At 71.7% G+C, this 90,860-nt stretch carries 81 protein-coding genes, 1 tRNA gene, 2 pseudogenes and 1 riboswitch (1 of these 85 only partly in view); of the genes and pseudogenes, 36 read left to right on the forward strand and 48 right to left on the reverse strand.

Features of this window, described 5'->3' with window-relative positions:
• Nucleotides 1-939, reverse strand: a pseudogene (locus tag ACTJJZ_RS02980) (DEAD/DEAH box helicase); it reaches 1,189 nt to the left of the window's first position.
• 112 nt (nucleotides 940-1,051) lie between these two features.
• Here ACTJJZ_RS02980 and ACTJJZ_RS02985 point away from each other — a divergent pair.
• The 3 genes from ACTJJZ_RS02985 (at nucleotide 1,052) to ACTJJZ_RS02995 (ending at nucleotide 4,898) form a co-directional block, all read left to right on the forward strand.
• Complete coding sequence (locus ACTJJZ_RS02985; RefSeq protein ID WP_440719678.1) at nucleotides 1,052-1,471, forward strand: pilus assembly protein CpaE; 420 nt, start codon at nucleotides 1,052-1,054, stop codon at nucleotides 1,469-1,471.
• Between the two features lie 40 nt (nucleotides 1,472-1,511).
• Nucleotides 1,512-3,035: an ATP-dependent DNA ligase gene (locus ACTJJZ_RS02990; RefSeq protein ID WP_440719679.1), complete on the forward strand. Its 1,524-nt coding sequence runs from the start codon at nucleotides 1,512-1,514 to the stop codon at nucleotides 3,033-3,035.
• Between the two features lie 216 nt (nucleotides 3,036-3,251).
• On the forward strand, nucleotides 3,252-4,898 hold the full coding sequence (locus ACTJJZ_RS02995; RefSeq protein ID WP_440719680.1) for a thiamine pyrophosphate-binding protein: 1,647 nt from the start codon (nucleotides 3,252-3,254) through the stop codon (nucleotides 4,896-4,898).
• Here the strand turns inward: ACTJJZ_RS02995 and ACTJJZ_RS03000 are convergent.
• The 6 genes from ACTJJZ_RS03000 to ACTJJZ_RS03025 form a co-directional block, all read right to left on the reverse strand.
• The gene (locus tag ACTJJZ_RS03000; protein ID WP_440719681.1) at nucleotides 4,879-5,628 is read right to left on the reverse strand and encodes an urease accessory protein UreD; all 750 of its coding nucleotides are present in this window, start codon (nucleotides 5,626-5,628) and stop codon (nucleotides 4,879-4,881) included. The genes ACTJJZ_RS02995 and ACTJJZ_RS03000 overlap by 20 nt on opposite strands.
• Nucleotides 5,629-5,635: 7 nt before the next feature.
• Complete coding sequence (gene ureG, locus ACTJJZ_RS03005; RefSeq protein WP_440719766.1) at nucleotides 5,636-6,460, reverse strand: urease accessory protein UreG; 825 nt, start codon at nucleotides 6,458-6,460, stop codon at nucleotides 5,636-5,638.
• Between the two features lie 46 nt (nucleotides 6,461-6,506).
• Nucleotides 6,507-7,169 (reverse strand): urease accessory protein UreF, encoded by a 663-nt coding sequence (locus ACTJJZ_RS03010; RefSeq protein ID WP_440719682.1) that lies wholly within the window; start codon nucleotides 7,167-7,169, stop codon nucleotides 6,507-6,509.
• A gap of 62 nt (nucleotides 7,170-7,231) precedes the next feature.
• Nucleotides 7,232-8,935 carry an urease subunit alpha gene (locus tag ACTJJZ_RS03015; protein ID WP_440719683.1) on the reverse strand — a complete coding sequence of 568 codons (1,704 nt, stop codon included), beginning with the start codon at nucleotides 8,933-8,935 and terminating at the stop codon, nucleotides 7,232-7,234.
• A 1-nt stretch (nucleotide 8,936) separates the two neighbouring features.
• Nucleotides 8,937-9,311, reverse strand: coding sequence for an urease subunit beta (gene ureB, locus ACTJJZ_RS03020; RefSeq protein WP_440719684.1), 375 nt, complete (start codon nucleotides 9,309-9,311; stop codon nucleotides 8,937-8,939).
• Nucleotides 9,312-9,325: 14 nt separating this feature from the next.
• A complete protein-coding gene (locus ACTJJZ_RS03025; protein WP_440719685.1) occupies nucleotides 9,326-9,628 on the reverse strand; it encodes an urease subunit gamma in 303 nt (100 codons plus the stop codon).
• Between the two features lie 287 nt (nucleotides 9,629-9,915).
• Here ACTJJZ_RS03025 and ACTJJZ_RS03030 point away from each other — a divergent pair.
• Nucleotides 9,916-10,281 (forward strand): annotated as a pseudogene (locus tag ACTJJZ_RS03030) (NUDIX domain-containing protein); the annotation flags it as partial.
• A 109-nt stretch (nucleotides 10,282-10,390) separates the two neighbouring features.
• On the opposite strand, the gene ACTJJZ_RS03035 reads toward ACTJJZ_RS03030, so the two are convergent.
• Entirely contained in the window at nucleotides 10,391-12,259 is a 1,869-nt protein-coding gene (locus ACTJJZ_RS03035) for an FAD-dependent monooxygenase (RefSeq protein ID WP_440719686.1), read from the reverse strand.
• A gap of 170 nt (nucleotides 12,260-12,429) precedes the next feature.
• Here ACTJJZ_RS03035 and ACTJJZ_RS03040 point away from each other — a divergent pair, with 170 nt between their 5' ends.
• On the forward strand, nucleotides 12,430-13,125 hold the full coding sequence (locus tag ACTJJZ_RS03040; protein WP_440719687.1) for an IclR family transcriptional regulator: 696 nt from the start codon (nucleotides 12,430-12,432) through the stop codon (nucleotides 13,123-13,125).
• A 13-nt stretch (nucleotides 13,126-13,138) separates the two neighbouring features.
• Here the strand turns inward: ACTJJZ_RS03040 and ACTJJZ_RS03045 are convergent, their stop codons facing one another.
• Nucleotides 13,139-14,320, reverse strand: coding sequence for an FAD-dependent monooxygenase (locus tag ACTJJZ_RS03045; RefSeq protein WP_440719688.1), 1,182 nt, complete (start codon nucleotides 14,318-14,320; stop codon nucleotides 13,139-13,141).
• 90 nt (nucleotides 14,321-14,410) lie between these two features.
• Between ACTJJZ_RS03045 and ACTJJZ_RS03050 the strand changes: the two genes are divergently transcribed.
• Entirely contained in the window at nucleotides 14,411-15,121 is a 711-nt protein-coding gene (locus ACTJJZ_RS03050) for a TetR/AcrR family transcriptional regulator (protein ID WP_440719689.1), read from the forward strand.
• Nucleotides 15,122-15,223: 102 nt separating this feature from the next.
• Here the strand turns inward: ACTJJZ_RS03050 and ACTJJZ_RS03055 are convergent, their stop codons facing one another.
• Nucleotides 15,224-16,606: an MFS transporter gene (locus ACTJJZ_RS03055; RefSeq protein ID WP_440719690.1), complete on the reverse strand. Its 1,383-nt coding sequence runs from the start codon at nucleotides 16,604-16,606 to the stop codon at nucleotides 15,224-15,226.
• Between the two features lie 186 nt (nucleotides 16,607-16,792).
• Between ACTJJZ_RS03055 and ACTJJZ_RS03060 the strand changes: the two genes are divergently transcribed.
• The 9 genes from ACTJJZ_RS03060 (at nucleotide 16,793) to ACTJJZ_RS03100 (ending at nucleotide 26,519) form a co-directional block, all read left to right on the forward strand.
• The gene (locus ACTJJZ_RS03060; RefSeq protein ID WP_440719691.1) at nucleotides 16,793-18,283 is read left to right on the forward strand and encodes a fumarylacetoacetate hydrolase family protein; all 1,491 of its coding nucleotides are present in this window, start codon (nucleotides 16,793-16,795) and stop codon (nucleotides 18,281-18,283) included.
• On the forward strand, nucleotides 18,280-18,954 hold the full coding sequence (locus ACTJJZ_RS03065) for a GntR family transcriptional regulator (protein ID WP_440719692.1): 675 nt from the start codon (nucleotides 18,280-18,282) through the stop codon (nucleotides 18,952-18,954). Before ACTJJZ_RS03060 ends, ACTJJZ_RS03065 begins: the two co-directional genes overlap by 4 nt.
• Before the next feature lie 42 nt (nucleotides 18,955-18,996).
• On the forward strand, nucleotides 18,997-20,553 hold the full coding sequence (gene hpaE / locus ACTJJZ_RS03070) for a 5-carboxymethyl-2-hydroxymuconate semialdehyde dehydrogenase (protein WP_440719693.1): 1,557 nt from the start codon (nucleotides 18,997-18,999) through the stop codon (nucleotides 20,551-20,553).
• Nucleotides 20,554-20,586: 33 nt separating this feature from the next.
• Nucleotides 20,587-21,753, forward strand: a complete 1,167-nt coding sequence (gene hpaD / locus ACTJJZ_RS03075) for a 3,4-dihydroxyphenylacetate 2,3-dioxygenase (RefSeq protein ID WP_440719694.1) — start codon at nucleotides 20,587-20,589, stop codon at nucleotides 21,751-21,753.
• Nucleotides 21,750-22,538, forward strand: a complete 789-nt coding sequence (locus ACTJJZ_RS03080) for a 2-keto-4-pentenoate hydratase (protein ID WP_440719695.1) — start codon at nucleotides 21,750-21,752, stop codon at nucleotides 22,536-22,538. The genes hpaD and ACTJJZ_RS03080 overlap by 4 nt, the downstream gene beginning before the upstream one ends.
• The gene (locus tag ACTJJZ_RS03085) at nucleotides 22,523-23,326 is read left to right on the forward strand and encodes an HpcH/HpaI aldolase family protein (RefSeq protein WP_440719696.1); all 804 of its coding nucleotides are present in this window, start codon (nucleotides 22,523-22,525) and stop codon (nucleotides 23,324-23,326) included. The genes ACTJJZ_RS03080 and ACTJJZ_RS03085 overlap by 16 nt, the downstream gene beginning before the upstream one ends.
• Nucleotides 23,326-24,432, forward strand: coding sequence for a DUF559 domain-containing protein (locus tag ACTJJZ_RS03090; protein WP_440719697.1), 1,107 nt, complete (start codon nucleotides 23,326-23,328; stop codon nucleotides 24,430-24,432). The genes ACTJJZ_RS03085 and ACTJJZ_RS03090 overlap by 1 nt, the downstream gene beginning before the upstream one ends.
• Nucleotides 24,433-24,547: 115 nt before the next feature.
• Nucleotides 24,548-25,279, forward strand: coding sequence for a DUF6882 domain-containing protein (locus tag ACTJJZ_RS03095; protein WP_440719698.1), 732 nt, complete (start codon nucleotides 24,548-24,550; stop codon nucleotides 25,277-25,279).
• Nucleotides 25,280-25,304: 25 nt separating this feature from the next.
• Nucleotides 25,305-26,519: a HupE/UreJ family protein gene (locus ACTJJZ_RS03100; RefSeq protein WP_440719699.1), complete on the forward strand. Its 1,215-nt coding sequence runs from the start codon at nucleotides 25,305-25,307 to the stop codon at nucleotides 26,517-26,519.
• 108 nt (nucleotides 26,520-26,627) lie between these two features.
• Here the strand turns inward: ACTJJZ_RS03100 and ACTJJZ_RS03105 are convergent, their stop codons facing one another.
• Together ACTJJZ_RS03105 and glyA are read right to left on the reverse strand one after the other, a co-directional pair.
• Nucleotides 26,628-27,509, reverse strand: a complete 882-nt coding sequence (locus ACTJJZ_RS03105; protein ID WP_440719700.1) for a bifunctional methylenetetrahydrofolate dehydrogenase/methenyltetrahydrofolate cyclohydrolase — start codon at nucleotides 27,507-27,509, stop codon at nucleotides 26,628-26,630.
• Between the two features lie 138 nt (nucleotides 27,510-27,647).
• Complete coding sequence (glyA, locus tag ACTJJZ_RS03110) at nucleotides 27,648-28,922, reverse strand: serine hydroxymethyltransferase (RefSeq protein ID WP_440719701.1); 1,275 nt, start codon at nucleotides 28,920-28,922, stop codon at nucleotides 27,648-27,650.
• 38 nt (nucleotides 28,923-28,960) lie between these two features.
• A riboswitch (ZMP/ZTP riboswitch) is annotated at nucleotides 28,961-29,043 on the reverse strand.
• A gap of 89 nt (nucleotides 29,044-29,132) precedes the next feature.
• Between glyA and ACTJJZ_RS03115 the strand changes: the two genes are divergently transcribed.
• The 6 genes from ACTJJZ_RS03115 (at nucleotide 29,133) to ACTJJZ_RS03140 (ending at nucleotide 36,695) form a co-directional block, all read left to right on the forward strand.
• Nucleotides 29,133-30,734 carry a family 20 glycosylhydrolase gene (locus tag ACTJJZ_RS03115; protein WP_440719702.1) on the forward strand — a complete coding sequence of 534 codons (1,602 nt, stop codon included), beginning with the start codon at nucleotides 29,133-29,135 and terminating at the stop codon, nucleotides 30,732-30,734.
• A complete protein-coding gene (gene nagA, locus ACTJJZ_RS03120; protein ID WP_440719703.1) occupies nucleotides 30,731-31,903 on the forward strand; it encodes an N-acetylglucosamine-6-phosphate deacetylase in 1,173 nt (390 codons plus the stop codon). The genes ACTJJZ_RS03115 and nagA overlap by 4 nt, the downstream gene beginning before the upstream one ends.
• 454 nt (nucleotides 31,904-32,357) lie before the next feature.
• A complete protein-coding gene (locus tag ACTJJZ_RS03125; protein ID WP_440719704.1) occupies nucleotides 32,358-34,520 on the forward strand; it encodes a sigma-70 family RNA polymerase sigma factor in 2,163 nt (720 codons plus the stop codon).
• A gap of 10 nt (nucleotides 34,521-34,530) precedes the next feature.
• A complete protein-coding gene (locus ACTJJZ_RS03130) occupies nucleotides 34,531-34,905 on the forward strand; it encodes a YrdB family protein (protein WP_440719705.1) in 375 nt (124 codons plus the stop codon).
• 10 nt (nucleotides 34,906-34,915) lie between these two features.
• Nucleotides 34,916-36,304: an FAD-binding oxidoreductase gene (locus tag ACTJJZ_RS03135; protein ID WP_440719706.1), complete on the forward strand. Its 1,389-nt coding sequence runs from the start codon at nucleotides 34,916-34,918 to the stop codon at nucleotides 36,302-36,304.
• Nucleotides 36,297-36,695, forward strand: coding sequence for an NUDIX hydrolase (locus ACTJJZ_RS03140; protein WP_440719707.1), 399 nt, complete (start codon nucleotides 36,297-36,299; stop codon nucleotides 36,693-36,695). The genes ACTJJZ_RS03135 and ACTJJZ_RS03140 overlap by 8 nt, the downstream gene beginning before the upstream one ends.
• A 4-nt stretch (nucleotides 36,696-36,699) precedes the next feature.
• On the opposite strand, the gene nagB is transcribed toward ACTJJZ_RS03140, so the two are convergent.
• The 3 genes from nagB to ACTJJZ_RS03155 are packed head-to-tail and all read right to left on the reverse strand — an operon-like array spanning nucleotide 36,700 to nucleotide 39,561.
• Nucleotides 36,700-37,479, reverse strand: coding sequence for a glucosamine-6-phosphate deaminase (gene nagB, locus ACTJJZ_RS03145; protein WP_440719708.1), 780 nt, complete (start codon nucleotides 37,477-37,479; stop codon nucleotides 36,700-36,702).
• Entirely contained in the window at nucleotides 37,472-38,401 is a 930-nt protein-coding gene (locus ACTJJZ_RS03150) for an ROK family protein (protein ID WP_440719767.1), read from the reverse strand. Before ACTJJZ_RS03150 ends, nagB begins: the two co-directional genes overlap by 8 nt.
• 5 nt (nucleotides 38,402-38,406) lie before the next feature.
• On the reverse strand, nucleotides 38,407-39,561 hold the full coding sequence (locus tag ACTJJZ_RS03155) for an ROK family transcriptional regulator (protein WP_440719768.1): 1,155 nt from the start codon (nucleotides 39,559-39,561) through the stop codon (nucleotides 38,407-38,409).
• Between the two features lie 247 nt (nucleotides 39,562-39,808).
• Here ACTJJZ_RS03155 and ACTJJZ_RS03160 point away from each other — a divergent pair, with 247 nt between their 5' ends.
• Together ACTJJZ_RS03160 and ACTJJZ_RS03165 are read left to right on the forward strand one after the other, a co-directional pair.
• A complete protein-coding gene (locus tag ACTJJZ_RS03160) occupies nucleotides 39,809-40,297 on the forward strand; it encodes a hypothetical protein (RefSeq protein ID WP_440719709.1) in 489 nt (162 codons plus the stop codon).
• A 129-nt stretch (nucleotides 40,298-40,426) separates the two neighbouring features.
• On the forward strand, nucleotides 40,427-41,953 hold the full coding sequence (locus ACTJJZ_RS03165; RefSeq protein WP_440719710.1) for a L,D-transpeptidase family protein: 1,527 nt from the start codon (nucleotides 40,427-40,429) through the stop codon (nucleotides 41,951-41,953).
• Nucleotides 41,954-42,024: 71 nt separating this feature from the next.
• Here ACTJJZ_RS03165 and ACTJJZ_RS03170 read toward each other — a convergent pair whose 3' ends face one another.
• A complete protein-coding gene (locus ACTJJZ_RS03170; RefSeq protein ID WP_440719711.1) occupies nucleotides 42,025-44,244 on the reverse strand; it encodes an NADP-dependent isocitrate dehydrogenase in 2,220 nt (739 codons plus the stop codon).
• 180 nt (nucleotides 44,245-44,424) lie between these two features.
• Here ACTJJZ_RS03170 and ACTJJZ_RS03175 point away from each other — a divergent pair, with 180 nt between their 5' ends.
• On the forward strand, nucleotides 44,425-44,880 hold the full coding sequence (locus ACTJJZ_RS03175; protein WP_440719712.1) for an N-acetyltransferase family protein: 456 nt from the start codon (nucleotides 44,425-44,427) through the stop codon (nucleotides 44,878-44,880).
• Nucleotides 44,881-45,004: 124 nt separating this feature from the next.
• On the opposite strand, the gene ACTJJZ_RS03180 is transcribed toward ACTJJZ_RS03175, so the two are convergent.
• The 8 genes from ACTJJZ_RS03180 to ACTJJZ_RS03215 all read right to left on the reverse strand — a co-directional run bounded on the left by ACTJJZ_RS03180 (nucleotide 45,005) and on the right by ACTJJZ_RS03215 (nucleotide 55,907).
• Complete coding sequence (locus ACTJJZ_RS03180; RefSeq protein WP_440719713.1) at nucleotides 45,005-45,763, reverse strand: hypothetical protein; 759 nt, start codon at nucleotides 45,761-45,763, stop codon at nucleotides 45,005-45,007.
• A 93-nt stretch (nucleotides 45,764-45,856) separates the two neighbouring features.
• Entirely contained in the window at nucleotides 45,857-47,677 is a 1,821-nt protein-coding gene (locus ACTJJZ_RS03185; protein WP_440719714.1) for an ABC transporter ATP-binding protein, read from the reverse strand.
• Nucleotides 47,674-49,638, reverse strand: a complete 1,965-nt coding sequence (locus ACTJJZ_RS03190; RefSeq protein ID WP_440719715.1) for an ABC transporter ATP-binding protein — start codon at nucleotides 49,636-49,638, stop codon at nucleotides 47,674-47,676. The genes ACTJJZ_RS03185 and ACTJJZ_RS03190 overlap by 4 nt, the downstream gene beginning before the upstream one ends.
• A 465-nt stretch (nucleotides 49,639-50,103) precedes the next feature.
• Nucleotides 50,104-50,610, reverse strand: a complete 507-nt coding sequence (locus ACTJJZ_RS03195; RefSeq protein ID WP_440719716.1) for a methylated-DNA--[protein]-cysteine S-methyltransferase — start codon at nucleotides 50,608-50,610, stop codon at nucleotides 50,104-50,106.
• The gene (locus ACTJJZ_RS03200) at nucleotides 50,607-52,247 is read right to left on the reverse strand and encodes a DNA-3-methyladenine glycosylase 2 family protein (protein ID WP_440719717.1); all 1,641 of its coding nucleotides are present in this window, start codon (nucleotides 52,245-52,247) and stop codon (nucleotides 50,607-50,609) included. Before ACTJJZ_RS03200 ends, ACTJJZ_RS03195 begins: the two co-directional genes overlap by 4 nt.
• A gap of 113 nt (nucleotides 52,248-52,360) precedes the next feature.
• A complete protein-coding gene (gene purH / locus ACTJJZ_RS03205) occupies nucleotides 52,361-53,971 on the reverse strand; it encodes a bifunctional phosphoribosylaminoimidazolecarboxamide formyltransferase/IMP cyclohydrolase (RefSeq protein WP_440719718.1) in 1,611 nt (536 codons plus the stop codon).
• Between the two features lie 24 nt (nucleotides 53,972-53,995).
• A complete protein-coding gene (gene purN / locus ACTJJZ_RS03210; protein WP_440719719.1) occupies nucleotides 53,996-54,592 on the reverse strand; it encodes a phosphoribosylglycinamide formyltransferase in 597 nt (198 codons plus the stop codon).
• 76 nt (nucleotides 54,593-54,668) lie between these two features.
• Entirely contained in the window at nucleotides 54,669-55,907 is a 1,239-nt protein-coding gene (locus ACTJJZ_RS03215; RefSeq protein ID WP_440719720.1) for a cell division protein PerM, read from the reverse strand.
• 96 nt (nucleotides 55,908-56,003) lie between these two features.
• On the opposite strand from ACTJJZ_RS03215, the gene ACTJJZ_RS03220 reads away from it, so the two are divergent.
• Nucleotides 56,004-57,473, forward strand: a complete 1,470-nt coding sequence (locus ACTJJZ_RS03220) for an NCS2 family permease (protein ID WP_440719721.1) — start codon at nucleotides 56,004-56,006, stop codon at nucleotides 57,471-57,473.
• A 92-nt stretch (nucleotides 57,474-57,565) separates the two neighbouring features.
• Here the strand turns inward: ACTJJZ_RS03220 and ACTJJZ_RS03225 are convergent, their stop codons facing one another.
• On the reverse strand, nucleotides 57,566-58,321 hold the full coding sequence (locus tag ACTJJZ_RS03225) for an MBL fold metallo-hydrolase (protein ID WP_440719722.1): 756 nt from the start codon (nucleotides 58,319-58,321) through the stop codon (nucleotides 57,566-57,568).
• A gap of 70 nt (nucleotides 58,322-58,391) precedes the next feature.
• Between ACTJJZ_RS03225 and ACTJJZ_RS03230 the strand changes: the two genes are divergently transcribed.
• Complete coding sequence (locus ACTJJZ_RS03230; RefSeq protein ID WP_440719723.1) at nucleotides 58,392-59,342, forward strand: GlxA family transcriptional regulator; 951 nt, start codon at nucleotides 58,392-58,394, stop codon at nucleotides 59,340-59,342.
• 58 nt (nucleotides 59,343-59,400) lie between these two features.
• Here ACTJJZ_RS03230 and sucD read toward each other — a convergent pair whose 3' ends face one another.
• Both sucD and sucC read right to left on the reverse strand, forming a co-directional pair.
• Nucleotides 59,401-60,303 (reverse strand): succinate--CoA ligase subunit alpha, encoded by a 903-nt coding sequence (sucD, locus tag ACTJJZ_RS03235; protein ID WP_440719724.1) that lies wholly within the window; start codon nucleotides 60,301-60,303, stop codon nucleotides 59,401-59,403.
• Between the two features lie 27 nt (nucleotides 60,304-60,330).
• Nucleotides 60,331-61,497 carry an ADP-forming succinate--CoA ligase subunit beta gene (gene sucC / locus ACTJJZ_RS03240; RefSeq protein ID WP_440719725.1) on the reverse strand — a complete coding sequence of 389 codons (1,167 nt, stop codon included), beginning with the start codon at nucleotides 61,495-61,497 and terminating at the stop codon, nucleotides 60,331-60,333.
• Between the two features lie 179 nt (nucleotides 61,498-61,676).
• Here sucC and ACTJJZ_RS03245 point away from each other — a divergent pair, with 179 nt between their 5' ends.
• Nucleotides 61,677-62,348, forward strand: a complete 672-nt coding sequence (locus ACTJJZ_RS03245) for a TetR family transcriptional regulator (RefSeq protein ID WP_440719726.1) — start codon at nucleotides 61,677-61,679, stop codon at nucleotides 62,346-62,348.
• A gap of 131 nt (nucleotides 62,349-62,479) precedes the next feature.
• Nucleotides 62,480-63,712: an acyl-CoA dehydrogenase family protein gene (locus tag ACTJJZ_RS03250; protein WP_440719727.1), complete on the forward strand. Its 1,233-nt coding sequence runs from the start codon at nucleotides 62,480-62,482 to the stop codon at nucleotides 63,710-63,712.
• A 30-nt stretch (nucleotides 63,713-63,742) separates the two neighbouring features.
• On the opposite strand, the gene ACTJJZ_RS03255 is transcribed toward ACTJJZ_RS03250, so the two are convergent.
• Nucleotides 63,743-64,237 carry a hypothetical protein gene (locus tag ACTJJZ_RS03255; RefSeq protein ID WP_440719728.1) on the reverse strand — a complete coding sequence of 165 codons (495 nt, stop codon included), beginning with the start codon at nucleotides 64,235-64,237 and terminating at the stop codon, nucleotides 63,743-63,745.
• 60 nt (nucleotides 64,238-64,297) lie between these two features.
• Here ACTJJZ_RS03255 and ACTJJZ_RS03260 point away from each other — a divergent pair, with 60 nt between their 5' ends.
• Complete coding sequence (locus ACTJJZ_RS03260; RefSeq protein ID WP_440719729.1) at nucleotides 64,298-65,749, forward strand: phytoene desaturase family protein; 1,452 nt, start codon at nucleotides 64,298-64,300, stop codon at nucleotides 65,747-65,749.
• 54 nt (nucleotides 65,750-65,803) lie between these two features.
• Nucleotides 65,804-66,847 carry an ATP-dependent DNA ligase gene (locus ACTJJZ_RS03265; RefSeq protein WP_440719730.1) on the forward strand — a complete coding sequence of 348 codons (1,044 nt, stop codon included), beginning with the start codon at nucleotides 65,804-65,806 and terminating at the stop codon, nucleotides 66,845-66,847.
• 61 nt (nucleotides 66,848-66,908) lie between these two features.
• Here the strand turns inward: ACTJJZ_RS03265 and ligD are convergent, their stop codons facing one another.
• Both ligD and ACTJJZ_RS03275 read right to left on the reverse strand, forming a co-directional pair.
• Nucleotides 66,909-67,967, reverse strand: coding sequence for a non-homologous end-joining DNA ligase (ligD, locus tag ACTJJZ_RS03270; protein WP_440719731.1), 1,059 nt, complete (start codon nucleotides 67,965-67,967; stop codon nucleotides 66,909-66,911).
• Between the two features lie 177 nt (nucleotides 67,968-68,144).
• Nucleotides 68,145-69,035, reverse strand: coding sequence for a LysR family transcriptional regulator ArgP (locus tag ACTJJZ_RS03275; RefSeq protein ID WP_440719732.1), 891 nt, complete (start codon nucleotides 69,033-69,035; stop codon nucleotides 68,145-68,147).
• A gap of 71 nt (nucleotides 69,036-69,106) precedes the next feature.
• Between ACTJJZ_RS03275 and ACTJJZ_RS03280 the strand changes: the two genes are divergently transcribed.
• Nucleotides 69,107-69,793, forward strand: coding sequence for a LysE/ArgO family amino acid transporter (locus tag ACTJJZ_RS03280; protein WP_440719733.1), 687 nt, complete (start codon nucleotides 69,107-69,109; stop codon nucleotides 69,791-69,793).
• 7 nt (nucleotides 69,794-69,800) lie between these two features.
• Here ACTJJZ_RS03280 and ACTJJZ_RS03285 read toward each other — a convergent pair whose 3' ends face one another.
• Nucleotides 69,801-70,379: a TetR/AcrR family transcriptional regulator gene (locus ACTJJZ_RS03285; protein WP_440719734.1), complete on the reverse strand. Its 579-nt coding sequence runs from the start codon at nucleotides 70,377-70,379 to the stop codon at nucleotides 69,801-69,803.
• A gap of 57 nt (nucleotides 70,380-70,436) precedes the next feature.
• Between ACTJJZ_RS03285 and ACTJJZ_RS03290 the strand changes: the two genes are divergently transcribed.
• Both ACTJJZ_RS03290 and ACTJJZ_RS03295 read left to right on the forward strand, forming a co-directional pair.
• Entirely contained in the window at nucleotides 70,437-70,910 is a 474-nt protein-coding gene (locus ACTJJZ_RS03290; RefSeq protein ID WP_440719735.1) for a DUF1772 domain-containing protein, read from the forward strand.
• Nucleotides 70,911-70,991: 81 nt separating this feature from the next.
• Complete coding sequence (locus ACTJJZ_RS03295) at nucleotides 70,992-71,267, forward strand: acylphosphatase (RefSeq protein WP_440719736.1); 276 nt, start codon at nucleotides 70,992-70,994, stop codon at nucleotides 71,265-71,267.
• 53 nt (nucleotides 71,268-71,320) lie between these two features.
• Here ACTJJZ_RS03295 and ACTJJZ_RS03300 read toward each other — a convergent pair whose 3' ends face one another.
• From ACTJJZ_RS03300 to gabT, 16 genes are all read right to left on the reverse strand, one after another.
• Entirely contained in the window at nucleotides 71,321-71,680 is a 360-nt protein-coding gene (locus ACTJJZ_RS03300; RefSeq protein WP_440719737.1) for an iron chaperone, read from the reverse strand.
• Nucleotides 71,681-71,813: 133 nt separating this feature from the next.
• Nucleotides 71,814-72,503 (reverse strand): 50S ribosomal protein L1, encoded by a 690-nt coding sequence (gene rplA / locus ACTJJZ_RS03305; RefSeq protein WP_440719738.1) that lies wholly within the window; start codon nucleotides 72,501-72,503, stop codon nucleotides 71,814-71,816.
• Between the two features lie 11 nt (nucleotides 72,504-72,514).
• Nucleotides 72,515-72,946: a 50S ribosomal protein L11 gene (gene rplK / locus ACTJJZ_RS03310; protein ID WP_045250755.1), complete on the reverse strand. Its 432-nt coding sequence runs from the start codon at nucleotides 72,944-72,946 to the stop codon at nucleotides 72,515-72,517.
• A 246-nt stretch (nucleotides 72,947-73,192) separates the two neighbouring features.
• On the reverse strand, nucleotides 73,193-73,588 hold the full coding sequence (locus tag ACTJJZ_RS03315; RefSeq protein ID WP_440719739.1) for a type II toxin-antitoxin system VapC family toxin: 396 nt from the start codon (nucleotides 73,586-73,588) through the stop codon (nucleotides 73,193-73,195).
• Nucleotides 73,585-73,821, reverse strand: a complete 237-nt coding sequence (locus ACTJJZ_RS03320; protein ID WP_440719740.1) for a type II toxin-antitoxin system Phd/YefM family antitoxin — start codon at nucleotides 73,819-73,821, stop codon at nucleotides 73,585-73,587. The genes ACTJJZ_RS03315 and ACTJJZ_RS03320 overlap by 4 nt, the downstream gene beginning before the upstream one ends.
• A gap of 131 nt (nucleotides 73,822-73,952) precedes the next feature.
• Nucleotides 73,953-74,972 carry a transcription termination/antitermination protein NusG gene (nusG, locus tag ACTJJZ_RS03325; protein ID WP_440719741.1) on the reverse strand — a complete coding sequence of 340 codons (1,020 nt, stop codon included), beginning with the start codon at nucleotides 74,970-74,972 and terminating at the stop codon, nucleotides 73,953-73,955.
• Between the two features lie 55 nt (nucleotides 74,973-75,027).
• Complete coding sequence (gene secE, locus ACTJJZ_RS03330; protein ID WP_440719742.1) at nucleotides 75,028-75,303, reverse strand: preprotein translocase subunit SecE; 276 nt, start codon at nucleotides 75,301-75,303, stop codon at nucleotides 75,028-75,030.
• A gap of 39 nt (nucleotides 75,304-75,342) precedes the next feature.
• Nucleotides 75,343-75,415, reverse strand: a tRNA-Trp gene (locus tag ACTJJZ_RS03335).
• Between the two features lie 162 nt (nucleotides 75,416-75,577).
• A complete protein-coding gene (locus ACTJJZ_RS03340) occupies nucleotides 75,578-76,669 on the reverse strand; it encodes an FAD-dependent monooxygenase (RefSeq protein WP_440719743.1) in 1,092 nt (363 codons plus the stop codon).
• A gap of 69 nt (nucleotides 76,670-76,738) precedes the next feature.
• A complete protein-coding gene (locus ACTJJZ_RS03345) occupies nucleotides 76,739-78,019 on the reverse strand; it encodes a serine hydrolase domain-containing protein (protein WP_440719744.1) in 1,281 nt (426 codons plus the stop codon).
• Nucleotides 78,016-79,785, reverse strand: a complete 1,770-nt coding sequence (locus ACTJJZ_RS03350) for a biotin carboxylase (RefSeq protein WP_440719745.1) — start codon at nucleotides 79,783-79,785, stop codon at nucleotides 78,016-78,018. Before ACTJJZ_RS03350 ends, ACTJJZ_RS03345 begins: the two co-directional genes overlap by 4 nt.
• Nucleotides 79,786-79,875: 90 nt before the next feature.
• Entirely contained in the window at nucleotides 79,876-81,237 is a 1,362-nt protein-coding gene (locus ACTJJZ_RS03355) for an NAD-dependent succinate-semialdehyde dehydrogenase (RefSeq protein ID WP_440719746.1), read from the reverse strand.
• 68 nt (nucleotides 81,238-81,305) lie between these two features.
• Complete coding sequence (locus ACTJJZ_RS03360; protein WP_440719747.1) at nucleotides 81,306-82,769, reverse strand: NAD-dependent succinate-semialdehyde dehydrogenase; 1,464 nt, start codon at nucleotides 82,767-82,769, stop codon at nucleotides 81,306-81,308.
• A 57-nt stretch (nucleotides 82,770-82,826) separates the two neighbouring features.
• Nucleotides 82,827-83,726 carry a universal stress protein gene (locus ACTJJZ_RS03365; protein WP_440719748.1) on the reverse strand — a complete coding sequence of 300 codons (900 nt, stop codon included), beginning with the start codon at nucleotides 83,724-83,726 and terminating at the stop codon, nucleotides 82,827-82,829.
• Nucleotides 83,726-85,168, reverse strand: a complete 1,443-nt coding sequence (locus ACTJJZ_RS03370) for a flavin monoamine oxidase family protein (protein ID WP_440719749.1) — start codon at nucleotides 85,166-85,168, stop codon at nucleotides 83,726-83,728. Before ACTJJZ_RS03370 ends, ACTJJZ_RS03365 begins: the two co-directional genes overlap by 1 nt.
• A gap of 101 nt (nucleotides 85,169-85,269) precedes the next feature.
• Complete coding sequence (gene gabT / locus ACTJJZ_RS03375) at nucleotides 85,270-86,631, reverse strand: 4-aminobutyrate--2-oxoglutarate transaminase (protein ID WP_440719750.1); 1,362 nt, start codon at nucleotides 86,629-86,631, stop codon at nucleotides 85,270-85,272.
• 112 nt (nucleotides 86,632-86,743) lie between these two features.
• Here gabT and ACTJJZ_RS03380 point away from each other — a divergent pair, with 112 nt between their 5' ends.
• The gene (locus ACTJJZ_RS03380) at nucleotides 86,744-88,237 is read left to right on the forward strand and encodes a PucR family transcriptional regulator (RefSeq protein WP_440719751.1); all 1,494 of its coding nucleotides are present in this window, start codon (nucleotides 86,744-86,746) and stop codon (nucleotides 88,235-88,237) included.
• 36 nt (nucleotides 88,238-88,273) lie between these two features.
• Here the strand turns inward: ACTJJZ_RS03380 and ACTJJZ_RS03385 are convergent, their stop codons facing one another.
• Nucleotides 88,274-88,972 (reverse strand): MBL fold metallo-hydrolase, encoded by a 699-nt coding sequence (locus tag ACTJJZ_RS03385; protein ID WP_440719752.1) that lies wholly within the window; start codon nucleotides 88,970-88,972, stop codon nucleotides 88,274-88,276.
• Nucleotides 88,973-89,041: 69 nt separating this feature from the next.
• Here ACTJJZ_RS03385 and ACTJJZ_RS03390 point away from each other — a divergent pair, with 69 nt between their 5' ends.
• Nucleotides 89,042-89,614, forward strand: a complete 573-nt coding sequence (locus ACTJJZ_RS03390) for a TetR-like C-terminal domain-containing protein (RefSeq protein ID WP_440719753.1) — start codon at nucleotides 89,042-89,044, stop codon at nucleotides 89,612-89,614.
• Nucleotides 89,615-89,845: 231 nt separating this feature from the next.
• Nucleotides 89,846-90,860: IS110 family transposase (locus tag ACTJJZ_RS03395; protein ID WP_440719754.1), on the forward strand; the 1,015-nt coding region annotated here is incomplete at its 3' end.

The following is a 90,860-nucleotide window of genomic DNA, read 5'->3' on the forward strand; positions in this document are numbered from 1 at the left end:
CGCGACCAGCGCCTTCACCTCGTTGCGCTTCAGCATCCCCTCGGACTCGGCGCGCTCCTCCGGATCGGTCTGGCCGGTGTATGCGCGCACCTCGTGCCCGCGCTCGCGCAGCAGCCGCGCGGTGTCGACCGCGGCCGCCACGGTCAGCGTGTAGATGATGCCGGAACCCGGCAGGTCGTCGAGGTGGCTGAGCAGCCAGGCCAGCCGGCTCGGAGCGTCCGGCAGGCGCAGCACGCCGAGTCGCAGCGAGGAGCGGGCGAGCGGACCGCGGATCGTGAGCACCTCGGATCCTGCCGCGTTCGCCCCCGGCCCGCCGGCGCCGAGCTGCTCCTCGACGTCCGCCACGACCCGGCTGTTCGCGGTCGCCGTGGTCGCCAGCACCGGCACGTCGGCTGGCATCTGCGCGATGAGGTCGCGCAGCCGCCGGTAGTCGGGGCGGAAGTCGTGCCCCCAGTCGCTGATGCAGTGCGCCTCGTCGACGACGAGCATGCCGATGCGCCGCACGAGCGCCGGCAGCTGCTGCTCCCGGAAGGACGGGTTGTTGAGCCGCTCCGGCGAGACCAGCAGCACGTCGACCTCGTCACGGTCGAGCTGCGCGAGCACGTCGGACCACTCGTGCGCGTTGGTCGAGTTGATCGCGACCGCCCGCACCCCTGCGCGCTCGGCGGCGGCGATCTGATCGCGCATGAGCGCCAGCAGCGGCGAGACCAGCACCGTCGGCCCCGCGCCCTGCTTCCGCATCAGCAGCGTAGCGACGAAGTAGACGGCCGACTTGCCCCAGCCTGTCCGCTGCACGACCAGCGCGCGCCGCCGGTCGGCGACGAGCGCCTCGATCGCCTCGAACTGCCCCTCGTGGAACACCGCGTCCGGGCGGCCGACGAGCGCGCGCAGCGCCTCGAGGGCGCTGTCGCGGATGCCGGCGGTAGCGGGTGAGGTCATGACTCCACTCTGCCGCACACCGCCGACGTCGCTGCGGCCGCCCCCGCGCGCCCGGGCGCGGCCTCCGCTCGCCCGGGGCCGGTTACGCTCGATCGGAGACAGGAGGGACGCCGTGATCACCCGCGAACTCGCGCTCGCGCTCCGGGAAGCCGGCCTGGTCTGGCGCCCCGCCGAGGGCGACCGCTTCCAGCTCGACCTGCCGGACGAGGTGGAGCTCGAGGCCGAGGCCGACGTCTTCACCGTCAGCGAGATGACGATCGAGGCCAGGATGACGCCGAGCGGCACCGACCTCGCCTTCAACGGGACGACGGAGTGGGCGCTCGACGCCGTGACGCTCGCGGACGCCGTGTGGCTGCCCAGGGAGGATCAGCTGCGCGAGCTCCTGCGCGGCACGTTCCGCGCCCTGGAGCGGCTCGACGACGCGTTCGCGGTCGAGATCGAGATCGCGGGAAAGCGCCTGCGCTTCGAACATCCGGACCCTTCCGAGGCCTACGGCCGGGCCCTGCTGGCGCTCATCTCCCGCTCCCGCTGAGAGCGGCGTCGATGTCGGCGGCCGGTGCGAGAATGCGGGGATGATGCTCGCAGAGCTGGTCGACGCGGCCGAGGAGGCCGCCGCCACGTCGTCGCGCCTGGCCAAGATCGACGCGCTCGCGCGGCTGCTGCGGCTGGCCGCGCCGGAGGAGGTCGCCCCGCTCGTCGGCCTGCTGCTGGCCTCGCCGCGGCAGGGCCGGCTCGGCGTGGGCTGGCGCGGGATCGCCGCGGTCGAGACCTCGCACGCCGCCGAGGCCGCGCTCACCCTCGCGGACGTCGACCAGGCGCTCGACGCGCTCGCCGCCGCGTCGGGATCCGGGTCCGCGGTCGTCCGCGCCGGTCTGCTCGCGGAGTTGGCGGCCCGCGCCACCGCCGCGGAGTGGGACTTCCTGGCCCGTGCCCTGCTCGGCGAGCTGCGCACGGGCGCGCTGGCCGGCGTGCTGCTCGACGCGATCGCGAAGGCCGCCGACCGCGCCCCCGCGGCGGTGCGACGCGCGGCGATGCTTTCCGGGGATCTCGGCGCGACCGCAGGGATCGCGCTCACCGGCACCGCGGAAGAGCTCGACGCCGTGGGGCTGGTGGTGGGCCGCCCGGTGCTGCCGATGCTCGCCGCCACCGCCGCGACCCCGACCGCCGCACTGGAGCTCACCGGCGAGGCGTCGGTCGAGTACAAACTGGACGGCGCACGCATCCAGGTGCACCGGCGCGGCGACGATGTGGGGGTCTACACCCGCAGCCTCGCCGACGTCACGCACCGCGTGCCCGAGATCGTCGAGATCGTGCGCGCCCTGCCCGCACACGACCTGATCCTCGACGGCGAGACGCTGTCGCTCGACGAGGACGGCGGCCCCCGGCCGTTCCAGCAGACCATGTCCCGGTTCGGCGCGGACGTGAGCCGCGAGCTCGTGCTGCGGCCGTGGTTCTTCGATCTGCTGCACGTCGACGGCCGCGATCTCATCGATGAGCCGCTCTCCACCCGGCTGGCCAAGCTCGACCGCGTCGCCGGCGCCTGGCGGATGCCCGGCGTGGTCACGGCAGATCCCGACGCGGCGGAGCAGCTGTCCCGTGCGGCGCTCGCGGCCGGGCACGAGGGCGTGGTGGTCAAGGCGGTCGGATCGCCGTACGCCGCGGGACGTCGCGGCAAGTCCTGGGTCAAGGTGAAACCGGTGCTCACCTACGATCTGGTCGTGCTGGGCGCGGAGTGGGGATCCGGACGCCGCCGGGGCTGGCTGTCGAACCTGCACCTCGGCGCCCGCGATCCCGACGGCGAGTTCGGCGACCCGGGCGGCTTCGTCATGGTGGGCAAGACGTTCAAGGGCCTCACCGACGAGCTGCTGCGCTGGCAGACCGAGCGGTTCCCCGAACTCGAGACCCGCCGCACGGCATCCACCGTGTTCCTCCGCCCCGAGATCGTCGTGGAGATCGCGATCGACGGCGTGCAGCGCTCCCCGCGCTACCCCGGCGGGATCGCGCTGCGCTTCGCCCGGGTCAAGCACTACCGATCGGACAAGAGCGCCGCCGACGCGGACACGATCCAGACCCTGCGCGCGCTGCTGCGCGGCTGAGCGCCCCCGGCCCGGGAGCCAGGGCCACGGGGGCCGCTGGCCCCCGGCCACCGGCCAACGGCCCCGGCAGTCGGTACACTGGACCGGTCCGGCGCGTGCGTCAACCGCTCCCGTGCCGGTGCTCGAAAAAGGGGCACGAAGCCCGCGGTGCGACGACGCTCCCGGCGAGACACATACGGATCCTGCTTCCGTTGTCGTCTCGAAAGGTCGTACCTCTTGCCCACCGTCTCCGCGCACGTCGCCCTCACCCTCGCCCAGCACATCGACGCCGTCTTCGGCGTGATGGGCAACGGCAACGCCTACTTCCTCGACGCGATCGAGAAGCAGACGGACGCCTCGTTCACCGCACTCCGGCACGAGCAGGGCGCCGTGGTCGCCGCCGACGCGCACTACCGCGCCTCCGGCCGGATCGCCGCCGCGACCAGCACCTACGGCGCCGGGTTCACGAACACGCTCACCGCGCTCGCCGAGGCGGTGCAGGCGCACATCCCGCTCGTTCTCGTCGTCGGCGACGAGCCAACGAGCGGCCCGCGGCCATGGGACGTCGACCAGATCGCGCTCGCCTCGGGCGTCGGGGCTCGCACTTACACCGTCGGCCGCGCCGACGCGGCCGCGACCACGGTCATCGCGATCGAGCACGCCCTCACCTACCGGGTGCCCGTCGTCCTGGCGATCCCCTACGACGTCGCGGCACTCGAGGCCGGCGACGTGCCCGCCGCCCCGGAGCCGCGCGTGCCCGCTCCCCTGGCTCCGAGAGGCGAGTTCGCGGAGGGTCTGCTGGACAGGATCGCCGCGGCGCTGCGCACGGCGGAGCGGCCGTTCCTGCTCGCCGGGCGCGGCGCATGGCTCGCGGACGCCGGATCGGCCCTGGGCGCGCTCGCCGAGGCGACCGGCGCGCTCACGGCTTCGTCCGCGCTCGGCCGCGGCGTCTTCCCCGACCAGCGGTACGACCTCGGCGTGACCGGCGGATTCGGCGCGGAGGGCGCCATGGACCTGGTCCGCGAGGCCGACGTGGCCGTGGTCTTCGGCGCCTCGCTGAACCAGTTCACGATGCGGTTCGGCGCGCTGTTCGCGCCGGACACGCAGGTGTTCCAGATCGATGTCGCCCCCGCCGCCACCCATGCGCACGTCGGCGGCTTCGTGCGCGCCGACGCGCGTCTCGCCGCTGAGGCACTCGTCGCCCGGCTGGAGGGGAACGCGGGATCCGGCTGGCGCGAGAGCGTCGACGTGGCCGCGGCCCGCGCCTACGAGCCGGGCGACGAGACCGCCCCGGATGGCCGGCTCGACCCGCGCTCGGCCGCCCGGCGCATCGCCGAGCTGCTGCCAGAGGATCGGGTCGTGGTCTCGGACGGCGGGCACTTCATCGGCTGGGCGAACATGTACTGGCCGGTGGCGTCGCCGGACCGGATGATGATGGTCGGCACCGCCTTCCAGGCGATCGGACAGGGCTGGCCGAGCGTCGTCGGCGCCACGCGCGCCCGTCCCGAGGCGGCCGTGGTGCTCACCTCGGGCGACGGCGGCGGCCTCATGGCGATCGCCGACCTGGAGTCGGCCGTGCGCTCCGCGGCCGGCCGCGGTGTCGCCGTGATCTGGAACGACGCGGCCTACGGCGCCGAGGTGAACCTGTACGGACTCAAGGGCCTGGCCCGCGAGCCCATGCTCATCCCGCAGGTCGACTTCGCGGCCTTCGCCGCCGCCGTGGGCGCGGAGGGCGTCGCCGTGCGCACGCTCGCCGACCTCGACCGGCTCGCCTCATGGAGCGCGGAGGATCCCGGCGCCCGCCGCTTCCTGGTGCTCGACCTGCGCATCTCGGGTGACGTGATCGCGCCCTACCAGCAGGAGATCATCCGCGTGAACTCGTGACCGGCTGCGCCCGGTGCGATCCCGCCGCGTCGGCGAGGTCGCGCCAGGCGCGCCAGGTGGCGGACAGCGGGGACAGGTGGGTCTCCGCGCCGAGGAATCGTGCGATGCTCCCCTCGCCGTGCAGCTGCAGCACGGCGCCGTCCAGGCCGGGGACGTCAGGACCGCGCACCCCGTACAGGGCGACGGCGTCGAGCACGCGGTGCGCGCCCAGCACGCCGGGCGTCGCGTCGCCGCCCCCGATCCGCAGCTCCTCGACGAGCAGGGGACGACCGTCCGCGTCCACCCGGGTGCGGTTCGTCATCCGCCCGCCGGCCTCGCCGTGCCGCCCGAGCACGAGGGTCTCCCGCAGGCAGGCCACCGCACCGGATCCGAGCCGGATCCGCGACTCGCGCGTCACGTCGGAGCCGCCGGCGGCGATCAGCGGGAGCCCCGCCCACAGCAGGGTCGCCCCCGCCTCGACCACGACGTCGGCCGTCCACGACGAGCGCCGGCCGTCCGCGTCATAGGCGACCGTTCCGCCGATGTCCTCCAGCTCCAGGACGCACCCCGCGCCCACGCACACCTCGACGCGCACGTGGTCGCCGCCGAGCAGCAGGGCGCCGTTCGCGATCAGCGCCACCCTGGCGCGATCGGCGGTGCGCTCGAGCGGGCGGGGCGAGAGGTGCCCCGTGCGCAGCTCGAGCGCGGCGCGATCCTCCCGCCGCTCGATGCGGACGACCGTGGTCTGCATCCGGCGCTCAGTGCTCGTGCGCGGCGTGCTCGTGCGCGGCGTATCCGGAGGCCTGCTCGTGCGCGGCGTGTCCCGCGGCATGCTCGTGCGCGGCGTGTCCTGCGGCGTGCTCGTGCGCGGCATCGGCTTCGTCGTGGCTGTGCACGTACCCGCCGTCCTCGTCGGCGTGGAAGTGCGGCGCCATCGGACCGGGATCCTGCGGGGCATGCTCACCGGCCCGGTGCGCCGCCAGCAGCCCGCGCACCCAGTCCGCGAGCCGCGCGACCGACGCCGCATCCTTGCGGGACAGCGCCAGCACGGCCCCGCCCTCGCGTGCGTCCTCGGCATCGGCGACCATCTGTGCGACATCCACCTCGACATACGGTGCGAGGTCGGTCTTGTTGACCACGAGCAGGTCGGCGCGCGCGATGCCGGGCCCGCCCTTGCGCGCGACGTCGCCGCCGCCGGCGACGTCCAGCACGAAGATCTGCGCGTCCACGAGCGCGGGCGAGAACGTCGCAGTGAGGTTGTCGCCGCCGCTCTCCACGAGCACGACGTCGAGCGGCGAGAAGTCGCGCTCCAGGTCCTCGACCGCGAGCAGGTTCATGGTGACGTCGTCGCGGATCGCGGTGTGCGGGCAGGCGCCGGTCTCGACGGCCCTGATGCGCTCCGGATCCAGCACGCCGGCGGAGCGCAGGAAGCGGGCGTCCTCGTCGGTGTAGATGTCGTTCGTGATCACGCCGAGGCGCAGCTCGTCGGCCAGCGTGCGGCAGATCGTCGCGATGAGCGAGCTCTTGCCGGTGCCGACCGGGCCGGCCACACCGAGGCGCAGGGACCGGGCGGGCCCTTCGATCGGTTGCTGAGCCTGTCGACGTACGGGGGCCGATGCGGCGGGATTCTCAGGCACGGAACAACCTCCTGGTCGTGGCGGCGTGGGCCTCGGCCCACTCCTCCGATTGCGGGCAGCCGTTCGCCGGGATGGCGGACGGGTCGATGATCTCGCACAGTGCGGGCACGCGGGGCTCGGCGGCCGCGCATGCCTCGAACGCCCACGAGGCGGTGCGGAGCGGATCCAGCGGTGCGAGCTTGAGCAGCGCCGCGACCACCGCCTGGGCCTCGTCGTAGAGGACGAGGCGCACGGCCTCCTCGGCCGGCATCCCGGTCGCGGCGGCGACGGCGCCGACGACCACGCCGCGCGACGGCGAACGAGAGGCCAGGAACGCCAGGTACGCGGATGGCCAGAGCGCTCCGGCCATCCGCTGCAGTCCGCGGGCCAGCAGCCGCGAGGACGCCCGCTGCGCCGCGCTCGGCGTGCGCGCAGCCCACTCGTCCTCGAGCTCGCCGACCGCTTCCGGCCACTGCTCGGGGTCGTGTCGGAGAGCCACGGACCGGGACAGCACGGCGACCGAGGCCTCGATCTCCGCGACCGTGCGCAGCCGCCCGTGCAGGTAGGCGCGCGCCTGCTCGGCCGGCATCCCGCCCTGCAGCGCGGGCTCCAGGCCGCCGGAGTTCACGAGACCGCCGATCGGCGTGCGCGAGTCGGCCAGCATGAGCGCGACCACGGGCCAGGTCTGAACGGAGGGGGGCCGGCCAGCCGCGGATGAGACGTCGTCCACAGGCACGCTCAGAAAATCGTGTAGAGCTGCGCGAGCGGGAGCACGGACGCGGGGGCCGGCTCGACGCGCTCGCCGTCGATCGAGATGTCGAAGGTGTCGGGCCGGATGTCGATCGCGGGCAGGGCGTCGTTGTTGCGCATCTGCGCCTTGCCCACCTTCCGGGTCGGCGCGACGGGCAGCAGCCGCCGCCTCAGACCGAGCCGCCCGGCCAGGCCGTCGTCGAGGGCGGCGGGCGAGACGAACGTCACCGAGCTCTCCGCCCCGATCGCGTCGCCGAACGCGGGCCGCATCAGCACGGGCTGCGGCGTGGGAATCGACGCGTTCGGGTCTCCCAGCGCGGCCCACGCGATCGTCCCGCCCTTGATGACCAGCGAGGGACGCACTCCGAAGAACCGCGGATCCCACAGCACCAGGTCGGCGAGCTTGCCCGGCTCGACCGAGCCGATCTCGTGGTCCACGCCGTGCGCGATCGCCGGGTTCACGGTGTACTTCGCGACATAGCGGCGGGCACGGTCGTTGTCGGCCCGCTCCGCGGCGGAGAGCTTCCCGCGCCGCGCCTTCATCACGTGCGCGACCTGCCAGGTGCGGGTGATCACCTCGCCGATCCGGCCCATCGCCTGGGCATCCGAGGACGTGATCGACACGGCCCCCAGATCGTGCAGGATGTCCTCCGCCGCGATCGTCGTCGCCCGGATCCGCGACTCCGCGAACGCCAGGTCCTCCGGCACCGCGGGGTTCAGGTGGTGGCAGACCATGAGCATGTCGAGGTGCTCGGCGACCGTGTTGACCGTGTGCGGCAGGGTCGGGTTGGTGGAACCGGGGATGATGTGCGGCAGGCCCGCGAGGCGCAGGATGTCGGGGGCATGGCCGCCGCCCGCGCCCTCGACGTGGAACGCATGGATCGAGCGCCCGCCGATCGCCGCGATCGTGCTCTCCACGAAGCCGGACTCGTTGAGCGAGTCGGAGTGCAGCGCGACCTGCAGACCGTAGTCGTCCGCGGCCCGCAGCGCGGCGTCGATCGCGGCCGGCGTGGATCCCCAGTCCTCGTGCACCTTGTAGCCGGCCGCGCCGCCGAGCGCCTGCTCGCGGAGCCCCTCGGCCGAGACCGTGTTGCCCTTGCCGAGCAGCAGCACGTTGACCGGGACGGCGTCGAGGGCGCGGTGCATCCGCTCCAGGTGCCAGGCACCGGGCGTCACGGTCGTCGCCTTGGATCCCTCCGACGGTCCCGTTCCGCCGCCCGCGATCGTCGTGATCCCGGTCGCGAGCGCCTCGTGCAGCTGGGACGGCGAGAGCAGGTGCACGTGCGAGTCGATCGCGCCGGCGGTGAGGATCTTCCCCTCGCCGGAGATCACGTCGGTCGACGGCCCGATCCGCAGGTCCGGGTGCACGCCGTCGGCGATGTCGGGGTTGCCGGCCCGGCCCAGGGCGACGATCCGGCCGTCGCGGATGCCCACGTCGGCGCGCACGATGCCCCACCAGTCCAGCACGATCACGTTCGTGATGACGGTGTCCGGGGCGCCCTCGGCGCGGGTCGTCGTGCCCTGCGCCATGGACTCGCGGATCGACTTGCCGCCGCCGAAGACGGCCTCCTCGCCGCCGAACGTGCGGTCCTCCTCGACCTCGATCCACAGGTCGGTGTCGCCGAGGCGCACCTGGTCGCCGACCGTCGGGCCGTACAGGGCCGCATAGGCGGTGCGGGAGATCTCAGCCATGTCAGCGGGTCCCTTCCGAGGGCGAGGTCGGCGTCTCCGTCGGCGAGGCGGGCGTCTCCGTCCGGATCGCGATGCCGGGAACCCGCCGCGCACCGCGCAGCGCGACGGCGGGCAGCTCGCGGCTCGCTCCGGGCTCGAAGCGCTGCGACGTGCCGGAGGGGATGTCCAGGCGGAAGCCCTGTGCCCGGTCGCGGTCGAAGTCCAGCGACGCGTTCACGTCGGGGAGGTGGATGTGCGAGCCGATCTGGATCGGCCGGTCGCCCGTGTTGCGGAACACGAGGACGATCCGCTCGTCCGGCCGGCGGTCGGCGTTCAGCACGTGCGGTGCTCCCTCGGCGACGCGCAGCGCGCCCGGGCCTGTTGCTCCTGCCAGCATGCGGTGTCTCCTGTTCAGGCGATCGGGTCGTGCAGGGTGACGAGCTTGCGGCCGTCGGGGAACATCGCCTCGACCTGCACGTCCGGGATCATCTCGGCCACCCCGTCCATGACCTGGTCGCGGGTGAGCACACGGCGCCCCTCGACCATGAGGTCGCTCACGAGCGCCCCCTCCCGCGCTCGCTCGACGACCCAGGTGGTGAGCAGCGCGACGGCTTCGGGATGGTTCAGGCGCACTCCGCGCGCCAGCCGGTCGCGGGCGACCATGCCTGCCACCGCGAGCAGCAGCTTCTCCGTGTCGGCCGGGCTCAGATTCATACGTCCGCCTCTCCGTCCCCCAGTCTGCGGCCCGCGTGTCACGGCCCGGTTTCCAACACGTATGTTTTTCCCGAGGATCGCGGATCCCGACCGCTGCCGACCGTGTCACCGCGGCCTGAGCACCGGACAGGTCGGGCCTGGAATGCCCGGCTCTATGCTCGGATCCATGACCGCCGCACCCGCACCCGAGATCCTCCGATACGCCGCGTTCGCTGCCGCTCCCGACGGCGGCAACCCGGCCGGGATCGTCGTCTCCGGCGGCGCGACCCGCATTGCGGGCTGAGCCCATGGGATCGATCAGGAACATCAGCGTGGGCCTCCCGGTGAAGGAAGGCCACGTGCTCGTCCTCGAGGGCCGCGACCGGGCGAAGGGCCTGGACTTCTACCGCGCGATCGGCGGAGGGATCGAGTTCGGCGAACGCGCCGCCGAGGCGCTGCGCCGCGAGTTCCGGGAGGAGCTCGATGTCGAGATCGACGACGCGAAGCTGCTCGGCGTGCACGAGAACCTGTTCACCTACGAGGGCGAGGCCGGGCACGAGATCGCGCACATCTTCGCCGTCGCGTCGGAGGAGCTCGACGCCGTTCCCCTGAACGCGGTTCTCGAGGTCCTGGACGAGGGCAGCCCGATCCGCTGGATCCCCGTCGCGGACATCCTGGACGGGCACCGCCCGCTGTTCCCGGACGGCGCGACGCAGGTGCTGCGCGCGCTCGCCGGCAGCGCGCGCTGGGCAGGCCCGGCGGGACGGCCGACAGCTCGCCCGGTCACGCCTCCAGGAACGCGCCCGCGAGGAACGCGCCGAGCTCGTCGACGCCGGACAGCGGCAGGATCGCCGCGACGTACTGGTCGGGACGCACCACCACGACGACGCCCTCTCGGGACAGGCCGCGATCGGCGAAGATGTCGGTCTCGGTCCACTTCGACGGCCCCGCGGCGTAGACCTTCTCCCAGTCGGTGAGCCCGAGCGGGCCGGTCTTCGGCTGGAACAGCGCGGGCGCGGTCGTGACGTCGAGCTGCTCGTACGGCTGCTGGTACACGGCCTTCACATCGAACACGGCATCCGCGTCGCCCTCGGCGGGCGTGAACCGGGCGAACAGCGGAGCGGCGGCCTCGGCCCACGCGTTCAGGCCCTCGCCCGACGCGTCGCCGAACGCGTACACGCGCCAGCGGCCGTCGGCTCGGGCGTGGTGCCCGAGGTGGATCGCGTTGCCGTCGGCGACGCGCACGACCTCGGCGCTCTTGAACCGCTTGCCGATCGGGAAGCCGGTGGCGAGCTGCTGATGCGCGTCGGATCCGGTGATCATCGACTCGGCGTACTGCGTCATGAACCCGGACGGGAACTCCGCCGTGGCCAGGTAGTAGTTCGCGAGCTCGAGCGGGTCGGAGATCTCCTCGGGCTTGCGCGCCATCAGGCTCGACCACTCCCGGTCGAAGTCGATGAGCTGCTGCGCCACCGGGTGCCGCTCGGCGCCGTAGGTCGACAGCAGCTCCTGCGGGCTGCGGCCGGTGAGCACCGAGCCCAGCTTCCAGCCGAGGTTGAAGCCGTCCTGCATCGACACGTTCATCCCTTGGCCGGCCTTGGCGCTGTGCGTATGACAGGCGTCGCCGGTGAGGAACACCCGGGGGTGGCGCGTGACGTCCTCGCCGGTGTCGTCGAATCCGTCCGTGATCCGGTGTCCCACCTCGTATACGCTGTGCCAGGCGACCTCCTTCACGTCGATCGTGTACGGATGCAGGATCTCGTTCGCCTTCGCGATGATGGCCTCGATGGGGGTGTGCCGCACCTGGCGGTTGTCGGCCGCGGAGACCTCGCCGAGGTCGATGTACATCCGGCTCAGGTATCCGCCCTCGCGCGGGATGTGCAGGATGTTGCCCGCCTCCGCGTTGATCGCGCACTTGGTCCGCCAGTCCGGGAAGTCGGTGTTGACGAGCACGTCCATGACGCCCCAGGCATGCGCGGCCATCGAGCCGACGTGCGTGCGTCCGATCGCCTCGCGGACCGCGCTGCGCGCGCCGTCGCAGCCCGCGACGTACTTGGCGCGGATCGTGCGCTCCTCGCCCGCACGGTCCCCGGCGGCGTGGCGCACGAGCACCTCGACCGGGTACTCGCCCTCGTCGTGGATCGTGAGGCCGAGGAACTCGACGCCGTAGTCGGGCCGGATCCGCCCCGGCCCGTCGGCGGCGGCCTCGGCGAAGTAGTCGAGCACGCGCGCCTGGTTGACGATCAGGTGCGGGAACTCGCAGATGTCGTAGGCGTAGTCGGCGGTGCGGGTGGTGCGGACGATGTTCTGCGGGTTCTCCGGATCGGGGCCCCAGAAGTTCATCCAGCCGATGTTGTAGGCCTCGGCGATGATCCGCTCGGCGAAGCCGAACGCCTGGAACGTCTCCACGCTGCGCGGCTGGATCCCGTCGGCCTGCCCGAGCACCAGCCGTCCGTCGCGCTTCTCGATGATCCGCGTCGTGAGGTCCGGGTACTGCGACAGCTGCGCCGCGAGCAGCATGCCGGCGGGACCGGATCCCACGATGAGCACGTCCGTCTCGTCGGGGAGCTCATCGGGGCGGCCGATGCCGGTCCCCGCGGCCGGGAGCACGCGGGGGTCGTGGGAGACGTATCCGTGGTGGTGGAACTGCATCGTCGTCGATTCCTTCCTGACGGCGCCGTCGGGCTTCCGGGCGATCGTTGCGTGGTGATCGCGAGTGTTCTATATTCGAACATTAAGTTCTACTATTGAACACAGGCTATCCGACGTCGCGCGCGCGATCAAGATCAGCCGCGGGATGATCACGATCGGGAGGAGGATCCGTGGCAGAAGCACCCGCCTCGCAGACCCTGAGCCGAGGCATCCGGATCCTGGAGATCCTGTCCGACGAGCGCGGCCCCCTGTCGATCGACGAGATCGCGGCGCGGCTCGGCGTTCACCGCTCGATCGCGTACCGCCTGCTGAGGACCCTGGAGGATCACGGTCTCGTCGGGCGGGACGCGGCCGGGCTCGTCGCCCTGGGCCCGCGGATGGCGGCCCTCGCCGCCGGCGTCGCGCACGACCTGCAGGCCGAGGCCCTGCCCGAGCTCACCGCGGTGGCGAACGAGCTCGGCATGACCTGCTTCCTCGCCGTGCTCGACGGGGAGGAGTGCATCACGCTCGCGAGCGTGGAGCCCCGGCACGCGGTCGCCAGCGTGGCGCAGCGCCCCGGCGCCCGCCACCCGGTCACGGTCGGCGCCCCCGGCAAGGCGATCCTCGCGCAGCTCGCCGAGGCGGAGTGGCCCGCCGCCACCCCGGAACTGCAGGACGCCGTGGCCGCCGCCCGACTGGCCGGGTACGCCACGAGCCACGACGAGGTGATCCCGACCGTGCAGTCCGTCGCCGTGCCGCTCGCGCTGCGCGGCCAGCGGCCGGCGGCGATCGCGGTCGTGCACGTGACGACCGACCGCACGGACGCGGAGATCGCCGGCCGGCTGCAGCGCACCGCCGGCACGATCCGCGAGGCCCTGGGCGCCTGAGGGGCGGCCTCGCTCAGACCAGCCCGTAGTCGGGGATGCTGTCGTCGGTCGCGAACGCGTCCGTCATCCAGAGCATCGTGCGATACATCAGGCGGTTCGAGAACATCCGGTCGCGCATCCGGATGCGGCGCTCGGACCTCGGCGCCAGGAACGCGCCGGCGTTTCCGGTCCGGGCGACCTTCGTGGGCTTGCGCATCCGGCGGTCGTACGCCGCGAAGGCCGCGACGTGATCGCCGCGGGCCGCGACCAGCTCCCCCGCCAGCACGTACGCGCCGAGCAGGGCGAGACCGGTCCCGAACCCGCCGAGCGTGTTCGCGTATCCGGCGTCGCCGACGAGCGCGGTGCGGCCGCGCGTGAAGGACGACATCCGCGTCCGCGTCAGCGCGTCCAGGTAGAAGTCCGGTGCCGCCTGCGCCGCTTCGAGCGCCGCCGGGATCCGCCACCCGCCGTCCGCGAAGGCCGCGGCGAGGAACGCCCGCTGGGAGGAGATGTCGCGGCGGTCGTAGTCGGCGCTGTCGCTGCGGAACACGAACAGGGCCGGCGCCTTCTGCCCGCCGAGCAGGACGAGCCGGTCGGGCGTGTTGTGCCCGTAGGCGACGGACCGCCCGCTCGGCAGCACGGTCTGCAGCCCGTCCAGAGGGACGTGGCCGCTCGCGACCGCGTAGTAGTAGCCTCGCGACTCGACGAAGTCCTCCTCGGGGCCGAATCGGAGGCGGCGCACGGCGGAGTGCACGCCGTCCGCGCCGATCACGAGGTCGAAGCGCTCCGCGGCCCGGCCCGCGAACTCGACGTCGACGCCGGACGCCGTCTCCGCGATCGCGGTGATCTCATCGCCGAAGACGTAGTCCGCGTCGCTCTCCGACCGCCGGTGCAGGACGGCCGCGAGGTCGCCGCGCAGGATCTCGATGTCTCCGCCGATGAACTCGCCGGGCACGACGGCGCTCACCCGATCGTCGGCATCGACCATGCGCCAGTCCGTCTTCGCGGTCTGCTGCGCACGGACGTCGTCGAGGATACCCATCCGAGCGAGCAGTTCCAGGTGGGTCCGCCCCTTGAAGTCGACCGCCTGCCCGCCCGGTCGCACCGCGGGAGACTTCTCGACCACCGTCACCTCGTATCCGTTGCGGCCGAGCCAGCGGGCGAGGGCGGGACCGGCGATGCTCGCACCGGAGATGAGGATCTTCTTCGCCGACATGGCACGCTCCTTGGTTCACCGAATTAATTGCGTCTTTAGGACACAATAACAACAGCGTACGATGGACGCAATAACTTCGAGGAGACGCCAATGGCACCCGCGGACGACACCGACCAGAGGGGATCCGGCGTGCTGTGGACCGCACCCCCGCGCGGACGACGCGGGCCGAAGCCCCGGCATTCCCTCGACGGGATCGCCGACGCGGCGATCGCGATCGCGGATGCCGAGGGACTCGAGGCCGTCACGATGCAGCGCGTCGCCGCGAGCCTGGGCACCACGAAGATGGCCCTGTACCGCTATCTGCCCGCTCGTGCGGATCTCGACGCGGTCATGCTCGACCAGGCGCTCGGCGCTCCGCGCGCCCTGCCCGACGCGGACTGGCGCGCGTCGCTGACGGCGTGGGCGGTGGACCTGTTCACCCGCGCGGCGGAGCGGCCGTGGTCCGTCGAACTCGCGCAGCGCCCGCACACGCCGGGACCCCGGGAGCTCGCCTGGTACGAGAGCGGCCTGGCCGCCACGGAGCACCTGCCGTTGACGGCGGGCGAGCGCCTCGACATCTTGGCCCTGCTCTCCGGGCATGCGCTTTCGCTCGTGCGCCAGCAGGCGGGGTCCGCGGCCGCCGAGAAGGAGCTCGCCGGCCGCCTCGGTCCCGTTCTGGTGGCGCACGCCGACCGCTACCCGCACACGGCGGCGGCCTTCGCCGCGGCGGGGCGCGCGCAGCAGCGGGACGACGCGCTCGGGTTCGGGATCGCACGGGTGCTGGCCGGGGTGGCCGCGCTGGTCGCGGAGCGCGCGGCCTGACGCCACCGTCGGTCCGCCCTCACCGCACCCGTCGCCGCACCCGCACGAGAAAGGCGGAAGGACCCGTCCGGTCCTTCCGCCCTCCCATGGTGACGCGCCGCGTCAGGCCTTGGCCATCCCGCGGATCGGGCTGACGGCCTGCTCCTCCTCGGCCTCGGGACCGAGCGGGATGCCGCTGCGGTCGCGCAGCAGCAGCGTCGCGACCAGGCCGAGCACGGTCATGCCGGCCAGGTACCAGGTGATGCCGGCCGTCGAGTGCGTGTTCTGGAAGATGGCCTGGGCGATCAGCGGGGCGAAGGCGCCGCCCAGGATCGCGCCGATCGCGTACGAGATCGAGACGCCGGAGTAGCGGATCGACGCGGGGAACAGCTCCGCGTACAACGCCGCCTGCGGGCCGTAGGTGAAGCCGAGCCCGACGGTGAGGATCACCAGCGCCGCCGCCAGCGACCAGGCGCTGGCGAGGTTGGTCAGCGGGAACAGCAGCAGCACGCCCACGAGCTGCAGGATCCAGCCGATGATGTAGGTCGTGCGCCGGCCCAGCCGATCAGACAGCCATCCGCCGAACCAGGTGAAGAACAGCCAGCTCACGCCCGACAGGGCGACGACCCAGAACACCGGCCCCGGGTTGAGCTTGATCGGGCCGGCCGGATCGGTCGCGTAGTGCTGCACGTAGCCGCCGGTGGTCATGTACCCGACGGCGTTGTTGCCCGCGAACACCATCGCAGCGACGATCACGAGCGGCAGGTGATGGCGCAGCAGCTGCAGGATCGGCATGCGCGTCTCCTCCTTGCGCTCGACGATCTCGGTGAAGACGGGGCTCTCCGAGACCCGGCGGCGCACCCAGTAGCCGACGCCGATGAGCACGATCGAGAGCAGGAACGGCACGCGCCAGCCCCACGTCGTGAACGCCTCGCCCGGGGCGAGCTGCGCCATCAGGGCGAGCACGAGCGAGGCGAGCAGCAGGCCGATCGGCACGCCGATCTGCGGTGCCGCGCCGAACAGGCCGCGGCGGGCGCGTGGCGCGTGCTCGACGGCCATGAGCACCGCACCGCCCCACTCGCCTCCCGCCGAGATCCCCTGCAGCACGCGCAGCAGGATGAGCAGCACCGGCGCCCACACGCCGATCACGGCGGGCGTCGGCAGCAGACCGACCAGGGTGGTCGACGCGCCCATCAGCAGCAGCGTGATGACGAGCATCGGCCGGCGCCCGAGCTTGTCGCCGAAGTGCCCGGCGAGGAACGCGCCCAGCGGACGGAACAGGAAGCTGACCCCGACGCTGAAGAACGACACGATCTGCGCGAAGTCCTTGCCCATCGGCTCGAAGAAGAGGTTCGCGAACACGACGCCCGCCGCGAACGCGTAGATGAAGAAGTCGTACCACTCGACCGTGGTGCCGATGACGGTGGCGAAGACCACCCTCCGTCGGTCGGCGGACGAGGCGATGGTTCCTGTGGGCGTGAAGCCCGGTGAGGATTCCGCGGACATGCTGTCTCCTTTTGCCTGGGACGTCGTCGTCTTGCCCGACATCGTCGTCGTAGCCGGCCCGCCGGATCCCCGGTCCGTGCGGACGGATCCGGATCCGGTGCTTGCCGGGCTCGACACGATGATATACGATTTCGGATACGACGCCAAGGAACACTCCTCTGGCGCTGACCGCGCGAGGAGGCGCCCATGCCCGCACCGATCGCCCGACCGGGCAAGATCATCGCGATCCACCTCAACTACCGCTCCCGCGCGGACCAGCGCGGCCGCACCCCCGCGACCCCGTCCTACTTCTTCAAACCCTCGTCCTCCCTCGCCGGCACCGATGGCGTGGTCGAGCGTCCTGCGGGCACCGAGCTGCTCGCCTTCGAGGGCGAGATCGCCCTCGTGATCGGCACCGCCGCGCGGCGCGTGAGCATCGCGGACGCCTGGTCGCATGTCGCCTGGGTGACCGCGGCGAACGACCTCGGCCTGTACGACCTGCGCGCGAACGACAAGGGCTCCAACGTCCGCTCGAAGGGCGGCGACGGCTACACCCCGATCGGCCCCGACCTCATCCCCGCCGCGGACGTCGATCCCGGTCAGCTGCGCGTGCGCGCCTGGGTGAACGGCGACCTGCGACAGGACGACGAGACCTCGGGGCTGCTCTTCCCGCTCCCGCAGCTGATCGCCGACCTGTCCCAGCACTTCACGCTCGAGCCCGGCGACGTGATCCTCACCGGCACCCCCGCCGGATCCAGCGTGATCGTCCCGGGCGACGTCGTCGTGGTCGAGGTCGACGCGCCGCACTCCACCAAGACCCTCACCTCGGGCGAGCTGCGCACCACGGTGGTCGAGGGCGCCGTCGCGTTCGATCCGGACCTCGGATCCCTCCCCGCCGTCGACGACCTGCAGCGCGCCGAGGCGTGGGGATCGCGCGAGGAGGCGGGCCTCCCCGCCGACGAGACGCCGAAGGCTCCTGCGGGGCCCGCCCTCTCGGCCGAGCTGCGCGACAAGCTCCTCGCCGCGCCGACCGCGGGGCTGTCCGCGCAGCTGCGCAAGCGCGGGCTGCACTCCTGCTTCATCGACGGCGTCTCGGCCAACCTGCCCGGTGCCAAGATCGTCGGCACCGCGAAGACGCTCCGCTTCGTCCCGGCCCGCGAGGACCTGTTCACGAGCCACGGCGGCGGCTACAACGCCCAGAAGCGCGCGTTCGACGCCGTGAACGAGGGCGAGATCATCGTGATCGAGGCCCGAGGCGAGGCCGGCACCGGCACGCTGGGCGACATCCTCGCGCTGCGCGCGAAGACTCGCGGGGCGGCCGGAGTCGTCACCGACGGCGGCGTGCGCGACTTCGCCGCGGTCGCGGAGATCGGGCTGCCCGTCTTCTCGCAGGGCGCGCACCCCTCGGTCCTGGGTCGCCGGCACGTGCCCTGGGACATCGACGTGACGATCGCGTGCGGCGGCGCCACCGTGCAGCCCGGCGACGTGATCGTCGGCGACGGCGACGGCGTGATCGTGATCCCGCCCGCCCTCGCCGCCGAGGTGGCCGACGCCGCCCTCGCCCAGGAGGACGAGGACGCCTGGGTCGCCGAGCAGGTCACCGCGGGCCACCCGGTCGACGGGCTGTTCCCGATGAACGCCGAGTGGCGTGCGAAGTACGACGCCGCGCGCGGGACGGGATCCGGGTCCGGCGCATGACGGCCGAGGTCCTCGCCGGCAGCAAGTCGGAGCAGGCGTACGCCTGGATCCGCGGGCGCATCGCCGCGCACGCGTTCGGTCCCGGCTTCCGTCTCGTGCTGGGCACGATCGCGGAGGAGCTCGGCATGAGCGTGGTGCCGGTGCGCGAGGCGATCCGGCGGCTCGAGGCGGAGGGGCTCGTCACGTTCGAGCGGAACGTCGGCGCCCGCGTCTCGCTCGTGGACGAGAGCGAGTACGCGCACACCATGCAGACCCTGGGCCTGGTCGAGGGCGCGGCGACCGCGCTCAGCGCCCCGCTCCTGGACGACGAGGCCCTCGCCCGCGCCGAAGAGGTCAACGCCCGGATGATCCGCCTGCTGGACAGCTTCGACGCGCACCGCTTCACCGAGCTGAACCGGCAGTTCCACTCCGTGCTGTACGAACCCTGCCCGAATCCGCACATCCTCGACCTCGTGCACCGCGGCTGGGCCCGCCTGAGCGGGATCCGCGACTCGACGTTCGCGTTCGTCCCCGGCCGCGCAGGCCACTCCGTCGAGGAGCACGTGCAGATCCTCGACCTGATCCGCGCCGGCGCCGATCCGCTCGAGATCGAGCTCGCGGCACGCAACCACCGCTGGCGCACGATGGACGCGTTCCTCGCCGCCCGCCACCCCGCACCCGAGACGCCCTGACCACCCCGACCCGACGCCCCAGCACCACCCGGAAGGACGATGATGACCGACGCCTACGCCCCCGCAGATCTGCCGGAGAAGATCCAGCACTACATCGACGGCGAGTTCGTCGACTCCCTCGACGGCGACACCTTCGAGGTGCTCAACCCCGTCACCAACGAGACCTACGTGCACGCCGCCGCCGGCAAGAAGGCCGACATCGAGCGCGCCGTCGCCGCCGCCAAGCGCGCCTTCGACGAGGGCCCGTGGCCGCGCATGCTCCCCCGCGAGCGAAGCCGCGTGCTGCACCGGATCGCCGACATCGTGGAATCTCGTGACGCGCGGCTCGCCGAGCTGGAGTCGTACGACTCGGGGCTTCCGATCACGCAGGCCCTCGGCCAGGCCCGCCGCGCCGCGGAGAACTTCCGCTTCTTCGCAGACCTGATCGTCGCGCAGGCCGACGACGCGTTCAAGGTGCCCGGCAAGCAGATGAACTACGTCAACCGCAAACCGATCGGCGTCGCGGGCCTCATCACGCCGTGGAACACCCCGTTCATGCTCGAGTCGTGGAAGCTCGGCCCGGCGCTCGCGACCGGCAACACGGTCGTGCTGAAGCCCGCCGAGTTCACTCCACTGTCCGCCTCGCTCTGGGCCGGGATCTTCGAGGAGGCAGGCCTGCCGAAGGGCGTCTTCAACCTCGTCAACGGGCTCGGCGAGGACGCCGGCGACGCGCTCGTCAAGCACCCCGACGTGCCGCTCATCTCGTTCACGGGTGAGAGCCGCACCGGCCAGCTCATCTTCGGCAACGCCGCGCCGTTCCTGAAGGGCCTGTCCATGGAGCTCGGCGGCAAGAGCCCCGCCGTGGTCTTCGCCGACGCCGACCTCGACACCGCGATCGACGCCTGCATCTTCGGCGTGTTCTCGCTGAACGGCGAGCGGTGCACGGCCGGATCCCGCATCATCGTGCAGCGCGACGTCTACGACGAGTTCGTCGAGCGCTACGCGGCGCAGGCGAAGCGGGTCAAGGTCGGCCTGCCGCACGACCCGACGACCGAGGTCGGCGCCCTGGTGCACCCGGAGCACTACGAGAAGGTCATGAGCTACGTCGAGATCGGCAAGGGCGAAGGTCGCCTCGTCGCCGGCGGCGGACGCCCCGAGGGTTTCCCGACGGGCAACTACGTCGCCCCGACCGTGTTCGCCGACGTGGCGCCGGACGCCCGGATCTTCCAGGAGGAGATCTTCGGCCCGGTCGTCGCGATCACCCCGTTCGACACCGACGAGGAGGCGCTCGCCCTCGCGAACAACACGCGCTACGGCCTCGCCGCCTACATCTGGACCAACGACCTCAAGCGCGCGCACAACTTCGCCGGCGCCGTCGAGGCCGGCATGGTGTGGCTCAACTCGAACAACGTGCGCGACCTGCGCACCCCGTTCGGCGGCGTGAAGGCCTCGGGTCTCGGGCACGAGGGCGGCTACCGCTCGATCGACTTCTACACCGACCAGCAGAGCGTGCACATCACGCTCGGCGCCCCGCACAACCCCGTGTTCGGCAAGCAGGACCCTTCGACAGGCTCAGGGATCCCGTCCGAGCAGGACCTCGACGACCCGGACCCGCGCTGACCGGTTCCCGACATCTCACGCAAGGACGCTGACATGACCAACCGCGCCGACATGACGCTCACCTCCTCCGGCTTCTACGTGTCGCAGGAGGCGCCGATCCACCCTGACGACCCCATCCCCACCCCGGCCGCGACGCCGCCCGACGTGCTGCGCTGCGCCTACATGGAACTCGTGGTCACCGACCTCGCCGCCTCGCGGGTGTTCTACGTCGACGTGCTCGGCCTCTACGTCACCGAGGAGGACGAGGACGCGATCTACCTCCGCTCCACCGAGGAGTTCATCCACCACAACCTCGTGCTCCGCAAGGGACCGGTCGCCGCGGTCGCCGCGTTCTCCTACCGCGTGCGCACGCCCGAGGACCTCGACCGCGCGGTCGCATTCTACACGGAGCTGGGCTGCGACGTGCGCCGCAACCCGTCCGGCTTCGTCAAGGGCATCGGCGACTCGGTGCGGGTCACCGATCCGCTCGGGTTCCCGTACGAGTTCTTCCACCAGACCGACCACGTCGAGCGGATGAGCTGGCGCTACGACCTGCACATCCCCGGCGAGCTCGTGCGCCTGGACCACTTCAACCAGGTCACGCCCGACGTGCCACGCGCGGTGAAGTACATGCAGGATCTCGGCTTCCGCGTCACGGAGGACATCCAGGACGAGGAGGGCACCGTCTACGCCGCGTGGATGCGCCGCAAGCCCACCGTGCATGACACCGCGATGACCGGCGGCGACGGCCCGCGCATGCACCACGTGTGCTTCGCGACGCACGAGAAGCACAACATCCTCGCGATCTGCGACAAGCTCGGCGCGCTCCGCCGCTCGGACGCGATCGAGCGCGGCCCTGGCCGTCACGGCGTCTCGAACGCGTTCTACCTGTACCTGCGCGACCCGGACGGGCACCGCGTCGAGGTGTACACGCAGGACTACTACACCGGCGACCCGGACAACCCGGTGGTCACCTGGGACGTGCACGACAACCAGCGCCGCGACTGGTGGGGCAACCCCGTCGTCCCGTCGTGGTACACCGACGCGTCGCTCGTGCTCGACCTGGACGGCAACCCGCAGCAGGTCGTCGCGCGCACCGACACGAGCGAGATGGCCGTCACGATCGGCGCCGACGGGTTCAGCTACACCCGTGCCGACCAGGGCGAGGAGTCCATGCCGGAGTGGAAGCAGGGCGAGTACAAGCTGGGTCACCAGCTGTGACGCTCCCCGCCGACACCATCGCCGCGCTCGCGGCCGAGCTCGCCGAGGCCGACCGCACGCACGGCGTGATCCCGCGCATCACCGCGCGCCACCCCGAGGCGACGGTGGAGGACTCTTACGCGATCCAGGGGGTGTGGCGCGATGCGCAGATCGCCGCGGGCCGGGAGCTCGTGGGCCGCAAGATCGGCCTCACCTCGAAGGCCATGCAGCAGGCGACCGGGATCACCGAGCCCGACTACGGCGTCATGTTCGACGACACCGTCTACCCGTCCGGATCCGAGATCCCGACCGAGAACTTCTCGAACGTGCGGATCGAGGTCGAGCTGGCCTTCGTGCTGAAGGAGCCGCTGGAAGGCCCCGACTGCACGCTCGAGGACGCCCTGGCCGCGATCGACTACGCCGTGCCGGCGCTCGAGGTGCTGAACTCGCACATCGAGCTCGCGGGCCGCACGATCGTCGACACGATCAGCGACAACGCGGCGTACGGCGCGATGGTGCTCGGCACGGTGCACAAGCGCCCCGACGAGATCGACCTGCGCTGGGTGCCCGGTGTGCTCAGCCGCAACGGCGAGATCGAGGAGACCGGCGTCGCCGCCGGCGTCCTCGGCCACCCGGCCACGGGCGTCGCGTGGCTGGCGAACAAGTTCCACCAGCACGGCGCACGTCTCGAGGCGGGCGAGATCATCCTGGCCGGATCCTTCACCCGGCCGATGTGGGTCTCCCGCGGCGACGAGGTGCTGTGCGACTACGGACCGATGGGAACGATCGAATGCCGCTTCATCTGACTCCGACCTTCCGCGAGCACCTGGAGGGGGCGGAGCGCGCCCTGATCGGCATGTGGGCGTGCACCGGGAGCCCGCTCGTGACCGAGATCGCCGCAGGATCCGGGCTGGACTGGCTCCTGATCGACGGCGAGCACTCCGCGAACTCGCTGGACTCGCTGCAGGTGCAGCTGCAGGTCACGGCGGCATATCCGATCACCCCGCTCGTGCGCGTGCCGTGGAACGACCCCGTCGTCATCAAGCAGGTGCTCGACCTCGGTGCGCAGAACCTCATCGTGCCCATGGTCTCCTCCGCCGACGAGGCGCGCGCCGCCGTCGCCGCCACCTGGTACCCGCCGGCCGGCGTCCGCGGCGTCGGATCCGCCCTGGCCCGCAGCGCGCGGTGGAACCGCGTGGAGCAGTACCTGGAGCGGGCCGCGCAGCACGTCTCTCTGACCGTGCAGATCGAGACCTCCGCGGGAGTCGCCGCAGCCTCCGAGATCGCCGCGGTGGACGGGGTGGACGCGGTGTTCGTCGGCCCGTCCGACCTGGCGGCGTCGATGGGCCTGATCGGGCAGCAGACCCACCCTGAGGTCGTCGCAGCGGTCGAGCGGGTGTTCGCCGCGGTCGCCGAGGCCGGCACGCCGGTCGGCGTGAACGCGTTCGATCCCGTCGCCGCCGAGGCGTACATCGCGGCAGGCGCTGCATTCGTCGCCGTCGGCGCGGACGTGGCGCTGCTCGCCCGTGCGTCCGAGGCCCTCGCCGTCCGGTTCCTCCCCGCCCCAGAGGCCGGTCCGCTCGCCAGCTATTGATGGACCTCCACCCGTTTCGAGGTGCGCGATTTGCAGCCACGAGCGCTGCCCGGCGGCAATTCGCGCTCCTCGAAATGTCCGGGCTGTGGATAAACGGCCGTGGGGCCCGGAGGGCGCGGCAGAGTGTCGGAATGGAGCATTCGGAACCGCTACCGTTCGGAAAAGCCTTCACCGTGCGCGAGGCGCGGATGAACGGCGTCAGTCGCTCACGTCTGCGGCGTCAAGACCTCCGCGCGCCGTTCCACGGTGTACGGATGCAGATCCCGCCGCCCGACATCGACGGCATCGACGACCCGTACGAGCACCAACGTCGCGCGCGCGTCACCACCGCCCTCGAGTACGCTCCACGACTGCACACAGGGCACTTCTTCAGCCACCAGACGGCGGTCTCGATCTACGGCGGTCCGCTGCCCCTCCAACTCGACGACCAGCAGAGGCCTGCTCCGTCCGACGCACTCGCCCTGCACGTGTGCGCGTGGGGGTCCGTGCCCTTGCCCCGGACCACGGGCGTGACCGCCCATCGGTCACGCGTCGGAATGACCGAGGTCCGGGAGCACTCCGGCTTCCGCGTGTCCTCCCCCGCTGCGACATGGGCGTCACTGGGTGAGCTGCCCGTCATGGACCTGGTCGCACTGGGCGACTACTTCTGCCGACGATGGCGTCCCGGGATCGGCCGCAGACACGTCGGGCGAGCGCCGCTCTGCACCGTCGATGAACTTCAGCTGATGATGGATGCCGGGCGACGGCGCGGGATCGCGCGCCTCCGTGAGGCGCTTCCACTGATCCGCGAGGATGCGTGGTCGCCGCGCGAGTCGCGACTGCGCTGCATGCTGGTGGCGGCCGGCCTGCCGGAACCGGAGCTGAACATCGATGTCTTCGACGCGCACGGATCGTTTCTGGGCTGCGTGGACATGGTCTACCCCGGCGAGCGCGTCATCGTCGAGTACCTCGGGATGCTGCACGGGAAGCAGTGGGCTCGCGATGTGGAGCGGACTGCGGCGCTCCGCGCTGCCGGCTGGACGGTGATCGAGGTGACATCGGTCCTGCTGCACACCCCCGAAGTGTTGATCCGTCGGATCCGTGCAGCCCTGGGGCTGCTCCGATGACTTTCGGGGAGCGTGAATTGCGCTCAGGACCCCTGCTGCACCGCAATTCGCGCTCCTCGAAACAGGGGTGGCCGCCGGCTGGCTTTTTCATAGCCGAGAACGGCAGGATGAGTCCATGACCTTCCCCGCCCTCGCGCCTCTCGCCGACCGCGCGGCCCTGTTCGCCGCCCTCCGCCAGGACCAGCTGGTCGCCGCGACCGCGGCCCTGGGCGAGCACCGCTGGGACGCCGATCTCGCGGCGGGGACGCTCACCTTCACGTCCGAGGCCGACGCGACCCGCCGGCTCGTCGCGCGGGCGTCGCTGGTCGCCACGATCGCCCCCGGTCCGCGCTCGCTGATGTGGGCGTGGGCGCACCCGCAGGGCGGCGCCGACCCGTCGATCGCCACGCTGCGCGACTACGGGACGACCTATTCGCTCACCGAGCTGTCGCAGCCCGAGCTGCCGTTCCCGGCCGAGGCCGACGCCGACCTCGACGGCTGGATCGCCGGAGCCGCGCATCAGGTCGGCGCGATCGCCGAGGAGATCACCGGCCGGTCGCCGTACTACTCCGCGCCGGTCGGCAGCGGCACCCGCGCGGTGTTCCTGCTGGACGCGCCGATCGGCCCGCTCACCGTCGCCGACGCCGTGACCGCCCTCCCCCGGATCCTCTCCGAGCTCTCCCTCTCCGACGCCCGCTCCTCGGTCTGGGATCTCGCCCGCCTCGCCGGCTGGAGCATGCAGTGGACCGACGAGTCCTACTCCGGCGCGGTCGTGAGCGATGCCAGCGGCAGCGCCACGTTCCGCTTCGACGAGTACGCGCGCATCTCCGGGATCGAGTCGCAGCTCGGCCAGACCGCCCAGGCCTGATCCAGACGTTCGAACGGACCGGCGGATGCGCGCCGTGCTGCGCATCGGGGCCGTGCTCGCGCTCCTCGCCGGGGCGCTGCTGCTCGTGGCGGATCCCGCCGACGCCCATGTGACGACCGTCGCCTACGCCGACCTCACGGCCGCCGGCAGCACCGACGTGCGGGTCGTGTTCGACCTGCAGTACGAGCTGCTCAGCGCCTCCGCCGCGAAGGCGCAGAACGACCCTGGCCTGTTCGCGCAGGCGATCGGGCACCCGCAGACAGGCGCGGAGAACAGGGTGCTCGCGGATCACGCCGCGGCGATCCTGGCGTACACCACCGCGCGATTCACGGTGCGCGTCGACGGCGGCCCGGCATGCCGTCCCCGCGCCGACGGTGCTGCCGAGTTCCACGAGCGGGACGCCACCGACTACGCGCGGTTCGCGGTCCGTTACGTGTGCGGATCCGCGCACGGGCGCGGGCTGCTGGTGCGCAGCGCGCTGTTCCCCGACGCCGAGGGCATGGTGAAGGACACCAAGACGATCGTGACCTACGCCCTCGACGGGCGCAGCGGCAGCGCCGCGCTCGACGCCGCCCATCCGCAGTTCTCCACCGCGCAGCCGTGGACGGAACGGTTCGCCGAGTTCTTCCGGCTCGGGGCGGAGCACCTGCTCACCGGGATCGACCACCTCCTGTTCCTCGTGGCGCTCATCGTCAGCTCGCGCCGGCTCCGCGACGTGGTGCTCGCCGCGACCTGCTTCACGGCCGCGCACTCGGTCACGTTCCTGCTGGCCGCGCTGGGCATCGTGCACGCGCCGTCGCGCCTCGTCGAGCCCGCGATCGCCCTGTCGATCGCGGCGGTGGCCGCCTGGTATCTGTGGAGCCTGCGGCGGCGGCCGTCGCACAGGATCGCGGATCCCGCCGTCCCGGAGGCCCGGTCCGGTCCGTCACGCCTCGCGCTGGTCGCGCGTCTCGGCATCGTGTTCTGCTTCGGGCTGGTGCACGGGCTCGGCTTCGCGAGCGCCCTGAACATCCGGGAACCGTGGTCGTGGACGCTGCTCTGGTCGCTGCTGGTGTTCAACGCGGGGATCGAGGCGGTGCAGCTCGCGATCATCGCGATCACCTTCCCGCCGCTCGCCCTGCTGCGCCGTCGTGCTCCTGGCCCGGCCGCGGTGCTGAGCGTCGTCGTCTCCGCGATCGTGCTCGCGCTCGGCCTGCTCTGGTTCGCGATGCGCGTGCTCGGCCTGCCCGGCGCGCCGTGAGCGCCGCGGCCCCGTCCCCGAAGGCGGGCCCCGCGCGCCTCCACCGGGACGAGACAGGGACGACCCGACGCTTGCGTCGGACCGTCCCGTCTCCGCTCTGCGGTCGCGTCAGCCGGCGATGCGCTCGGCGGCCTCGACCACGTTCGTCATGAGCAGCGCGACCGTCATCGGGCCCACGCCGCCCGGGTTCGGCGAGATCCAGCCGGCCACCTCGGCGACGCCCGGCTCGACATCCCCGTGGACCTTGCTCTTGCCGGTCTCCGGATCCGTCTCGCGCGTCACGCCCACGTCGAGCACCGCGGCGCCGGGCTTCACGTCCTCGGCGCGGATGAGGTGCTTGACGCCGGCGCCGGCGACGATCACGTCCGCCTCCCGCAGGTACGGCGACATATCGGGGGTGCCGGTGTGCACCTGGGTGACCGTGGCGTTGATGTCGCGGCGGGTGAGCAGCAGCCCCATGGGGCGGCCGATCGTGACGCCGCGACCGACGACGACCACGTGCTTGCCCTTGAGGTCGTAGTCGTTGCGCAGCAGCAGCTCGATCACGCCGCGCGGCGTGCACGGCAGCGGGGTGCGGATCGGCGCATTGACGTTCAGCACGAGCCGGCCGAGATTGGTCGGGTGCAGGCCGTCGGCGTCCTTGGCGGGGTCGATCCGCTCCAGGATCGCGTCGGTGTCGAGGTGCTTCGGCAGCGGCAGCTGCACGATGTAGCCGTGGCAGGCCGGATCCGCGTTGAGCTCGTCGATCAGCGCCTCGACCTCGGCCTGGGTGGCCTCGGCGGAGAGCTCGCGCTGGATCGAGTTCATCCCGATGGCCTCGGACTGCTTGTGCTTCATGCCCACGTACAGCTGCGAGGCGGGGTCGGCGCCGACCAGCACCGTGGCGATGCCGGGGACGATCCCCTTCTCCTTGAGCGCGGCGACCCGCTCGGCGAGCTCGGCCTTGATCTCGGCCGCGGCGGCCTTGCCGTCAAGAATCTTCGCGGTCATGTCCCGCTCCTTTCATGCCCGCGCCTCGGGATCCGCGAGAAACCAGTTCGAGCGCGAGACCTCACGACACACGTGGTGTCTCGCGCAGGATCTGGTTTCTCGCGAGTCGCGGAGCCGCGGATCCGGGTCCGGTCGGGCTTACTGCTGCAGGTCCGGGTAGAGCGGGAAGGCGGTCGCGAGCGCGTCGACGCGCGCGCGCAGCGCCTCGACGTCGGCGCCCGGCTGCAGCGCGAGCGCGATCACGTCGGCGACCTCGGTGAACTCGGCGTCGCCGAAGCCGCGGGTCGCGAGCGCCGGGGTGCCGATGCGCAGCCCCGAGGTGACCATCGGCGGACGCGGGTCGTTCGGGACGGCGTTGCGGTTCACCGTGATGTGGATGTCGTGCAGGAGGTCCTCGGCCTGCTTGCCGTCGATCTCGGCGTCGCGCAGGTCGACGAGCACGAGGTGCACGTCGGTGCCGCCGGAGCGGACCGCGATGCCCGCGTCCTTGACGTCCTGCTGTGAGAGGCGGTCGGCGATGAGGGCGGCGCCGCGCAGCACGCGCTCCTGGCGCTCCTTGAACTCCGGGGTGCCGGCGATCTTGAACGCGGTCGCCTTGGCCGCGATCACGTGCATGAGCGGGCCGCCCTGCTGGCCCGGGAACACGGCCGTGTTGATCTTCTTCGCGATGTCGGCGTCGTTCGTGAGGATGAAGCCCGAGCGCGGACCGCCGATGGTCTTGTGCACGGTCGAGGAGACGACGTGCGCGTGCGGCACCGGGTTCGGGTGCAGGCCCGCGGCGACGAGGCCGGCGAAGTGTGCCATGTCGACCCAGAGCAGGGCGCCCACCTCGTCGGCGATCTCGCGGAACGCGGCGAAGTCGAGCGTGCGCGGGTACGCCGACCAGCCCGCGATGATCACCTTCGGCTTGTGCTCGATGGCCAGGCGGCGCACCTCGTCCATGTCGATGGTCGAGGTCTCCGGGTCCACGCCGTACGCGACGATGTCGTAGAGCCGGCCGGAGAAGTTGATCTTCATGCCGTGCGTGAGGTGGCCGCCCTGGTCGAGCGACAGGCCGAGCAGCGTGTCGCCGGGGCGGGCGATCGCGTGCAGCACGGCGGCGTTCGCGGTCGCGCCGGAGTGCGGCTGGACGTTCGCGAACTCGGCGCCGAACAGCTCCTTGGCGCGGGCGATCGCGAGCTCCTCGGCGACGTCGACCTCCTCGCAGCCGCCGTAGTAGCGGCGGCCGGGGTAGCCCTCGGCGTACTTGTTGGTCAGCACGGATCCCTGCGACTGCAGCACCGAGACGGGGACGAAGTTCTCCGAGGCGATCATCTCGAGGAAGGTCTGCTGACGCTTCAGCTCGCGGTCGAGGACCTGGGCGATCTCGGGATCGACCTCGGCGAGAGGCGCGTTGAAGAAACGGTCGGTCATGAGCGTGCTCCTTTGACGGTTACGAAAAGACGGGATGGCTCATCGGCCCAGGCGCGCGGTCGAATCCGTAACGGTCGCTCCCCGGTGGTGCCCCACCCAGACGCCAGTCGCGACAGCCACGAGCCTACCCGATCGCGACGGGATCCCGAGGGCCGTGACGTCGCCGGCGCCGGTGCCCCGGCAGGCGAGCGCACACGGTAGGTTTTGTTCATGGTCCTGCGTGAAGCGCCGTCGCTCATCCCGTTCCCCGCGTCCGCGCGGGCAGGAGAAGGATCGCTGGCGCTCGCCTCGGTCCGCGTGAGCGGGGCGGCCGACGCCGCCGCGCTGCTCCGGGACGACCTCGAGGCGCGGCTCGGCGACGGGGCGCTGGACCCTGCCGGGACGACCGAGATCGTCCTCTCGATCGAGCCCGCGACCGGGTCGCCGGAGGGCTACGCGCTGGACGCCGCGGACCGGCGGATCCTGATCGTCGGGCACGACGCGGCCGGCCTCTTCTACGGCACCCGCACCCTGCTGCAGCTGATCCGTCGCGACGCCGCGGGCTGGAGCGTCCCCGTGATCCGCATCGACGACGCGCCGCGGTTCGCCTACCGCGGGGTCATGCTCGACGTGGCGCGGCACTTCTTCGGCGTCGACGACGTGCGGCGGTACATCGACCGCGCCGCCGACCTGAAGCTCAACCACCTGCACCTGCACCTCAGCGACGACCAGGGCTGGCGGATCCAGATCGACGCCTGGCCGCTGCTCGCCGAGCGCGGCGGTGCCGGCGATGCCGGCGGCGGATCCGGCGGCTTCTTCACCAAGGACGACTACCGCGAGATCGTCGCCCACGCCGCGCTCCGGCACATGACCGTCGTGCCCGAGATCGATCTGCCCGGGCACACCCACGCCGTCGGCATCGGCTATCCGGAGCTCGTGGAGCAGCCCGTGATCACCGCGGCGACGGTGGCCGAGGCGGAGCTGCTGGGCCAGCCGCTGCCCGTGCACGGCGTGCCCTACGCCGGCTGGTCCGTCGGCCACTCGTCCGTCCGCATCCACGACGAACGCACCTACGACCTCATCCGTGACGTGCTCACCGAGATCGCCGACCTCACGCCGGGTCCCTTTCTGCACATCGGCGGAGACGAGTGCCTCGGCACCACCCCGGCGGACTTCGCGCTGTTCCTGCAGCGGGTCAGCCGGATCGCCGCCGGCACCGGCAAGACGCCCGTCGCCTGGCACGAGGCCGGAGCGGTCGCCGACCTCGCCGAGGGGATGATCGGGCAGTACTGGGCGTGCGCGGCGCCGGGGAGCGTGCACGGCGCGCACGCGGCGCACTTCGTCGAACGCGGCGGCGCGCTCATCCTCTCCCCCTCGGATCGCGTCTATCTCGACATGAAGCCACGCGGGGACTTCCCGCTCGGCCTCACCTGGGCCGGGATCGTGCCGCTGCGCACGGCCTACGACTGGGAGCCGACCGCAGTCGTCCCCGGCATCCCTGAGAGCGGGATCCTCGGGGTCGAGGCCCCGCTGTGGACCGAGACGGTCTCGACCCTCAGGGAGGCGGACAGCCTGGTCCACCCGCGGCTCTCGGCGGCCGCGGAGATCGCCTGGTCGCCCCGGCACGGCCCAGAGCGCACCTGGGAGTCGTTCCACGCCAGGGTCGCGGCGCTCCTGGACGGGTGGCAGGCTTCCGGTATCGCCGTCGATCGCGCGGCGCTGGACGACGAGCCGGCCGTCCCCGCCGCGGGCACGACCGGCACCGGCACAGCGACGACCGGCACCGGGACCGGCATCGGGACCGGGACCAAGGGCATCGAGGAGTACGCATGAGCAACCCCGAGACCTCGGAGCAGAGGACGATCGTCATCCACTCCGCGCGGATCGTCTCCGCCGGATCTGCCACCGAGGACGGCTGGATCCGCTTCGAGGACGGAGTGGTCGCGGGCCGCGGCACAGGAGCCTCCTGGGCACCGGCCGACCTCGTCGTCGACGCGACCGAGGCCGCGGGACCAGGAGCGACCCTCACCCCCGGCTTCATCGACATCCACGGGCACGGCGGGGCCGGCGCCGCCTTCGATGACGGCGCCGACGCCATCCGCACGGCACGCGACATGCACCGCTCGCACGGCACCACCCGCGCCGTGGTGTCGCTGATCACCGCGCCGCTCGATCGGCTCGCCGGGCGCGTGTCCGCGGTCGCCGACCTGATGCGGACGGACCGCGACCTGCTCGGATCGCATCTCGAGGGTCCCTTCCTCGACGTGGGCCACAAGGGCGCCCACGACCCCGAGCTGCTGCGCGCCCCGGCGGCGCACGACGTGCGCCGGCTGCTCGAGGCCGGCCGCGGCACCGTGCGGCAGGTGACGCTCGCCCCCGAACTGGACGGCGGACTCGACGCGATCCGGATCGTCGTCGAGGCGGGGGCGGCGGCCGCCGTCGGTCACACCGACGCCGACGACGACACCCTGCGCGCGGCGTTCGACGCCGGGGCGACGATCCTCACGCACGCCTTCAACGCGATGCGCCCGGTGCACCACCGCGAGCCAGGACCCGTGCTCACAGCCGCGCACGACGAGCGCGTGACCCTCGAGGCCATCACCGACAACATCCACCTGCATCCGCATGTCATCAAGCTCTTGTTCGACGAGGCGCCGGGGCGCGTGGCGCTGATCACCGATGCGATGGCGGCGGCGGGATCGGCCGACGGCGACTATCTGCTCGGATCCCTGCACGTCACCGTCGCGAACGGCATCGCCCGAGTCGACAGCGGGTCGATCGCCGGCTCCACGCTCACGCAGGACGTCGCGCTGCGGAACACCGTCGCGGCGGGCGTGCCCCTCGCGCACGCGGTCGAGGCGCTCACCCGCACGCCGGCGCGGGCGATCGGCGTGGCGGAGCGGCTCGGAGCGCTCGAGGCCGGATTCCTGGCCGACGCGGTGCTGCTGACCGCCGACCTCCGCGTGGTCCGGGTGTGGACGGGCGCCCCCCTCGACTCCTGATCCGCGGCCGCGGACAGTGCCGGTCCGGGACGGGCGGGAGCCGCCGTTCCCCATGACGGCGGCCCCGCACTTTCCCCTGTGCCTCCGGTTTCAGAGAAGGCCGGCCCGATACTCCTCCCCCGAGGTGCCGGGCCGACCTGGCCGGCGGATCCCCATCCGCCGGAGCCCTCGCTCGCCGCCCCCCGGTGGCTGCGCGGACTGTCTCTGCTGGATGAGATGGCGGATCGGCCGATCCATTACGCGGGTTCCCGGATCTTCTTCCGAAATTACGAGACCGGGTCTCGAAACCCGTGACACCCGGCTCCACATCGGGCGGAGTCCGGCCGAGTCGCCTCGATTTCGTTCGCACCCTGGCGGATCCCCCGCAGAAGGGTGAAGAATGGAGAATCCGCGTGATCAGATTCCGGAACCCGCGTCTCCTCCGGTGAGACCGCTTCCGCACGAGAACCGACAGATGACAGACCACCTCGATTCCCTTCCGAACGACGCCGACGAGGCACCGGTGCGCAGCGACGCCGACCTCGTGCTGCGATCGCGTTCGGGCGACGCCGATGCGTTCGCCGAGCTGTGGCGTCGGCACTACGCGGCGGGCATCTCCGTGGCCCGGTCGATCACCAGCACCTTCGATGCCGACGACCTCGTGCAGGAGGCGTTCGCCCGCATCTACCAGGCCATCCAGAAGGGCGGCGGGCCGACCGGATCGTTCCGCGCCTACCTGTTCACCAGCATCCGCAACACCGCAGCGGGGTGGGGTCGTGCGCGCCGCGAGGCGCCCGCGGACGAGCTCGACGCACTCGCCGATCCGTCATCCACCGAAGAGGCCGCCAACGACGCGCTCGATCAGAGCCTGTCCGCCCAGGCCTTCCGCAGCCTTCCCGCCCGCTGGCAGGAGGTGCTGTGGTACTCCGAGATCGAGCAGCTGAAGCCCGCGGAGATCGCACCGCTGCTCGGCATGACCGCGGGAGCGACGTCGCAGCTCGCGTTCCGCGCGAGGGAGGGCCTGCGCGAGGCGTGGATCCAGGCCCATCTGCGTACCGCGGAGCCCGGCTCGATCTGCGAATGGACCATCGAGCGGCTCGGCGCGTACGCGCGGGGCAATCTCGGCACCCGTGACCGCAGCAAGCTGGAAGATCATCTGGGCGAGTGCGCGCGCTGCCTCATCGTCGCGGCAGAGGCCAAGGAGGTCTCGCACCGGCTCGCCCTGGTGCTGCTGCCGCTCGTGATCGGCGTCGGCGGATCCAGCGCCTATCTCTCGATGCTGCGCAGCGGAGCCACCCCCGTCGTGGCCCTCGCCGCGATGCCCTCCGGCGTGGTGCAGGGCGCGGTCGTGGCCGGATCCGGAGCTGCCGGAGCAGGTGCGGCCGGATCCGCGGCCGGATCGGGCGCTGCGGGATCCGGAGGGCCCGGCTCCGGAGGCATCGTGGCCGGTTTCGGCGCCCTGGTCGGCGCAGGATCCCTCGCCCTCGTGGTCGCGGGCGCGATCGTCGCCGCCGCGGTCGTCCCCGGCCTGACCGCCGACCCCGCCTCGACGTCCGCACCCTCGGCCTCCGACAAGGGCGACTCCAGCATCGTGGCGCAGGTCACCCCGCCGGCGAACACGCCGGCCCCGCAGCCTGCCGCGCCGCCCGCTCCCGACCCGGCGCCGTCGCCACACCAGGACGCGCCACCCAAGCCCCCCGTGAGCGCCCCGCCCGTCCAGGCCGCTCCGCCGCGCATCCCGGCCGGCGACGTCGCGGCGGCTCCGACCGAGACGTCGAAGCCGACGCCGCCCCCCGTGGACCCCGGCACGGGCACCACCGACCCCGGCACGGGCACCACCGACCCCGGGACGGGAACGACCGACCCCGGGACGGGCACGACTGACCCCGGGACGGGCACCACCGACCCCGGCACGCCTGCGCTGCCCACGACGCCCCCGGTGATCGCGGGCGTCGGCTGCGCGCTGGATCTGACCGGGCTTCCGGTGACCATGACGGTGACCATTCCCGTCGAAGGGGTCGCCGACACCGACGTGCAGGCGACGATCGGGACCGCCGCTCAGCCCGCGGAGACCATCACCCTGAACTCCTCGGGCACCGGCTCGTTCGCTCTGCACCTGCCGCAGAGCCAGGTCAACCCCAGCACCACCGTCACGGTCGCCTACGTCCTCGACGGTCAGACCGGCGCCCCCGCCACGGTGACGCTGCCGCCGTGGCATGTGTGCGTCCTGGAGACCGTCGGCGTCACCCCGGCGGACGGCGGCACCACGACGACGCCTGCCACGACGCCTGCCACAGCCCCGACCACGACGCCGACGACCACGACGCCGACAACCACGACGCCGACGACCACGACGCCGACGGAGACCACGACGACGACGACGCCGGCGGACACCACCACGCCTGCGACCGCCGATCCGACGACGACCGCGCCTGCCGCACCCGTCCAGGCCCCCGCCGCTTCCGACGCGACCTCATCGACAGCCGCGCCGACGGACGGCGTGTCCGCCCCCGGAGCCCCGGACCCCGCGACCACGGCTGCGGGAATCACTGCTGCCGCGACCACGGCGCCGGCGACCACGGCTCCGGCCGAGCCGGCGCCCTCCCTCCCCGCCGTCCCCGCCACGCCCGGCGCGTAGAATTGCAGGCATGTCCGCCGACACGCCTGCCACCGAGACCCCCGGGGTCCTCCCGCGCGCGACCCCGCTCGACATCGTGCGCGTGGTGGTCCTGATCGTGGCGCTCGCGTCGCTCGCACTGTGGGGCCTCGTGGCCTGGACGCTGCCATGGAACCTCGTCGCGGCGATCGGCGCGCCGGTGCTCACGCTGCTGCTGTGGGCGCTGTTCCTGTCGCCGCGCCCGGTGCTCGTCGTGCATCCGTTCCTCCGCGCCGCGGTCGAGCTCGTCGTCTACGCCGGCGTCACGGTCGCGTGGTGGACGATGGGACAGGCCTGGGTGGGACTCGGATTCGCCGTCGTCGCGATCGCCTCCGGCCTCCTCGCCGGCCGCCGCGCCCTGCCCTGAGGCCGGGTCGATGCCGGACACCTCCGTCGTCGACCGGTTGCGCACCGCTCTCGGCGACCGCGTCGACACCGCGCCCGCCGCGCTCGAGGCGGCGCGCGCGGATCGGTCCGGCCACGCGTCCCCCGGCGCCCCGCTCGCCGTCGTCCATGCGGAGTCGACGACCGACGTGCAGGAGACCCTGCGCATCGCCCATGCCACCCGCACCCCCGTCGTGATCCGCGGGGCCGGCACCGGTCTCGCCGGTGCGGCGAACGCGGGGCCGGGCGAGATCGTGCTGTCGACCGTTCGGATGCGGCAGGTGCGGGAGATCCGCCCCGAGGACCTGCTGGCCGTCGTGGAGCCGGGAGTCCTGAACGGCGAGCTCGACGAGCTGCTCGCCGAGCACGGCCTGTGGTGGCCGCCGGACCCGGCCAGCAAGGACATCTCCACGGTCGGCGGCAACATCGCCACCGGCGCCGGCGGCCTGCTCTGCGCGAAGTACGGCGTGGTCCGGGACGCGGTGCTCGGCGTGGACCTCGTGCTCGCCGACGGGCGGCTGCTGCACCTCGGCCATCGCAGCGTGAAGGGGGTCACCGGACTCGACCTCACCTCGCTCGTGATCGGCTCCGAGGGCCGGCTCGGCGTCGTCGTGGCCGCGACGCTGAAGCTGCGTCGCGTCGTGCCCGGCACGCCGCGCACGATCGTCGCGACGTTCCCGGATGTGCGCTCGGCAGCACGCGGATCCGCCGCCGTCACGGCCGACGGCGCGCAGCCGTCGATCATGGAGCTGATGGACGCACGCTCGCTCGCCGCGGTGCACGCGCTGCTGCGGCTCGACCCGCCCGCCCCCGGCCTCGCCCAGCTGACGATCCAGACCGATGGCCCCGCGGCCTCCGCGGAGGCGGCGCAGATCGCCACCGTGCTGCGCGCCGCCGGAGGCGCCGTGACGGTCACCGACGATGCCGCGGAGGGCGAGCGCCTGCTGCGCATCCGCCGTTCGATGCACGCCGCGATGGCCTCGCTCGGCACGACCCTCATCGAGGACGTCTCGGTCCCCCGCAGCGCCCTGCCCGCCATGTTCGACGAGATCGCGCGGATCGAGCACGACTACGGCATCGTGATCCCCACGGTCGCGCACGCCGGGGACGGCAACCTGCATCCGAATTTCATCACCGACGAGCCGGAGATCCCTGAGACCATCTGGCGCGCGGCCGACGACCTGTTCCGCGCGGCGATCCGGCTCGGCGGCACGCTGACCGGCGAGCACGGGATCGGCGTGCTGAAGAGCCGCTGGCTCGCCGAGGAGCTCGGCCAGGACCAGTGGGACCTGCAGCAGCAGATCGTGCGCGTCTTCGACCCCGCCGGGATCCTGAATCCTGGAAAGGTCTTCGCACCCCGACCGGAAGGATCCGATGCCTGACATCCACGTCTCGGCCGCCGTCATCACGGACCGCGCAGGACGCGTGCTCGTGGTGCGCAAGCAGGGCACCGAGCGCTTCATGCAGCCCGGCGGCAAGCCGGAGCCCGGCGAGACCGCCGCGCAGACGCTCGCCCGCGAGCTGTACGAGGAGCTCGGCCTGCAGGTCGAGGAGGAGGATCTGCGCCCGCTCGGCGTGTTCGTCTCCGCCGCGGCGAACGAGCCGGGTCACCGGGTGGTGGCCACAGCGTTCGCGATGACGGCGGAGCCCGGCGACGTGCAGGTGCAGGCCGAGCTCGCCGAGCTGCGCTGGATCTCCCCGGGCGACGCGGCAGCGCTCCCGCTCGCGCCGCTCAGCGAGGAGCACCTGCTCCCGATCGCCTGGCCCGCCTGAGCGGTCAGATGCCCTGCCAGGCCGGCTTGTTCTCGAACGTGTAGCGGTAGTAGTCCGCGAGCCGGAGCTTCGACGCCGCCGCCTCGTCCACGACCACCGTGGCGTGCGGGTGCAGCTGGATCGCTGAGCCGGGCACGAACGCGGTGAGCGGCCCCTCCACCGCGGCCGCGACCGCGTCCGCCTTGCCCTCGCCGTACGCGAGCAGCACGAGGTGCCGCGCCTCCAGGATCGTGCCGAGCCCCTGGGTGATGCAGTGCATCGGCACCTGGTCGATCGAGTCGAAGAAGCGCGCGTTGTCCTCGCGGGTCTGCGCCGTCAGGGTCTTCACCCTGGTGCGCGACGCGAACGAGGATCCCGGCTCGTTGAAGCCGATGTGCCCGTCGGTGCCGATCCCCAGGATCTGCAGGTCGACGCCGCCTGCGGCGCGGATCTTCGCGTCGTATTCGGCGCCCGCGTGCTCGATCCCGTCCTCAGCGCCGTCCGGCACGTGCACCAGGGCCGGGTTCAGGCCGAGGGGCTCGACGACCTCGCGCGTGATCACGGAGCGATAGCTCTCCGGATGCGCAGGATCGATGCCCACGTACTCGTCCAGCGCGAATCCGCGCACGTGCGAGAGGTCGGCCCCGGCGAGCCGGTTCCGCAGCGCCGCGTAGACGGGCAGCGGCGTGGATCCGGTCGCCAGGCCCAGCACCGCGTCCGAGCGGCGGGCGATCAGCCGGGCGATCTCCTCCGCGACCAGCTCGCCCGCGGCGGCGGCGCTCTCGACGATGACGACTTCAGCCATGGATTGCTCCCTCGTGCGCGTTCATCCGGGCCGCGCCGACGAGCGCGGCGCCCAGCGCTGCCGCCGGAGACCCGGCGGGCAGCAGTTCGATCCTCTCATCGAGGCGCAGGGACCCGATGAACGCGGATCCCTCCCCCTCGAGACGCAGCCGTCGCACGAGGTCGCCGAGCAGCCGGTCGCCGAGCGCCGTCACGCCGCCGCCGATCACGACCGTCTCCACGTCGGCGCTCAGCACGAGGCAGCGCACGGCCGACGCCGCGCCGTAGGCGATCCCCGCACGCAGCTCGGCGGCGAGCGGATCGCCCGCCTCGGCGAGGTCGAAGATGTCGAGGATCGGCAGCGCGCCACCGCGCCCCCAAGCCCTCGCGACCGCGCCGCCGCCGCAGAACGTCTCGATGCAGCCGCGCTGCCTGCACCCGCAGACGCGGCCGCCGGGATCCACCGACAGATGCCCGATCTCGCCGGCCGTGCCCCGGGCGCCGCGCCACAGCCGTCCGTCGATCACGATGCCCGCGGCCACGCCGGTGCCGAGGTTGAGATAGGCCATCGAGTGCGCGTCGCCGCGCAGCGATCCCGCACCGAGCGCCGCGGCCTTCACGTCGTTCTCGACCGCCACCGGGACGAGCAGCCGTGTCCGCACCGCGGACGCGAGGTCGAGGTCGGCGACTCCGAGGTTGACCGCGTGCAGGACACGCCCGCCCTCCGCGTCGACGAGTCCGGGGATCCCGATTCCGACCGAGACCACATCTGCGGTCGCGAAACCGCCCTCCGCGGCGAGGGCGTCGATCGCGTCGTGCACGGCCGTCACCACGGCGTGGTCGCCCCAGCCGGTGGGGATCCTGGTGCGCGCGACGATCTCGTCGTCCGGTCCGAGTGCGAGGGCGTCGATCTTGGTGCCGCCCACATCCAGGCCGACCCGCATCGCGCTCACGAGACGCCCAGCTGGCTGGACAGCACCATGACCGCGGCCCCGCGGAGCACGATGTCCTTCTGCGCGGTGAGCCGGATCACGACATCGTCGTAGACGCCCTCCAGGGTGCGCTCGGCGAGGGTGCGGGTCGCCGCCTCGATGAGCGTGCCGTCGAGGAGATCCGCGGGCCCCGACAGCACGATCTCGGAGAGGTCGAGCGCGGCCACGATCGGTGCGATCCCGATGCCGAGGCGGACGCCGGCATCGTGCAGCACCGCCTCCCTCTCCTCCGGGGCCGCGTCGGCGATGCGGGCGCGCAGGGTCGACGCGCTCAGCCACGCCTCCAGGCAGCCGTCCCTGCCGCACGCGCAGCGCGGGCCGCCGTCGGTGCCGACCACGACATGCCCGATCTCGCCCGCAGCGAACCTGCTGCCGACGAGCGGCTGACTGTCCGAGATGAGCCCGGCCCCCACTCCGCGACCGACCTTGACGAGCAGCATGTCGGCTCTCGCCTGGCCGAACGTGTACTCGGCGAGCACGGCGGCATTGGCGTCGTTGCGCACCAGCACGGGCAGGTCGAGGGCGGCGCTGAGCAGCCGCTCGAGCGGGAAGTCGGTCCAGTCCAGGTTCGGCGAGCTGAGCACCAGTCCGTCGGACCGCACGATGCCGGGCGCACCGACCCCGACGCCGAGCACGGGCGCCGTGGACAGCGACAGCAGCTCGTCCGCGAGCGCGCGCACCGCCTCGTAGGCGGCCGTCCCGCCGCTCGGGCGCGGCACCTCGCGACGCTCCAGGACCTCGCCGTCCAGGCTCAGCAGGGCCCCTTCGAACGCACCGGGGCCGGACAGGTCGATTCCGACGATGCGATGCCCGTCGCGGTCGATGTCGATGAGGATCGGCGGCTTGCCGGGACCGGTCGTCTCGCGGATCCCCTTCTCCACGACGATGCCGTCGGCGATGAACTCGCCGACGAGGTCGGAGATCGTCACCCGGGTGAGGCCGGTCTCCCGGGAGAGGTCTGCGCGGCTCATCGCCCCGTTGTGGAAGAGCGTCTGCAGCACCAGCGCCCTGTTGTGGCCTCTCGCGTGCTCGGGCAGCACCTTCACCCGCGTGCGCAGATGCCGCGCCGGACCGAATCGGTGCGGGCTGGAGCCGCCGTGGTCCGCGTTCATCCTGCGACGCTGCTCATCCATGAGAACATGTTTGTTAGTAGACCTTACGAACAGGGGAAACGCAAGCCGTCGCGCGGGACGCGCCGGTCGGGTGATGCAAACGTTACCGGACGGCAACGCTCCGCGCACCGCCGGGATCCCGCACCCGGATCCCGCGGTTCCCAGGCCCTCTCTCCCGCGCTCGGAGCGCGCTGCCAGGCCGCTCTGCTTGGATGTGATCCCGCTCCCGAACGCCAGGAGGACCGCCATGATCCGCCGCCCGCTCGCCGTCGGCGCCACCGCTCTCGCCGCGCTGACGCTCTCCACGCTGACCCTCTCCGGCTGCGCCACCGGCGCGCTCCCGCCCGGCGCCGCCTCCTCGCCCGCCCCCGCCACCTCGGCCGGCGCCGACACGCAGACCACGTCCGACGCCTGCGCCGCGATGACCGGCGTGCTGACCGAGGTGGGCGAGGACGTCGCCTCGATCGATCCCGCCGCGGCGGCCAAGGATCCCGCCGGCACGCGCAAGCGCTTCCAGGCCGACGTCGACCGGATCGGCGCCGCCGTCGACGAGCTCGGCAACGGACGGATCCGCACCGCCGCGCAGCAGGTGCAGGCGGTCTACGCGAAGTACGCGGATGTCCTCACGAAAGCGGTGCAGGACGGCGATCCGGCCGCGGCCGCCCAGCTGCTGCAGGCGCCGAAGGACATCGGCGACGCCACACGGTCGTTCGACGACCTGTGCGCGGCCTCCTGAGCATCTCCTCCGGAGAGGACGGACTTTCGCGGCGCCCGCCAGGCAGATGTGCTTCCGTTGCCGTTCTGTGATATGGCATCCCGTATCCTGAGGGGTACTTGATATCTCAGAGGGCAGGGGGGTGTGGACGTGACGGATCTGGCAACGGCAGCGGGGGCTTCGACCGAGGAGTCTCCGATCGTCGACGGCACGGACGGGTTCGCGGACATGACCGCCGCGGGCGGCATGGACGGCGCCACGACGCCGATCGACGCCGGCGATGACGGATCAGGGGATCGTCCCGTGGAGTGGGCGCCCACCGCAGACGCGCCGAAGAAGAAGCGCCACGTCGGCCGCTGGGTCGGGATCGGACTCGCCGCGATCGCGCTGGGTCTCGGCGCGGCATCGACCATCCTGATCGCCCCGGGCACCGCCATCGCCGGCGTGCCGGTCGGCGGGATGACGGTGGGCGCGGCCGCGGAGGCGGTGAACAGCCACGTGTCCGGCATGCAGATCACGCTCACCGGACAGGGTTCCGGCAACCATGTCACGGGCTCGGATCTCGGCGCGCACATCGACGCCACCAAGCTCGCAGAACAGGCGTTCGCGAAGCATCCGATGTGGAACATCACGTCGTGGATGTCCGCGCCGATCAGCGGCACGATCACGCTCGATGCCCGCGCGGCCGAGCACGCGCTGCGCGCGCAGGTGCCGTCCGTCTACCAGGACGCGACCGACGCCACCGTGTCGTTCGACGCGGCCGCCGGCAAGTACGTCACGACACCGGGCAAGAGCGGCTCCGGCATCAGCCTGGCCGCCCTCACCGACGCGATCTCGACCGCCGCGGACAAGGGCGACGGCAGCATGTCGTTCCCGGCGTCGGCGACGCCGGTCGCCCCCGGGATCACCGACAAGACCGCGACCGACACCGCCGCGCGACTGAACACGATGCTCTCCACGATCGGCTTCTACGTGGGCAAGGAGCGCACCGTGCCGGTCGATCCGGCCACCGCGGCGAGCTGGATCAGGGTGACCCCCGACGACGGGTCCCTGTCGATCCAGGCCGACCAGGCCGCAATCCAGAAGGCCGTGGACGGCCTCGCCGCGAAGGTGAACCGCGCCCCGGTCAACGCGACCACCGTGGTGAACTCGTCCGGCGAGGTCCTGCAGAACCTCACCCCCGGCGTGAACGGCCGCCAGCTCGGCGACGTGTCCGGGGCCGCCGCAGGGTTCGCCTCCCAGCTGCAGGGCGGGGACGGCACGTTCGCGCTGCCGGTCAAGGACACGCCGTTCAGCTCCACCGCGCTGCTGCGCAAGATCGACGTGAACCTCAGCACGGAGACCTTGACGGTGACCGAGAACGGCAACGTCGTCGACTCCTGGCTGGTCTCCTCCGGGCGCGAGGGCTTCGCCACGCACACCGGCTCGTTCACCGTGAACTGGAAGCTCGACACCCAGAACATGGGCAACACCGACCTCACGAAGGCGCCGTTCTACTACCAGCCGGACGTGAAGTGGGTCATGTACTTCAACGGCGATGAGGCCCTGCACGGCGTGTACTGGCACGACAACTGGGGCACCCCGATGAGCCACGGCTGCGTCGGCATGCCCGAGTACCGCGCCGAGTGGCTGTTCGACTGGAGCCCGCAGGGCATCGAGGTCAACGTCCACTACTGAGCGGATCCGGGTCCGTTGCACGAAGAAACCCCGCCGCGTGACGCAGCGGGGTTTCTTGTGTCCTCAGCGGATCAGTTCAGACCGTCGATGACCGCGTTCAGGGTCGCGGATGGGCGCATGACCTTCGCCACGAGCGCGCCGTCGGGACGGTAGTAGCCGCCGATCTCTGCGTGCTTGCCCTGCACCGCGTTCAGCTCCGAGACGATGCGCTGCTCGTCCGCGGCGAGCGCAGCCGCGACCGGCGCGAACGCTGCGGCGAGGTCGGCGTCCTCGGTCTGCTGCGCCAGCTCCTGCGCCCAGTACATCGCGAGGTAGAAGTGGCTGCCGCGGTTGTCGATCGTGCCCAGCGCACGTCCCGGCGAGCGGTCCTCCTCGAGGAAGGTGCCGGTGGCGGCGTCGAGAGTCTTGGCGAGGATCGCCGCCTTCGCGTTGCCCGTGCGGTCCGCGTAGTGCTCGAACGAGGCCGCCAGGGCGAAGAACTCGCCCAGCGAGTCCCAGCGCAGGTAGTTCTCCTCGACGAGCTGCTGCACGTGCTTCGGGGCGGATCCGCCCGCGCCGGTCTCGAACAGGCCTCCGCCGGCGAGCAGCGGGACGATCGAGAGCATCTTGGCGCTCGTGCCCACCTCGAGGATCGGGAACAGGTCGGTGAGGTAGTCGCGCAGCACGTTGCCCGTGACCGAGATCGTGTCCTGACCCTTGCGCATGCGCTCCAGCGAGTAGCGCGTCGCGTCCTCGGGGGTGAGGATCTCGATCGTGAGGCCGTCGGTGTCGTGGTCCTTCAGGTACTCGGTCACCTTGGCGATCAGCGCCGCGTCGTGCGAACGCGACGGGTTGAGCCAGAACACGGCGGGGACGCCGGTCGCGCGGGCTCGGCTCACGGCCAGGCGCACCCAGTCGCGGACCGGGACGTCCTTGGTCTGCGTGGCACGCCAGATGTCGCCGGTGTGCACCTCGTGCTCGAGGACGACCTCGCCGGACGAGGTGACGACCTGCACGCGGCCGTCGGCGGCGATCTCGAAGGTCTTGTCGTGGCTGCCGTACTCCTCGGCGGCCTGCGCCATCAGGCCGACGTTCGAGACGCTGCCGATCGTGGCCGGGTCGAGCGGGCCGTGCGCGATGACGTCCTCGATCGCCGCCTCGTAGACACCCGCGTACGACGAGTCGGGGATGACCGCCAGGGTGTCGTCCTCGCCGCCGTCCTTGCCCCACAGCTTGCCGCCGTTGCGGATCAGGGCGGGCATCGACGCGTCGACGATGACGTCGCTCGGCACATGCAGGTTCGTGATGCCCTTGTCCGAGTTCACGTAGCTGAGCCGGGGGCCGTTCTCCATGGCGCGCAGGAACGCCTCGGCGATCTCCTCCCCGCCTTCGACGCCGGAGAGCCCGGAGAGGATGGAGCCGAGCCCGTCGTTCGCGGTGAGACCCGCGGCTGCGAGCTGCTCCCCGTACCGGTCGAACACGTCCGCGAAGTAGGCGCGCACGACGTGGCCGAAGATGATCGGATCCGAGACCTTCATCATCGTGGCCTTGAGGTGCACCGAGTACAGCACGTCCTCGGCCTTCGCCTCGGCGAGGGTCTCGGCGAGGAAGGCGTCGAGGGCGGCGGCGTTCAGGAACGTCGCGTCGACGATCTCGCCGGGCAGCACCTTGAGGTTCTCCTTGAGCACGGTGACCTCGCCGTCGGCGGAGACGTGCTGGATCGTGAGCACGTCGTCGCCCGCCGAGACCCAGCTCTTCTCGTTCGCCTTGAAGTCGTCGTGACCGAGGGTCGCCACGTGGGTCTTGGACCCCTGGGCGAACGCCTTGTTGCGGTGCGGGTGCTTCTTCGCGTAGTTCTTCACCGCGAGCGGCGCGCGCCGGTCGCTGTTGCCCTCGCGCAGCACCGGATTCACCGCGGATCCCTTGATCCGGTCGTAGCGGGCGCGGATGTCCTTCTCCTCGACCGTCGTCGCCTCGTCCGGGTAGTCCGGGACGTCGAACCCCTTCTGCCGCAGTTCGGCGATGGCCGCCTTGAGCTGCGGGATCGAGGCCGAGATGTTCGGCAGCTTGATGATGTTCGCCGCGGGAGTGGTGGCGAGCCCGCCGAGCTCGGCGAGCGCGTCGCCCACCGCCTGGTCGGCGCGCAGGCGCTCGGGGAACGCCGCGAGGATCCGGCCGGCGAGCGAGATGTCGCGGGTCTCGATGTCGACGCCCGCCTGGTGGGCGAAGGCCTGGACGATCGGCAGGAGCGAGGCGGTCGCCAGTGCCGGTGCCTCGTCGGTATAGGTGTAGATGATGGCGTCGTCGGTCACCGGGGTCTCCGTTTCACGCAGGGAGTGGTCTTCACGCAGGATTTGTCTCGATACCAAGATACCTGAGCGGCCGAGCCGCCCGAGGGCCGAAGGGGCACCGCAGCCGAGCGTCCGGTGAACTTCTCCTCACGTTTCCGCTTGGTCCGTCTCAGGAGCCTTCCAGGGTTTAGCCTGGGCTCTATGACGGAACTGCGATTGGTCGAACTGTCCGCGGCGACGATCGTCGCCGTCAACAACCTCTCCCTCAAGCCCGGGCAGGAGCAGTTCCTCGCTCCGGTGTCCTACGGGATCGCCGCGACCGTCATGAATCCGCAGACCACCTGGCAGCGGGTCGTGCTCGACGGCGACGAGGTCGTCGGCTTCGTCAGCGCGAACTTCGATCCCGAGGCTCCCGAGGAGCACTTCCGCTCCGTGCTGTGGCGCATCAACGTGGCGGCCGACGAACAGGGACGCGGCGTGGGACGGTTCGCCGTGGAAAGCCTGCTCGACGAGGCCAGGAAGCGCGGCTTCCACCACCTGACCGTGATCTACGAGGCGGGTGAGGGCGGGCCCGAGGTCTTCTTCGAGCGCGTCGGCTTCTCGCCCGTCGGCGAGACCGAATACGGCGAAGTGATCGCCGAGATCCGCTTCGCCTGACACGCCTGCGCCTCGGCTCGCGTACGCTGATACCAGCGGCGGGACTTCGAATCCCCTCCCCCATCGAAGTCCCGTCGCCTTCTTCGTCCGGACCCCGCATACGCCCCCGTCCGGGCTGCCCGGGTCACCGGTCGTCGCGGCGCCGTGCGGTCCACTCCGCCGTGGCGTCCCGCAGCACCTCCGCACCGCGGCCGAGCAGCGACTGCGCGGCGTCCTGCCAGCTCGGGCGAGGATCGGTCACGGCGCCCGCGACGCGTTCCGCCTCGTTCAGCGCGCTGTCCAGGGCGGCGACCGCGTCGCGGTACGCCGCGAACTCCTCGGGGCTGATCCGCCCGGCGTCCCGAGACGGGCGCGTCAGACTCGCCCGCTCCCGCGCGGCGGAGAGCGCGGCCGTCGCCGGCACGCGCACATCGGTCATCCGCGGGTAGGCGATGAGCAGCGCGGGATCGGTCTCGTAGCGCATCCACCGCGCGATGATCGCCTCGTGGCCGGCCATCAGCCGTTCGAGCGGATCGCCCGGCGTGGAGAGCTCGGCCCGCGCCGCCCGCAGCCGCGCCCGGCGCGACCGCACCAGAGCCGACGTCGCGCGCGCCTCGATCTCCGCGTCCCGCAGCCGCCGCCGTGAGCGGTGGACCTCCGCATCGGTCGCCCGCCCGGCGGCGCGTGCGGCCGTGACGTGCGCGAGGTCCGCTCGCGCCACCCGGAGCGCGGCATGCCGGGTCACGACGTCGGTCTTCGCCTCCGCGAGCTCCTTGCGCGCCGCGTCGACGGCCAGGCGCCGACGCCGGCCGCGGCGCCGCAGCGTCACGGACCCGCCGGCGGCACCCGCGCCGACCACCGCCGGCGCGATCCACCAGAGCTCGACCGCCGAGAACGGATCCACGTCCTCATGCTAACCGTCGCCCGAAGCCCCCGGATCCGGACGAGCGANTCGCGGCTCGGCCGACCGCAGCAGGCAGGCTTCCGCGCGAGCGTCCTACACCAGCGTCTGCTGCCACGCCGCGTGCAGCTGGGCGAACTTGCCCGTGCCCGCGATGAGGACGTCCGGGGCGTCGTCCTCGATGATCCGGCCGTGCTCCATCACCAGCACGCGGTCGGCGATCGCGACCGTCGACAGGCGGTGCGCGATGATGATCGCGGTCCGGTCGGCGAGCAGGGTCTGCAGCGCGTCCTGGATCAGGCGCTCCGAGGGGATGTCCAGGGAGGCGGTCGCCTCATCGAGGATCAGCACCGCGGGATCGGCGAGGAAGGCGCGCGCGAACGAGATCAGCTGGCGCTGCCCGGCCGAGACCCGGCCACCGCGCTTGTTCACGTCGGTGCCGTACCCGTCCGGGAGCCCCTCGATGAATTCGTCGGCGCCCACGGCCCTCGCCGCGGCCCGGATCTCCTCCATCGTCGCGTCGGGCTTGCCGAGCGCGATGTTGTCCGCGACGGTGCCGCTGAACAGGTACGCCTCCTGTGTGACCATCACGATCGCGCGACGGAGGTCCTTCGGGTGCAGATCGCGCAGGTCCACGCCGTCCAGGGTGACCTCGCCCGCGGTCGGGTCGTAGAACCGCGACACCAGCTTCGCGAGCGTGGACTTCCCCGCCCCCGTGGTGCCCACCAGTGCGATCGTCTGTCCGGCGGGGATGTCCAGGGAGAAGTCCGGGAGGATGATCCGCTCGGACGAGTACCCGAACTCGACGTCCTCGAAGCGCACGTGACCCTTCGCGTCCCACAGATCGACGGGTCTGACCGGGTCGGGCACCGTGGGCACCTCCTCGAGGACGCCCGACACCTTCTCCAGCGCTGCCGTCGCGGACTGGTAGGAGTTCAGGAACATCGCGATCTCCTGCATCGGCGCGAAGAAGTTGCGCACGTACAGCACCGCCGCCAGCAGGATGCCGACCTGGATCTGCCCGTCGGCCATCCGCACGCCGCCCCACACCACGACGACGCCGAGCGTGAGCGCGGCGACCGCCATGAGCCCGGGCTCGAACGTCCCGAACAGCAGCATCGAGCGGCGGTTCACGTCGCGGTACTCGCCCGCGACCTGCTGGAAGGACACGTCGTTGCGCGGCTCCTTGCGGAACGCCTTCACGGCGCGGATGCCGGTCATCGTCTCCACGAACTGCACGATCACCTTGGCGCTGATCACCCGGGACTCGCGGTAGACGCGCTGCGAGCGCGCGTAGAACCAGCGCATCAGGTACGCCAGCGGGATCCCGGCGAGCACGAGCACGACACCCGACTCCCAATCGACGAGCACGAGCGCGATGAACGTGAACAGTCCGTAGAGCAGGCCCGACACGAGCTGGTTCAGGCCGCCGTCCAGGAGCTCCCTGATCGAGTCGAGGTCGCTGGTCTGGCGCGAGATGATCCGGCCGGACGTGTAGCTCTCGTGGAACTCCAGGCTCAGCCGCTGGGTGTGCAGGAACATGCGCTTGCGCAGGTCGATCAGCACGGCCTGGGTGATGCGCGCGGTGAGCACCGCGTAGCAGCCGATGAGCGCGGATCCGAGGATCCCCACCACGAGGTACACGAGTCCCACGCCCACGGTCGGCATCCAGTCGGCGCGCTTCAGCACCGCCGGCAGCGCGGTGTTCAGGCCGTACGCGACGAGCGCGGGGCCCGCGACCTGGGCGGCCGTCGAGATCACCAGCACGAGCGCGGTGAGCGTGATCTGCACCCTGAGCGGGGCGACCAGGGATCCGAACAGCTTCAGGGAGCGGCGGCGGATCGCCCTGCTCTCCTCGCGGGTCAGATTGGAGCGGTCCTCGTCCTTGGTTCCCTGCGGGGTTCCGGCGACGCTCATGCCTGCACCTCCTCTGTCGTGGCATCGGTATCGCACTGGTCGTCCTGCCCGGGCGGGGTCCCTTCGACAGGCTCAGGGACCGGAGCTGCGTGCTCAGGGACCGGAGCTGCGGGCTCAGGGTCAGCGGCCGGGATCACGGGGATCGTCCCCGTGCGTGCGGCCTCCTCGGCCTCGAGGCTCGAGATCACGTGGCGGTAGTGCGCGCTCGTGCGCAGCAGCTCGGAGTGCGTGCCGACGGCGACGACACGGCCGCGCTGCAGCAGCGCGACGCGGTCCGCGAGCGCGACGGTCGACGGCCGGTGCGCGACGACCAGCGCCGTGGTCTCGGCGAGGACGTGGCGCAGGGCCTCCTCGACGAGCGCCTCGGTGTCGACGTCGAGCGCGGACAGCGGGTCGTCCAGCACGAGCACCTTCGGCTTCGCCGCGACCGCCCGTGCGAGCGCGAGCCGCTGCCGCTGTCCGCCGGACAGGCTCAGCCCCTCCTCGCCGATCATGGTCTCCGTGCCCTCGGGGAGCGTGTCGACGAAGCCCGCCTGGGCGACCTCGAGCGCCTCGCGCAGCACGCGCTCGGCCTCGGGGCTGTGCGGGTCGAGATCCGCTCTGCCCAGCAGCACGTTCTCGCGCACGGTCGCCGAGAACAGGGTCGCGTCCTCGAACGCCATGGCGATGTGCGTGCGCAGCTCGGCCAGACTCAGCTCGCGCACGTCCACGCCGTCGAGCACGACGCGGCCGCCGGTCACGTCGTAGAGCCGCGTGGGGAGCGTGGTGAGGGTGGTCTTGCCGGATCCGGTGATCCCGACCAGCGCCATCGTCTCGCCGGGACGCAGCGCCAGGTCGACGCCGTCGAGCAGATCGCGCTCGTGCGGGCGCGCGTCCTGGTAGCGGAAGTGCACGCCCTCGAACACCAGCGCGCCGCGCGGTTCCGGGATGGAGACCGGACGGGCGGGATCCGTGATCGTGTTCTGCGCATCGTAGATCTCGAACACCCGGTCGGTCGCGGTGCGCGCGTCGAGCAGGAACGAGAACAGGAATCCGATCGACTCGATCGGCCAGCGCAGCACCGTCGCCATCGCGAAGTAGGCGAAAAGCTCGGGCGCACTCAGTGCACCCTGGGCGATCAGCCAGATGCCGGCGACGAGGTTCAGCGCGAACGCGACCTCGGGCATGAACACCAGCCAGAACCAGATCCAGCCCACGGCCCTGGCCTTGCTCAGCTCGGTCTCGCGCAGCGACTCGGCCTGGTTGCTGAACTTCAGCAGTGCGTGCTTGCCGCGGCCGAACGCCTTCAGCACGCGGATGCCGTGCACGCTCTCCTCGACGCTCGTGGCGAGATCGCCGGCCTGGTCCTGGCTGCGGCGCGTGAGCACGCCGTAGCGCTTCTCGAAGAGGAACCCGGAGATCCACAGCGGCACGGCCGTGACCAGGAAGATGGTGCCGAGCAGCCAGTGCCAGCGGAACAGCAGGGCCGCGCCGATGATGATCGTGAGCAGATTGACGACGAGCAGCACCAGCCCGAAGGCGAGCCAGCGGCGGATCAGGCCGATGTCCTGCATCATCCGGCTGAGCAGCTGGCCGGACTGCCAGCGGTCGTGGAACGCGACAGGCAGCGTCTGCAACCGGGAGTAGAGCTGCGTGCGCATCGTGTACTCCACCTGCGTGGCGGGCTTGAGCACGAACTGACGACGCAGCCACACCATGACGGCCTCGCCCAGGGCGAGGACGGCGACGGCGATCGAACCCCAGACGATGGCGCCGATCTCGCCGGACGCGATCGGGCCTTCCAGCACGACCTGCAGCAGCAGAGGCACGCACAGCGCGATCACGGCGGCGGCGAGCGCCGACAGACCGCCGCCGACGAGGCGCCAGGCGACCGGCTTCACGAAGGGGGCCAGGCGCGCAAGGGCCCGCGGTGTCGAGAGAGGGGGGTTGGTGACGGACGAGGACGAGGATTCTTCAGGCATGATTCTCAGCGGTGACGTGTCGCGGCGGGGGATGGCAGGGGACGAGAAAGAGCGGATGCGATGCATCCGTGCGAACAGCGGCGGCCGGCTTCCGTCGGGAAGCCGCCGAGGAGGAGCCGGAGCGGGTCAGTCCTCGGCCGGAGCGAAGAGCGAACCGGCGACACTGATCGACGATGCAGTGATGATCGTGGGCATGATGGCCTCCTCGGTTCGGCAGCTGTCGTCCGGCTGGCGCGACAGCCCCCCAGCCTATGTCTGTGATCTTGCTGAACGCAAGCGCTTTCCGGAAACGATCTCAAGATCGTGGAAACTCGTCCGCGCGCCCGTGGCGCACGCGCGTTTCGCCGCTCTCTCCCTTCGAAGCCCCCTCTGCGCATCCGCGCCCCCTCCCGTTGCCGTTCACGGGAGGGGGCGCGGATGACAGGAGGGGGCGCGGATGCCGCCGACCCGGCGGACCGGCGGCGCTCAGGCCGCGATCGCGTGCGCGGCCTCCCGATCCAGCAGCCGGCGCTTGACCTCGACGCCCCAGGCGAAGCCGCCGAGGGAGCCGTCGGTGCGCAGCACCCGGTGGCACGGCACGAACAGGGCGGGGGCGTTGCGGGCGCAGATGGACGCGGCGGGTCGCACCGCTCCGGGCTTGCCGAGCGCCACCGCGAACTCGGTGTAGGTGAGCGGCTCGCCGGGCGTGATCCGCCGCAGCGCCGCCCAGCCGGCGCTCTGCAGCTCGGTGCCGTACTGCCGCACCTCGACCGCGTCGATCGCGGCGACGTCGCCCGCGTAGTAGGCGGCGACGGCGTCGGCGGCGGCCGTGCTGCCGGCGGAGATCTCGGCGGGGCGGTGCCGCTCGGGGAGACGGTTCACGATCTCCTCGTGATCGGCGGTCCATCCGGAGGCGAGGACGCGGTGCTGCGCGTCGGTCAGGATCGTGAACGGGCCGTCGGGCGTGCTGATGGTCTGGATGAGGGCGGTCATTGCGCACCTTCCTTGATCGAGGTCGTCGTGGTCGGGAGGTTCTTCGCGGCTCGGGCGGTTCTCGCGGGCCTGGGCGGCGTCGCGCGCCAGAGGTGGGCGGTGAGGTAGCTGCGCCAGGGCGAGGTCCGCGCGGCCCAGACGTCGAGCGGCGCGGCTTCGCCAGGAAGGGCGGCGGCCGCGGCGCCCGCACGGGCGGCGACGTCGGCGGGCAGGAACACGTCGGGATCGCCGAGCACGCGCATCCGCACGTAGTCGGCGGTCCACGGCCCGATCCCCGGCATCGCCAGCAGGGCCGCGCGCTGCGCCGCGCCGTCGTCGCCGAGCGTGAGCCGCAGCGATCCGTCGGCCAGCGCGGCGGCGGCCCCGGTGACCGCCCTGATCCGCGCCGCCGGTCCGCGCAGCACGTCGGCGCCGTGCTCCGCGATCGCCGCCATGGTCGGGAACAGGATCCCGCCGTCCGCGTGCGGGCCTGGCGGGAGGAGCGGCGCGTTCCCCGGGAGCGGCGGCGTCTCAGGCTGTCCTGACTCCTGCTGCTCGCGGAGAGCGCCGACGCGTTCCCCGAGCTCGTACGCGAGCAGGGTCAGCGCGGTGCGCGCGGCGGCGACCGTGATCTGCTGGCCGACCATCGCGCGGATCAGCATCTCGTGCGGATCCGCGGCGCCCGGCACCCGGATTCCCGGGGTGCGTGCGACGAGCGGCGCGAGCGGCGGGTGCGCCGAGAGGGCGGCGTCGACGGCCACCGGATCCGCGTCGAGGTCGAACAGACGGCGTGCGCGGGCAACGAGCGGGGCGAGATCGCCGAGCTGCGCGAGCCGGGCGCGCAGGTGCAGACGCTCCGCGTCGTCGAGCCGCAGCTCGAACCAGGCCGGTCCCCCGTCGAGCCGCAGGTGCCGGGAGAAGCTCCGTTCCCCCGCCTCCTCGACGCCCGGAAGCGCCCTGGCCCGCATCCAGGCGAACAGGCCCTGGGCATCGAACGGCCGGCGGTAGGGCAGCAGCAGCTCGATCTCGCCCGGAACGGTCGCGGCGGTCGTCGATCGATCCCGCCCGCGGCCGTGCCGGGTGGCGCGCAGTTCGCCCGGCGCGAGACCGAACACCTCGCGCACGGTGTCGTTGAACTGGCGCACGCTCGCGAAGCCCGCGGAGAACGCCACGTCGCCGATCGGCAGGTCGGTGCCGACGAGCAGCATGCGCGCGGTGTGCGCCCGGTGCGCCCTGGCGAGCGCGAGCGGGCCGGCGCCGAGTTCCGCGGCGAGCAGCCGGGTCAGGTGCCGGGAGGAGTAGCCCAGGCGCGCGGCGAGCCCCGGCACGCCCTCGCGCTCCACCACGCCGTCCGCGATCAGCCGCATCGCGCGCGCCGCGACGTCCCCGCGCAGGTTCCACTCGGGCGATCCGGGCGCGGCCTCGGGCAGGCAGCGCTTGCAGGCCCGGTAACCCGCCTCGTGCGCGGCGGCGCTGGTCGGGAAGAACGTCACGTTCTCCGGCTTGGGCGTGCGGGCGGGACAGCTCGGCCGGCAGTAGATGCCGGTCGAGCGCACCGCCGTCACGAACTGCCCGTCGAAGCGCGCGTCCCGCGCGTCGATCGCGCGATACCGCTCGTCGAAACCCATGGCGGGAAGGGTCGTTCCGGGGAAGTCCATGCCTCCACTCTGGCACGTCCGATTCCCGCCGTCTCGCGGAAATCGGACATCGCAGTGGCCCGTTCACCCCTCCGCGGATCCCGGGACGGATCCCGGGACGGGACGGGTCGGGCTCAGTGGAAGAAGTGGCGCTCCCCGGTGAAGAACATGGTCACGCCGGCCTTGCGAGCCGCGTCGACGACCTCGTCGTCGCGCACCGAGCCGCCGGGCTGCACGATCGCGGTCACGCCCGCGTCGATGAGCACCTGGGCGCCGTCCGCGAACGGGAAGAACGCGTCGGAGGAGGCGACGGATCCCGCCGCCCGGTCGCCGGCGCGCTCGACGGCGAGGCGGCACGAGTCGACGCGATTGACCTGGCCCATGCCGACGCCGACCGTGGCGTTGGCCTTGGCGAGGACGATCGCGTTGGACTTGACCGCACGGCACGCCTTCCACGCGAAGATGAGGTTCTCCATCTCGGCCGGGTCCTCGGGGCGCTCGCCCGAGACGAGCTCCCAGTTCTTCGCGACCGAGACGATGTCATCGGGGAACCGGTCCGCGTCCTGCAGCAGCAGGCCGCCGGAGACGAGGCGCACGTCCATCCGCTCCTGCTGCCAGTCGTCCGGCAGCTGCAGCAGCCGCAGGTTCTTCTTGGCCTTGAACACCTCGAGCGCGGCCGGCTCGAAGGCGGGCGCGACGATGACCTCGGTGAAGATGTCCTTCAGGTTCTCGGCCATCTTCAGCGTGACCGTGCCGTTCGCGGCGATGACGCCGCCGTACGCCGACACGGGATCGCACTCGTGCGCACGCAGGTGCGCGCTGGCGATGGGATCCAGGGCGTTCGGCGCGGTGGTCGCGATGCCGCAGGGGTTGGCGTGCTTGATGATCGCGACGGCCGGGTGCACCATGTCGTAGGCCGCGCGCAGGGCCGCGTCGGCGTCGACGTAGTTGTTGTACGACATCTCCTTGCCCTGCAGCTGCGTGGCCTGGGCGATGCCGTGCCCGCCGGCCCGCGTGTAGATCGCACCGCGCTGGTGCGAGTTCTCGCCGTAGCGCAGGGTCGACAGCCGCTCGGCCTGGATCGTGAGATGGGTCGGCAGGTCGCCCTCGTCGATGAGGGTGCCCTCGGCGAACCAGGACGCGACGGCCGCATCGTACGAGGCGGTGTGCGCGAAAGCGCGGGCGGCGAGCTCGCGGCGCTGCGCGAGGGTCGTGCCCCCCTCCGCGATCGCGTCGATGATGGCCGGGTACGAGTCCGGGGAGACGACGATCGCGACGTTGGCGTGATTCTTCGCGGCGGCGCGCACCATGGCGGGCCCGCCGATGTCGATCTGCTCGACCACGTCGTCGCCGACGGCCCCCGAGGCCACGGTCTCGACGAACGGGTACAGGTTGACCACGACGAGCTCGAAGGGCTCGATGCCGAGGTGCTCGAGCTGCCCTTCGTGGTCCTCCAGGCGCAGGTCCGCGAGGAGTCCGCCGTGGATGGCCGGGTGCAGCGTCTTCACGCGCCCGTCCAGCATCTCCGCGACACCGGTCACCGCGGCCACGTCGGTGACCTCGATGCCCGCGTCACGGATGGTCTGCGCGGTGGATCCCGTCGACACGATCTCGACGCCGTTGCCGGCGAGGGCCTGCGCGAGCGGCACCAGGCCGGACTTGTCGCTGACGGAGACCAGCGCGCGACGGACCCGCACCTCGTCTCGGGGGCGGTAGAGCGACGGATCGTGAGCGGGACCGGCCATCGGGGATTCCTTCCGGGAGGGGATTCAGTTCGGGTCGGGGCGCGCGGCGAGGTCGAGGTCTCCCTCGGCGATGCGGCGGACGACGTCGATCAGCAGGCGCCGTTCGACGGGCTTGATGCGCTCGTGCAGCGAGGTCTCGGTGTCGCCCGGGAGCACCGGGACGCGCTCCTGGGCGAGGATCGGTCCGCTGTCGACGCCGTCGTCGACCACGATCACGCTGGCTCCGGTCTCCGCGACCCCTGCCGCGAGCGCGTCGCGCACGCCGTGCGCACCGGGGAACTCGGGCAGGTACGCCGGGTGGGTGTTGATGATGCGGGGCGACCACGCCGCCACGACCTCGCGCGGCAGCAGCCGCATCAGCCCGCTGAGCACCACGAGCTCCGGGTTCCACACCCGCAGCTGCGCGTCGAGCTCGGCGCCCCACTCCTCACGGGTGTCGAAAGCGTCCCAGGGCACCACGAAGGAGGGGATCCCGTACGCCTCGGCGTGGGAGAGTCCGTCCGCCTCGCGATCAGCGCCGATGACGATGACGCGCGCCGGGAATCCGGGGTCGGCGGCCGCGTCGAGCAGGGCACGAAGATTCGAGCCGGTGCCCGAGATGAGAACGGCGACCGTCAGCACCCACACAGTCTAGCCGGGAGCGACCGGCCGCCCGTCGCCCGAGACGACCCGCGCGGACGGGCGATCGGGGCGCCGGTCAGAGCCGCTCGTCCCCGGTCGCCGCGTCCTCGAGAACGCCGTGCCGCCGCGGCGAGAGCATCAGGATCCCCGCCCCCACGAGCACCTCCAGCCCGAGCGCGAGTGCCACCGCTCCCGGCGCCGGCCCCGCATGCGCGAGCCGCCCGGGACCGAGCGACCCGGCGGACAGCGCGGCGAGCAGCGCCCCCGCCGCGGCCGAGAGGATCGCGATGCCGAGCACGACGGCGATCCGCGGCAGGATCCCCGGTTCCAGGCCCGCCGAGACCTGACGGGAGCGGATCAGCCAGCCGGCGAACGCCCCGGCCGCGACCGGCACGAGCACGACGATCAGGAACCACGGCGAGGCGTTGTCGGGCACGAGCCCCAGCATCGGGACGCCGGGGACCACGCCGAGGATCGTGCCCGCCGGGGACACGGCCGTCCCGGTGCCGATCGCGAAGCCGGGGCCCGCGATCCAGGCGAGCCCCCAGACGAGGAGCGTCGGCAGGTACGCCAGCTGCGCCAGGCCGACCACGGCGACACCCAGGGCGTCGGCGCGCAGCGACTCGAACAGCGCGACGACCTGTCCTCCGCGGGCGAGAGCCGCGATCGCGACCGCGAGCCCGGCCGCGCCGATCACGCCGGCGAGCGCGGCGGACGCCCCGCGGACGACGTCCCCCGGCACATGCGCCCAGTCCGGCCACCGGTCCAGCGCGTCCTGTACGCGGTCGACGACGCCGCCGTCGCCCTCGCTCCACGCGGTGGGGATCGCTCCGGCGAGCGCCCCGCAGAGGAACACCAGGGGCGGGAAGAGGATCGCGAGCGGCAGCGGGGTGGCGATCACGGAGAAGCGCCCGGTGAGCGCCGCCAGGGCCGAGACCACCGCGAAGACGACCGCGCCCGAGGCGACCCCGGCGATCCAGGACCCGGCGAGGGCCGCCCGACGCCCGGAGCGCGCCGCGAAGACCGCCGTGAACGCGAGCAGCAGCAGCGGGGGCACCGACAGCGCGAAGGTCGCCGCACTCGGCGCGATGCCGACCGCGCGCACCAGCGCGTCGGGCAGCGAGATCGCGAGGGGGACGCCGTGCCCGAACTGCCAGAGCGTCACGGCGGTCGGCCAGAGCGCACCCCAGTTCGCGGCCGTGCCGAAGGAGATCGCCCAGACCAGGGTGAGCGGGGCGAGCAGCACGACGAGGCCGATGGCCGCCGCGACGATCGCATCGACCGCCGCGAGGAGCACGATGAGGAGGCGTTGCATGACGAATCGAGCCTAAGTGCTCACCGCCGGGTGGCCCTGCGGGGCGCGCGGCGGAGGGTGCTCGCAAGGGGTACGGTTTTCCGCGGAGGTCTGCCCATGTCAACTGTCCCCCCGCCCACGGCCGACAAGGCCCCCGCCGAGCCGAAGAACGCGTTCGATCGCTTCTTCGAGATCACGAAACGCGGATCCACCGTCGGCGCCGAGGTCCGCGGCGGCGTCGTCACCTTCGTCACGATGGCCTACATCGTGATCCTCAATCCGGTCATCCTGTCCACGCCGAAGGACATCGCCGGAACGCATCTCGACTTCGCGCAGCTGAGCGCGGTGACCGGCCTCACCGCGGCCGTCATGACGATCCTGTTCGGCCTCATCGCCCGGCTGCCGTTCGCGTTCGCGGCGGGGCTGGGGATCAACGCGTTCCTCGCGTTCTCGGTCGTCGGCGAGGTCACCTGGCCCGAGGCCATGGGCCTCGTCGTGATCAACGGCCTCATCATCGTCGTGCTCAGCGCGACGGGCCTGCGGCGGATGATCTTCACCGCGGTGCCGATGCAGCTCAAGATCGCGATCACGGTCGGGATCGGCCTGTTCATCGCGTTCATCGGGTTCGTGAACGCCGGTTTCGTGACCTCCACGAAGACCGACTCGCCGCCCGTCGGGCTGGGCGTCGGCGGCTCGGTCGCGACGGTCCCCACCCTGATCTTCGTGATCACGCTGCTGCTGATCGCGATCCTGGTCGCGCTGCGGGTCAAGGGCGGGATCCTGATCGGCCTGGTGGCCGGCACCGTGGTCGCGGTGATCGTCGAGGCGATCTGGCATCTCGGGCCGAAGCTGGACGGCGACAAGGTCCACCCCGGGGGCTGGGGGCTGACCGCGCCGACCCTGCCGAAGAACCCCCTCGCGATCCCCGACCTGTCCCTGATCGGTCACGTCGACCTGGTCGGCGCCTTCGGCCGGATCGGGGTCGTCGCGGCCCTCATGCTGGTGTTCACCCTGGTGTTCACGAACTTCTTCGACGCCATGGGAACCATGACCGGCCTGTCCAAGGAGGCCGGCCTGGCCGACGACAACGGCGAGTTCCCGCGGCTGCGCTCGGCGCTGATCGTCGAGGGCGTCGGCGCGGTGGCCGGTGGGCTCACCTCCGGATCCTCGAACACCGTGTTCATCGAGTCCGGCGCGGGCATCGGCGAGGGCGCGCGCACCGGGCTCGCGAACCTGGTGACCGGCGCGCTGTTCCTCGTCGCCATGTTCTTCACCCCGCTGGTGTCGATCGTGCCGACCGAGGTCGCCGCGGCCGCTCTGGTGATCGTGGGGGCGCTCATGATGAGCCAGATCCGGCACATCGACCTCACCGACTTCTCGGCGCTGCTCCCCGTGTTCGTCACGGTCTCGGTGATGCCGATGACCTACTCGATCGCGAACGGCATCGGGGCGGGCTTCGTGAGCTGGGTCGTGGTGCGCGCCTTCTCCGGCAGGATCCGCGAGATCAGCCCGCTGCTCTGGATCGTCACGCTGGGCTTCGTGATCTACTTCGTCCGCGGGCCGATCCAGGCGCTGCTGCCGCACTGACCGGCTCGCCGTCGTCGAGACCCCCTCGCCGGTCCCCTTGCGGGGCGGCCGCGAGGGGGTCTCTCCCTGTGCAGGGACGGTTCCGCGCGATCTCAGAGCGGGAGCGGCACCCCGGGCTCCGGCACGCGGAGCCGGTCGCCGAGCCCCGCGTAGCCGAACTCCCGGATCAGGCGGTCGCGCGTCTCGGAGAAGTGGTGCCAGCCCTCCGCATGCACGGGCACGATCGCCGCGTCGCCCAGCTCCCGGGCGGCGGCCACGGCGGTGCGCGCGTTCAGGGTGAGGTCGGAATCACCGAAGCGGCCCACGTTCGCCGCTCCCGCGAACAGCACGGCGATGTCGATCCGCCCGATCCGCCCGGCGATCTCGGCCACGAGCTCGACCGAGGCGTTGTCGCCCGAGACGTAGACGACCGGCTGCTCCGGCGCGGCGAGCACGAACCCGGTCACGGTGCCGGACAGCTCCTCGGCCCCCTCCGGCCCGTGCAGCGCCGGCACGGCGGTCACCTCGACCGCGCCGATCCGGTGGGTCTGCCAGGGCGCGAGCCCGGTCACGCCGTCGATCCGCGCCGCGGCCTCGGGGGTGGACAGCACGGCACCGGCCAGGGGCAGGAACGCACGGCCGGACCGGTCGAGGTTGTCGGCGTGCTGATCGTGCGAGAGCAGCACCGCGTCGATCGCCCCCACCGCGCCGACGGGGAGCGCGGGACCGGTGAGCTTGTGCAGCGGGATCGCCCCCTCGTACGTGCGGGGCTGGTCGAAGGTGGGGTCGGTCAGCAGTCGCGCACCCGCGTATTCGATGATCGCGGTCGGTCCGCCGACGAGGGTCAGGGTGATGGTGTGCTCGGTCATGGGTCCATCGTTTCGCGATCGGCTCCGTCACGGCAGTGGCCTCGATGACACCTTTCGATAAGATCGGGCCATGCGCACCGCCGCCGTCCTCGCCTTCCCCGGGATCAGCCCCTTCCATCTGTCCGTCCCGCTCATGGTGTTCGGCGGAGTGGGCGTCCGGTCGGTCGAGGCGGCCTACCGCACCGTCACCGTCGCCGAGCGACCGGGGCCGGTGCGCACCGCCGCCGGGCTCGAGCTCATCGTCCCGGACGGGCTCGACGCACTCGCGACCGCGGACCTGGTGGTGATCCCGAGCTGGGACACGGAGGTGACGCCGAGCCCGGCGCTCCTCGACGCCGTGCGTACCGCGCACGCCCGAGGGGCGCGGATCCTCGGGCTCTGCCTGGGCGCGTTCGTGGTCGCGGAGAGCGGCATCGCCCGCGGGCGGGAGATCTCCACGCACTGGTCGGCGGGGCTGGAACTCGCTCGCCGTCATCCCGATCTCACGGTGCGCTGCGAGGCGCTGTGGACGGATCTCGGGGATGTGGTCACCTCGGCGGGGGTGGCCGCGGCGCTGGACTGCTGCCTGCACATCGTCCGCACCGAGCAGGGAAGCGCCGTCGCCGCCGACCTGGCCCGCTCCCTGGTCATGGCGCCGCACCGGGAGGGATCCCAGGCGCAGTTCCTGTCCCGCCCGCTCGCCGCGGATGCGGACGGCGACGAGATCGACCGGGCGATCGCCTGGGCCCTGCAGCGCCTCGCGGAGCCGAGCCCGATCGACGCCTGGGCCGGCGCCGTGCACCTCTCCCGGCGCACGTTCACCCGGCGCTTCCGCGATCGCACCGGCACGAGCCCGGGCGACTGGCTGCTGCAGCGCCGGCTGGACGAGGCGCGGCGACTGCTGGAGACCACGGCTCTGCCGATCGAGACGGTCGCCGCACGGACGGGGTTCGGCGCTGCCGTGACCCTGCGCCACCACTTCCGCGCCCGATTCGGCACCACGCCCGGCGCTCACCGGCGTGCGTTCGCTGATCCCGCGTGAGCCCGGGGACGACGAAGGGCTCCGGACACAGCCCGGAGCCCTTCGCGAAGCGGGATGCTTACAGGGCGGCGTAGACCTCGCGCAGCAGCGCGGCGGTCTCGGACGGCGTCTTGCCGACCTTGACCCCGGCGGCCTCGAGGGCCTCCTTCTTCGCCTGCGCGGTGCCCGCGGAGCCGGAGACGATGGCGCCGGCGTGGCCCATGGTCTTGCCCTCGGGGGCGGTGAAGCCGGCGACGTAGCCGACGACCGGCTTGGTGACGTTGGCCTTGATGAACTCGGCCGCGCGCTCCTCGGCGTCGCCGCCGATCTCGCCGATCATCACGATCGCCTTGGTCTCCGGGTCGGCCTCGAACGCGGCGAGCGCGTCGATGTGCGTGGTACCGATGACCGGGTCGCCGCCGATGCCGATCGCGGTGGAGAAGCCCAGGTCGCGCAGCTCGAACATCATCTGGTAGGTCAGGGTGCCCGACTTCGACACGAGCCCGATCGGGCCCTTGCCGGTGATGTTCGCCGGGGTGATGCCCGCGAGCGCCTCGCCCGGGGTGATGATGCCGGGGCAGTTCGGGCCGATGATGCGGGTCTTGTTGCCCTTCTCGGTGGCGTACGCCCAGGCCTCGGCCGAGTCGCCGACCGGCACGCCCTCGGTGATGACCACGAGCAGCGGGATCTCGCTATCGATGGCCTCGATCATCGCGTCCTTCGTGAACGCGGGCGGCACGAAGGCGACCGACGCGTTGGCACCGGTCTTCTCGATGGCCTCGGCGACGGATCCGAACACCGGCAGCTCGACGGCGTTGCCGTCCTTGTCGGTGTGCGAGACGGTGGTGCCGGCCTTGCGCGCGTTCACGCCGCCGACGACGTTCGTGCCCGCCTTCAGCATGAGGGCGGTGTGCTTGGTGCCCTCGCCGCCGGTGATGCCCTGGACGATGACCTTGGAGTCCTTGTTGAGGTAGATCGACATGTTGCTAGTCCTTGTCTCGTCGAAAGGTCAGGCGTTCGCCAGCTCGGCGGCCTTGTCGGCGCCCTCGTCCATGGTGGCGGCGAGCGTGACGAGCGGGTGGTTCGCGGCGGCGAGGATCGCGCGGCCCTCCTCGACCTGGTTGCCGTCGAGGCGCACCACGAGCGGCTTGGTGGCCGCGTCGCCCAGGATCTCGAGAGCCTTGACGATGCCCTCGGCCACGGCCACGCAGCTGGTGATGCCGCCGAAGACGTTCACGAAGACGCTCTTGACCTGCTCGTCGTTCAGGATGACGTCGAGGCCGGAGGCCATGACCTGCGCGTTCGCGCCGCCGCCGATGTCCAGGAAGTTGGCGGGCTTCACGCCGCCGTGGTTCTCGCCCGCGTAGGCGACCACGTCGAGGGTCGACATGACCAGGCCCGCGCCGTTGCCGATGATGCCCACCTGGCCGTCGAGCTTGACGTAGTTCAGGCCGGACTCCTTGGCCTTGGCCTCGAGCGGGTTCTCGGTCGCCTTGTCCGCGAGCTCCTCGTGCTCGGGGTGGCGCACCTCGCTGGCGTTGTCGTCGAGAGTGACCTTGCCGTCGAGGGCGATGATGTCGCCCTCCTCGGTCTGCACGAGCGGGTTGACCTCGACCAGGGTCGCGTCCTCGCCCTTGTAGACCTCGAACAGCTTCACGAAGACGTCGGCCACCTTCGGGGCGAGCTCGTCGTCGAAGTTCGCAGCCTTGGCGATCTCGAGCGCCTTGGCGGCGTCGATGCCGGTGAGCGGGTTGACCTCGACCCGGGCGAGCGCCTCGGGCTTCTCGACGGCGAGCTGCTCGATCTCCATGCCGCCCTCGACCGAGGCGAGGCTCAGGTACGAGCGGTTGGAGCGGTCCAGCAGCACGGAGAAGTAGAACTCGCGGGCGATGCGGGCACCGGCGGCGACCATGACGCGCTTGACGACGTGGCCCTTGATGTCGAGCCCGAGGATCGCCTTCGCGGCCTCGTACGCCTCGTCGGGGTTCTTCGCGACCTTCACACCGCCGGCCTTGCCGCGGCCTCCGGTCTTGACCTGCGCCTTGACGACGACCACGCCGCCGAGCTTCTCGGCCGCTGCCTTCACCTCCTCGGGGGTGTCGGCGACGATGCCGGCGAGGACCGGCACTCCGTACTTCTCGAAAAGGTCTCGTGCCTGGTACTCGTAGAGGTCCACGTGCAGTCCTTCGCTGGTTGCGACGAATGGGACGCGACAGGAAATGCTGTCGGGTGTCGATGTGATTCGACCCGGTCAACCAGCCTACTACCGCGAAAACACGCTTCCTGACCGCTTCCCGCGGCGCACGCCGGCGTTCCCCGTCATACACGGGGCCCGGGGAACTAGGCTCTCCTGCTATGACCGAGCACGCCGACGTGTCCCCCGCTCGCACCGCTGTGGTGCGCGCTGCGCTCGAGCTGTTCTCGGCCCAGGGATTCGATGCGACCTCGGTCGAGCAGATCGCCCGGGCCGCAGGCATCTCCCGTTCCACCTTCTTCCGCCAGTTCGGGGGCAAGGACGATGTCGTCTTCGCCGACCACGAGGAGCTCCTCGACGGCCTGCGCCGCTACCTGGACCGTCCGCACGCCAACCCGTGGACGGCGGTGTGCGACGCGTCGGTGATGGTGTTCCGCTCCTTCGCGGCCGATCCCGAGATGGCACGGCTGCGCTATCAGGTGGTGCGCGACGTGCCGACCCTGCGCGACCGGGAGATCGTCACGGTGTTCCGCTACGAGCGGCTGTTCGACGAGTACCTGCGCCGGTCCATGCCGGATCTGGACCCGCTGGACGCGGTCGGGTTCGCGGCGCTCGTGACCGCCGTGCACAATCACGTGCTGCGCCGGCTGCTGCGCGGGTCCCGCACCTCGGCCGCTTCCCTGCGGCGAGCGCTGGACGACGTGCTGCGCCGTTACGGCGTGCACCCGGAAGCCGTCGCGGATCCCGGCCCGGACGCCATGGTCGTCGCGGTCTTCCCGCGCTCGATGCCGATGGCCGAGATCACCCGCAGGCTGCGCGAAGACCTGGCCTGATCCGTCGGGCCGTCGGCCCAGGGGGCACGGCGGAGAAGTCCGTCCGCGGCACGCTTCGCGTCGTGGTTTGGCGGTACGCTGTCTCATGAACTCTGAGACTCAGTCTCACTCGTGCCCGGATGGAGACCCCCATGAGCGATGACGCCCCCTTCCCCGGCGAAGCGGTCGCCTCCTACGACGTGCTGAGCCGGCTCGGCAGCGACTACTACGAGGTCTTCTCGGACATCCCCGCCGAGGATCGCGCGCACTGGGAGCGCGCGCAGGCCTACGTCGACGAGGTCGGGCCGATGATGCGCGACGCGTGGGACCGCGCCGAATACCCGCTCGCGGCCGCCCGGCGGATGGGTGAGCTGGACCTGGTCGTCGACGGCATCGACCACCCTGCGCTCACCCGGATGAGCCCGCTCGCCGCGGGCCTGGTGAACATGGAGATCTCCCGCGGCGACGGGTCCCTCGGCACGGTCCTGGCCGTGCAGGGCGGTCTCGCGCTGCGCTCGCTCGCGCTGTTCGGCAGCGCGGCGCAGCAGGAGCGCTGGCTCGTGCCGCTCGCCGACGGCTCCGTGCTCGGATCCTTCGCGCTCACCGAGCCGGATCACGGATCCGATTCGGTCTCGCTCGAGACCGTGGCGCGACGCGACGGCGACGCGTGGGTGATCCGCGGCACGAAGAAATGGATCGGCAACGGCGCGTCCGGCGGGATCACGTTCGTGTGGGCGCGCGTCGACGACGAGGGCGCCGAGGAGCACGGGTCGGTGCGCTGCTTCCTCGTGGAGCAGGAGACCCCCGGCTACCGGGGCACGGTCATCACCGGCAAGGTCTCGCTGCGCGGGATCCACCAGGCGCACATCCGCCTCGACGACGTGCGCGTGCCGCTGGATGCCGTGCTGCCCGGCGCGAAGAGCTTCAAGGACGCGTCGACCGTGCTGTACGCCACCCGCTCCGGCGTGGCCTGGTCGGCGCTCGGGCACGCCACCGCCTGCTACGAGGCCGCGCTGTCGTACGCGCAGCAGCGGGTGCAGTTCGGCAGGCCGCTCGCGAAGTTCCAGATGGTGCAGGAGCGCCTGACGCACATGCTCGAGGACCTCACGGCGATGCAGCTGTACTGCCGCTGCATGGCCGACATGGACACGGCGGGGACGCTGCGGCCCGCGCAGGCCTCACTCGCCAAGTTCCACAACACGCGCGCCGCCCGCCGGATCGCGTCGAGCGCGCGCGACCTGCTCGGCGGCAACGGGATCCTGCTGGAGAACGGCGTGATGCAGCACCTGGCCGACATCGAGGCCATCCACACCTACGAGGGCACCGAGAGCGTGCAGGCCCTGCTGATCGGCCGTGACATCACCGGGATGAGCGCGTTCGTCTGAGCCCATCCCGGCGTCGCCGAGCGATGCGGATCAGTCGCAGCCGCAGCGGCCCGCGGCGTTGCGCACCATGAAGCACACCTCGCACACGCCGTAGTCGCGGTCCTCGCGCACGGTGGCCCTGGGCGCCCTGGGCTCGGCCTTCGGCTTCGCCGCTGCACGGGTCCCGCTCGCGCGCTTCGCCGCGGCCGGGACATCGGGCAGCTCGCTCGGGTGGGTGACGTAGAAATAGGGCTCGCGGCCCTCGCTCGGCTGCAGCGGCAGCGTGCGCCCTGCGACGACGACCTGCTCGTCCTCGGCGAAGCCGTTCGTGTAGGTCTTGCCGATGTGCAGGGATGCGCCGTCGCCGCGACGGATCGCCTCGATGTAGCGGCCGCGGTCGATGTAGCTGCTGATGCCGACGGCCTCGACGACGGCGCCGATGAAGTCGTGGTTCACGGGGTCGATCCGGTGGGCGCGCAGCGCCTCCGCGAGGGACTTGTAGGGACGGGAATTGCCGGTCGGGGTGGGACCTTGGACTTCATTCATGTTGCCTCAAGGATCCCACGTTCTGCTCGGTGCGACCTGCGTGCGTGCGAGACTGGCGACATGCCTCGCGCCACCGTCATCGGAAGCGGGCCGAACGGGCTCGCCGCCGCCGTCTCCCTCGCCCGCGCCGGGTACGCGGTCGAGGTGCTCGAGGCGGCGGAGACGATCGGCGGCGGGGTGCGCAGCGCCGCCTCGACCCTGCCCGGCTTCGTGCACGACGTGTGCTCGGCGATCCATCCGGCGGCGTATTCCTCGTCGTTCTTCCGCGCGTTCGGAGCGGACCGGATCAACTGGATCGTCCCCGAGGCGGCCTACGCGCACCCGCTCGACGGCGGGCGGGCCGGCATCGCCTGGCACGACCTCGAGCGCACCGCGGACCGGCTCGGGCCGGACGCCCGCGCCTGGCGCGCCCTGCTGCGTCCGCTGAGCTCGCACCTCGGCGGGCTGCAGGACTTCACCGGCGGCTCCCTGCTGCGGATCCCGCGGGATCCGGTCACCGCGGTCCGCTACGGTCTGCGCGTGCTCGAGCAGGGGTCGGCGATGGCCGCGCGGACGTTCCGCACGGCCGAGGCGGCCGGGCTCACCGCCGGGGTCGTCGCCCACGCCAACAGCGCCCTCCCCTCGCTCAGCGCCGCGGCGGCCGGTCTGCTGCTGATGGCGCAGGCGCACGCGGGCGGCTGGGCGTTCCCGCGCGGGGGCGCGCAGCGGATCGCCGACGCGCTCGTCGACGATCTCCGCGCGCACGGCGGATCCGTCCGCACCGGCTCGAGGATCACCGACCTGTCCGCGCTGGACTGGGGCGACCCCGGACGAGGCGACCTGCTGCTGCTGAACTCCTCGCCGCGCCTCGCCCTGACGCTGCGCGACGTCCCGCCTCGGTACGCCCGCGCGATCCGCACGTACCGCTACGGCGCCGCGGCGGCGAAGGTGGACTTCGCGCTGGACGGCCCCGTCCCGTGGGCGAATCCGGAGGTCGCGCTCGCACCGACGGTGCACGTGGGAGGCACCAGGGAGGAGATCTGGGCGAGCGAGAACGCGGTCGCGCAGGGGCGGCTCTCCGACCGGCCCTACGTTCTGGCGGCGCAGCCCTCGGTGCTCGACGACACCCGAGCGCCGGCGGGCAAGCAGTCGCTGTGGGCGTACATCCACGCCCCGGCGGACTCCGAGGTCGACGCGACCGAGCTGATCGTCCGCCAGATCGAGCGCTTCGCCCCGGGATTCCGGGACCGGATCCTGGCCACGCACGCGGTCACCCCGCGCGAACGGGCGCGCATCAACCCGTCCGAGATCGGCGGGGACATCTTCGGCGGCGCCTTCACGATGCGGCAGGCCGTGGTGCGGCCCGTGCTCTCGCGCACCCCGTGGCGCACGCCCATGCCGGGCGTGTACCTCGCCTCCGCGGCCACCCCGCCGGGGCCCGGCGTGAACGGCATGGCCGGCTGGCATGCCGCGCGCACGGCGCTCGCCGACGCCGGCGAGCGCGTCGGGCTGGAAGACCTGTTCGGATCCTGACCTGAGATCGGCCGGGGCGAGACGGAACCGCCCCGTGACCGGCAGGATGGACCCATGCGCTACGAGATCCCCGCGCCGATGCTCGCGAAGGCGATGCCGGCCGTGCCCGACCCGGCGAAGTTCCCCGGCGGTCTGCTGTACGAGCCGAAGTGGGACGGCTTCCGCGGGCTCATCTCCTGGGACGGCGAGACGGTCGAGATCGGCTCGCGCGGCGCCAAGCCGCTGACCCGGTACTTCCCCGAGCTCGTCGACGCGATCCCCCGCCTGCTGCCGCGCCCGTGCCTGCTCGACGGCGAGATCGTCGTCGCCACGGGTCCCGAAGGGTCGCAGAAGCTGAACTGGGAGGCCCTCAGCCAGCGGATCCACCCGGCGGCCTCACGGGTGCAGAAGCTGTCGGTGGAGACCCCGGCGATGTTCATCGCGTTCGACCTGCTCGCCGAGGGCGACGAGGATCTGCAGGCGCTCCCGTTCGGCGATCGGCGGGCCCGGCTGGAGCGGCTGCTCGCCGAGGTGCCGCACCCGCTGCACCTCACCCGGACCACGACGGATCCCGGGCTCGCCCGGCGCTGGCTGGCCGAGTTCGAGGGCGCGGGGCTCGACGGCGTCGTCGCCAAGCCCCTCGACCAGCCGTACGCGCCGAACAAGCGCACGCTGTTCAAGGTCAAGCACGCGCGCACGGCCGACGTCGTCGCGCTCGGCTACCGGATCCACAAAAGCGGGTCCGGGGTCGGGTCGCTGCTGGTCGGGCTGTACGACGAGGACGGCGTGCTGAGGTCGGTCGGCGGGGTCGCCGCGTGGAGCGACGCCATGCGGCAGCAGCTCGTCGAGGATCTCGCGCCGCTCGTGGAGCGGGACGAGTCGGGCGCGGCCGTCACCGGCGAGGGCGAGCGCTCGCGGTTCAGCGGCAGCAAGGACACCTCGTTCGTGCGGCTGCGTCCCGAGCGCGTGCTCGAGGTGCGCTACGACCAGCTGGAGGGCGGACGGTTCCGGCACACCGTGCAGTTCGAACGCTGGCGGGACGACCGCGAGGCGCGCTCCTGCACCTACGACCAGCTGGAGGCCGTCACCGGCTACGACCTCGCCGACGTCATCGACTGACGCCGGCTCTTCGCCTGGCCCCGCTCGTCCAGAGACGGAAATGCGGCTGCCTCACGCGGCGTCAGGAGATCGGGTCGCCGTTCTCGTCCCAGTTCGCCGCGACCTTCTTGCTGGGCTGCACGCGCGGGGGCTCCCCCGGCATCTTGGGGAACTCGGGCGGGAACGGCATCTCCCCGAGCCCGTTCTCCACGTCCCGGTCCCACCAGGTCAGCAGCGTGTCGATGCGGCCCGGGTTCTCCTGCATCCGCGCCCACGGATCGCCCTGATCGGCGAGACGCTGCGGCACGGTGCGGACCGTGAACCGGGCCGGATCCACCTCGTCCAGCTCCTCCCACTCGATCGGCGTCGAGACGGAGGCGCCGGGAAGGGCGCGCGGGCTGTACGCGCCCGCCATCGTGCGGTCGCGGTTGGCCTGGTTGAAGTCGACGAAGATCCGCTCGCCGCGCTCCTCCTTCCACCACGCGGTGGTGACCCGGTCCGGCATCCGCCGCTCCAGCTCCCGCCCTGCCGCGATCACCGCGTGCCGGACGACGAGGAACTCCCACTCCGGCACGATCGGGCAGAACACGTGCAGCCCGCGGTTTCCGCTCGTCTTGATGTACGCCTCCAGGCCCGCCTCGCGGAGCACCGTGCGCAGCTCGTTCGCGGCGGGGATCGCCTCGGCGATCCCCGTGCCGGGCTGCGGATCGAGGTCGATGCGCAGCTCGACCGGATTGTCGGTGTCGGCCGCGAGCGAGGCCCAGGGGTGGAAGACCACGGTGTTCATCTGCACGGCCCAGACGATCGCCGCGGCCTCGGTGAGCACGATCTGCGGATGCTTGCGCCCGCTGTTGTACGTGCACATCACGCTCTGCACGAAGTCCGGCGTGCCCTTCGGCGGGTTCTTCGAGAAGAAGCTCTCGCCGCCGATCCCGTCCCGGTAGCGCTCCAGCGAGACGGGCCGGTCGCCGGTGGAGGTGAGGAACGGCACCGACACGGTCTGCGCGTACTCGGCGAGCTCGGCCTTCGTGATCGGCCCTCCGGGCGCCGCCGGCCAGACCTCGCGGTTCGGGTTGGACAGGTCGAGCGTGCGCTCGCCGTCGGGCCCGGGGACGGTCAGCGTGATGCGCTCGGATGCCATGTCTCGACCCTAGGGCGGAGCGCCGACAGCGCGCCAGGGTGGGCGCTACGCTCGCCCCGCCGCGACGCGCCGCGCCGCGCCGCGAGAAACCATATCCAGCATGAGACTGCACATCCGTGGACCGGTCTCATGCTGGATGTGGTTTCTCGCGCCCTGCGACGCGGCGTCGTGCGGCGCTCAGCGCAGCACGCGCTCGGCCTCGGCGCGGACCTCGGCCGCGATCGCGTCCAGCAGCGCGGAGCGCAGGTTCCACTGCTGCCAGAACAGCGGCACGGTCGTCTCCGCCTCGTCGAGGCGCACCAGCCGGCCCGCGGCGAGCGCAGCCTCCGCCTGCAGGACGGGCAGCATGGCCCAGCCGAGGCCGAGTTCGACCGCCGCCGCGAAGTCGGCCGAGGCGGGGACGTAGTGGCGTGGCACCGTCCACGAGTCCACGCCCTGCGCGCGCAGCCAGTCGTGCTGCAGCAGGTCGCGCCGGTCGAAGTCCACGAACGGAGCGACGGCGAGCGCCTTCGCCGTGACGCCCTCGGGGAACCAGCGGCGCACGACGTCCGGAGTCGCCACGGCGACGTAGCGCAGCACGCCGAGCGGTTCGACCCGGCAGCCGCCGACGGGTTCGGCCTCGCTCGTCACGGCGGCCATCACGGCGCCGGATTCGAGCAGCCGCGCGGTGAAGGCCTGGTCATCGCGGTGCAGGTCGAACTCGACGTCGTGCTGTCGTGCGAGCCGTGCCAGCGGCGGCAGGAACCAGGTCGCCATCGAGTCCGCGTTGACACCGAGCGGGATCCGGATCCGCACCCCCTCGCCCTCCCCCGCCAGCCCGAATCCGGCCACGGCGTCCCGTTCCAGGAGCGCGACCTGACGGCCGAACCGCGCGACCGCCTCGCCTGCCTCCGTGGCACGCACCGGCTTGCTGCGCACGAGCAGGATCCGGCCGAGCTGCTGCTCCAGGGTCTTGACGCGCTGGCTCACCGCCGAGGGCGTGAGGAGCAGCCGTCGCGCGGCCAAGTCGAAGCTGCCCTCGTCCAGGACGACGGCCACCGTCCGCGCGAAATCCGGATCCATCTGCACATGAGCAATACTAATGTGGTATTAGGAATCTTCGCTGGTGCTGAAGATGAGCGCCCGCCTATCCTCGATCCATGCTCACCCTGCTGGCCGGCCTCGGCCTCATGTTCTCGCTCATCATCGCCGTGGGCGCGCAGAACGTGTACGTGCTGCGCCAGGGCCTGCGCCGCGAGCACGTGCTGCCCGTGGTGCTGATCTGCGCCGCGTCCGACGCCGTGCTCGTGCTCGCCGGAACGGCCGGACTCGGCTACCTGGTGAAGTCGCTGCCCTGGCTCATCGTGGTGGCGCGGTGGGCCGGCGCGATCTCGCTGGTGCTCTACGGCATCCTCGCCGCGCGCCGGGCGTGGAAGTCCGAGGGCGAGGCGCTGAGCGCGGATCCCGCGGCGGATCCCGGCGCGCCGGTGGCGACGGACGCTCTGGGCGGCTCCCCCGGCACGACCGCGACCCTCACCCGCAGCGCCGCACCGCTCGCGCCGGTGCTCCTGGCGGCCCTCGCCTTCACCTGGCTCAACCCGAACGTGTACCTCGACACGGTGCTGCTCATCGGCTCGATCTCCGCGACGCACGGCGACGGTCGCTGGCTGTTCGCCGCGGGGGCGATCCTGGCGAGCGTGATCTGGTTCTTCGCACTGGGGTTCGGTGCGCGCCACCTCGGCCGCTGGCTGCGCACGCCGCGCGCGTGGCGGATCCTGGACACCGCGATCGCCGTGCTGCTCGTCGTGATGGGCGTGAGCCTGGTGCTGCCCGTGCTCGTCGGCTGAGCGGGCGTCATCGGAACAGCGCGACGATCGCCGCCAGGCGCTCCTCCTCCAGCGCAGGGTCGAGGCGCCCCGACATGGCCAGCCGGGCGACGCCGTGCAGCAGGCTCCACAACAGCTCGGCCCGCACGACGCGGTCGAGACCGTCGCCGGCCTGCTCGCCTCCGGTTCCGGCGGATGCGGCCCGCAGGAAGGGCGCGAACGCGTCCCGCAACGGCGGCGGCGTCGCCTCGGATGCGAAGACGATCGCGGTGCGCGCCTCGAACATCGCCTGGTACAGGGCAGGGTGGGCCCGCGCGAAGGCGAGATAGGCGTCCACCAGATGGGCGAGCGGATCGTCGTCGGCGGCCGGGTCGGCGAGGGTTGCGCCCATCGCGCGGAAGCCGTCGATCATCACCTCTTCGACGATCTCGTCGCGGCCGCGCGGGAAGCAGCGGTACAGGATCGGCTGGCTGAAGCCGATCTCGCCGGCGAGCCGGCGCACCGTGACCGCCGGCCAGCCCTCCTCCTCCGCGACCCGGCGCGCCGCCTCGACGATGGCGCGGGAACGGGCAGCGGTGTCGGTGCGACGAGGTGTTGACGAGCTCATACTCCGATGTTAGCATCGCTAACTGTTAGCATCGCTAACCCGGAAGAAGGAGCTCCCATGACCACCGTCACCATCGTCGCCGCCATCGGCGCCATCACCGCGATCGCCGTCATCTTCGGGACGGACGTGCTCGCCGGCGTCGTCCTGCGCAGCGTCTACGCCGAGGTCGATGAGCGCACACTCGTGCAGGTGGTCGGGCGCGGACACCGTTACGGCGACCGACGCCTCCCCGTCGTCGGCATCTCCTCGGTCGTGCTCACCGCCGCGACCGGCGTGCTGTCCGCGTTCTGGGGCGCTCCCGCCGCCGCGGTCCTCGCCGTGGCCGCGCTGGCGTGCCTGCTGATCTGGCTGGCCCTGTTCGCCCGCATCTCGAAGCCGATCAATGCCGCTCTCACGGCCGCCGCCCTGAACGGCACGGTGCCCGAGGACGCACGAGCGCTGCAGGACCGCTGGGAGTCGATCATCCCGCTGCGGGCGACGCTGCAGGGACTCGCCCTGGTGCTGCTGTGCCTCGCCCTCGTCGTGCGGTGATCGGCCCCCTCCCGGATCGCCGCGGCCCGCAGCATCAGACCGGCTCTCCCCTGCGCCGCGGCGCCGCGGCAGGATGGAGACATGCGACGCGTGCACGTGGAGGTGGCCGGCGAGGTCCAGGGCGTGGGCTACCGCTACACCATGCTCATGGTCGCGAGGCAGGCCGAGGTCTCGGGCTGGGTGCGCAACCGGCACGACGGCCGCGTCGAGGCCGAGGTCGAGGGCGCTGACGCGCGCGTCGACGAGGTGCTGGCATGGATGGCGCGAGGCCCGCGCGGCGCACGCGTCCGCGCCATCGATACCACCGAGCTGGCCCCTGTCGGAGACACCGGCTTCGACGTGCGCCGCGATGTCTGATCAGGTGCCGGCCCGGAGTCCCTCGCGACGGCGCGCGGCCGCGAGGGTACTGGTCAGCGCCCGTCGATCTCGGCGAGGCGGAACGAGACCAGGTCCCGGATCAGCTCGTCCGGGATGCTCGCGCCGGGGGCGAAGCGGATCGCACCGGCACTCGACTCCGCACCTTCGATGACCTCGACCCGGGGCGCGACCGCTGCAATGGCGGCGGCGCTGAACGGATAGATCCCGATGTGCCGGGCGGCGCGGATCGCGGAGATGAGCACTTTTCCGTCGTGGGTGAGGGCCGGCATGCGGTAGCCGGTGCCCTGCTCGGCGTCGGGCACGATCTCCTGTGCGAGCTGGTACACGCGCGCAAGCGCCTGCCGATCGCCAGGATCCTGGACCTCGGCGAGGTAGTCGTCGACAACACCCATGACGTCATCCTGACACGCCCCGCTCAGCGCTGGCTCGGAAACCGGACGCGAGGATGCGGGGACGACGAAGGCCCGCCCCGGCGAACCGGAACGGGCCTTCGTGATCCCTTCGACGGGATCAGGGACTGAATGCTCAGAGGGCGTTGACGTCCAGCGGGATGCCGGGGCCGAACGTGGTCGACACGGCGCCCTTCTGGATGTAGCGGCCCTTCGAGCTGGACGGCTTGAGGCGCACGATCTCCTCGAGCGCGGCCTTCATGTTCTCGTCGAGCTGCTCGGCCGAGAACGACGCCTTGCCGACGACGAAGTGCACGTTGGCGTGCTTGTCGACGCGGAACTCGATCTTTCCGCCCTTGATCTCCTCGACGGCCTTGGCCGCGTTCGGGGTCACGGTGCCGGTCTTCGGGTTCGGCATCAGGCCGCGCGGGCCGAGCACCTTGCCGAGACGACCGACCTGGCCCATGAGCTCGGGGGTCGAGACGGCCGCGTCGAAGTTGGTCCAGCCGTCGGCGACCTTCTGGATGAGCTCGGCGCCGCCGACCTCGTCCGCACCCGCGGCGATCGCGGCCTCAGCAGCCGCACCCGTGGCGAACACGATGACGCGGGCGGTCTTGCCGGTGCCGTGCGGGAGGATGACGGTGCCGCGCACCATCTGGTCGGCCTTGCGCGGGTCGACGGAGAGCTTCAGCGCGACCTCGACGGTGGAGTCGAACTTCGCGGAGCCGGTCTCCTTCGCGAGGGCGACGGCCTCGGTCGGGGTGTAGAAGCGGTCTGCCTCGATCTTCGCGGCGGCAGCGTTGTAAGCCTTGGACTTGGTAGCCATTGTTATCTCCCTCAGCCCTCGACCGTGATGCCCATGGAGCGGGCGGTTCCGGCGATGATCTTGGACGCGGCGTCGATGTCGTTCGCGTTCAGGTCTGCCTGCTTCTGCTCGGCGATCTGACGGACCTGCTCGGCCGTGATCTTCGCGACCTTGACGGTGTGCGGAGTGGCGGAGCCCTTCTGCACGCCCGCAGCCTTCTTGATCAGCTCGGCGGCCGGCGGGGTCTTCAGGATGAACGTGAAGCTGCGGTCCTCGTAGACGGTGATCTCGACGGGGATGACGTTGCCGCGCTGCGACTCGGTCGCGGCGTTGTACGCCTTGCAGAACTCCATGATGTTGACGCCGTGCTGACCGAGCGCGGGGCCGATCGGCGGGGCCGGGTTGGCGGCGCCGGCGTTGATCTGGAGCTTGATCAGGCCGGTCACCTTCTTCTTCGGTGCCATTTCCTCTTCCTTTCATCGAGCGGATGCCGGACGCACCCGCTCTCCCGCAGATCCGGCGGATCCGGATCGCGGTGGTGTTCGCGCGCACACGCGCACGCCCGTGAGGGCGAAGGCGGCGCACAAACCATAGAAGTCTACCGGATCCCCGGGGCGTGCCGTGTTCAGGATCTCCTCGAGGGAACGCCGCGCCGATCGAGGCGCCGCGACCATCGGCCGACCATCGAATGCGGCAGCGAGTGCCCCCGTCTATCTCGTGGCGATGATCGGCGTCATGGCGCCCCCTCGCAGCGCGCGGTCGCTGGTCGCGATGGCGAGCCCTCTCCGGGTGGCTTGGGCGACGATCATCCGGTCGAAGGGGTCGCGGTGGTCCCATTTGAGCTGACCGGCGAGGATCGCGTCGGCGGAGTCCATGGCCAACTCCTCGACATTCATCGAGGCGAGCGTGTCCGTCCAGTTGAACAGGATCCCCTGACCGTCCAGTCGGCCGATACGGGACTTGATCGAGATCTCCCACGCCGACGCAGCGGAGACGAAGACGGGGTTGGCAGGATCGTCGATCACCGCCAGGGCAGGCGGGGCGATGCGGTCAGGGGACGTCATCAGCCAGAGCAGGGCATTGGTGTCGAGCAGGATGGACGTCACGAGGCGAGGCCCTCCCAGGCGTCCATTTCCTCGTCCGGCAACGGCGCGTCGAAATCCTCAGGGATCACGACACCGGGGAACTGCCCGAACACCCGCTTCCGCGGTGCAACGGGCGACAGGATCGCGACCGGCCGACCATGCGAGGTGATCGTGAGAGGACTGCCGGTCTTCTCCACTTCGGCGAGGAGTGCGTTCAACTTCGCCTTGGCCTCGGTGCTGGTGACGGTGTGCATGGAACAATGCTACGCCGTAAGGACCAGTACCACTAGTCCGCTTAGACCGAACGAGCCGAAGAGCGGATGCGTTTCGAGACGACGACGCCCCGCCGGGCCGGAGCCGGGCGGGGCGTCGTGGACGCGAAGCGTCAGATCATCTTGGTGACCTGGTCGAAGGACAGCTCGACCGGGGTCTCGCGCTCGAACAGCGACACCAGCACGGTGAGCTTGCCGCTCTCCGGCTTGATCTCGCTGATCGTGCCGGGAAGACCCGCGAACGAGCCCTCCTTGATCGTGATGGTCTCGCCGATCTCGAAGTCGACCTCGGCCGCGAGCGGGCGGGCCACGGCGGTGCCGCCCTTGGCCGCGACGGCCTTGGCGGTCGGGACGTCCTTGACCTCGACGAGGGACTTCAGCATGGTGAAGGCCTCTTCGAAGCGGAGCGGGGTCGGGTTGTGCGCGTTGCCGACGAAGCCGGTGACGCCGGGCGTGTGCCGCACGACGGACCAGGTGTCCTCGTTGAGCTCCATGCGCACGAGCACGTAGCCGGGGATCCGGACGCGCGTGACCATCTTGCGCTGACCGTTCTTGATCTCGACGACGTCCTCCATCGGGACCTCGATCTGGTAGATGTCGTCCTCGACCTCGAGCGTCGACTTGCGCTGCTCGATGTTGGCCTTCACCTTGCGCTCGAAGCCCGCGTAGGAGTGGATCACGTACCACTTGCCGGGGAGCATGCGCAGCTCCATGCGGAAGGCCTCGTACGGGTCCTCCTCGGCGTCGTCCTCGTCGGCCTCGACGGCGTCGTCGTCGCCGTTGATGTCCGGCCCGTCGTAGGGGGCGACCTCGTCGGCGGCCGCGGCCTCGCGGTCTGCGGCCTCTTCGGCGACGGAGTCGTTGAGGACCTCGGCGGCGGCCTCGGACTCCGCGGCCTCGTCCAGGTTGAGCGCGTCGTTCACGATCGCATCTGCCTCCGGGTCTTCGATCTCGATGTCTTCGTCATCGTCTTCGTACTCTTCGTCGCCCTCGATGTGCAGCGCGATGTGCTCGGCGGGGGTGGAGGAGCGCTCTTCGGCGGAGAGCACGTCGCCCTCCTGAGCCTCGTCTTCTTCGCTCGACTGCTCGGCGGCGGTCGCCCAGTCGGCGTCGTCGGAGTATCGTTCGGACACTTGCTCTTCTCTCCTTCAGGTTCGGCCCCGGGTCAATGGACCCCGGGCCGCGGGATCACGCGGTTTTCCCGGGAACCCCGAAGACTTGCGCCGTCAGCCACGAGAAGACCATGTCAAGCCCGTACACGAGCGCCATCATCACGATGACGAACCCGAGGACGACCAGGGTGTACTTGACGAGCTCCTTGCGCGTCGGAGTGACCACCTTGCGGAGCTCCGCGATCACCTGACGGAAGAACAGCGCGATGCGAGCGAAGAAGCCGAGCCTCTTGTCGCGGCCCGCGCCGCCGTTCGCCGTGGAGACCACAGCGCCCGATGCGTCCTGAACCATCCTCGAGTACCTTTCGTGTGCCAGCTGCGAGCTGACGCGCAGGGCGGACAGGAATCGAACCTGCAACCTGCGGTTTTGGAGACCGCTGCTCTGCCAATTGAGCTACCGCCCTAGAGGTCCGAGGACCTCTGTCCGCATCCTCCTGCTGCGCTCGGGAGACCCGAGGCACGGCGAAAGAATGCAGACAACAACTGCTGGTCCAGTGTACGGCATGCCCGGAGCCGGGCCGAATCGGGCCGGGATCCGTCGTGTCCCGGGCGTGGCGCGGGCGGCGTCAGACCCGCCGCATCGTCCGCACCGCGACATTGCGCAGGGCGAGGCCCGCGCGCGTCCGCGGCACGAGGAACCCGGCACCGATGCCGGCTCCCGACTGCTTCCGCTCCACGAGCGGGCGCAGCTCGCTCTCATAGCGCCGCAGGGCCGCAGCGATGTCGCGGCCGCCCGCGAGCGCGCGGCCGAGCACCTGCGCCCCGGCGAGCGCCATGCTGGACCCCTCTCCCAGGAGGGTGATGCTCGAGGCTGCGTCGCCGAGCAGGACGGCCCGGTCGCGGGACCAGGCGCGCACCCGCACCCGCTGCACGGCATCGAAGTAGAAGTCCTGGGCTCCGGCGAGCGCCGCGAGCGCGACCGGCGCGTGCCATCCGAAGCCCGCGTACCACTGGTGCAGGAGGGCACGCTGGCTCGCCGCGTCGTCCGGCAGCGGGCCGGAGTGGCGGAACAGGAAGGCGGCACCCGGTCTGCCGCCGGCCGGGTGCAGCGCCAGCGCGCGTGACGGCTCGTTGCGCATCTCGACCGTCTCCCGATCCCCGGGGAGATCCGGGATCTCCACCGTGGCGATCCCGAGGCCGAGGGAGCCGCCAGCGCCGCGCTCCTGCACGGGCCACAGCGCACGTCGCGTCGCGGAGTGCTGCCCGTCGGCACCCACGACCAGGTCGTAGCGCTCGATGACGCCACCGAGCACGGCGTCGACGCCGTCGCTGGTGACGGTCAGCGAGTCGAACGTCTCACCGTACCGGATCCGAGCGTGCTGGGAGGCGGCCTCCAGCAGCACCGCCGACAGGTCGCGGCGGGCGATCTCGATGTCGTCTTCGGAGGTCCGAATCCGGATCCGCGCGAACGGCCTGCCGGTCGGACCGATCATCGCGAGGCTGCGTGCACCGGTGTCGTGTTCCCGCAGTCGCGCGGTGACGCCGAGGGCCTGCGCCGCCGCCAGTCCGGCATCGCGGACGTCGACAGGACTGCCGCTGGAACGCGCGCGCTCCCCGCGTTCGAGGACGGTCACGGCGTGCCCGTCCCGGCCGAGGAATGCAGCTGCCGCCGCGCCGGCGATCCCGCCGCCCACGATCAGGATCCGCAGTTTCTGCATGTCATGCAGGTTAGCGGTGCCTGCAATCACCAGTTCAGCCGACCGCCCCGCGATCGCTCCCGGACCGGATCAGCCGATCGCGCGGGCCACCGCATCGAACGCCCTGATCGTCCAGAGCAGGCGCTCGGCGTCCTGCGGCGTCGGCCAGCTGGACAGCTTCGCGGCGACGACGTTCGCGGCGCGATTCACGTAGATCATCTGGCCGTGGATGCCGAGCGCGAGGAGCACGTCGGATCCCGGGTAGGGGAACCAGAACCCGTTGCGGTACATCCCGCCCGGCATGAGCGTGGGCTCGGCGGCGTTCGCGAAGGCCGCACGCGAATCCGGGGCACCGTACAGCGTCTCCGCGATCCACGACGCCGGCAGCACCTGCCGGCCGTCGAGGGCGGCGCCGTCGCGCAGGAACAGGGTGCCGAAGCGCAGCAGATCCCGCAGCGACGCCGAGACGCCGCCGTCGAACATGCCGGCGCCGACCGCGTCCACTCCCACGTTCGCGCCGAACTCGGCCCCCATCGGCCCCCAGAGACGCTCGGACATCAGGTCGGCGGGATGGATCCCCGTCGCCCCCTCGAGCACGAACGCGAGCGTGTCGGTCTCGCACGACTTGTAGTCGAAGCGTCCGCCGTGCGGACCGTCGGCGCCGAGCGACGCGAGGAAGTCGCGCAGCGTGCCGGGAGTCGCCGGGTGCCGGCGCGGGGCCCAGCCGATCGCCTCCTCGAGCAGGCGCACCTCGGCGTTCTCGTCCAGGTAGGCCTCGGAGAAGCGGATGCCGGTGCGCATGTCCAGCAGATCCCGCACGCGGGCGCCGTCGTAGCCGGATCCGGCGAGCGCCGGCACGTAGCCGGTCACCTGCGCGCCGGGGTCGAGCGCTCCGGCGCCGATCAGGGTCCCGGCGACGGCGGTGGTGAGCGACTTGCTGACCGACATGAGCAGGTGCAGCACCTCGGCGGACATCGTGCCGACGTACTGCTCCCCCATCACCGCGCCGTCCCTGGCCACGATCCAGGCGTCGGTGAACGTCGAGCCCATTACGTCCTCGAACGGCGCAGAGCGCTGCTCCCACGGATGCGCGACCTCGATGTGACCGAGGTCGGCGGGCACCGAGGGCAGCGGCAGCGTCCGGCCGCCGGACGAGATCGGGTGCACGGGCAGGAAGTCCGCCATGTGCTGCATCGACCAGCGCAGGTTCGGCTCCTGCTGCCACGCCTCGAGCGGAGGGACGAAGCCGTCCATCGGCCTGATCCCGTCCGAGGGCGCCGGGGCGACCTGCCCGGCCGGTGGCACGGCCTCCGTCGCCGGGGTCGTGCCGTTCCAGGTGCCCGTCGACGGGGGTGTCACATCGCCGCTCATGAGGTCGATGGGGTTCCGATCTGCTCGTGCTCGTCGATCTCCGCCTGGGGCGGCAGCGGCGTGGCCGCGTACATCGCCCTGATGGACTCGATGAGATGCTTCGCGCGGATCGACAGGCGCCCCGTGGGCGTCTGCAGCCGGCCCTTGGTGACCAGGATCCCGAGATCCGCGCCCTTCCAACGATAGTCGCCTGGGCCGTAGATCCGGAGGAAGAAGGACTCCGCCTCGGACCCGAGCAGGTGCCAGTCCAGATCGCCCTGCGAGAACGCGAGCCGGCCGTAGGAGTCCAGCACGTAGCGACCGCTCGGAGGCGCCACGTCGATGTGCTCGACCGTGGGCGAGGTGTGCTTGATGATCATGTGGCTCCACTGATCGGCGGCGGCGAGCTCCTCCCAGCGGTCGTTGATCTCGTCGACGTCGAGATCGAACTCGACGCCCGCGAACTCGAGCAGGTGGAACACGAACAGCGGCACGTCCGCGTAGGCGCCCGCCGTGACGTTCGTGATCGCCGATGCGCCCGAGATCCGCGGGTTGAGCTCGCCGAGGTACACGTCGCCGGTGTCGGTGTCGAGCAGCACGTCGACCTCGAAGAAGCCGCGGTAGCCCTCGGCGCCGAGCGCGTCGCCGAGCGTGCGCACGAGCTTCGTCGCGGTGCGCCGGGTGGCGTCGTCCAGCACGTCGGGGAACATCTCGTTGCCGGCCCAGCCGCCGCGATACGGCGTGAGCTCCTTGTGGCCGGTGATCTCGGTCATGAACGGACCGACGATCGTGCCGTGCCGGGTGAGCACCGCCTCGACCGCGATCGGGCGGTTGTTGATCCGCTTCATGACCTTCAGCTCGTGGCCGACGATGTCGTCCCTGTGCTTCCCGAACGAGGCCGCGTCGGTCACGAAGTACGTGGTCTTGCCGGAGTCGCCGTAAGCGGTCTGCACGACCAGGTCGCCGCCGAGCCCCGCCTTCTCGGCCTGCGCCTGCAGATCCTCGAAGGACTCCACGGTCGTGATCACGTTCGGCACGCTCGGCACGCCCACCGCCTCGGCGATCCGCGTCGTCACCATCTTCGAGTCCAGGCGCTCGCGCAGAGACGCCGCGGGCAGGATCAGCTCGTAGCCGAGCTCCTCGCAGATCGCCTCGGTCTCCTCGTCGAAGAACACCATCGCGATCTTCGGACGCTCGCCCGCCGGGGTGAGCCGGGCGATGTGCGCGCGCACCTCGTGATGGCGCAGCAGCCAGTTGTTGATCTCCTCGCCGCTCTGGAACTCGATGTACGGCTTGTGGATCGGGCTGAACACGCGCGGGTGCGCGCCCTGCCAGCTGTCGTAGTACGTGACGTAGGAGAAGCCGCGCACCCACCGGTCCAGCCCGAGCAGGTTGAACGCGGAGGCGCCGACGAAGAAGATCGGGGTGCGGTTGGTGCGGAAGAAGTGCCGGATCTCCGACATGTTCCGCAGGCCGTGGGTACGCGGGGCCGGCTCGGCGACGACGATCTCGGGATCCAGCGTCGGCGCCGCGACGGGGAGGGGCCCGGTGTTCGCGGATGCCGCGGACCGGGGCGCCGACTTGCGCGGCTTGGGCCGGGCCGTCGCGGTCTTGGCGGAAGCGCCGCGCGCCGCCGCCTTGGCGGCCCCCGCCTTGTCCGCGGACGATCGCACCGTCCGTCGTCTCGGTGCGCGCGCGGCCGCAGGATCGCCCTCGGGCGTCTGTGCGGATCCCTTGCCCGTCGGATCGCTGCCGGTCGGGTTGCTGTCCCTCGGATTGCGTACCACGATGGATCCCTCCATTCACAGGTCCGCGCGGCACCGTTGCCGTGCGGGTCGAGGCTGCCGGGGACGACGCGGACGCCGTCCCCGGTGCCCTCAGGCTACGCGGATGAGCTTCTTGTTCACGAACTCGTCCGCCGCCAGCAGCCCCATCTCGCGGGCGGTGCCGCTGCGCTTCACGCCGCCGAACGGCAGCTCGGGGCTGTCCGCGAGCACGACGTTGACGTACACCATGCCCGCCTCGATGCCGTTCGCCACCCGCTCGGCCTGGGCCGGATCGGTGGTGAAGACGTACGAGCCGAGACCGAACGACGTGTCGTTCGCGAGCGCGACCGCGGCATCCTCGTCGGCGACGCGGTACACGACGCCGGCGGGTCCGAACAGCTCCTCGCGGTAGACGTCCATGTCGGCGGTGACGTCGGCGAGCACGGTCGGCGCGAAGAACGCGCCGTCGCGAGTGCCGCCGGTGAGCAGCGTCGCGCCCTGCTTCACGGCGGTGTCGACCTGCTCCTGCAGGCGCTCGGCCGCGGCCACCGAGGACAGCGGTCCGAGGACCGTGTCCTCCTGGGTGGGGTCGCTCGCCTGCACCGCTGCCAGCTTCGCGACGAACTTCTCCACGAACTGGTCGTAGAGGCCGTCCACGACGATGAACCGCTTGGCGCCGTTGCAGGACTGGCCGTTGTTGTCCAGGCGCGCGTCCACGGCGGCCTGCACGGTCGCGTCCAGGTCGTCGGTGGACAGCAGGATGAACGGATCCGATCCGCCGAGCTCGAGGGCGACCTTCTTCAGGTTGCGGCCGGCGACCTCGGCGACGGCGGCGCCGGCCCGCTCGGATCCGGTCACCGAGACGCCCTGCACGCGCGGGTCGGCGATGATCGTCGCGGACTGCTCGTTCGTCGCGTACACGTTGACGTAGCCGCCGTCGGGCAGGCCCGCGTCGCTGTAGATCTCCTCGAGGAGAGCCGCGGACTCGGGGCACTGCGGGGCGTGCTTCAGGATGATGGTGTTGCCGAGCGCCAGGTTGGGCGCGGCGAAGCGGGCCACCTGGTAGGCCGGGAAGTTCCACGGCATGATGCCGAACAGTGCGCCCAGCGGCGCCCTGCGGACGACCGCGGTGCCCTCGCCGAGGATGTCCAGCGGCTGGTCGGCGTTGATCTTCTCCGCGTTGTCGGCGTAGAACTCGATGATGTCGGCGGCGAAGTCGATCTCGCCGGCCGCCTGGGCGAGCGGCTTGCCCATCTCGCGCACGATGATCGCGGCGAACTCGTCGCGACGCGCGCGGTGTCCCTCCGCGATCCGGCGGATCACGGCGGCGCGCTCGGCCACCGGAGTGCTCCCCCACACCGAGGCGGCGCCGTGGGCGCGAGCGATCGCGTCCTCGATCTGCGCGTCGGTGAAGGTGTCATAGGTCGCCAGGGTCTCGCCCGTGGCCGGGTTGACGACGGCGTAGTCGGTCATGTCCGGTTCCTTTCGGTTGGTTCGGTGGGATCGGCCCCTGCGACGGAGTCAGGGCCCGATCAGTGGGATCAGTCGACCGGGATCAGCGTGTACTTGGTCGAGAGGTACTCGTGGATGCCTTCGAAGCCGCCCTCGCGGCCGACGCCGGACTGCTTGACGCCGCCGAAGGGTGCTGCGGCGTTCGACACCACGCCCACGTTCAGACCCATCATGCCCGTCTCGAGAGCGTCGATCATGCGGTGTCCGCGGGCGAGGTCCTGCGTGAAGACGTAGGACACCAGGCCGTACTCGGTGTCGTTCGCGAGACGCACGGCCTCGGCCTCGTCCGCGAAGGTCGCGATCGCGAGCACCGGGCCGAAGATCTCCTCGCGGAGGATCTCGCTGCCGGCCTGCACGTTCGAGAGCACGGTGGGCTGGTAGAAGGATCCGGCGCCCTCGAGCGCCTTGCCGCCGGACAGCAGCGTCGCGCCGCGCTCCACGGCGTCGCCGACGAGCTCCTGGGCCTTGGCGACCGCGTCGTGGTCGATGAGCGGGCCGATGGTGACGCCCTCCTCGGTGCCGCGGCCGATCTTCATCGCGTTCACGCGCTCGGTGATCCGGCGGGCGAACTCGTCGGCGACGTCCCGGTGCACGATGAAGCGGTTCGCCGCGGTGCAGGCCTGGCCGATGTTGCGGAACTTCGCCGCCAGGGCGCCCTCCACGGCCTTGTCCAGATCCGCGTCCTCGAAGACGACGAACGGGGCGTTGCCGCCGAGCTCCATCGACACGCGCAGCACGCCCTCCGCCGCCTGGGCGATGAGCTTGCGGCCGACTTCGGTGGAGCCGGTGAACGACAGCTTGCGCAGCCGCGGGTCGGCGATGATCGGAGCCGACAGCGCCGACGAGCGCGAGGTCTGCACGACGTTCACGACGCCGGCGGGCAGGCCCGCCTCCTCGAGCAGCTTCACGAAGTACATCGTGGTGAGCGGGGTCAGCGCCGGCGGCTTGATGACCACCGTGCAGCCTGCCGCGAGCGCTGGCGCGATCTTGCGGGTCGCCATCGCGAACGGGAAGTTCCACGGGGTGACGAAGAACGACGGTCCCACGGGGCGCTGCGAGACCACCATGCGACCGGTGCCCTCGGGGTTCAGGCCGTAGCGGCCGGAGATGCGCACGGCCTCCTCGCTGAACCATCGCAGGAACTCGCCGCCGTAGACGACCTCGCCGCGCGCCTCGGCGAGCGGCTTGCCCATCTCGACGGTCATCAGCAGCGCGAGGTCCTCCTTGTGCGCCTGCACGAGGTCGAACGCGCGGCGCAGGATGTCGCTGCGGGTGCGCGGGGCGGTCGCGGCCCAGGCGTCCTGCGCGGCGACAGCCGCGTCCAGGGCGCGCTTGCCGTCGGCCGGGGAGGCGTCGGCGATCGTCCGCACGACGTCGTTGGTGGCGGGGTCGTGCACGTCGAAGGTCTTGTCGCCCTCGGCGGCGACCCACTCGCCGGCGATGTAGAGCCCGGTGGGGACGCTCTCCAGCAGGTTCTTCTCCAGATCGGTCATCTCGATCCTCCTTCTCAGCGGTTGTTTCGCGTTCTTGTCGTCTGTGGGCGGAACCGCTCAGGATTCCGCGTCGGGGGCGTCGCCCGCTCTGGTGCGCGGCACGACGATCATCGGGACCGGGATCACGTCGAGCATCTTCGCGGCGGTGGAGCCCAGGAACAGCCGGCGCGGCTGTGCGAGGCGGCTGGATCCGACCAGGATCAGCTCGCCGGGCAGCCAGGACAGCTGCTCGACGGCCTGCTCCACGGTGTCGCCGGGAGCGCGCTCGAGCTCCGCGCGGACGCCGGGCGGCAGTTCCATCTCGGCACGGGCCAGCACGTCGTCGCCGTGCGCGGTGCTCACCAGCCGGATCGACTGCAGGTCCAGACCGCGCGGCACGTCGAACGCGACCAGGGACACCAGGCGGAGGGTCGCGCCGGTGGAGGCGGACAGCGCGACTGCGGCCTCGAGCAGCACGTCCGCGCCGGGACGGCTGCCGATCGCGGCGGTCACGCGCGAGATCGGCGCCGCCGCGTCCTCGCTGTGCGCGAAGCCCGCGGGGGCGAGCGCCACCGGGATCGGCGAGGAGTGCAGCAGCGCCTGCGCGACGCTGCCCATCCGGTGCAGCCCCACCGTCGCGCCGTTCGCGGCGCCGACGACGATGAGGGCCGCATCCAGCTCCTCGCCGGCGAGCACGAGGCCCTCGGCGAACGAGTCGTGCTGGCGCACCTGCGGAGTGTGCGCGACGTCCGAGGGGATCGCCTCGGCCGCCGCGTCCAGCCACTCCTTCGCCTGCCCGTGGACCGGCTCCGGGTTCCCGGGTCCGGTCGCGACCTCGGCACTCGTGGCGCGCTCGTCGGGCAGGATCACCAGCACGTGAAGGTGCCGCCCGGTGCTCCGGGCGAGGCGGACGCCCAGCGCGAGGGCGTCCGCTCCGGTCTCCGTCGCCGTGTAGCCGACGACGATCGAGGTGGTCATCAGCCGGCGTCGACCGCGGCGCTCACGCCGGAGCCGACCACGTCCGCGGCCGTTCCGCCGGTGGCCGTCGCGCGGCGGGCGTCCAGGATCTGCGCGGCCGCGAGCCGGCCCATCCTGATCGCGCCGTCGACGTGCTGGTAGCCCGCGCCGGCGAGGTCGGAGCACGCGAAGTGGATCGGCCCGACCGACGCGCGCAGGTCCTTGCCGTAGCGGTGCAGGCCGCCCATGTCGAAGCTCGCCGCGTACGCGCCGCGGGTCCACTCCTCGGAGCCCCAGTCGCTCTCGTAGTAGACGACCGGGTTCTTCGCCTCGTCGCCGTAGTAGTGCGCGAGAGACTCCAGGATCCGCTCCTTGCGCTCCTCGGCGCTCAGCTCGAACACCCCGTCCGCGTTCTGGTCGCTGACGAAGCCGACCAGGGTCCCGCGCTCGTCGCCGTGGTTGGTGTTGTCGTACGCCTCGTGCACGAGCTCGTACGGGCTGAAAGCGGTGGCGCTCAGGCCCTGCTCGCGCCAGAACGGACGGTCGTAGACGGCGTGCACCTTGATCACGAAGCCCATCGACAGGTGCTGGTGCATCTGGTGCTGGCGGCGCGGCAGGGGCGGCACGAACGAGATCCGGTTGTACAGCACCGGGGCGTGCGCGAGGATCGCGTAGCGGGCGCGGACGGTGAGCGAGTCGGTCGTCGCGGTGACGCCGTCGGTCCCTGAGCCCGTCGACGGGTCCCATTCCAGGGTGCGCACGGGCTGGTTCAGCAGCACGTCGTCGCCGAGGCGCTCGGCGAGCAGCAGCGGAACCTGCTGCAGGCCGCCCACGACGCGCTTGTCGAGGATGAAGTCCGCGTCGACGAGGTGCGAGTAGGAGCCGGCAGAAGCCGCCATCAGCAGCGACTGCAGCAGCGAGAACGCGTGCGTCGGCTTGGTGAGCATCGCGGATCCGGTGGCGAACGCGAGGTTGCGGACGGCCTCGTCGTCGTCGGTCTGCTGGCGCAGCCAGGCGTCCCAGGTGACCTGGTCCCACTCGGCCGCCTTCGGGTGCGCGTAGGGACGGTCCGGGTCGATCTCGGCGACCATCGCGTCGAGACGCTCGGTGATCTCCGCGATGACCTTCTCGGTCTCGGCCGACACCGGGAACATCTCGCCGGTGAAGCGGTGCAGCGTGCCGTCGGGGCCGACGTAGACGCTGTCGCCTTCGCGGTATCGGCTGAACGTCTCCAGGCCCAGCTCATCGATCGTCTCGATCAGGGCGTCCTGATCCGGCGAGACCCACTGGCCGCCGATCTCGAGCATGGCGCCCTCGATCACATCGGTCCACAGCCGGCCGCCGACGCGGTCGCGGGCTTCGAGCACGACGACCGAGAGACCGGCCTTGCGCAGCTCGTTCGCGGCGGTGGTGCCTGCGGCCCCCGCTCCGACGATGAGCACGTCACGGGTGATGTCGGCCATTCTCTACTCCTTCATGAGAGGGGAGGCACCGAGGTGCGTGGTGGAGAAAAAGTTGCCGGGCGCGATCCAGCATCCCCCGATCCCGATCGCGCCCGGACGTCTCAATGGGCTGCCAGCGCAGCGGCGACGATGTCGAGTCCCTCGTTCAGGAGGTCGTCGCCGATCGTCAGCGGCGGGAGGAAGCGGATCACGTTGCCGAACGTGCCGCAGGTGAGGACGATGACGCCTTCGGCGATGGCCGCCTTGGCGACGGCGGCGGTGAGCGCCGCGTCGGGGGCGCCGGTCGCCGGGTCGACGAACTCGGCGGCGATCATCGCGCCGTGTCCGCGGATGTCGCCCAGGCGCGGGTCGGCGGCCTGGATGGCGGCGAGACGGCCCTTGAGCAGCGCGCCGATCTCGGTCGCGCGCTCGATCAGCCCGTCGTTCTCGTAGGCGTCGATCGCGGCGAGCGCGGCGGCGCAGGCGACGGGGTTGCCGCCGTAGGTGCCGCCGAGGCCGCCGGAGTGCGAGGCGTCCATGATCTCGGCGCGGCCGGTGACCGCCGCCAGCGGCATGCCGCCGGCGATGCCCTTGGCCGTGGTGATCAGGTCGGGCTCGATGCCGAAGAGCTCGCTCGCGAACATCGCGCCGGTGCGGCCGAAGCCGGTCTGCACCTCGTCGGCGATGAACACGACGCCGTTCGCGCGGCACCAGTCCAGGATCGCGGGCAGGTAGCCGTCGGCGGGGACGATGAAGCCTCCCTCGCCCTGGATGGGCTCGATGATCACGGCGGCCAGGTTGTCGGCACCGATCTGCTTCTCGAGCTGCAGGATCGTGCGGGCCGCCGCCTCGGCGCCGGAGAGGCCGTCGCGGAACGGGTAGGAGGCCTGGGCGCGATACACCTCGGGGGCGAACGGGCCGAAGCCGCTCTTGTACGGCATGGCCTTGGCGGTGAGCGCCATCGTCAGGTTGGTGCGGCCGTGGTAGCCGTGGTCGAACGCGACGACGGCCTGGCGACCGGTGTGCTTGCGGGCGATCTTGATCGCGTTCTCGACGGCCTCGGCGCCCGAGTTGAACAGCGCGCTCTTCTTGGCGAAATCGCCCGGGGTGAGCCGGTTGAGGGCCTCGGCGACCTCGACGTACGACTCGTACGGCGAGATCATGAAGCAGGTGTGCGTGAACTGCGCGGCCTGGGCGGCGATGGCCGCGGCGACCTTGGGGTGCGCGTTGCCGACGGTGGTCACGGCGATGCCGGATCCCAGGTCGATGAGCGAGTTGCCGTCGGCGTCGACCACGACGCCACCACCGGCGGCGACGGCCGCGACCGGGACCGTGTGCCCGACGCCGGCGGGAACCGCGGCGGCCTTGCGGGCGATGATCTCGGCCGAGCGGGGACCGGGGAGCTCGGTGACGAGGCGGCGCTCCTGCGGGAGCGATGGTCCGCCGAGGGGAAGCGTTTCAGCCTGCGCGTCGATGGTGGTCATGGCGTCGAGATTACGAGGATCGACAGCGGTCAGCATTCGCCCGGGCGTACAATATGGATCGAGATTTCGCCGGATCGGCCATCCCCGAGATCCGCTCGCCCGGAAGGACTCCATGGACCAGCAGCCCACCCTGCGCACCCTGCTCGGCCGGCGCGATCTGCACCTGTCGCTGGTGGGGACGGAGGACGCGCTCCCCGCGGGAGCGCTCGAGCGTCCGCTGCGCTGGGTGCACAACTCCGACCTCACCGATCCGACGCCGTTCCTCGCCGACGACCTGGCCCTGCTCACCACCGGCACGCAGTTCGCCGACGGCGACGCCGCCGGCACCGCCGATTACGTGCGCCGGCTCGTCGACCGTGGCGTGGTCGCGCTCGGCTTCGGCACCGACGTGCACCGCAGCGGGATCCCCGCCGAGCTCGCGGCGATCTGCGCGGAGGCGGGGCTGCCGCTGTTCGAGGTGCCCTACGGCACGCCGTTCCTCGCCGTGGCGCGCGCGCACTCCGAGGCGATCGCCGCGCAGGCGTACGCGCGGCGCACCTGGGCGCTGGAGACGCAGCGCGCGCTGTCGGTCGCCGCGCTCCGTCCGCGTGGCCTGGAGTCCACGCTCACCGAGCTGTCGCGGCGCCTGGACTGCTGGGTCGGCATGTACGACGCGGCGGGGCAGCTCGCGCACGAGCATCCCGCGGGCGGATCCTCCCCGGCCGTCGCCGGGGCCGCGTCCGATCTGCTGGCGCGCGGCGGATCCGCGAACCGCGTCGTCGAGGAGCGCGACGCGGCGCACACGCTGCTCACCGTGGGGCGCGCCGGGCACCTGCGCGGCGTCGTGGCGATCGCGAGCGGGTCGCTGGACCCGGAGACCCGCACGGTCGTCACGTCCGTCATCGCGATGGCCGGCCTCTCCCTCGAGCAGAGCGAGCAACTCGCGCGCAGCCGTCGGCGGCTGCACCGGCAGCTGCTCGCCTCGCTGCTCAGCGACGACCCGACGCTCGCGCGCCGCGTGCTGGGTTCGCTGCCGCCGGCGCCGGTGATCGTGGCTGTCGCGGCGGGCGAGCGGCAGGGAGCCGTGTCGGAGTGGTGGGAGCGGCGGCAGGGATCCCCGCCCGTCTTCCTCGCCGATTCGGGGGACGGGCTGGTGATGTGCCTCGCCGCGGACGACGCGCCGGTGCTCGACGAGCTGTCGGCGCGGGTCGGCGTGCGGATCGGGGCCTCCGCTCCCGAGGAGTACGCGGGGTTCTCCCGCGCCCACGCGCAGGCGCTCACGGCGCTGCGGCGCGGCGGCGGCGGCACGAGCGTCGCCCGGTACGCGGAGAGCGCGGAGGCCAGCGTGCTGGCCGCCTTCGCGACCGACGAGGCCCGGCTCATCGCGGAGTCCCGGCTGGCGCCGCTGCGCCGTCATGACGCCCGCGACCACGCCGAGCTCGAACGCTCGCTGCGCGTGTGGCTCGAGCACGACACCCGGCTGGAGCCCGCCGCCGCGGCGCTCGGCGTGCACCGGCATACGCTGCGCACCAGGATCGCGCAGGCGTCCGAGATCCTGGGGGCGGATCTGGGATCCTTCCCCGCCCGCGCGGAGCTCTGGGCGACGCTGCGCACCGCCGGGGACTGAGGAGCCCGCGCTTCGGCCTTCCGTGCGCTCCGGGCGTCAGCGCTTCAGCGCCCCCAGCATCTCGGCGGCTGTGCCGTGGAAGATCGGACCGTGGCCGACGACGATCGTCTGCTCCGGGAGGTCCCGCAGCCGTTCCAGGCTCTCCGGCGTCTGCTCCGGGGCGTCGCTGAACGGGCCGAGCTGCACGTCCTCGGATCCGTTCAGCACATGCCGGGTGGTGAGGGCGTCGCCGACGAAGAGGGCGTCCACGGCGGGGATCCGGATGGCGACGGACCCTGGCGAGTGCCCGGGCAGGCCGATGATCTCGGGCGAGCCGGGGAGCGGAAGCACATCGCCGTCCTGCACCGTGCGGACTTCGCCGAGGTGCCGCGGGCGCAGGCCGCCGCGGCGCAGCGCCGCCGCGAAGAACCGCAGCGTCGGGCCGAGGCGCATGGCGCCGCCCGGGGCGGAGGGCGTCTTCTCCCCCTGCGCGCGGCCGGCATCCGCCTCGTGCACATAGGTCGGCACCCCGTACTCGGTACGCAGCCACTCGGCGACGCCGATGTGGTCACTGTCGCCGTGGGTGAGCACCACGCCGCGGATGTCCTCGGGACGGCGGCCCGCGGCCTCGAGCGCCCGCTGCAGGATGCGCCGGTCCCCCGGCAGCCCCGCGTCGATCAGCGTGATGCCCTCGTCGGTGGCGACGGCATGCATGGCGACGATGTCGTCGCCGATCCGGATGAGCTCTGCGTTCATGATGGCTACGTTATATAGCTATCAAGGCTATTGTCAATAGCCTTAGGATGGAGAGCGAAGGAGGATCCGATGCCCGCACCACAGCGCGTCACCGCCTCCTCGCTCGTGGCCGCCGCACGGGCGATCGCAGAGCGCGAAGGCATCGACGCCGTGACCATCAGCGCGGTCGCCGCCGCGGTCGGGGTGCGACCGCCCAGCCTGTACAAGCACGTGCGGCACCGGCACGACCTGCTCCGGCTGATCGCCGACGATGCGGCGCGCGAGCTCGGCCGGGCCGTCACGGTGCTCGTCGGCCCGGCGACGGATCCTCCGGTCGTGCTCGCTGCGATCGCGCGGGCGGTGCGGGCGTTCACCGGGCGCTCCCCCCGCGCCGCCGGGCTGCTGTTCTCCACGCCCGCTCCCGAGGCAGGGCCGTCACCGGACGCCATGACGCCGCTCATCGGGGCACTGCTCGCCGCGGTGCGCCGCTCGACCTCCGGCGACCCGCTCCCGGCGGCACGGACGCTGACGGCCTGGGTCTACGGCTTCTGCACGATGGAGCAGGCCGGTGCATTCCAGCTCGGCGGCGATGTCGACGAGGCCTTCGAGTTCGGCCTCCGCACGCTCATCGGTACGCTCACCGGCAGCGGCTCCGCGGACTGACAGTGATGATGGTGGTGGGAGCCCCGCAGCGGTCGTCCTGACTCTTGGACTGACTGACTTCGGGTCTTGAACGGGATCTGTCGGTCGATTCGCTGCGGGGCTGCCTTTGCACTCACCGTGCGAGGGTTCGTGACCTCATAGGAGCCTGTGCCAGCAGGCACCCATCACTGTCTTGTCCGCTCGCTCTCGGCGGTGCGTGCCGTTCTGTCCCTTGGAGTGAGAGGAACGGCGATGACCACCATCGCACAAGAAACCGAGGTCGGCCAGGTCGAGGTCGCTATCGGGGTCGACACGCACGGCGATACGCACACGGCCGCGGTGATCGATGCGACGGGCCGGCTGCTGGGTTGCGCCCAGTTCCCCGCCGACAAGGCCGGCTACGCGGCGCTGCTGTCGTGGGCGGTGACGTTCGGGATGCTGCTGATCGCCGCGATCGAAGGCACCGGCGCCTACGGTGCGGGCCTGGCCCGGCACCTGCGCGGCGCGGGCGTCGAGCTGCTGGAGATCGACCGCCCCGACCGCAAGACCCGCCGGTTCGCGGGCAAGTCCGACCCGCTGGACGCGGAAGCCGCCGCCCGGGCCGCACTGTCCCGGGCGCGCACTGGTGTCCCGAAAGACCGGACCGGGAAGGTCGAAGCGCTAAGGAATCTGCGCGTCGCCAGGCGCAGCGCCATCGACCAGCGCGCGGACTGCATCAGGCGGATCAAGACGTTGCTGGTCACCGCACCCGACGAGCTGCGGGAACGACTGCGCCACCTGACGGACCGGGAACTGTTACGCATCTGCGCGGCACTGCGACCAGACACATCCCGCATCGGCGACCCGGAACAGGCCGCGAAGGTCGCGCTGCGCGCCCTCGCCCGTCGACACGCCGCGCTGAGCGAAGAGATCGACGAACTCGACGCGCTCATCGACCCTCTCGTCACCACGATCAACCCGGCCCTGCTCGAACTCAACGGGGTCGGTGCCGATGTCGCCGGGCAGCTGCTGGTCACCGCGGGCGAGAACACCGACCGGCTCCGCTCCGAAGCCGCGTTCGCGATGCTCTGCGGCGTCGCCCCGATCCCCGCATCCTCCGGCAAGACACACCGGCACCGCCTCAACCGCGGCGGCGACCGGCAAGCGAACGCCGCCCTCTACAGGATCGTTCTCTGCCGACTCCGCTGGGACCCCAGAACCCAGGCCTACATGCGCCGCCGCACCGAACAAGGCCTCTCCAAGAAAGACATCATCCGCTGCCTCAAAC

The organism is Microbacterium sp. 22242 (assembly GCF_052045495.1).
GTDB lineage: Bacteria > Actinomycetota > Actinomycetes > Actinomycetales > Microbacteriaceae > Microbacterium.

What these genes read in the sequence shown, in the direction of transcription:
- ACTJJZ_RS03385 (WP_440719752.1), bottom strand. Translation starts at nt 88,972, where the DNA reads ATGAACGCAGAGCTCATCCGGATCGGCGACGACATCGTCGCCATGCAT.
- ACTJJZ_RS03175 (WP_440719712.1), top strand. Translation starts at nt 44,425, where the DNA reads ATGACGGAACTGCGATTGGTCGAACTGTCCGCGGCGACGATCGTCGCC.
- ACTJJZ_RS03025 (WP_440719685.1), bottom strand. Translation starts at nt 9,628, where the DNA reads ATGAATCTGAGCCCGGCCGACACGGAGAAGCTGCTGCTCGCGGTGGCA.
- nagA (WP_440719703.1), top strand. Translation starts at nt 30,731, where the DNA reads ATGAGCAACCCCGAGACCTCGGAGCAGAGGACGATCGTCATCCACTCC.
- ACTJJZ_RS03085 (WP_440719696.1), top strand. Translation starts at nt 22,523, where the DNA reads ATGCCGCTTCATCTGACTCCGACCTTCCGCGAGCACCTGGAGGGGGCG.
- ACTJJZ_RS03090 (WP_440719697.1), top strand. Translation starts at nt 23,326, where the DNA reads ATGGACCTCCACCCGTTTCGAGGTGCGCGATTTGCAGCCACGAGCGCT.
- ACTJJZ_RS03000 (WP_440719681.1), bottom strand. Translation starts at nt 5,628, where the DNA reads ATGCAGACCACGGTCGTCCGCATCGAGCGGCGGGAGGATCGCGCCGCG.
- ACTJJZ_RS03355 (WP_440719746.1), bottom strand. Translation starts at nt 81,237, where the DNA reads ATGACCGACTACGCCGTCGTCAACCCGGCCACGGGCGAGACCCTGGCG.
- ACTJJZ_RS03370 (WP_440719749.1), bottom strand. Translation starts at nt 85,168, where the DNA reads ATGGCCGACATCACCCGTGACGTGCTCATCGTCGGAGCGGGGGCCGCA.
- ACTJJZ_RS03125 (WP_440719704.1), top strand. Translation starts at nt 32,358, where the DNA reads ATGACAGACCACCTCGATTCCCTTCCGAACGACGCCGACGAGGCACCG.
- ACTJJZ_RS03200 (WP_440719717.1), bottom strand. Translation starts at nt 52,247, where the DNA reads ATGGACTTCCCCGGAACGACCCTTCCCGCCATGGGTTTCGACGAGCGG.
- ACTJJZ_RS03045 (WP_440719688.1), bottom strand. Translation starts at nt 14,320, where the DNA reads ATGTCGGCGAAGAAGATCCTCATCTCCGGTGCGAGCATCGCCGGTCCC.
- ACTJJZ_RS03230 (WP_440719723.1), top strand. Translation starts at nt 58,392, where the DNA reads ATGCGCACCGCCGCCGTCCTCGCCTTCCCCGGGATCAGCCCCTTCCAT.
- ACTJJZ_RS03115 (WP_440719702.1), top strand. Translation starts at nt 29,133, where the DNA reads ATGGTCCTGCGTGAAGCGCCGTCGCTCATCCCGTTCCCCGCGTCCGCG.
- ACTJJZ_RS03015 (WP_440719683.1), bottom strand. Translation starts at nt 8,935, where the DNA reads ATGGCTGAGATCTCCCGCACCGCCTATGCGGCCCTGTACGGCCCGACG.
- nagB (WP_440719708.1), bottom strand. Translation starts at nt 37,479, where the DNA reads ATGGCTGAAGTCGTCATCGTCGAGAGCGCCGCCGCCGCGGGCGAGCTG.
- secE (WP_440719742.1), bottom strand. Translation starts at nt 75,303, where the DNA reads ATGGTTCAGGACGCATCGGGCGCTGTGGTCTCCACGGCGAACGGCGGC.
- ACTJJZ_RS03250 (WP_440719727.1), top strand. Translation starts at nt 62,480, where the DNA reads ATGAGCGATGACGCCCCCTTCCCCGGCGAAGCGGTCGCCTCCTACGAC.
- gabT (WP_440719750.1), bottom strand. Translation starts at nt 86,631, where the DNA reads ATGACCACCATCGACGCGCAGGCTGAAACGCTTCCCCTCGGCGGACCA.
- ACTJJZ_RS03225 (WP_440719722.1), bottom strand. Translation starts at nt 58,321, where the DNA reads ATGACCGAGCACACCATCACCCTGACCCTCGTCGGCGGACCGACCGCG.
- ACTJJZ_RS03290 (WP_440719735.1), top strand. Translation starts at nt 70,437, where the DNA reads ATGACCACCGTCACCATCGTCGCCGCCATCGGCGCCATCACCGCGATC.
- ACTJJZ_RS03150 (WP_440719767.1), bottom strand. Translation starts at nt 38,401, where the DNA reads ATGCGGGTCGGCCTGGATGTGGGCGGCACCAAGATCGACGCCCTCGCA.
- ACTJJZ_RS03340 (WP_440719743.1), bottom strand. Translation starts at nt 76,669, where the DNA reads ATGCAGAAACTGCGGATCCTGATCGTGGGCGGCGGGATCGCCGGCGCG.
- ureB (WP_440719684.1), bottom strand. Translation starts at nt 9,311, where the DNA reads ATGCTGGCAGGAGCAACAGGCCCGGGCGCGCTGCGCGTCGCCGAGGGA.
- ACTJJZ_RS03345 (WP_440719744.1), bottom strand. Translation starts at nt 78,019, where the DNA reads ATGAGCGGCGATGTGACACCCCCGTCGACGGGCACCTGGAACGGCACG.
- rplA (WP_440719738.1), bottom strand. Translation starts at nt 72,503, where the DNA reads ATGGCTACCAAGTCCAAGGCTTACAACGCTGCCGCCGCGAAGATCGAG.
- ACTJJZ_RS03060 (WP_440719691.1), top strand. Translation starts at nt 16,793, where the DNA reads ATGCCCGCACCGATCGCCCGACCGGGCAAGATCATCGCGATCCACCTC.
- ACTJJZ_RS02990 (WP_440719679.1), top strand. Translation starts at nt 1,512, where the DNA reads ATGATGCTCGCAGAGCTGGTCGACGCGGCCGAGGAGGCCGCCGCCACG.
- ACTJJZ_RS03195 (WP_440719716.1), bottom strand. Translation starts at nt 50,610, where the DNA reads ATGACCGCCCTCATCCAGACCATCAGCACGCCCGACGGCCCGTTCACG.
- ACTJJZ_RS03300 (WP_440719737.1), bottom strand. Translation starts at nt 71,680, where the DNA reads ATGGGTGTTGTCGACGACTACCTCGCCGAGGTCCAGGATCCTGGCGAT.
- ACTJJZ_RS03245 (WP_440719726.1), top strand. Translation starts at nt 61,677, where the DNA reads ATGACCGAGCACGCCGACGTGTCCCCCGCTCGCACCGCTGTGGTGCGC.
- ACTJJZ_RS03055 (WP_440719690.1), bottom strand. Translation starts at nt 16,606, where the DNA reads ATGTCCGCGGAATCCTCACCGGGCTTCACGCCCACAGGAACCATCGCC.
- ACTJJZ_RS03280 (WP_440719733.1), top strand. Translation starts at nt 69,107, where the DNA reads ATGCTCACCCTGCTGGCCGGCCTCGGCCTCATGTTCTCGCTCATCATC.
- ACTJJZ_RS03105 (WP_440719700.1), bottom strand. Translation starts at nt 27,509, where the DNA reads ATGACCGCGAAGATTCTTGACGGCAAGGCCGCCGCGGCCGAGATCAAG.
- ACTJJZ_RS03155 (WP_440719768.1), bottom strand. Translation starts at nt 39,561, where the DNA reads ATGAACGCGGACCACGGCGGCTCCAGCCCGCACCGATTCGGTCCGGCG.
- ACTJJZ_RS03220 (WP_440719721.1), top strand. Translation starts at nt 56,004, where the DNA reads ATGTCAACTGTCCCCCCGCCCACGGCCGACAAGGCCCCCGCCGAGCCG.
- ACTJJZ_RS03100 (WP_440719699.1), top strand. Translation starts at nt 25,305, where the DNA reads ATGCGCGCCGTGCTGCGCATCGGGGCCGTGCTCGCGCTCCTCGCCGGG.
- ACTJJZ_RS03265 (WP_440719730.1), top strand. Translation starts at nt 65,804, where the DNA reads ATGCGCTACGAGATCCCCGCGCCGATGCTCGCGAAGGCGATGCCGGCC.
- rplK (WP_045250755.1), bottom strand. Translation starts at nt 72,946, where the DNA reads ATGGCACCGAAGAAGAAGGTGACCGGCCTGATCAAGCTCCAGATCAAC.
- ACTJJZ_RS03160 (WP_440719709.1), top strand. Translation starts at nt 39,809, where the DNA reads ATGATCCGCCGCCCGCTCGCCGTCGGCGCCACCGCTCTCGCCGCGCTG.
- ACTJJZ_RS03140 (WP_440719707.1), top strand. Translation starts at nt 36,297, where the DNA reads ATGCCTGACATCCACGTCTCGGCCGCCGTCATCACGGACCGCGCAGGA.
- hpaD (WP_440719694.1), top strand. Translation starts at nt 20,587, where the DNA reads ATGACCAACCGCGCCGACATGACGCTCACCTCCTCCGGCTTCTACGTG.
- purH (WP_440719718.1), bottom strand. Translation starts at nt 53,971, where the DNA reads ATGGCCGGTCCCGCTCACGATCCGTCGCTCTACCGCCCCCGAGACGAG.
- ACTJJZ_RS03260 (WP_440719729.1), top strand. Translation starts at nt 64,298, where the DNA reads ATGCCTCGCGCCACCGTCATCGGAAGCGGGCCGAACGGGCTCGCCGCC.
- ACTJJZ_RS03365 (WP_440719748.1), bottom strand. Translation starts at nt 83,726, where the DNA reads ATGACCACCTCGATCGTCGTCGGCTACACGGCGACGGAGACCGGAGCG.
- ACTJJZ_RS03320 (WP_440719740.1), bottom strand. Translation starts at nt 73,821, where the DNA reads ATGCACACCGTCACCAGCACCGAGGCCAAGGCGAAGTTGAACGCACTC.
- sucD (WP_440719724.1), bottom strand. Translation starts at nt 60,303, where the DNA reads ATGTCGATCTACCTCAACAAGGACTCCAAGGTCATCGTCCAGGGCATC.
- ACTJJZ_RS03215 (WP_440719720.1), bottom strand. Translation starts at nt 55,907, where the DNA reads ATGCAACGCCTCCTCATCGTGCTCCTCGCGGCGGTCGATGCGATCGTC.
- hpaE (WP_440719693.1), top strand. Translation starts at nt 18,997, where the DNA reads ATGACCGACGCCTACGCCCCCGCAGATCTGCCGGAGAAGATCCAGCAC.
- ACTJJZ_RS03390 (WP_440719753.1), top strand. Translation starts at nt 89,042, where the DNA reads ATGCCCGCACCACAGCGCGTCACCGCCTCCTCGCTCGTGGCCGCCGCA.
- ligD (WP_440719731.1), bottom strand. Translation starts at nt 67,967, where the DNA reads ATGGCATCCGAGCGCATCACGCTGACCGTCCCCGGGCCCGACGGCGAG.
- ACTJJZ_RS03380 (WP_440719751.1), top strand. Translation starts at nt 86,744, where the DNA reads ATGGACCAGCAGCCCACCCTGCGCACCCTGCTCGGCCGGCGCGATCTG.
- ACTJJZ_RS03130 (WP_440719705.1), top strand. Translation starts at nt 34,531, where the DNA reads ATGTCCGCCGACACGCCTGCCACCGAGACCCCCGGGGTCCTCCCGCGC.
- ACTJJZ_RS03065 (WP_440719692.1), top strand. Translation starts at nt 18,280, where the DNA reads ATGACGGCCGAGGTCCTCGCCGGCAGCAAGTCGGAGCAGGCGTACGCC.
- ACTJJZ_RS03050 (WP_440719689.1), top strand. Translation starts at nt 14,411, where the DNA reads ATGGCACCCGCGGACGACACCGACCAGAGGGGATCCGGCGTGCTGTGG.
- ACTJJZ_RS03185 (WP_440719714.1), bottom strand. Translation starts at nt 47,677, where the DNA reads ATGAGCGTCGCCGGAACCCCGCAGGGAACCAAGGACGAGGACCGCTCC.
- ACTJJZ_RS03285 (WP_440719734.1), bottom strand. Translation starts at nt 70,379, where the DNA reads ATGAGCTCGTCAACACCTCGTCGCACCGACACCGCTGCCCGTTCCCGC.
- ACTJJZ_RS03190 (WP_440719715.1), bottom strand. Translation starts at nt 49,638, where the DNA reads ATGCCTGAAGAATCCTCGTCCTCGTCCGTCACCAACCCCCCTCTCTCG.
- ACTJJZ_RS03095 (WP_440719698.1), top strand. Translation starts at nt 24,548, where the DNA reads ATGACCTTCCCCGCCCTCGCGCCTCTCGCCGACCGCGCGGCCCTGTTC.
- ACTJJZ_RS03295 (WP_440719736.1), top strand. Translation starts at nt 70,992, where the DNA reads ATGCGACGCGTGCACGTGGAGGTGGCCGGCGAGGTCCAGGGCGTGGGC.
- ACTJJZ_RS03255 (WP_440719728.1), bottom strand. Translation starts at nt 64,237, where the DNA reads ATGAATGAAGTCCAAGGTCCCACCCCGACCGGCAATTCCCGTCCCTAC.
- ACTJJZ_RS03135 (WP_440719706.1), top strand. Translation starts at nt 34,916, where the DNA reads ATGCCGGACACCTCCGTCGTCGACCGGTTGCGCACCGCTCTCGGCGAC.
- ACTJJZ_RS03035 (WP_440719686.1), bottom strand. Translation starts at nt 12,259, where the DNA reads ATGCAGTTCCACCACCACGGATACGTCTCCCACGACCCCCGCGTGCTC.
- glyA (WP_440719701.1), bottom strand. Translation starts at nt 28,922, where the DNA reads ATGACCGACCGTTTCTTCAACGCGCCTCTCGCCGAGGTCGATCCCGAG.
- ACTJJZ_RS03360 (WP_440719747.1), bottom strand. Translation starts at nt 82,769, where the DNA reads ATGACCGATCTGGAGAAGAACCTGCTGGAGAGCGTCCCCACCGGGCTC.